The organism is Thiomicrospira microaerophila, assembly GCF_000934765.1.
Classification (GTDB): Bacteria; Pseudomonadota; Gammaproteobacteria; order Thiomicrospirales; family Thiomicrospiraceae; genus Thiomicrospira; species Thiomicrospira microaerophila.
Genome location: NZ_KN882196.1, coordinates 14,793 through 130,135, shown reverse-complemented (window position 1 = coordinate 130,135; position 115,343 = coordinate 14,793). Strand labels below are relative to the sequence as shown.

General features: G+C 46.9%; 109 protein-coding genes (1 of these 109 only partly in view). 59 read left to right on the top strand and 50 right to left on the bottom strand.

Going from position 1 to position 115,343, the window contains the following annotated elements; translation table 11 throughout:
• The 5 genes from NA59_RS13370 to moaC form a co-directional block, all read left to right on the top strand.
• On the top strand, positions 1-457 hold the 3' end of the coding sequence (locus NA59_RS13370; RefSeq protein ID WP_044413906.1) for a TonB-dependent receptor family protein. It extends 1,598 nt beyond the left edge of the window; 457 of the gene's 2,055 nt are visible here — the last part of the coding sequence; its start codon lies beyond the left edge, outside the window; its stop codon occupies positions 455-457.
• Between the two features lie 123 nt (positions 458-580).
• Positions 581-1,093 (top strand): ferritin, encoded by a 513-nt coding sequence (locus NA59_RS13365; protein ID WP_044413904.1) that lies wholly within the window; start codon positions 581-583, stop codon positions 1,091-1,093.
• 659 nt (positions 1,094-1,752) lie between these two features.
• A complete protein-coding gene (locus NA59_RS13360; protein WP_044413982.1) occupies positions 1,753-2,946 on the top strand; it encodes a molybdopterin molybdotransferase MoeA in 1,194 nt (397 codons plus the stop codon).
• A gap of 12 nt (positions 2,947-2,958) precedes the next feature.
• Positions 2,959-3,186: a hypothetical protein gene (locus NA59_RS13355; protein ID WP_044413900.1), complete on the top strand. Its 228-nt coding sequence runs from the start codon at positions 2,959-2,961 to the stop codon at positions 3,184-3,186.
• Between the two features lie 115 nt (positions 3,187-3,301).
• A complete protein-coding gene (gene moaC / locus NA59_RS13350; RefSeq protein ID WP_044413897.1) occupies positions 3,302-3,784 on the top strand; it encodes a cyclic pyranopterin monophosphate synthase MoaC in 483 nt (160 codons plus the stop codon).
• Positions 3,785-3,856: 72 nt separating this feature from the next.
• Here the strand turns inward: moaC and NA59_RS13345 are convergent, their stop codons facing one another.
• The 6 genes from NA59_RS13345 to NA59_RS13320 form a co-directional block, all read right to left on the bottom strand.
• Complete coding sequence (locus tag NA59_RS13345) at positions 3,857-4,297, bottom strand: flagellar export chaperone FliS (RefSeq protein WP_083945094.1); 441 nt, start codon at positions 4,295-4,297, stop codon at positions 3,857-3,859.
• 99 nt (positions 4,298-4,396) lie between these two features.
• Positions 4,397-5,578, bottom strand: a complete 1,182-nt coding sequence (gene purT / locus NA59_RS13340; RefSeq protein WP_044413891.1) for a formate-dependent phosphoribosylglycinamide formyltransferase — start codon at positions 5,576-5,578, stop codon at positions 4,397-4,399.
• Positions 5,575-6,282, bottom strand: coding sequence for a 5'-methylthioadenosine/S-adenosylhomocysteine nucleosidase (mtnN, locus tag NA59_RS13335; protein ID WP_044413888.1), 708 nt, complete (start codon positions 6,280-6,282; stop codon positions 5,575-5,577). The genes purT and mtnN overlap by 4 nt, the downstream gene beginning before the upstream one ends.
• On the bottom strand, positions 6,279-6,800 hold the full coding sequence (gene luxS / locus NA59_RS13330) for an S-ribosylhomocysteine lyase (protein WP_044413885.1): 522 nt from the start codon (positions 6,798-6,800) through the stop codon (positions 6,279-6,281). The genes mtnN and luxS overlap by 4 nt, the downstream gene beginning before the upstream one ends.
• 93 nt (positions 6,801-6,893) lie before the next feature.
• Positions 6,894-8,228 (bottom strand): ATP-binding protein, encoded by a 1,335-nt coding sequence (locus NA59_RS13325; protein WP_052501700.1) that lies wholly within the window; start codon positions 8,226-8,228, stop codon positions 6,894-6,896.
• 30 nt (positions 8,229-8,258) lie between these two features.
• Positions 8,259-8,795: a heme NO-binding domain-containing protein gene (locus tag NA59_RS13320; protein ID WP_044413883.1), complete on the bottom strand. Its 537-nt coding sequence runs from the start codon at positions 8,793-8,795 to the stop codon at positions 8,259-8,261.
• 267 nt (positions 8,796-9,062) lie between these two features.
• On the opposite strand from NA59_RS13320, the gene NA59_RS13315 reads away from it, so the two are divergent.
• The 5 genes from NA59_RS13315 (at position 9,063) to NA59_RS13295 (ending at position 16,657) form a co-directional block, all read left to right on the top strand.
• Positions 9,063-9,947: an alpha/beta hydrolase gene (locus tag NA59_RS13315; protein WP_044413880.1), complete on the top strand. Its 885-nt coding sequence runs from the start codon at positions 9,063-9,065 to the stop codon at positions 9,945-9,947.
• Positions 9,947-12,163, top strand: coding sequence for an EAL domain-containing protein (locus NA59_RS13310; RefSeq protein ID WP_044413877.1), 2,217 nt, complete (start codon positions 9,947-9,949; stop codon positions 12,161-12,163). Before NA59_RS13315 ends, NA59_RS13310 begins: the two co-directional genes overlap by 1 nt.
• Before the next feature lie 96 nt (positions 12,164-12,259).
• Positions 12,260-13,198, top strand: a complete 939-nt coding sequence (locus NA59_RS13305) for a hypothetical protein (protein ID WP_044413874.1) — start codon at positions 12,260-12,262, stop codon at positions 13,196-13,198.
• A 94-nt stretch (positions 13,199-13,292) separates the two neighbouring features.
• Positions 13,293-15,431 carry a 5-histidylcysteine sulfoxide synthase gene (gene ovoA / locus NA59_RS13300; RefSeq protein WP_044413871.1) on the top strand — a complete coding sequence of 713 codons (2,139 nt, stop codon included), beginning with the start codon at positions 13,293-13,295 and terminating at the stop codon, positions 15,429-15,431.
• A complete protein-coding gene (locus NA59_RS13295; protein WP_044413869.1) occupies positions 15,416-16,657 on the top strand; it encodes a MalY/PatB family protein in 1,242 nt (413 codons plus the stop codon). Before ovoA ends, NA59_RS13295 begins: the two co-directional genes overlap by 16 nt.
• Here NA59_RS13295 and NA59_RS13290 read toward each other — a convergent pair.
• Positions 16,619-18,178, bottom strand: a complete 1,560-nt coding sequence (locus tag NA59_RS13290; protein WP_044413866.1) for an ATP-binding protein — start codon at positions 18,176-18,178, stop codon at positions 16,619-16,621. The genes NA59_RS13295 and NA59_RS13290 overlap by 39 nt on opposite strands.
• A gap of 3 nt (positions 18,179-18,181) precedes the next feature.
• Complete coding sequence (locus NA59_RS13285) at positions 18,182-19,723, bottom strand: ATP-binding protein (RefSeq protein WP_044413864.1); 1,542 nt, start codon at positions 19,721-19,723, stop codon at positions 18,182-18,184.
• A gap of 167 nt (positions 19,724-19,890) precedes the next feature.
• On the opposite strand from NA59_RS13285, the gene selD reads away from it, so the two are divergent.
• Both selD and mnmH read left to right on the top strand, forming a co-directional pair.
• The gene (selD, locus tag NA59_RS13280; protein WP_044413862.1) at positions 19,891-20,925 is read left to right on the top strand and encodes a selenide, water dikinase SelD; all 1,035 of its coding nucleotides are present in this window, start codon (positions 19,891-19,893) and stop codon (positions 20,923-20,925) included.
• The gene (gene mnmH, locus NA59_RS13275) at positions 20,925-22,025 is read left to right on the top strand and encodes a tRNA 2-selenouridine(34) synthase MnmH (RefSeq protein WP_044413860.1); all 1,101 of its coding nucleotides are present in this window, start codon (positions 20,925-20,927) and stop codon (positions 22,023-22,025) included. The genes selD and mnmH overlap by 1 nt, the downstream gene beginning before the upstream one ends.
• Before the next feature lie 31 nt (positions 22,026-22,056).
• On the opposite strand, the gene NA59_RS14575 is transcribed toward mnmH, so the two are convergent.
• The 4 genes from NA59_RS14575 to NA59_RS13255 all read right to left on the bottom strand — a co-directional run bounded on the left by NA59_RS14575 (position 22,057) and on the right by NA59_RS13255 (position 28,203).
• Positions 22,057-24,516, bottom strand: a complete 2,460-nt coding sequence (locus tag NA59_RS14575; protein ID WP_052501699.1) for a methyl-accepting chemotaxis protein — start codon at positions 24,514-24,516, stop codon at positions 22,057-22,059.
• A gap of 181 nt (positions 24,517-24,697) precedes the next feature.
• A complete protein-coding gene (gene adk / locus NA59_RS13265; RefSeq protein WP_044413858.1) occupies positions 24,698-25,345 on the bottom strand; it encodes an adenylate kinase in 648 nt (215 codons plus the stop codon).
• Positions 25,346-25,437: 92 nt separating this feature from the next.
• A complete protein-coding gene (locus tag NA59_RS13260) occupies positions 25,438-27,858 on the bottom strand; it encodes a penicillin-binding protein 1A (RefSeq protein WP_044413857.1) in 2,421 nt (806 codons plus the stop codon).
• A 129-nt stretch (positions 27,859-27,987) separates the two neighbouring features.
• Positions 27,988-28,203, bottom strand: coding sequence for a hypothetical protein (locus NA59_RS13255; RefSeq protein WP_044413855.1), 216 nt, complete (start codon positions 28,201-28,203; stop codon positions 27,988-27,990).
• Positions 28,204-28,486: 283 nt separating this feature from the next.
• Here NA59_RS13255 and NA59_RS13250 point away from each other — a divergent pair, with 283 nt between their 5' ends.
• On the top strand, positions 28,487-29,335 hold the full coding sequence (locus NA59_RS13250) for an HDOD domain-containing protein (RefSeq protein ID WP_044413852.1): 849 nt from the start codon (positions 28,487-28,489) through the stop codon (positions 29,333-29,335).
• Positions 29,336-29,342: 7 nt separating this feature from the next.
• Here NA59_RS13250 and trmB read toward each other — a convergent pair whose 3' ends face one another.
• From trmB to hemB, 3 genes are read right to left on the bottom strand one after another with little or no spacing between them, the layout of a single operon-like run.
• Complete coding sequence (trmB, locus tag NA59_RS13245; protein ID WP_044413849.1) at positions 29,343-30,041, bottom strand: tRNA (guanosine(46)-N7)-methyltransferase TrmB; 699 nt, start codon at positions 30,039-30,041, stop codon at positions 29,343-29,345.
• Between the two features lie 27 nt (positions 30,042-30,068).
• The gene (gene aroE, locus NA59_RS13240; protein WP_044413846.1) at positions 30,069-30,920 is read right to left on the bottom strand and encodes a shikimate dehydrogenase; all 852 of its coding nucleotides are present in this window, start codon (positions 30,918-30,920) and stop codon (positions 30,069-30,071) included.
• Complete coding sequence (hemB, locus tag NA59_RS13235) at positions 30,917-31,927, bottom strand: porphobilinogen synthase (protein WP_083945100.1); 1,011 nt, start codon at positions 31,925-31,927, stop codon at positions 30,917-30,919. Before hemB ends, aroE begins: the two co-directional genes overlap by 4 nt.
• Positions 31,928-32,287: 360 nt before the next feature.
• Here hemB and soxC point away from each other — a divergent pair, with 360 nt between their 5' ends.
• From soxC to pgm, 8 genes are all read left to right on the top strand, one after another.
• The gene (gene soxC / locus NA59_RS13230) at positions 32,288-33,643 is read left to right on the top strand and encodes a sulfite dehydrogenase (RefSeq protein ID WP_044413840.1); all 1,356 of its coding nucleotides are present in this window, start codon (positions 32,288-32,290) and stop codon (positions 33,641-33,643) included.
• On the top strand, positions 33,630-34,736 hold the full coding sequence (locus NA59_RS13225; protein WP_044413838.1) for a cytochrome c family protein: 1,107 nt from the start codon (positions 33,630-33,632) through the stop codon (positions 34,734-34,736). Before soxC ends, NA59_RS13225 begins: the two co-directional genes overlap by 14 nt.
• A 155-nt stretch (positions 34,737-34,891) precedes the next feature.
• Positions 34,892-35,818, top strand: a complete 927-nt coding sequence (locus NA59_RS13220; RefSeq protein WP_044413835.1) for a homoserine kinase — start codon at positions 34,892-34,894, stop codon at positions 35,816-35,818.
• A gap of 38 nt (positions 35,819-35,856) precedes the next feature.
• Entirely contained in the window at positions 35,857-38,475 is a 2,619-nt protein-coding gene (locus NA59_RS14570) for a CBS domain-containing protein (protein ID WP_052501698.1), read from the top strand.
• Between the two features lie 17 nt (positions 38,476-38,492).
• A complete protein-coding gene (locus NA59_RS13210; protein ID WP_044413832.1) occupies positions 38,493-39,416 on the top strand; it encodes a diguanylate cyclase in 924 nt (307 codons plus the stop codon).
• A gap of 64 nt (positions 39,417-39,480) precedes the next feature.
• A complete protein-coding gene (locus tag NA59_RS13205) occupies positions 39,481-41,709 on the top strand; it encodes an NADP-dependent isocitrate dehydrogenase (protein ID WP_044413829.1) in 2,229 nt (742 codons plus the stop codon).
• 39 nt (positions 41,710-41,748) lie between these two features.
• Positions 41,749-41,979, top strand: a complete 231-nt coding sequence (locus NA59_RS13200) for a CCDC90 family protein (protein ID WP_044413827.1) — start codon at positions 41,749-41,751, stop codon at positions 41,977-41,979.
• 43 nt (positions 41,980-42,022) lie between these two features.
• Positions 42,023-43,666 (top strand): phosphoglucomutase (alpha-D-glucose-1,6-bisphosphate-dependent), encoded by a 1,644-nt coding sequence (pgm, locus tag NA59_RS13195; protein WP_044413824.1) that lies wholly within the window; start codon positions 42,023-42,025, stop codon positions 43,664-43,666.
• Here the strand turns inward: pgm and NA59_RS15250 are convergent, their stop codons facing one another.
• The 4 genes from NA59_RS15250 to NA59_RS13180 all read right to left on the bottom strand — a co-directional run bounded on the left by NA59_RS15250 (position 43,667) and on the right by NA59_RS13180 (position 45,247).
• Complete coding sequence (locus tag NA59_RS15250) at positions 43,667-43,840, bottom strand: hypothetical protein (protein ID WP_157792646.1); 174 nt, start codon at positions 43,838-43,840, stop codon at positions 43,667-43,669.
• A gap of 64 nt (positions 43,841-43,904) precedes the next feature.
• Entirely contained in the window at positions 43,905-44,228 is a 324-nt protein-coding gene (locus NA59_RS13190) for a type II toxin-antitoxin system VapC family toxin (protein WP_052501697.1), read from the bottom strand.
• Positions 44,225-44,479, bottom strand: coding sequence for a hypothetical protein (locus NA59_RS13185; protein ID WP_044413822.1), 255 nt, complete (start codon positions 44,477-44,479; stop codon positions 44,225-44,227). The genes NA59_RS13190 and NA59_RS13185 overlap by 4 nt, the downstream gene beginning before the upstream one ends.
• Before the next feature lie 558 nt (positions 44,480-45,037).
• Positions 45,038-45,247 (bottom strand): cold-shock protein, encoded by a 210-nt coding sequence (locus NA59_RS13180; RefSeq protein ID WP_044413819.1) that lies wholly within the window; start codon positions 45,245-45,247, stop codon positions 45,038-45,040.
• Between the two features lie 233 nt (positions 45,248-45,480).
• Between NA59_RS13180 and bioH the strand changes: the two genes are divergently transcribed.
• From bioH to NA59_RS13165, 3 genes are read left to right on the top strand one after another with little or no spacing between them, the layout of a single operon-like run.
• Positions 45,481-46,293: a pimeloyl-ACP methyl ester esterase BioH gene (gene bioH / locus NA59_RS13175; RefSeq protein ID WP_232504105.1), complete on the top strand. Its 813-nt coding sequence runs from the start codon at positions 45,481-45,483 to the stop codon at positions 46,291-46,293.
• Positions 46,280-47,227: a malonyl-ACP O-methyltransferase BioC gene (bioC, locus tag NA59_RS13170; protein ID WP_052501696.1), complete on the top strand. Its 948-nt coding sequence runs from the start codon at positions 46,280-46,282 to the stop codon at positions 47,225-47,227. The genes bioH and bioC overlap by 14 nt, the downstream gene beginning before the upstream one ends.
• Positions 47,228-47,237: 10 nt before the next feature.
• Entirely contained in the window at positions 47,238-47,603 is a 366-nt protein-coding gene (locus NA59_RS13165) for a SirB2 family protein (RefSeq protein ID WP_232504104.1), read from the top strand.
• A 49-nt stretch (positions 47,604-47,652) separates the two neighbouring features.
• On the opposite strand, the gene rpoH is transcribed toward NA59_RS13165, so the two are convergent.
• The 12 genes from rpoH to hisB form a co-directional block, all read right to left on the bottom strand.
• Positions 47,653-48,516, bottom strand: coding sequence for an RNA polymerase sigma factor RpoH (gene rpoH, locus NA59_RS13160; RefSeq protein WP_044413813.1), 864 nt, complete (start codon positions 48,514-48,516; stop codon positions 47,653-47,655).
• 94 nt (positions 48,517-48,610) lie between these two features.
• A complete protein-coding gene (locus NA59_RS13155) occupies positions 48,611-49,309 on the bottom strand; it encodes a zinc metallopeptidase (protein ID WP_044413810.1) in 699 nt (232 codons plus the stop codon).
• Between the two features lie 3 nt (positions 49,310-49,312).
• Positions 49,313-51,043, bottom strand: a complete 1,731-nt coding sequence (locus tag NA59_RS13150; protein ID WP_052501695.1) for a thioredoxin domain-containing protein — start codon at positions 51,041-51,043, stop codon at positions 49,313-49,315.
• Positions 51,024-52,166: a twin-arginine translocase subunit TatC gene (tatC, locus tag NA59_RS13145; protein ID WP_044413807.1), complete on the bottom strand. Its 1,143-nt coding sequence runs from the start codon at positions 52,164-52,166 to the stop codon at positions 51,024-51,026. Before tatC ends, NA59_RS13150 begins: the two co-directional genes overlap by 20 nt.
• 11 nt (positions 52,167-52,177) lie before the next feature.
• Entirely contained in the window at positions 52,178-52,627 is a 450-nt protein-coding gene (gene tatB, locus NA59_RS13140) for a Sec-independent protein translocase protein TatB (protein WP_044413804.1), read from the bottom strand.
• A 41-nt stretch (positions 52,628-52,668) separates the two neighbouring features.
• Positions 52,669-52,947, bottom strand: a complete 279-nt coding sequence (locus NA59_RS13135; protein ID WP_044413801.1) for a Sec-independent protein translocase subunit TatA — start codon at positions 52,945-52,947, stop codon at positions 52,669-52,671.
• A 67-nt stretch (positions 52,948-53,014) separates the two neighbouring features.
• Complete coding sequence (locus NA59_RS13130) at positions 53,015-53,335, bottom strand: histidine triad nucleotide-binding protein (protein WP_044413797.1); 321 nt, start codon at positions 53,333-53,335, stop codon at positions 53,015-53,017.
• Between the two features lie 55 nt (positions 53,336-53,390).
• Complete coding sequence (locus tag NA59_RS13125; RefSeq protein ID WP_044413794.1) at positions 53,391-53,708, bottom strand: phosphoribosyl-ATP diphosphatase; 318 nt, start codon at positions 53,706-53,708, stop codon at positions 53,391-53,393.
• Positions 53,705-54,478 carry an imidazole glycerol phosphate synthase subunit HisF gene (gene hisF / locus NA59_RS13120; protein WP_044413791.1) on the bottom strand — a complete coding sequence of 258 codons (774 nt, stop codon included), beginning with the start codon at positions 54,476-54,478 and terminating at the stop codon, positions 53,705-53,707. Before hisF ends, NA59_RS13125 begins: the two co-directional genes overlap by 4 nt.
• Positions 54,478-55,230 carry a 1-(5-phosphoribosyl)-5-[(5-phosphoribosylamino)methylideneamino]imidazole-4-carboxamide isomerase gene (gene hisA / locus NA59_RS13115; protein ID WP_044413789.1) on the bottom strand — a complete coding sequence of 251 codons (753 nt, stop codon included), beginning with the start codon at positions 55,228-55,230 and terminating at the stop codon, positions 54,478-54,480. The genes hisF and hisA overlap by 1 nt, the downstream gene beginning before the upstream one ends.
• Positions 55,231-55,273: 43 nt before the next feature.
• Entirely contained in the window at positions 55,274-55,912 is a 639-nt protein-coding gene (gene hisH / locus NA59_RS13110; RefSeq protein ID WP_044413788.1) for an imidazole glycerol phosphate synthase subunit HisH, read from the bottom strand.
• Between the two features lie 2 nt (positions 55,913-55,914).
• Positions 55,915-56,502 (bottom strand): imidazoleglycerol-phosphate dehydratase HisB, encoded by a 588-nt coding sequence (gene hisB, locus NA59_RS13105; RefSeq protein WP_044413787.1) that lies wholly within the window; start codon positions 56,500-56,502, stop codon positions 55,915-55,917.
• A 418-nt stretch (positions 56,503-56,920) separates the two neighbouring features.
• On the opposite strand from hisB, the gene ccoN reads away from it, so the two are divergent.
• From ccoN to ccoS, 9 genes are all read left to right on the top strand, one after another.
• Complete coding sequence (gene ccoN / locus NA59_RS13100; protein ID WP_044413785.1) at positions 56,921-58,354, top strand: cytochrome-c oxidase, cbb3-type subunit I; 1,434 nt, start codon at positions 56,921-56,923, stop codon at positions 58,352-58,354.
• 63 nt (positions 58,355-58,417) lie between these two features.
• Positions 58,418-59,257, top strand: a complete 840-nt coding sequence (gene ccoO, locus NA59_RS13095) for a cytochrome-c oxidase, cbb3-type subunit II (protein WP_044413782.1) — start codon at positions 58,418-58,420, stop codon at positions 59,255-59,257.
• On the top strand, positions 59,250-59,432 hold the full coding sequence (locus tag NA59_RS13090) for a hypothetical protein (RefSeq protein ID WP_044413779.1): 183 nt from the start codon (positions 59,250-59,252) through the stop codon (positions 59,430-59,432). Before ccoO ends, NA59_RS13090 begins: the two co-directional genes overlap by 8 nt.
• Positions 59,433-59,452: 20 nt before the next feature.
• Entirely contained in the window at positions 59,453-60,364 is a 912-nt protein-coding gene (gene ccoP, locus NA59_RS13085) for a cytochrome-c oxidase, cbb3-type subunit III (protein ID WP_044413777.1), read from the top strand.
• A gap of 70 nt (positions 60,365-60,434) precedes the next feature.
• Positions 60,435-60,557 carry a hypothetical protein gene (locus NA59_RS15755; protein ID WP_269763860.1) on the top strand — a complete coding sequence of 41 codons (123 nt, stop codon included), beginning with the start codon at positions 60,435-60,437 and terminating at the stop codon, positions 60,555-60,557.
• 167 nt (positions 60,558-60,724) lie between these two features.
• Positions 60,725-62,191, top strand: a complete 1,467-nt coding sequence (gene ccoG / locus NA59_RS13080) for a cytochrome c oxidase accessory protein CcoG (protein ID WP_044413774.1) — start codon at positions 60,725-60,727, stop codon at positions 62,189-62,191.
• 87 nt (positions 62,192-62,278) lie between these two features.
• A complete protein-coding gene (locus NA59_RS14965) occupies positions 62,279-62,800 on the top strand; it encodes a FixH family protein (RefSeq protein ID WP_044413771.1) in 522 nt (173 codons plus the stop codon).
• A 3-nt stretch (positions 62,801-62,803) separates the two neighbouring features.
• Positions 62,804-65,275, top strand: a complete 2,472-nt coding sequence (locus tag NA59_RS13070) for a heavy metal translocating P-type ATPase (protein WP_044413768.1) — start codon at positions 62,804-62,806, stop codon at positions 65,273-65,275.
• Positions 65,276-65,497, top strand: coding sequence for a cbb3-type cytochrome oxidase assembly protein CcoS (gene ccoS / locus NA59_RS13065; RefSeq protein ID WP_044413765.1), 222 nt, complete (start codon positions 65,276-65,278; stop codon positions 65,495-65,497).
• Between the two features lie 26 nt (positions 65,498-65,523).
• Here ccoS and NA59_RS13060 read toward each other — a convergent pair whose 3' ends face one another.
• Positions 65,524-66,111, bottom strand: coding sequence for a class I SAM-dependent methyltransferase (locus tag NA59_RS13060; RefSeq protein WP_044413762.1), 588 nt, complete (start codon positions 66,109-66,111; stop codon positions 65,524-65,526).
• Between the two features lie 39 nt (positions 66,112-66,150).
• A complete protein-coding gene (locus NA59_RS13055; RefSeq protein WP_044413759.1) occupies positions 66,151-66,699 on the bottom strand; it encodes a Uma2 family endonuclease in 549 nt (182 codons plus the stop codon).
• A gap of 82 nt (positions 66,700-66,781) precedes the next feature.
• Here NA59_RS13055 and NA59_RS13050 point away from each other — a divergent pair, with 82 nt between their 5' ends.
• A complete protein-coding gene (locus NA59_RS13050; protein WP_044413755.1) occupies positions 66,782-68,824 on the top strand; it encodes a UvrD-helicase domain-containing protein in 2,043 nt (680 codons plus the stop codon).
• Positions 68,825-68,871: 47 nt separating this feature from the next.
• On the opposite strand, the gene NA59_RS13045 is transcribed toward NA59_RS13050, so the two are convergent.
• The 4 genes from NA59_RS13045 to NA59_RS13030 form a co-directional block, all read right to left on the bottom strand.
• A complete protein-coding gene (locus NA59_RS13045) occupies positions 68,872-70,638 on the bottom strand; it encodes a lipoprotein N-acyltransferase Lnb domain-containing protein (RefSeq protein WP_044413753.1) in 1,767 nt (588 codons plus the stop codon).
• Between the two features lies 1 nt (position 70,639).
• Positions 70,640-70,999 carry a hypothetical protein gene (locus NA59_RS13040; RefSeq protein ID WP_044413750.1) on the bottom strand — a complete coding sequence of 120 codons (360 nt, stop codon included), beginning with the start codon at positions 70,997-70,999 and terminating at the stop codon, positions 70,640-70,642.
• A gap of 292 nt (positions 71,000-71,291) precedes the next feature.
• The gene (locus NA59_RS13035) at positions 71,292-72,053 is read right to left on the bottom strand and encodes a hypothetical protein (RefSeq protein WP_044413748.1); all 762 of its coding nucleotides are present in this window, start codon (positions 72,051-72,053) and stop codon (positions 71,292-71,294) included.
• Between the two features lie 137 nt (positions 72,054-72,190).
• Positions 72,191-72,904 carry a DUF3581 family protein gene (locus tag NA59_RS13030; protein WP_044413744.1) on the bottom strand — a complete coding sequence of 238 codons (714 nt, stop codon included), beginning with the start codon at positions 72,902-72,904 and terminating at the stop codon, positions 72,191-72,193.
• A 285-nt stretch (positions 72,905-73,189) separates the two neighbouring features.
• Here NA59_RS13030 and NA59_RS13025 point away from each other — a divergent pair, with 285 nt between their 5' ends.
• On the top strand, positions 73,190-74,284 hold the full coding sequence (locus tag NA59_RS13025) for a TRAP transporter substrate-binding protein (protein WP_052501694.1): 1,095 nt from the start codon (positions 73,190-73,192) through the stop codon (positions 74,282-74,284).
• A gap of 49 nt (positions 74,285-74,333) precedes the next feature.
• Here NA59_RS13025 and NA59_RS13020 read toward each other — a convergent pair whose 3' ends face one another.
• Positions 74,334-75,494: a glycerate kinase gene (locus NA59_RS13020; protein WP_044413741.1), complete on the bottom strand. Its 1,161-nt coding sequence runs from the start codon at positions 75,492-75,494 to the stop codon at positions 74,334-74,336.
• A 79-nt stretch (positions 75,495-75,573) separates the two neighbouring features.
• Here NA59_RS13020 and NA59_RS13015 point away from each other — a divergent pair, with 79 nt between their 5' ends.
• Genes NA59_RS13015 through NA59_RS12990 form a run of 6 tightly spaced genes read left to right on the top strand, consistent with a single transcriptional unit; the run spans position 75,574 to position 79,078 of the window.
• Positions 75,574-75,825, top strand: coding sequence for an accessory factor UbiK family protein (locus NA59_RS13015; protein ID WP_044413738.1), 252 nt, complete (start codon positions 75,574-75,576; stop codon positions 75,823-75,825).
• Between the two features lie 2 nt (positions 75,826-75,827).
• The gene (locus NA59_RS13010) at positions 75,828-77,336 is read left to right on the top strand and encodes a YifB family Mg chelatase-like AAA ATPase (protein ID WP_044413735.1); all 1,509 of its coding nucleotides are present in this window, start codon (positions 75,828-75,830) and stop codon (positions 77,334-77,336) included.
• Positions 77,336-78,028 carry a sulfite exporter TauE/SafE family protein gene (locus NA59_RS13005; protein WP_044413731.1) on the top strand — a complete coding sequence of 231 codons (693 nt, stop codon included), beginning with the start codon at positions 77,336-77,338 and terminating at the stop codon, positions 78,026-78,028. Before NA59_RS13010 ends, NA59_RS13005 begins: the two co-directional genes overlap by 1 nt.
• A gap of 34 nt (positions 78,029-78,062) precedes the next feature.
• Positions 78,063-78,563, top strand: a complete 501-nt coding sequence (locus tag NA59_RS13000) for an RNase A-like domain-containing protein (protein WP_044413728.1) — start codon at positions 78,063-78,065, stop codon at positions 78,561-78,563.
• Positions 78,564-78,574: 11 nt separating this feature from the next.
• Positions 78,575-78,856 carry a hypothetical protein gene (locus tag NA59_RS12995; protein ID WP_044413725.1) on the top strand — a complete coding sequence of 94 codons (282 nt, stop codon included), beginning with the start codon at positions 78,575-78,577 and terminating at the stop codon, positions 78,854-78,856.
• A 27-nt stretch (positions 78,857-78,883) separates the two neighbouring features.
• The gene (locus NA59_RS12990; RefSeq protein ID WP_044413723.1) at positions 78,884-79,078 is read left to right on the top strand and encodes a hypothetical protein; all 195 of its coding nucleotides are present in this window, start codon (positions 78,884-78,886) and stop codon (positions 79,076-79,078) included.
• Positions 79,079-79,139: 61 nt separating this feature from the next.
• Here the strand turns inward: NA59_RS12990 and NA59_RS12985 are convergent, their stop codons facing one another.
• Together NA59_RS12985 and xthA are read right to left on the bottom strand one after the other, a co-directional pair.
• A complete protein-coding gene (locus NA59_RS12985; protein WP_083945089.1) occupies positions 79,140-79,820 on the bottom strand; it encodes a ferredoxin reductase domain-containing protein in 681 nt (226 codons plus the stop codon).
• A 29-nt stretch (positions 79,821-79,849) separates the two neighbouring features.
• The gene (xthA, locus tag NA59_RS12980) at positions 79,850-80,674 is read right to left on the bottom strand and encodes an exodeoxyribonuclease III (protein WP_044413720.1); all 825 of its coding nucleotides are present in this window, start codon (positions 80,672-80,674) and stop codon (positions 79,850-79,852) included.
• Positions 80,675-80,781: 107 nt separating this feature from the next.
• On the opposite strand from xthA, the gene purU reads away from it, so the two are divergent.
• Complete coding sequence (gene purU / locus NA59_RS12975) at positions 80,782-81,639, top strand: formyltetrahydrofolate deformylase (RefSeq protein WP_044413717.1); 858 nt, start codon at positions 80,782-80,784, stop codon at positions 81,637-81,639.
• Between the two features lie 18 nt (positions 81,640-81,657).
• On the opposite strand, the gene NA59_RS12970 is transcribed toward purU, so the two are convergent.
• Positions 81,658-83,751, bottom strand: coding sequence for a GNAT family N-acetyltransferase (locus NA59_RS12970; RefSeq protein ID WP_044413715.1), 2,094 nt, complete (start codon positions 83,749-83,751; stop codon positions 81,658-81,660).
• 9 nt (positions 83,752-83,760) lie between these two features.
• Positions 83,761-84,486, bottom strand: a complete 726-nt coding sequence (locus NA59_RS12965) for a TIGR04219 family outer membrane beta-barrel protein (RefSeq protein WP_044413713.1) — start codon at positions 84,484-84,486, stop codon at positions 83,761-83,763.
• Between the two features lie 112 nt (positions 84,487-84,598).
• On the opposite strand from NA59_RS12965, the gene mnmC reads away from it, so the two are divergent.
• The 7 genes from mnmC to NA59_RS12930 all read left to right on the top strand — a co-directional run bounded on the left by mnmC (position 84,599) and on the right by NA59_RS12930 (position 90,670).
• The gene (mnmC, locus tag NA59_RS12960) at positions 84,599-85,870 is read left to right on the top strand and encodes an FAD-dependent 5-carboxymethylaminomethyl-2-thiouridine(34) oxidoreductase MnmC1 (RefSeq protein WP_052501693.1); all 1,272 of its coding nucleotides are present in this window, start codon (positions 84,599-84,601) and stop codon (positions 85,868-85,870) included.
• A gap of 66 nt (positions 85,871-85,936) precedes the next feature.
• Complete coding sequence (locus NA59_RS12955; RefSeq protein WP_044413711.1) at positions 85,937-86,437, top strand: hypothetical protein; 501 nt, start codon at positions 85,937-85,939, stop codon at positions 86,435-86,437.
• Positions 86,438-86,449: 12 nt separating this feature from the next.
• Complete coding sequence (locus NA59_RS12950) at positions 86,450-86,632, top strand: hypothetical protein (protein ID WP_044413708.1); 183 nt, start codon at positions 86,450-86,452, stop codon at positions 86,630-86,632.
• Positions 86,633-86,654: 22 nt separating this feature from the next.
• Entirely contained in the window at positions 86,655-87,227 is a 573-nt protein-coding gene (locus NA59_RS12945; RefSeq protein ID WP_052501692.1) for a YfaZ family outer membrane protein, read from the top strand.
• Positions 87,228-87,231: 4 nt separating this feature from the next.
• Positions 87,232-88,404 (top strand): iron-containing alcohol dehydrogenase, encoded by a 1,173-nt coding sequence (locus tag NA59_RS12940; RefSeq protein ID WP_044413704.1) that lies wholly within the window; start codon positions 87,232-87,234, stop codon positions 88,402-88,404.
• Positions 88,405-88,447: 43 nt separating this feature from the next.
• Entirely contained in the window at positions 88,448-89,299 is an 852-nt protein-coding gene (locus NA59_RS12935; protein WP_044413701.1) for an RpnC/YadD family protein, read from the top strand.
• Positions 89,300-89,326: 27 nt separating this feature from the next.
• On the top strand, positions 89,327-90,670 hold the full coding sequence (locus tag NA59_RS12930) for a CAP domain-containing protein (protein ID WP_157792645.1): 1,344 nt from the start codon (positions 89,327-89,329) through the stop codon (positions 90,668-90,670).
• 2 nt (positions 90,671-90,672) lie between these two features.
• Here the strand turns inward: NA59_RS12930 and NA59_RS12925 are convergent, their stop codons facing one another.
• Positions 90,673-91,674: a PilZ domain-containing protein gene (locus tag NA59_RS12925; RefSeq protein WP_044413695.1), complete on the bottom strand. Its 1,002-nt coding sequence runs from the start codon at positions 91,672-91,674 to the stop codon at positions 90,673-90,675.
• Entirely contained in the window at positions 91,667-92,113 is a 447-nt protein-coding gene (locus NA59_RS12920) for a hypothetical protein (protein ID WP_157792644.1), read from the bottom strand. The genes NA59_RS12925 and NA59_RS12920 overlap by 8 nt, the downstream gene beginning before the upstream one ends.
• Positions 92,114-92,447: 334 nt before the next feature.
• Between NA59_RS12920 and NA59_RS12915 the strand changes: the two genes are divergently transcribed.
• The 6 genes from NA59_RS12915 (at position 92,448) to NA59_RS12890 (ending at position 102,641) form a co-directional block, all read left to right on the top strand.
• Entirely contained in the window at positions 92,448-93,398 is a 951-nt protein-coding gene (locus NA59_RS12915; RefSeq protein ID WP_044413690.1) for a Tim44 domain-containing protein, read from the top strand.
• 70 nt (positions 93,399-93,468) lie between these two features.
• Complete coding sequence (truD, locus tag NA59_RS12910) at positions 93,469-94,485, top strand: tRNA pseudouridine(13) synthase TruD (protein WP_044413947.1); 1,017 nt, start codon at positions 93,469-93,471, stop codon at positions 94,483-94,485.
• Positions 94,486-94,554: 69 nt separating this feature from the next.
• Positions 94,555-96,765 (top strand): HAMP domain-containing methyl-accepting chemotaxis protein, encoded by a 2,211-nt coding sequence (locus NA59_RS12905; protein WP_052501691.1) that lies wholly within the window; start codon positions 94,555-94,557, stop codon positions 96,763-96,765.
• Positions 96,765-97,325: a chemotaxis protein CheW gene (locus NA59_RS12900; RefSeq protein ID WP_044413686.1), complete on the top strand. Its 561-nt coding sequence runs from the start codon at positions 96,765-96,767 to the stop codon at positions 97,323-97,325. Before NA59_RS12905 ends, NA59_RS12900 begins: the two co-directional genes overlap by 1 nt.
• A gap of 244 nt (positions 97,326-97,569) precedes the next feature.
• Positions 97,570-99,840, top strand: a complete 2,271-nt coding sequence (locus tag NA59_RS12895) for a HAMP domain-containing methyl-accepting chemotaxis protein (protein WP_052501690.1) — start codon at positions 97,570-97,572, stop codon at positions 99,838-99,840.
• A 512-nt stretch (positions 99,841-100,352) separates the two neighbouring features.
• Complete coding sequence (locus NA59_RS12890; protein WP_052501689.1) at positions 100,353-102,641, top strand: methyl-accepting chemotaxis protein; 2,289 nt, start codon at positions 100,353-100,355, stop codon at positions 102,639-102,641.
• Between the two features lie 54 nt (positions 102,642-102,695).
• On the opposite strand, the gene NA59_RS12885 is transcribed toward NA59_RS12890, so the two are convergent.
• The 6 genes from NA59_RS12885 to NA59_RS12860 all read right to left on the bottom strand — a co-directional run bounded on the left by NA59_RS12885 (position 102,696) and on the right by NA59_RS12860 (position 111,227).
• Entirely contained in the window at positions 102,696-103,271 is a 576-nt protein-coding gene (locus tag NA59_RS12885; RefSeq protein ID WP_044413683.1) for a hypothetical protein, read from the bottom strand.
• A 70-nt stretch (positions 103,272-103,341) separates the two neighbouring features.
• A complete protein-coding gene (locus tag NA59_RS12880; RefSeq protein ID WP_052501688.1) occupies positions 103,342-105,555 on the bottom strand; it encodes an EAL domain-containing protein in 2,214 nt (737 codons plus the stop codon).
• On the bottom strand, positions 105,542-108,457 hold the full coding sequence (locus tag NA59_RS12875; protein WP_044413680.1) for a CheR family methyltransferase: 2,916 nt from the start codon (positions 108,455-108,457) through the stop codon (positions 105,542-105,544). Before NA59_RS12875 ends, NA59_RS12880 begins: the two co-directional genes overlap by 14 nt.
• Positions 108,458-108,730: 273 nt before the next feature.
• Positions 108,731-110,122, bottom strand: a complete 1,392-nt coding sequence (argH, locus tag NA59_RS12870) for an argininosuccinate lyase (protein WP_044413677.1) — start codon at positions 110,120-110,122, stop codon at positions 108,731-108,733.
• A gap of 26 nt (positions 110,123-110,148) precedes the next feature.
• Complete coding sequence (locus tag NA59_RS12865) at positions 110,149-110,706, bottom strand: thioredoxin family protein (protein ID WP_044413673.1); 558 nt, start codon at positions 110,704-110,706, stop codon at positions 110,149-110,151.
• Positions 110,703-111,227 (bottom strand): thioredoxin family protein, encoded by a 525-nt coding sequence (locus NA59_RS12860; protein WP_044413670.1) that lies wholly within the window; start codon positions 111,225-111,227, stop codon positions 110,703-110,705. The genes NA59_RS12865 and NA59_RS12860 overlap by 4 nt, the downstream gene beginning before the upstream one ends.
• 152 nt (positions 111,228-111,379) lie before the next feature.
• Here NA59_RS12860 and hemC point away from each other — a divergent pair, with 152 nt between their 5' ends.
• Genes hemC through NA59_RS12840 form a run of 4 tightly spaced genes read left to right on the top strand, consistent with a single transcriptional unit; the run spans position 111,380 to position 115,225 of the window.
• On the top strand, positions 111,380-112,342 hold the full coding sequence (gene hemC / locus NA59_RS12855; protein ID WP_232504103.1) for a hydroxymethylbilane synthase: 963 nt from the start codon (positions 111,380-111,382) through the stop codon (positions 112,340-112,342).
• A gap of 15 nt (positions 112,343-112,357) precedes the next feature.
• Positions 112,358-113,098 (top strand): uroporphyrinogen-III synthase, encoded by a 741-nt coding sequence (locus NA59_RS14565; RefSeq protein ID WP_052501687.1) that lies wholly within the window; start codon positions 112,358-112,360, stop codon positions 113,096-113,098.
• Complete coding sequence (locus tag NA59_RS12845) at positions 113,091-114,053, top strand: hypothetical protein (protein WP_044413667.1); 963 nt, start codon at positions 113,091-113,093, stop codon at positions 114,051-114,053. Before NA59_RS14565 ends, NA59_RS12845 begins: the two co-directional genes overlap by 8 nt.
• Positions 114,050-115,225: a heme biosynthesis HemY N-terminal domain-containing protein gene (locus tag NA59_RS12840; protein ID WP_044413664.1), complete on the top strand. Its 1,176-nt coding sequence runs from the start codon at positions 114,050-114,052 to the stop codon at positions 115,223-115,225. The genes NA59_RS12845 and NA59_RS12840 overlap by 4 nt, the downstream gene beginning before the upstream one ends.
• The last annotated feature ends 118 nt before the right edge of the window (positions 115,226-115,343 follow it).

Sequence of the window (115,343 nt, the reverse complement as noted above, 5' to 3'; positions counted from 1 at the left end):
TATCGAAGCGGCACTGGGTTATGACTTTAATAACGGCTTTACACTGGATGCAAATTTAACTTGGATTCCAACAGCTGAATATAGTGAGGATCGTGCATCGGGTGGCGCTAAAAAAGGTAACCGTTTTGAAAATTCTCCCGAAATTACCGCGAACTTAGCCTTGGGTTATTCGTTGGGGGCTTTGCAAACGGCGTTATTGGTAAATCATACCGGTGAATTTTATGGCAATGCGGCAAATGTTGAAGCGCTTACTGTTAACTCAACGGGTAACTGGGGTGGCAAGGTTGATGCGTACACCACCGCAGATTTAACAGCAAGCTATAAAGTTAACAAGCAATTTAATGTCTTTGGCGCCGTCAAAAACTTAACCGATGAGCGTTATGTCGCGGGCTTGCGTCAAGGGATTTACGCGGGTCCAGAGCGTTCTTTTGAATTGGGCGCCAAATATAAGTTTTAATTGTTAACTTCAAACTATTGCCACAAGCCACTCGGTTTCGTGATTCTTGCAACGAGTGGCATTATTTTTATCTATAATGATCTTAATGCCCCAATCTTGGGGCGCGTCATTAAGGAGAGAACCATGTTAAAACCAGAAATGATTGCCAAATTGAATGAACAGATTACGGCAGAGATGTATGCGTCGAATTTGTATTTACAAATGTCGGCTTGGTGTGAAGCGCAGGGCTTGTCGGGTGCGGCAGCGTTTTTCCGTCAACATGTGCCGGAAGAGTTGATGCACCGCGATAAGTTTATTGATTATTTAATTGAGTGTGACGCGCCCGTCACCGTGGGTGCGGTGGCGGCGCCACCCACTGAATTTAAAAACCTAGTCGATGTAATTAACAAGGCGTTTGAGCATGAGCTTAAAGTGACTGCGTTGATTAATGCAATGGCCGAAATGGCGTTGGATTTTAAAGATTTCAATACCTTTAATATGTTGCAGTACTTTATCGCCGAACAGCGTGAAGAAGAAGTCTTGTTCCGTGGCATTTTGGATCAGGTGAAGTTGGTGGCGTTTAAAGGCGAAACCGGTGAAGCGATGTATCTGATTAACCAGTATCTTCAACGTTTGGCGACAACGTCTAAACATTAAGATGTAACGTTATAAAATATAAAGAACCGAGCTTGTCTCGGTTTTTTTTGTGCCTAGATATGACGTGTTTCCACCATCCGGGTCAGTGCGAATGAATGCCCCAGGTCATTGCGAACACTCTCACCCACGTCATTGCGAACGAAGTGAAGCAATCTCCCAAGCCAGCGCACAGTCGGTTTGAGATTCCGGCCTTCGCCGGAATGACGGGTTGTGGTGCGTGGTCGGCTGCAGATTGCCGCGTCGCTTTGCTCCTCGCAATGACGTGGTTTTTGTTAAGGTAAATAAAAATAATTCTTGATTCGTTTTATTTAGTGTGTATAATGGTAATCGTTATCAAGTGGTCATCTTTATTTTTTGGAGTTAGGTTATGAATGCACATTTAAACAAGTTAGACGGCGCCACGCAAAGCATTGTCATTGCCTGTTTAGTGATTTCGTTTGTCACCATGCTTTTAGGTGCCTACTTTGCCAGCTAGTTCAACCGGAACTTTAGCAGCAGGTTAACATCGCTTTATTGTTTTTTTCATGTCTCTTTTAGTCCTTAACTTGGCAGCCTTTTGGCTGCCTTTTTTTTGGGTCAATTTAGCAAATACGGCTGTTTTACTTGAATATGCCGAGGTTCAGCATTATTATCTAGTATTATTTATTTTTGAGAAATCGATGAAAACAGTCAACGAAGCGATAGAATTTTTGGTGAGCCAGGCTAAGGTGAGTGAGGTTGTCGAATCCCGCTCCTTGGCGCAGGCTTTGGGTTGTGTGTTGGCGCAGGATGTGCGCTCGCCGGTGAATGTGCCGCCGCATGATAATTCGATGATGGATGGTTATGCGATTAATAGGGCCGATATTCAACCAGGCCTGGTGGTTAATGTCAGCCAGCGTATTCCGGCTGGTAGCGCGCCGCAGGCTTTGCAAACGGGTACAGCCGCGCGGATATTTACCGGCGCACCCATACCGGCTGGCGCGAATGCGGTGGTGATGCAGGAGATGGCGCAGGCGTCTGAAGCAGGGGTGGTATTTGAAACGCTGCCGCAGGCGGGGGAGAATATTCGCCGCTGTGGAGAGGATATCGCCGCTGATTCGATAATTTTAAAAGCAGGGCAAAGGTTGCGCCCGCAAGATCTGGCGTTGATTGCGTCAGTGGGTCAAGCGGCGGTGGCGGTGTTTAAACCCTTAACGCTGGTGACCTTTACCACGGGGGATGAGTTGCTGCAGCCGGGGCAAGCGCCGCAAGCCGGTAAAATCTATAATTCCAACCACACATTATTAAACACCCTTGTCGCGCAGTTAGGTTTTAACTGGGTCGATTTGGGGCAGGTGGAAGATACCTTAGCGGCGACGCAAGAAACGCTTAAAAAGGCGGCGAGCTTGGGTGATGTGATTATTACCACCGGTGGCGTGTCGGTTGGCGAGGAAGATCATATTAAACCCGCGGTTGAAAGCCTGGGCTCGCTGAGCATGTGGCAGGTAAAAATGAAACCTGGCAAGCCGTTGGCGTTTGGCGAGGTGTTGGGTAAGGCGTTTTTGGGCTTGCCTGGCAATCCGGTGTCGGCGTTCACGACCTTTAATTTGTTCGCCCGTCCGTTTTTGTTGGCGATGCAGGGGGCAAAAGATTTAACACCTAAATCGGTATGGGTGAGCGCAGATTTTGATTGGCTAAAACCTGGGTTTCGCCGCGAATTTGTGCGCGCACGTCTCGAAAATCAACAGCAAACCAGTTATGCTCAGCTTTATCACCATCAAGGCTCTGGCGTGTTAACCTCCACCGTTTGGGCTGAGGGCTTAGTGGTGATTCCGGAAGATCGCGTTATTCATCGCGGCGATAAGGTAGAATACATCAGCTTCGATGTGTTTTAGGAGAGGAGCAGTATGTCTGAAGAAAAGCGTTTAGAAATCGAGATTGGATGGTATAAAGTAGTTTTTGCAATTTTAGTGGTAACGGATATTTCTTTATTGGCTTGGGTAGCTCAAAATGTATATATTGCGAATAATATATTGCTAGTTTTTTCTTTGATAGCAATTGCATTTGTAACCTTGGGTATCTATCTTATTAATAAGCGAGTGTTTAAATGTCTTGATAGAATCGAGGAGATATAGCGTGGACTATATAGTGATATTAGCTTTGGTTATTTTTATAGCTGGCTTAATGGCGGTTGTCTATGAGGCTTATACTCATAAGAAGACAAAGTCTTAAGTCTCTCAGGGAAAAACAATGACGCAGTTAACGCATTTAGATGAAAAAGGGCAGGCGCGGATGGTGGATGTGAGTGATAAGGCGCACACCGAACGCGAAGCGAGGGCGATGGCGGTGATTCACATGTTGCCCAATACCTTGCAGATGATTACGGAGGGCAAGCATAAGAAGGGCGATGTGTTAGCCACCGCGCGGATAGCCGGGATTATGGCCGCCAAGCGCACGCCAGATTTAATTCCAATGTGTCATCCGTTGATGCTCACCTCGGTGAAGGTCGAGTTGACACCGAATATTGAAAATTCAACGGTGGAAATTATCGCCATCTGTAAACTGGTGGGTCAAACGGGTGTGGAGATGGAGGCCCTAACAGCCGCCAGTACAGCCGCATTGACGCTGTACGATATGTGTAAAGCCGTGGATAAGGGGATGGTGATTAACCAGTTGCAATTGTTAGAGAAGAAGGGCGGCAAGTCGGGTCATTGGACGCGTACTGCTAATTAACCCCCTCTCACTCAAGTTCGACATTCTCGCGCCCACTCAATCACTTAGGAGTATGAGTGGGCGCGCTGGCACTTAGTGCGGCTGGTGGTCAATTTCACCGCTAGCTTTGAGCATGTCATACCAAGCATCACGCAATTGCGTCATGATTTCCAACGCATTTTCAAGTTGCTCGGTATTCTTTTCATAGACCGCATCTTGAATGCATTGGTCCGCATATTGATAAAGCGCTTCAAGATCATAGGCCAGTGGTGTTTGCCCACTGAGGTGTAGACGATCACGCAGTGCATCGATAATGGTGGTTATGCGGCCGAGGTGGAAGCCTTTTTCCACTAGTGAGTTGGTGTCGTGGCAAAGCTTGGCAAGGGTTGCCTTGTCGACCGCGCCTTGTAATAACATTAAAATAGTTTTACGTGGATTATCCGCTAATACCTTTTCGACATCAGGTTGGCGGGTATATTCCTTGAGAATTGCGCCCTCAATCGCTTGGGGCGCAGTATGAACTCCAATATTCATAATCATTTTCCTTGTGTGTTCGCTGTTATAGCTAAGCACCTCTATTCTGAGGTGTTGAAACACAAGGAATTAAGCAGAAACTATGCCATCAATGAGTAGCTAGAATAATACCTTTACTGCAAATGATGCATTTTTGGCTTTTTCTCTTGCTATTTCAAGGGTTTCGCCACGCGCTAAGGTTACGCCCATACGACGGCGACCGGCTATTTCGGGTTTGCCAAACAAGCGTAGTTGGGTATCTGGCTGGGCGAGGGCGCTATCTAACCCCTCAAAACAGGTTTGGGTTGAATGGCCTTCCGGCAAAATAACGCTGGAGGCGGAGGGGCCGTGTTGCTGAATATTGGGAATCGGCAAGCCTAGAATCGCACGTACATGCAGTGCAAATTCAGACAGGTCTTGTGAAATCAAGGTCACCAAACCGGTATCATGCGGGCGCGGTGAAACTTCGCTGAATATCACCTCGTCGCCTTTAACAAACAGCTCGACCCCAAACAGACCCCAGCCACCTAGCTCCGTGGTCACCCGCTCCGCCATGCGCTGTGCTTCGCTCAAGGCGTTAGCCGACATGGGGTGCGGCTGCCAAGATTCGCGGTAATCGCCATCAATTTGAATATGACCAATCGGTGGGCAGAAGCTTGTACCGTCTTTGTGACGAATGGTTAGCAGGGTGATTTCATAATCAAAATCGACAAAGCCTTCAACAATCACTTTGCCTTTGCCAGCGCGGCCGCCTTCTTGCGCATACAACCAGGCCTGGTTGATTTGCTCCGAGGTTTTGATGGTGCTTTGGCCCTTGCCGGATGAGCTCATAATCGGCTTGACGACACAGGGTAAACCTATGTCTTTTACCGCTTGATTAAACTCATCTTCTGTTGCAGCAAACCGATAGGCGGAGGTTTTTAAACCGAGGGTTTCAGCCGCTAAACGACGGATGCCTTCACGGTTCATCGTGAGTTGGGTGGCGCGTGCGCTGGGAATCACCTTGAAGCCTTCAGTTTCGAGTTCCGCCAAGGTGTCGGTGGCAATCGCTTCAATTTCAGGCACGATGTAATGAGGTTTTTCTTGCTCAATCAACGCACGTAACGCCGCGCCATCGAGCATATTGATCACATGGCTGCGGTCGGCCACCTGCATCGCTGGGGCATTGGGGTAGCGATCAACCGCAATCACTTCAACGCCTAATCGTTGCAGTTCAATCACGACTTCTTTGCCTAGCTCACCCGCACCGCAAAGCATGACGCGGGTGGCGGTGGCGGAAAAAGGGGTTCCAATACGGCTCATAGCGGCTCCTTGTCAAATTGTTTAATCATTTCGACCACCACGCGGGTGGAATGGTCGGCGGCCTGGGCTAAAAACGCATCAAATGCCAGTACATTTTCTTTGCCCGCGATATCCGACAGCGCCCGAATCACCACAAACGGTGTGCCAAATTGATGGCAAACTTGCGCTACGGCGGCGGCTTCCATTTCGCAGGCAATCATCTCGGGGAATTTTTCGCGGGTGGTCGCCACATCATCAGGCAGGTGCATAAAACGATCACCGGTGGCAATCAATCCGTGCATATGCGCTACTTCGCCGAGTGCTTCTATGGCTGCTTGGGCTTTTTTAATTAACGCGGCATCGGGGATAAAACAGGCTGGCAGACCGGGTACTTGACCAAACGCATAGCCAAACGGCGTGACATCAACGTCATGATGGCAAACTGAACGACTAATCACGATGTCGCCCACTTCAAGGTCAGTATGAAAGCCGCCGGCTGAGCCGGTGTTGATTACCGCGACAGGTGCAAAGCGGTCAATTAAAATGCTGGTACTCATCGCGGCATTGACCTTGCCGATGCCGGAGCGCAGAACAACGACGGGTTGCTGCGCGATTTGCCCTTGGTAAAACTCAAAGCCGGCGATGGTTTGGGTGGTGAGGTTTTGGATTTGTTCGCGCAGAAGAATCACCTCTTCTTCCATTGCGGCAATAATCGCCAGCGTCATACCGCGTTACCCAGTTCACGCAGTTTGTCGTCGGCTAATAACATATCTTCGTTATGCATCACGCCGACCCCCTTGTCGAGGATACCTTGTGCGATTTGCTTGGCTTCGTCTAGCGAATGTAGGTTGCAGGTACCGCATTGGTAAAGATTGAGTTCTGGAATGTCTTGTTCGTTTTTCACCTCCAGCACATCGCTCATCGCTTTTTTCCAAGCCTCGCCCACGCGTTTTTCATCCGGCGTACCAATCAGGCTCATATAAAATCCGGTGCGGCAGCCCATTGGCGAGACGTCAATAATTTCAACATCGCTGCTATTGAGATGCTGGCGAATAAAACCCGCAAATAAATGTTCGAGGGTGTGGATGCCACGCTCGCCCATGATTTCTTCATTCGGCTTGCAAAAACGTAAATCAAACACGGTAATCGTGTCGCCCTTAGGGGTGGTCATGGTTTTGGCAACACGCACGGCGGGGGCGGGCATAATGGTATGGTCAACGCGAAAGCTATCTAGTAGTGGCATGAGGGGAATCCTTTTGAGTTAAATGATAAACAATTGTTATTCTAACAAAACCAAGCGAAACACTGGGAAAAGAAATGTGAGTTTTAGCCGATCTTATAACCAGGCCTGGTTGTCAGAAAGGGCTTTTTGCAGCGCGTCTAGGTTGAGTGGTTTGGTTAGAAAGCCATTCATCCCCGCGTCAAAGCAAGCTTTCTGGTCTTCTTGGAATGCATTTGCGGTCAATGCAATAATCATCGGTTGATGCAGATGGGGCAGGGCGCGGATAAAGCGGGTAGCAGCAAGCCCATCCATCTTAGGCATTTGCATGTCCATTAATACCACATCGTAATCCTGTTGCTGCATGTATTCGGTGGCTTCAAGGCCATTATTTGCCACATCGGGTTTCACCCCGAGTTTTTCTAGGAATTTGACCACCAGCATTTGGTTAATCGGGTTGTCTTCAGCGACCAGCAGTTTAAGGTGGCTAAAGTCTTGATGCTGCGCCGCATTTTGTTGTTTGTCGCCGAGGCTTTGAGTGGGTTCGCCATAAAACTCGAAACAAAAGCGACTGCCCTTGTCCGGCTCACTCTCCACCCAAATGCGTCCTTGCATGGCTTTAACAATATGCATGCAAATGGCTAATCCCAACCCTGTGCCACCAAACTGGCGCGTGGTGGAGGAGTCGGCTTGTTGAAACGCTTGAAACAGCTTTTTTTGCGCCTGCTCGCTAATCCCAATGCCGGTGTCAATGACTTGAACCTTCAAATAATCCGCTTGTTCACAGGGTGTGATTCGAATGGTGACCGAACCTTTAAGAGTGAATTTAAGGGCGTTGGAGATTAGATTGAAAAACACCTGACGCAAACGGGTTGGGTCGCCTTTAATCCAGCTGGGAATGGAGGGGTCGAGATCCAGCTGAAGGGTGAGGTGTTTGTCATCGAATTGCGGTTTAAAAATAAACACCAGTTCATCGAGTAGTTTTTTAAGACTCAGTGGAATCGATTCTAGTTCGAGCTTGCCCGCTTCAATTTTTGAGTAGTCGAGGATGTCATTAATCAAGCTCAGCAGGTTTTGCCCGGAGCTTTTTAATACATTCAGATAGGTGCGCTGTTCTTCGTTAATCTCGGTGTGCAACAACAAGTCCGTCATGCCAATCACCCCATTCATCGGGGTGCGAATTTCATGGCTCATGGTGGCTAGAAACTCGCTCTTCGCCTTGGTGGCTGCTTCCGCTCTGTCCAGCGCGACACGTAAATCGTTTGTGGCGTCTAACACCGCCTGCTCAAGGTTGTTTGCTTGTTGTTGGAGCGCTAGATTGGTTTGATAGAGCGCTAGACTTTTCTCTTCAAGCAGACTCTCGGCTTCTTTTCGCGCACGCTTTTCACGCTCAAGCCGCCGTTGCCAACGGGTTTCAAGTTGGCTGATGTCGGCCGTGGTTGGGTTTGTCATTAGGTATATGGCATCGTGTACTAAGTTGCGTTAAGCCGCTACACGACTGACCGTGAAGCGTGTTACATTGGCGCTGATGTCATTGCGCTCAATCTGCAGGTTTTCACCAAAGTGCGCACCACAGCCTTTGATCAATCCTTCGGCCAGGTCTGAGAAATGACGGGGTGACTGGTAGTCCATGATAAGTGTTTCACCCTCAAAATGGCAATCAAATTTAGGTAGTTGCGCATCGGGGTAAAGCTTGATGACTTCGGCGTGGATAATGTCTTCAATACCGGACAGAAAAGTCAGCGCATCAGGTACGTCGGCAAAAAAGCTTGGATAGTTGGTGGCAAAAATGGTGAAGACATGCTCACCAAAAACTTTGACCAGTGTATCCACCGGAATCTCGGTGCGTTTCGATAGCGCAACGACCATGTCGACTAACTCTTGATGGTCATAGGTGCCCACAGAGGTATAAGCCGCCCCCGATGCGGGATTCGCATCATCAATGATGTCATCGACCATATCCGCTGAAAATTTGTTTTCTACCATGTCTAGAAATTCAGTAAATACCATGCCTTTCATTGTGCGCTCCTTCTGTTTGCGTTTTGTGGGTATTATCTTAAACGCATTTTAGGAGCCTGTCGGACTTAAGTCAATCGACGGTCAAAAAGTCAGGGCGGGTTTTTAATTCCTTGCAAAGGCTTGTGTGGCGGGTTTGATAAGTATGTAATAAGCATGGTCTATCTGGGTATATCTATAATTGATGGCGAACAGTCTTTATTTCGGCTATGCTCACTGCTTTGATTCGGGTGTTTGGAGTGACTTAATGTGATAGGCGAGCAAGGCTGAATGTATATAAAATGTAAAGCGTTTTTTTTGCTTTGGATGGGGGCGGCGGTGCTTTCGGTTGTGCAGGCGCAGACCGTCAGCTTGGAGTTGCGCCCTGGGTTTTATCTGCAAGCAGCGTATGATCAACCGCAGCATAACGATAAGCGTGTGGCCGTGTTGGTTCAGCATGGGTTTTTAACCACCAATCAGTTTCATACTATCCGCAGCATAGTGCAGGCGATCAATGACTTAGGTCTGAGCGCACTTAGTCCAAATATGAGTTATGGTATTAGTGAGCGTCGCGATTCGCTCAAGTGTGATAGTTTACATACCCATACGCTTGAAGATAATCGGATGGAAATCAATGCGTGGGTTGATTGGTTGGTGGCACAGGGTTATGAGCATATTGTGTTATTGGGACACTCTAGTGGCAGTCAAGATTTACTATTCAGTCAAGCTACAGAGCCCCATTCGGCGGTGGCGCTGTTGATTGTCACCAGTGTTTTTTACTTTAATGGTGAAGGTGTGGGAGCCAAAGCATCCGATTGGTCGCGAGCACGTCATATGATGTTAACGGGCTCACCTAGGCCTGCGTCTTTTAGTCTGCTCTTTTGTCAGGATAATTTTTACGCTACCCCACAAAGTCTACTTTCTTACTCTCAGTTAACACGCCAGCAAAACCTGGCGAATTTCGCCTATATTGCGGTGCCGGTACATGCGATTATGGGCACAAGTGATGAGATTTTACAAAACGTAGGTGTGGACTGGCTCGATGATTTAGTACGTGTGGGTGTTGAGATGCATCTTATCGACGGTGCTAACCATTTTTTCTCTAGCTTGCATGAGTTTGATCTTCAGGAGCGTTTATTAACTATTTTAACGGCGTTTAACGCGGAGCGGAACTGATGCGTCGATGGTTTAAGCCGATCAAAGCGAAGTGGCACATGGTGGTGTTTTTAAGCGCGTCTCTTGGCTTGTACTTATTTATGTTTTGGTATTTGTATGCCAGTGCGCAGCAAATTCGTGATCAGTCGTCTGCGCAAGTGTACCGGGCCGCTCAGCAAGAGCTTGTAGCCGAGGTGAAACGTTTTATTGCTTATTCAGAACAGGAGGCACAGCGCCTTGCGGATTGGGATGAGGTGCGCCAACAATTGAGCCAACCGCGCTATTATTTTTTTTGGCGTAATGAGCGGGTAAAAGTGTCGCATCAATGGCGACCTTATTTTAATGAGCTTGAAATTTATGATGCGCAAGGGCGCCAATTATTTCAAAAGGGGCCAAATGATCCGGTTTCCCCTTTTTTGCCAGAGCGGGTGTCACCCCATGCCTCACAGTTTCATTTTGCACAGGCGCAGCTTACACACCGTGTTTTTATTCAGGTTGATCAGCGACAATCGGGTCAAAAAATAGGTTATTTAGGGCTAAATATTGATTTAGTAACCTGGCTGAAAACCCAAGCGCAGTTTCAATTTATCGAACGCACAAGCCTCGTTGCTAAGCCTCATTTTGAGGGGCAGGCGCTCGATGTTTCGGCGCTGTTGGCGCAGCCAGAGCAGTACATCGCTTTTAGCGTACTCGTCAACCCGGTGGATAATTATTTATGGCCATTGATTCAGGACTTCATTCGCTATGTGCTGTTATATGCGGTATTGATTGCCATTCTATTTATGTTGTTTTTTCGCTACAGTTTGGTGCGCCCGCTGGCTAGCTTAACAGGATACTTAGCCGAATTAAAAAATAAGCCTGACCAAGTGGTCACTTATCAAGCCAGTTATTTTGTGAGTGAGTTTGAAGATTTACAAGCGTCATTATCGAGTTACAATCGTGCGTTGGTGCAGGCGCAAGAAAAAATCGATGCGCAGCGTGAGTTAGCTTATCAGCAGTCGCGCACTGACGCCTTGTCAGGTCTAGCAAATCGACGCGCCTTTGATGAGGCGTTGGATTATTTAGCCCGCAGGCTATCTGACTCCACCGTGCCGATCGGTTTTATGTTGTTAGATTGTGATTACTTTAAGGCGATCAATGATACCTATGGGCATGATGTTGGCGACCAGGTGATTCGCTTGACAGCAAAGGGTTTGGTCGAGACAGTGCCGACGACGGCCCAGACCTTTCGTATTGGGGGTGATGAGTTTGCGATTGTGTTGGCAGGGCTGGATGCGGATGGGCTATCAGATCTCGCTAAGCGCTGTTTGAATCATTTAAAACAGATGCCTTTTGCCGCGCTGGGTATACAGGAGCGGGTGCAATTCAGTGTCGGACTGAGTAGCGCATTGACACCAAAGGCGGTGGATAGCCTGCATAAACAGGCCGATATCGCATTGTATAATGCTAAGCATTCCTTGCATGATAAGATTCAGCTGTTTGTTTCCGAGGCGCTCAGCGCGGGTAAAACACTGGTATCTAATGAGCGCGTTGCCACCATTATGGCCGCGTTGCAAACCGGTGAAGGTATCGAAATGCATTTGCAACCGATTGTCGATGCACAACAGCAGACCCTATACTACGAGTCATTGGTGCGGATTAAAACAGCGGATGGCTTGATTTTTCCGGGTGAAATTTTTGATGTGGTCAATCATCGGCGTTTAGAGGTCGATTTGGATTTGCAAGTAATACAGTCGTTGACGCAGTTGATTGAAAGCGGCAAGGTGCCTGTGAAGACAGGTGTGTCACTTAATTTATCACCCCAAACCTTGTTGCAGTTGGATTTAGATAAACTATTGGCGAATCTGGCGCAGTATACTTGTAAGTATAAAATGGTAGTGGAGGTGACAGAAACCACTTTGATTACGAATATGGGTTTAGTGTCTGAAAAACTCGAAACCTTGCGAAAATTAGGTTTTCAGATTGCGCTGGATGATTTTGGCAGCGGTTATTCGTCGATTCGCTATTTAGCGAATATGCCTGTTGATATTATTAAGTTTGATATTACCTTAACCCATGCGCTCAATTTAGATGGCAAAACCCGTGGTATTATTGAGTCTACCGCCACCATGATTCGTCAAGCGGGTTATCAGTTGGTGATGGAGGGTATTGAGCTTCCAGAACAGTTTGAGTCTGCAAAACAAGCCGGCGCTACGGGTTTTCAGGGCTACCATTTTGGTCGACCCCAGGCCGTTTAAACTAGGCTCAGAGGTGAACTGGGCCATTTTTTCTTATTTCGTCATTTTCTGCCTTTATAATCCATGTCTATATTTAAATGAACGCATGGAACAACAATGAACAATAAACTTATAACCTTGATTGCCGCCAGCAAACACTGGGTATCCGACCAGTCGCATATTACCCAGTTTGAACGTTATGAAGGCGAGTTGAGCCATAAAAAATTCGCGAGGCGTTTAGTTGATTTATACCGTGCGGATGCCAATCTTTTTGCGCAGGTCAGTCAGAAATGGGTAGCAGGGTTTGAAATCGAATTTTATCTTGCACCTGAGCAAATAGGGCTGTTCGCGCAGTCCATTGATCAAATAATGCCGCGTGACCAGGTGTTATTAGTGAGCCTAGAACAGGTGCCTAAAACCGATGGGAAAAACTTTTATTTGATTGCGGAGCGAACCGGCTGCCCTCCTGCAGGTTTACAAAGCTATGAGCTAGTGAGTCCAAAACTCGACCCCTTGTCGTTGATTTATTATTTACATGCGTTTTGTAAAAAGTTGAAACAGTTTGACGCACAAGACGCTCAAGATATCGGCTTTCACCTGCATTTTTCAACCGAAGGCTGTGGGCGATTGTCACCCTTGGCGGTGGTGTATTGTTTAGACCAAGCCGGCTTGTTGAGTTTTAAATCGAGAAAATTTAGCCGCGATATTGTCAGTCAGCTTTTCGATTATCAGCCAGAGGATTGGGCATTTATTTTTAAGCGTGTGCTTAAGAAAAATTACAGTATTAACTTTTTGGATTTTGCCAATAACAATCACTTTGAGTTACGTGCATTAGGCGGTAAAGGCTATTTATTTGATAGCAAAAATAATCCGGCTGATTATGCACTGCGGTGTTTGTTAGCTTTAACGGCGGCCTTGACGTTATCTGATAAAAAATTGGCGAAATTAATTCAACAGCAATATTCACTGGATAAACGCCTTGTCAAACTTAACCAAGTTGATTATGCAACACTCGAATCAAAACCCAAGAGCACGATATGGCGTGCTTGTTTTTAGTCAACCGGTTTAAAAACTGGGTTTACTTGTTTCATTGTTGTACAACTGGTGTATAATGCGTGGCATTGATTAGGTGAAGTTTAAAGGACTTGTGATGCAAAAAGCGGAGTTGGTAACACAGAATATTGTTTTGAACCAAGGCGAGGTGGAAGCCAAGCGCGCTGAAATCAGGCACTATTTTAATACGACTTGTGATGCTTATGAGGCGTTGTTTGACTGCTTGGTGAACGATCAAGCCTATTATCAGAGGCCCTGTTCTTTGCGTCATCCGTTAATTTTCTATTTTGGTCATACCGCCACTTTTTTCACCAATAAGCTAGTGTTAGCCAAGTTATTGCCCCAGCGCATTAATCCTAAAATCGAATCCATGTGCGCGATTGGGGTCGATGAAATGTCGTGGGATGACTTGAACGAGGCGCATTATGCTTGGCCGGCGGTAGATGAAGTGCGTGTTTACCGCCAGCAAGTGCGTGCGGCGGTGAATCAATTAATTGATGCGGTGAGCTTTAGTCTGCCGATTGATTGGCAAAGCCCTTTGTGGCCTGTGATGATGGGGATTGAGCATGAGCGTATTCACCTTGAAACCTCATCGGTATTGATTCGCCAGCTGGATTTGGCTTTTGTACAATCATCCGATTTGTTTGCTATTTGCCCAGAACGGGGTGAGGCACCGGCAGAGAATAAGTTGCTTGCTGTACAACCAGGCCTGGTTGATATTCAGCATCAAGATCCCGCTAAATTTTATGGCTGGGATAATGAATACGGTTCTCATCGTGCGCAAGTGCAGGGCTTTAAGGCGTCAGAATTTTTAGTGTCCAACGGAGAGTTTTTAGCTTTTGTTGAAGCCGGCGGTTATGATAACGCGACCTATTGGGATGAGGAGGGCGACCGTTGGCGTCAGTTTAGCCCCGTCAAGCATCCGAGCTTTTGGGTGCTAAAAACGCAAAACAACCACCAGGCCTGGTGGTTACGTTGCATGACCGAAGAAATCCCTATGCCGTGGAATTGGCCCGTTGAGGTGAACTTTCTTGAAGCGGCGGCGTTTTGCCGCTGGAAAGCCAAGCAAACGGGTAAACCGATTCGCCTGCCTTCTGAAGACGAATACTTGCGGCTCCGTGATCAAACCGATGCGTTGAATCATCAAGCCTCGGCGAATATTAATTTGCAGCAGTATGCCTCGTCAGTGCCGGTCGATCAGTGTGAAATGAAGGGTTTTTATGATGTGGTCGGCAATGTTTGGCAGTGGACAATGACACCGATCTATCCGTTTGATGGTTTTAAGGTTCATCCGTTGTATGATGATTTCACTACGCCGACGTTTGATAATAAACATAATATTTTTAAGGGCGGTAGCTGGATTTCAACCGGTAATGAGATTAACGGCCATTCGCGTTATGCGTTCCGTCGTCACTTTTTTCAACATGCGGGTTTTCGTTATATAGAATCGGATGCGCCAGTGCAAACCGAATTTGCGACCTATGAAACCGATCCAGCCGTCGCCCAAGCCTGTGAGTTTCATTATGGCACTAATCCGTTCGGCCTGGCAAACTTTGCGCAAACCTATGCGCGTTTAGCCATCGACTGGGCGCAACAGGATAAGGATTTGGCGGCGCGTGATCATTTAAAAGTGCTTGAGGTTGGCTGCTCGGTTGGGCGCGGCTGTTTTGAACTCGGCAAGCACTTTGATGAGGTATTGGGGCTGGATTTTTCAGCGCGTTTTATCAATGCCGCGAATCGGATGCAACAAACAGGGTCCTTGTTGGCGACCTTGCCATTAGAAGGCGAGATTATGGATTTTAAGGAATACCGACTCGCGGATAGTGAGTTGGAGAAGGCGGCTGCGCGTTGTCGTTTTATGCAACAAGATCCAAGTAACCTAAAGCCAATTTTTAGCGGTTACGATATGCTGTTGGCGATGAATGTGATTGAGCGGCTGTATGAGCCGAAAAAGTTTATTCAGGATATTGCCCATCGTTTGAATACAGGCGGGCTATTGATGCTGGGTTCGACCTATGATTGGCGCGAACAATATACGGCCAAAGCCCACTGGTTAGGTGGCTATAAAGACGCGCAATCCGGCGAAAATGTGACCACGCTTGAAACATTGGATGCCTTGCTGAGTAGCGACTTTGAGCGCATAGCAGCGCCACAAGATATTGAGATGCTGGTGCCAGAAACCGCGCGTCGTTTTGGGCATTATATTAGTCAGGTTACGCTATGGAAAAAGAAGTAAAGGAAAGCTCAATCGGCCAAAATGCAATCGACCTGAATCAGCCGATTTCGCGCTTAAATACTTGGGCAGAAAAATATGACCTGCGCCAAGCCTTGTTTGGCGCGGAGGATGTGTTGCCTATGTGGGTGGCGGATATGGATTTGCCGACTCCGCCGTTTATTCTTGACGCATTGCGTGAACGCTTGGCGCATCCAATTTTGGGTTATACCTTGGCGCCAGCGAGTGTGTATAAGGCGGTGTGTGATTGGCAGGCACAGCACGGTTATCAGGTGAGCGCGTCGCAAATCCTGTTTACCCATAACGTCGCCAATGGTTTGTTTCTGGCGGTGCAGGCCTTAACCCAGCTCAACGATGCGGTGTTGATTATGCCGCCGATTTATCCGCCGTTTGCCAAGGCCGTGACATTAAATCAACGCCAACTGGTGAGTACGCCCTTGGTGTTAATCGACCAGCAGTATCAAATAGATTGGGTGGCGGTTGAACAGGCCATTCAACAGCATTCGGTCAAGTTGTTGTTGTTTTGCAACCCGCATAATCCATCAGGACGCGTTTGGCATAGAGACGAGTTGCGACGTTTGGCGGAGCTCTGTTTGCGTTATAAGGTGATCATCGTATCGGATGAAATTCACTCGGACTTGGTTTACTCGCCTTATCAACATACCCCGATGGCCAGTCTATCTGCCGACATTGCCCAGCAAACCTTAACCCTTAGCTCACCGGGCAAAACCTTTAACCTCGCGGGGCTGCAAATCGGCTATGCCATCGCGGCCAATCCGCAGCATAAATCCGCGCTGCAAGCCGCTTGCGCTCGGGTGAAGATTGAGGATTTAAACCTGATGGCCTTAGTTGCATTGCAAGCCGCCTATTGCGAACAGGGCAAGGCTTGGCGTGATGCGCTGTTGAATCATTTCACCGATAATATCAATCGGCTTGATACGTTTCTTGGTGAACATTTTCCGCTGGTAAAGCTTGTACGTCCGCAAGCCTCTTATTTAGTCTGGTTGGATTTCCGGACGATGTTTGCCGATCATCAGGCATTAAAAACCTGGCTGATTGATCAGGCTAAACTTGGACTGAACGATGGGCTATCCTATGGCGAAAGTGGACGCGGCTTTATGCGCATCAACTTGGCAGTGCCGCGATCGACGCTTGAACAGGCGCTATTGCAACTAGGTCAAGCGGCAGCATCAATCGACGCCCAGCCTCTCCCACTCAAATCCGGCTAGGTTTTTTTCATGGCTGTCAAAGTGGATACCCATCAGATAAATAGGTTTTTGATGGTCGAGATATTTGCTGGCATAGTCTTTGTCTTTTATTTGCTGTAGAGCATGGGTTTTGTCTGTCGCATCGACCTTAAACTCGAGGATGTAAATCGCGTTGTCCATTTTGATGGTTAAATCAATCCGGCCTTGATTGGTCACATCTTCACCGATAATATTCAGCCCCAAACTTTGTAAATAGACATAGATGACACTGGCGTAAAAGCCTTCATAGTTTTTCATGTCGTTTTTAATGAAATTGTTGTAGGGAATGCTGGCGAATAGACTCACCAATGACTGCTTGAAGCTTGCCATATCCGATTCCAGCAAACTTTTATAAATATGGGTTTTGGCGGGTGTCGGGTGTTTGTCTTGAATAATGGTATCAATAATGGTGTCGTTCAGGGATTGCTTGACTTCTTTGTTTGGAATCTTGAGTGTGTATTCTAGGGTGTCAAACAAGGTGGTTTGAACGCTGTCGATGGTGAGATAGCCGCTTTGATAGAGAATGACTTCTAAATCCAGGTTTTCAATGTCAAAACTATTGAGCAGTTTTTCATCTACCCGTAGGTTGGCGAGGTTGGGCAGGAAGTAGGATTGTTTTTTGATCAGTTCGATTAAAAAGGTCGGTGTACCGCTTTCAAACCAGTAGTTGCTAAAGATCTGTTCGTTGGCAATAAACTTGAGGATGTCAAACGGGTTATACATTTGACTGCCCAAGAAATTGTAACCGTTGTACCATTCTTTAAGCTTATCCATGTCCACACCTTTTAAGTAAGGTGCAAAGGTGGTTTCCACATCGTTTTGGCTGTAACCACAGATATCGCCATATTTTCTATGCAAAGAAATGTCGGTGATGTTGTTCAGCCCGCTGAAAATAGAGGTTTTAGTAAACTTGCTCACGCCGGTCAAAAACGCAAACCGTAAAAACTCATCACTGCCTTTAATCACGCTGTAAAAGTTAACCAGACCATCACGGATTTCTTGGGCAAGGGGGGTGTTGGTGATGTTGTCGAGAATCGGTTTGTCGTATTCATCGACCAGCACCACGACTTTTTGGTTGTACTTTTCATTGGCTTTACGAATGAGTTCGCTGAAACAACGGCGATCACGCGCCTCAAATTGACAGGTGATACCTAGCCGTTGTTGATTGTAGATAAATATCTCTTCAAACTTATCCTCAAGGTCTTTAAACGATTTGATTTTCCCTTCAGCAAATGAGATTTGAATCACCGGATAGCTAACATCCCAATTCCATTGGTTTTCTATCGCTAAACCGCTAAACAGGGATTTATTGGCTTCAAAAATATTGCGCAGAGTATCCAGAAATAATGACTTACCAAAGCGTCTGGGGCGGCTTAAAAAAACATATTTGTAATTCTGTAATAGCGCATGGGCAATCCCTGTCTTATCGACATAAACATAATCATCCTCGCGGATTTCACTGAAGGTTTGGATGCCTATTGGTAGTTTTTTAAGTTGTCTCATTGTTTATACTCTCTCCCATTCAAATCCGGATAAGTTTTTTTCATGGCTGTTAAAGTGAATGCCGATCAAGTAAATAGGTTTTTGCTGGTCGAGATACTTGCTGGCATAGTCTTTGTCTTTTATTTGCTGCAGGGCATTAGTTTTGTCTGTCGCATCAACTTTAAACTCGAGGATGTAAATGGCGTTGTCCATTTTGATGGTTAAATCGATTCGCCCTTGATTGGTCACATCTTCACCAATAATATTCAGCCCCAAACTTTGTAAATAGACATAGATAACACTGGCATAAAAACCTTCATAGTTTTGCATGTCGTTTTTGATGAAATTGTTGTAGGGAATACTGGCGAAGATGCTGGTCAAAGCAAGTTTGAAACTCTCAAGATTCTGTTCTCTTAAAGCGCGACTTAAAGGTTTTGCTTTTAAGCTGTTATCTTCATAGAGACTGGTGATAATGTACTTGTTTAATGAGGTTTTTACTTCTTTATTGGGGACAACCAACGTGTAAATAATATCATCGTCTTCGTCTTGGGTTACGTTTCCAATCGTTAAATAGCCGCTTTGATAAAGAATGACTTCTAAATCTAGGTTTTCAATGTCAAAACTATTGAGCAGTTTTTGATCTACCCGCAGGTTGGCAAGGTTGGGCAGGAAGTAGGATTGCTTTTTGATCAGCTCGATAAGAAAGGTTGGCGTGCCGCTTTCAAACCAGTAGTTGGAATAGGTATGATCCTTGGCAATAAAATTGAGGATGTCAAACGGGTTGTACATTCGATTGCCTAGGAAGTTGTAACCGTTGTACCACTCTTTGAGCCTATCCATGTCCACACCTTCGAGATAAGGTGCAAAGGTGGTTTCGACATCCTGTTGGCTGTAACCACAGATATCGCCATAGGGTTTATCGAGTGAGATGTCGGTGATGTTGTTCAGCCCGCTGAAAATAGAGGTTTTGGTGAACTTGCTCACGCCGGTTAAAAACGCAAACCGTAAAAACTCATCACTGCCTTTAATCACGCTGTAAAAGTTAACCAAGCCATCACGGATTTCTTGAGCAAGGGGCGTGTTGGTGATGTTATCCAGAATCGGTTTGTCGTATTCATCGACCAGCACGACGACCTTTTGGTTGTATTTTGCATGCGCTTTGCGAATCAGTTCGCTGAAACAACGGCGATCACGCGCCTCAAATTGACAGGTGATACCTAGCCGTTGTTGATTGTAGATAAATATCTCTTCAAACTTATCCTCAAGGTCTTTAAACGATTTGATCTTCCCCTCAGCAAATGAAATTTGAATCACCGGATAGCTTACATCCCAATTCCATTGGTTTTCTATCGCCAAACCCCTAAACAGGGATTTATTGGCTTCAAAAATATTGCGCAGAGTATCCAAAAATAATGACTTACCAAAACGTCTGGGGCGGCTTAAAAAAACATATTTGTAATTCTGTAATAGCGCATGGGCAATCCCTGTCTTATCGACATAAACGTAATCATCCTCGCGGATTTCACTGAAGGTTTGGATACCTATCGGTAGTTTTTTAAGTTTCATCGTTGTGGTGTCTTTATCATAAGAGTCAATAGTATAGCAAACTCTATAATCTCTATGCGCTCAGCTTGGGCTAAATTAATCGCCAGCGCCACGGGTCTCGGTGTGATGAGGGCTTGTGCTATACTTGCGCCTTGCTGTTTTACCAAACTGAGAGATAATAATTCCCTATGACGATAGCACTCACTCAATATAGCCACGGCGCAGGTTGCGGCTGTAAAATTTCGCCTGCTTTGCTTAATAGTATTCTTGAAGGCGCAAAATCTGACAAGCATTTCCCCGGTCTGCTGGTGGGGCACAGTGCGAAGGATGATGCCGCCGCGTTTGATTTGGGTGATGGGCGTTCGGTATTATCGACCACCGATTTTTTTATGCCGATTGTCGATGATCCGTTTACCTTTGGGCGTATTGCGGCCACTAATGCGATTTCAGATATTTATGCGATGGGTGGCAAGCCGTTGATGGCGATTGCGATTTTTGGCTGGCCAATTGATAAATTGAGCGCCGAGGTCGCGGCGCAGGTGATCTCAGGTGGACGGAGTGTCTGCGAAGCGGCTGGTATTCCTTTGGCGGGTGGGCATTCGATTGATGCGCCTGAGCCCATTTTTGGTTTAGCGGTGACGGGGTTGGTTGAAAATCGGTTGATGAAAACCAATGCCATGGCGCAACCTGATTGTGAGATTTTTCTAACTAAACCGCTGGGCGTTGGCATTTTAACTACGGCACAAAAGCAGCAGAAAATCGCCGCAGAAGAGTTGCAGGTGGCGATTGATGCGATGACCCAACTCAATAGCGCTGGGGCGGAGTTCGCTAAGCTGGAGGCGGTGACGGTGATGACGGATGTAACTGGCTTTGGTTTGCTGGGGCATCTGATTGAAGTCTGTGAAGCCAGTGGGGTGCAGGCGCAGATAGTGGCAGATAAAGTGCCGCTACTGCCCAAGGTGCAAGCATTTCTAGACCAGGGCTGTGTGCCTGGTGGCACGCTACGCAATTGGCAGAGTTTTGGCGATAAGGTTAGCCCGTTAGATGAAAACACCCGTAACTTGCTGTGCGATCCACAAACCTCGGGTGGCTTGTTGGTGATGGTGAAGCGTGATGGTTTGGAGGCTTTCCATCAATCTTGTGCTGCGCAGGGCTTGGTTTTAGAGTCCATTGGATTTACCCAGACACCCACCAAGTCGGGTTGTTGGGTTGAGGTGGTTTAGTGACGAGCGATTTACCTACTACCGATGATTTTCGAGCGATCGTTTTGGCGCAGACGCCGCTGATTGATGTGCGTGCGCCAGTTGAGTTTGCCAAAGGCGCGATGCCTAACGCGATTAATTTACCCTTAATGCAGGATGAAGAACGACGTTTAGTTGGGCTATGTTACAAACAACAAGGCCAGCAACAAGCGATTGAGTTGGGGCATCAACTAGTTAACCCATCAGTACGCGCGCCAAGGGTCGCGGCTTGGTGTGATTTCAAGCAACAACAGCCAAATGCATTGCTTTACTGTTTTCGCGGTGGCTTGCGTTCGCGTATTTCGCAGCAATGGATGGCGGGGGCGGGTGTTGACATTGTTCGGCTGAAGGGCGGCTATAAAGCCTTTCGTCAGTATTTGATGGATGAACTTGAGCGTTTAGCGACCAAGTTGCAAACTCAAACCATTACGCCTTGGGTGTTGGCCGGGCGCACGGGTTCGGGTAAAACCCAGGTCGTGACTAACTGTCAGTTCGCGGTTGATTTAGAAGGCTTGGCGCAACATCGCGGCTCAACCTTCGGTGCCCATGCCTGGCCACAGCCGAGTCAGATCGATTTTGAAAATCAATTGGCCTATCGACTGCTGGCATTGGAAGCCAGCGGGCAAACGAATTACTTGTTTGAAGATGAAGGGCGTAATATCGGTTCGGTACACTTAAGTCCTTCGTTGTTTGCGGCAATTAAATCAGGCCCACGGATTTTTTTGGATACGCCGTTTGAACAGCGCCAGCAAAATATCTTGGCCGAGTATGTGACGCAGGCTCAAACTGAATATGAAAACCCCGAGCAATGGCGTGAATTTATGCTGTCGCGGTTTGAGCGCATCGCTAAGCGGTTGGGTGGATTGAATTATGCGAAGGTTTTAAAGGCGTTTAACCAGGCCTGGTTGATACAGCAGGCGAGAGGTGATATTGGCGCGCATTTAGAATGGATCGGCTTCATGTTGCGTGATTATTATGACCCAATGTACGATTATCAGCTAAAACGCTATCCCCAGCCGTTTGTCATGCAAGGTCAGGCCTCCGACGTCGAAGGCTATTTGACTAGCCTGTCATTGATATAAAAAATCCCGCCAAGGCGGGATATGGGTTTGCTTAACCTTTATAGCCTAATCCTTTATTGGGTTTGGTTTTAAAGAACGACACACTTTCGCTGAGCAGTTTAGCTTGGTCTTTTAGGCTTTCAGCCGCCGCTGAGGTTTCTTCAACCAAGGCCGCGTTTTGTTGGGTAACATTGTCAATTAATCCAATCGCTTGATTGATTTCATTGACCCCTTGTGCCTGTTCAACCGATGCATTAGCGATACCCGCTATCATTTTAGTGACTTCGCCGATGGATTCGTTCATCTTGCTGATGATTTCTTCTGATTCGGATGCGAGCTGTGTGCCTTGATTAATACGCTCAACACTCTTTTCAATCAAGCCTTTAATGTCTTTGGCGGCTTCAGCTGACTTTTGTGCTAAGGAGCGTACTTCACCTGCGACGACGGCAAAGCCACGACCATGTTCGCCAGCGCGCGCGGCTTCTACGGCGGCATTTAAGGCGAGTAGGTTGGTTTGAAAGGCTATGCCATCAATCAGCGTAACGATTTCGCTGATTTGCGTGCTAGACTGTTGAATAGCTTCCATTGCTGTAATCGTTTCGCGCATGACTTTGGCAGCGGTTTGAGAGTGGGTTTCCAGTGCGTGCTCAAGCTTGTCAGCACTTTTTGCATTGTGCGCATTGTTGTCAATGGCGGAAGTGATTTGAGTCATGGTGGCCGAGGTTTGTTCAACTGAGGCCGCTTGTTGTTGAACACTTTCGCTTAAGCTATCTGAGCCGTTGGACACTTCTTCAGCGGCACCATAAACGGTATCGGATGCAATCAGGACTTCATTAATAATCGCGCTTAAACGGTCTGCATTTTCATTAATAGCCTGCTTGAGACGACTAAGGTCGCCCTCGCATTCAACTCGAACACGTTCGGTCAAGTCACCGTTGCTTTGTGCTTGCATTACGCTCGCAATGTCGCGAATCACCTCGTCGAGTTTATCGAGGCTTTGGTTCACTTTTTGTTTAAGTAGGTCTAAATCACCTTGTGCATCGGCTTCAATACGTTTTTGAAAGCGTCCTTGCGCCATCTCTGTGATGGTGTTGTTGATATCTTGCATGATGTGATTGAGTGAGGTCATCGCATGATTGGTGTTGGCTAGAATATCGGCAAATGCACCTTGAGCGTTGAGCGTTGACTTAAAGCTAAACTCACCAGCACTCAGTTTACTCATCGCCTGGGCTACTTGCTCAATCATTGTTTGCACATTATCAGCACTGGCGTTGACGCCATTTTTAATCGTTAATAGATCCCCAACATAGTTGCCTGTGATACGTTGGGTTAGGTCGCCATTCGCCAGTGCGGCAATCGCGCTCCCCGTTTGGTTCATGGCCTCACTGACCTGCTCTAGATGATGGTTAATAGCTTGGGCGGTTTGTCCAACTTCATCGTTTGACTTGACAGGAACGCGCAAGGAAAAGTTTCCTGTTTTTTCAATGGTTGCCATCGTGCGATTTAGGCCTTGAAGTGGCGCAATCACTAGACGATTGATTAATAATAATAAGATCCCTGCTAACAATAAAATACCAAATACGACACCGGCTAAGGTCAACCAGGCCTGGTTATGGGCTTGGGTAAGGATGTCGGTGTAAACCTTCTCATCTTGAATAAAAATTTGGCGACCAAAAACACGCCCCGCTTCATCATAGGCGGGTAAATCGACGACGAGAAAACCATTAGAAAGATAAACCTGAGTTTGATCACCATCCAGTTGTTGATAGAGTTGCTTGGTGAGGTTAATGACTTCCTCTTTAAACCAGGTGTTATTGGCAATCACATAGCGGTTGTTTATAGCTTGTAAACTGTCAATCGCACGAGTGTGTCCCTGTACGGTTTGCACATAATTGCGATCCACCAGCATGATCCACGCCCCGCCAATAATCCGTTCAAAATCACGTGAAATCGAACCAACGCCTTGTACCATTGTGACCATGCCGAGTAGGTCCTTATTAGCATTAAGAACCGGCGTTACAGAGGTGATCGCTACACCTCGCTCAGTAAAGCCGAGTGCGCCGTTCGCTTTTTTCTGTTGCATCACATGGCGAATGAGTTCATTGTTGGCTTGGTTTGCACCAGGCGCATTGAGGTTCCAAGAGCGAATTAGTGATTGACCTCTTGCATCGAGTATTTCAGAAAAGATGCCTCTGAAATTACTGACACTGCTGTAATGGGCTTGTTGTCCAGCTAAGACCTGACGCAGTGCCTGATCATCACGACGATTGAGGGCATCGAGCGTGTTTGGTTGCTGAGACATCATGGTGGCACCGATAATCCCTGATTGGATTTTCAATTCAATCTGACTATCCATAAAGGTCGACATGTTTTGGGTAAGGTCGCGTTCAATTTGGCCTGCAAGCGGCTTGATTTGCGAAAGATATAAAATAATCGCCACCGCACTGACGACCAGTGTTGTCACCGCGAAGGTGGCAAAAATAATTTTAGTTTTGAGTGATTGCGTTTGCATGTTAGGCACCTATGAAAAATTAAATGTTCGTTTTAATTGATTTTACACTAAAGTCTTGAGGCTGGGTAAGGATAAGTTGGGCGGACGGATGAATTGTGCGGTTTTTTTGTCTGTCAATTAGAAAAGTGTGAGCAGGTTAGCCCAGATGTTTACCTAAACATCCGGGCTAAAGCTGTTCTGGTTAGTTCAGTGCTTGGGTAATCGCTTTTTCTACTTCTGCAATCGGCAAGGTGCCATCAATTCTAATGTATTGTAGGGCTTCAATCTTGTTTGCTTTATCTTGGTAGTAGCTAATCAAGGGTGCGGTTTGCTCATGATAGATTTTTAAGCGGTCCAGTACTACCTCTGGTTTATCGTCAGGGCGCTGAATCAGTTCCTCACCGGTTTCGTCATCTTTATCCGCTTCTTTTGGTGGGTTGAATGTGACGTGATAGGTGCGTCCTGATGCCATATGACAACGACGTCCTGACATGCGTTCGACGATGACCTCATCGGCAACGTCAATTTCAATGACCGCATCAATCGCTACACCGGCCTCCGCGAGTGCATCGGCCTGTGCAAGGGTACGAGGGAAGCCGTCAAGCAAAAAGCCCTTGGCACAGTCGTCTTGCGCAATGCGCTCTTTAACGAGACCGATAATAATGTCATCTGTTACCAGCTTGCCCTCGTCCATGAAGGACTTAGCGAGCTTGCCGAGTTCGGTGCCAGCTTTAATCGCCGCGCGAAGCATATCGCCTGTAGATATTTGTGGGATGCCATATTGCTTGGTTAAAAATTGAGCTTGGGTGCCCTTGCCTGCGCCAGGTGCGCCGAGAAGAATCAGTTTCATATGCTGTTTCCTAAGTTAATTTTTCATTAAATTGCCGTGACATTATACCGACTTTAGCTGGCGGTGTTGCGCCAAACCAACATGCAACAGCACTATTGAAACAGTTCGCGAGTTAAATCTCGCAAGGTGTTGGGCGTGACGCTCGGTACCACCGGCGCGTTACGTTGATAAAACATTTCAAATAGCGCGTTCGGCGTATCGGCAGGGACAGCTAAGCCTGTATCTGGGTCAATGGGTACATTGATGAGGCCTTCTGGTTGTAAAAAAGGAATATTGGGCGAGGATTGCGTCGCTTGCGCCATATAGTTGATCCAGATGGGTAGCGCGGCACGTCCAGCCGTTTCTTGGCGACCTAAGCTGCTAGGGCCATCAAAGCCGACCCAAACACTGGCGACCACATCGGGGTTGTAGCCGACAAACCAGGCGTCAAAAAGTTGATTGGTCGTCCCCGTTTTGCCTGCAATGTCTTGACGGTTTAAGCTACGCGCACTGCGCGCCGTGCCATAGCCAATGACGTCCTGTAACATGGAGGTGATGAGATAGGCATTTTGTGGGCTGATGGCTCTGGGTGCAAGGCTGGGGTCATTTTCAAGGCATTGAATTTGGCAGGCTAGCTGGGGTTCAGCACGGTAGATTGTGTTGCCATTAAAGTCACGAACCTGCTTAACGAAGTAAGGCTCAATTAAGTAGCCACCATTCGCAAACACAGCGTAAGCCCGTGCGGCTTCAAGAGGGGTGACCTCGACAGAGCCTAGCGCAAGCGATAGGTTGCGGTGTTTATGAAGCTCCGCCGTTGAGAGTCCAAATTGAGCGGCATGGCTAATCGTCGGATGAATCCCAATATCTTGTAAAATACGAATCGGTACAAGGTTGCGTGAATGTGCGAGGGCGGGCCTTACTCGCGTTGGGCCATAGAAGCGACCGGTAAAGTTTTCCGGACGCCACACACCTTCCAGAGCCGCATCATGGAAGACGACCGGGGCGTCATTGACAACAGTGGCAAGTGTATAGTCGCGTTCTAGCGCCGCAGAGTATAGGATCGGTTTAAATGCCGAGCCGAGTTGTCGCTTGGCTTGGGTGGCGCGGTTAAAACGACTTTTGAAGAAGTCAAATCCTCCCACCATGGCATAAATGGCACCATCGCGAGGATTTAAACTAACCATACCGGCATCCACTTGTGGGTTTTGCGCGAGAGCCCAGCCGGTGCCTTGGCGTTGCAAATACACGACATCACCCAAGGATAATACCTCTTCAATTGTGGTTGGAGCAGGGCCTGTGCGGTTAACATTAATATAAGGCGCCGCCCAATTTAGCGTGTCGAAACGGATGCGCGCTTGTTCGTTTGAGCGTAGTAGTAACCAGGCCTGGTTGTTTTCTAGTCGTGTAACCGTTGCTAATTGGAGTCCGCCTGGTGCGCTAAACTCGCGCATGGCTTGAATTATTTGTTGATCATCCAGCATTTGTGTTGGCGAAAGTCGGCTTACTGGACCACGATATCCATGGCGTCTTTCGTAGTCTTGCAGGCCGTCACGTACTGAGAGGTTGGCGTTAAGTTGGTGCTGGCTTTGGAGTGTGGTGATAATGGTTAAGCCCAAGTTTAATGCATCTTCACCAAAGCGCTCTAGTGCAAATTGGCGAGCCATTTCAGCGACATAGCCGGCTTCGACCTCGATACGTACACCGGTTAATTCAACTTCAATCGGTTGCTGTTGTGCAATGCGCATTTCAACGCGGCTAATAAAACCAAGTTCATTCATTCGGCGTAAAACATAGTCGCGCCGCAGTTTGGCACGAGGTGGATTGGCGACAGGGTTAAAAGCCGAAGGCGCTTTAGGTAAGCCCGCAATCATCGCAAACTCATGCAGTTCGAGTTCGTGAAGTTCTTTGCCATAATACGTCTTCGCAGCGGCCGCAACACCATAAGAACGATGGCCTAAAAATATTTTATTCAGGTAGAGCGCCATAATCTCTTGTTTAGTGAGTTCATGTTCGATTTTAAACGACAAAATGATTTCGTTTAGTTTTCGCGTGTAGGTGCGCTCACTGGTTAGGAAGAAGTTACGTGCGACCTGCATCGTAATGGTTGAGCCCCCAGATTGTTTGGAGCCTGTTGAGACCAGTTCAAAAACGGCGCGTAATAAGCCTCTTATATCCACACCAGTGTGTTCATAAAAACGTTCGTCTTCCGCTGAAATAATCGCTTGGGTCATCCGTTCTGGGATTTGGTAGTACTCTAGTGGGATGCGTCGTTTTTCACCAATTTCAGTGATGAGTCGACCATCGGCGGTTTCAATCCGCAGTGGAACTTGGTAGCTAATGTTTTTTAGGTCTGAGGCATCGGGTAGGCTTGGGTAAACCTGAATAACATAGATGCTTAACGCGATAATCGGGATCAGGGCGAGTAAAAAGGCGCTTAAGAGAAGGCGTTTAAGCCAGCTGGTGCGTTTAACTGTCGGTGGGGAGGCTTTTTTGCGTCCGTGATGCACGTTTTTTAAAAATTCGTCAGAATCCATGGAGGTTTAGCTAATTTGTTGTGATGTAGGTATTGTACGTTAATTTTTAGCGATGCGTTTGTCTTGGTGTAAAAACAAAAAACCCGACAAGGTCGGGTCTTAAGTTTATAGTAGGTACGTTGCAACAAATTAAGTACGTTTTTTGTAACGACCTGATTTAATGTCATCCCACATCAGGTATAGATTTCCACCGACAATAATGGCTATTGCCGATGCTACACCGAATAGGCCAATCGCGACCTGCAAGCTTTGTGGCAGGATCTCAAGGTAAATACCCATTAAAATAGCAAGTGGGATTACTACAATTGCTACTAATACCAGTAAAAATTTAAGTTCATTTCTCATGGTGTCGCCTCAGAGTTAAGTTTTTATTATTTGAAACCAATATTCAAGTTGCAATATACCTTCAACTAACAAAAATTTCAAATTCAATTTTTTGATAGTTAAAGGCTTGCTTGATATAGGTCAAGTTTGGAATGATTTGCGGAATGCATTGCTTGATAATTAGTTAAGCTGTCTTTGTTTTTTCTAATCCATTAAAGATAGTAATTGGTTTTGTTGAATTTAAAGTGATAAATCGATTAATCTATGGGCATGTCTTCGTTAACCCAATAAAAAAGTATAGGCTATGGCAACCAGTGATCAAGTTATTCAGTACTTAAAAGCGCAAGACCAGCTGCCGCAGTTGCCGATTGCGTTAGTTGAATTGCAGCGTGCATTAAATGACCCACTTGTACGAAATTGTGATTTAGAGCAGATCATTATGAGGGACCCGATGCTGACGTTGGAGATTGTTAGAACCAGTAACACCCCTAAGTATAACCAAGGCAGTCGGATTGAAAGTTTAGCTGAGGCGATCAGTCGTCTTGGTATGGCGGAGGTAGAAAATATCGGCTACCAAGTGAGTATGTCCGGTTTTAACGTGAGTTCCATGGTGATTCATTCAGCGCGCTATTTGGAACATGCATTGCTTTCTGGTTATATTGCTAAGCAGTTAGCTGGGGTAGTGGCACAGCCTGTGAGTCCTAATCTGGCTTTTATGTGTGGTATTTTTCATGATATTGGTGTGTTGTTAATGGCCTCTTATGATGATAAAAAACTGTTTGATGTTAAGCGTGCCAATACCCAAAGCATGGTCAGTGTGATTAATAGCGAGCGTGCAATTTATGGTGTTTTACATCCTGCGCTAGGCGGCACGATGTTGCGAGAATGGGGGCTGCCACGTCAAGTGGTGATGGGGGTGGCGGGGCATCATGTTCCCACTAAGCTGAAAGGTGAAGACGGTGATTATGCCAAGATCACCTTTTTAGCTGAACTGGGTTCGCGCTATAAAGGTAAAGCTTATGGTTATTTTCCGGTGTATGAGGTGGATCTTGATCAAGCCTTATTGGCGCTCAGTTATTTTAAAATGACGCTGTCAGATTACACCGAGTTACTTGATCAAGCCGAAGAAACCTATCTTGGTTCAGTTGTTTAATGCAGCGTTAAGGTTTTTTAACAAAGATTAAATCCCAAACACCGTGGCCAAGTCGATGGCCGCGCTGTTCAAACTTGGTTAGCGGTCGGTAGTCAGGGCGGGGCATATATTGATTAACGCCGGCTCTGTTTTCATAGCCCTTAGTCGCACTCATTACTTCCATCATTTGTTCGGCATAATCCTGCCAATCGGTCGCCATATGAAATTCACCGCCGGTTTCTAAGTAGTGAGCGATTTTGTCGGCAAACTCAGCATTAAGAATCCGACGCTTTTTATGACGCGCCTTGTGCCAAGGGTCGGGGAAAAATAAATAAACGCCAGCAAGACGGGCGGGCGGAATAGACTTTTCTAACACCTCAATCGCATCATGGTTGAAAAGGCGAATATTGGTCAGGCCCTGTTCTTCTATAAGCTTACATAACGCGCCTACGCCTGGTCGATGGACTTCAATCCCAATATAATTTCGATCCGGGTTAGCTTTTGCCATGGCCGCTAAACTTGTGCCCATGCCGAAACCAATTTCGAGATAAGTCGGTGCGCGACGACCAAAAACGGCCTCTAAATCTAATATCTTATCTTCAGGTTCTAAACCATAATCTGGCCAGGCCTGGTTGAGCGCATGTTGTTGTGCTTTGGACATACGGCCTTGGCGCAATACAAAGCTTTTGATACGGCGATTGGGTGTTGCTTGTTCTTGGTTTTCCATCTTGTAGTTTTTACCTGTTAAACGGGATTAATTGGATTGAATAAGTTTGCGAACTGCTGCGATGACGGGTTGAATATCAGGTTTAACGCCACGCCACAAGGCAAAGCTTTCGGCCGCTTGCCCCACTAGCATGCCTAAGCCATCAAGGGTTTGGCAGTTGGGCTGGTGTTGTTTAGCCCAGTTCATAAACACAGTGGGCTGTGCGCCATACATCATGTCATACACAAGGCTGTGCGCGCCTAGTACCTTTTCAGAAATCGGTGGCAGTTTGCCTTCAAGGCTGGCAGAGGTGCCATTGATAATAATATCAAACGGTTCAAGCGGTATGGCATCCCAACCGCTAGCGCTCATCGGTACCGAGGTATCAAAGCGCTCCCCCAGCACCTGTGCGCGTTTGGCCGTTCGGTTGGCGATATGCACCCGACCTGGTTGTTTCGCTAGTAGCGGTTGCAAAATACCTTGCACCGCACCGCCTGCGCCAATAATCAATACCCGTTGGTCTTTGAAAGGGCGTTTTGCATTCTGTTCAATATCAAGAACCAGGCCGGCGCCATCGGTATTGTCGCCCAGAATTTGACCGTCAGCTTCAAACACAAAGGTGTTAACCGCCTGCGCGACCTGCGCGCGCGCGGTCAGTTGATTGGCTTGTTCAAACGCATCGACCTTATAAGGAACGGTAATATTAAGCCCCTTGAAGCCTTCTTGTTTGAGTTGCTCGATAGCTTGTGCAAAACTGAGTTCTTCACTATCAATCCGAATCGCTTCATAGCGGATGTTTTGCGCAGTTTGTTGCGCAAACAATCGATGAATTAACGGGGATTTAGAATGGGCGATCGGGTCGCCGACCACCGCATATTTATCCGGTTCGATTTGACTCATACCGCGCCATCTTCCTCTAGCCAAATCGCGACTTGCTTGGCGTAATAGGTCAGAATGCCATCCGCGCCGGCGCGTTTAAAGCAAAGCAGGGTTTCCATCGCCACTTTACGCTCATCTAACCAACCATTTTGTGCGGCGGCTTTAAGCATCGCGTATTCACCACTGACGTGATAAGCATAGGTCGGGACTTTAAACTCCGTTTTGATTCGTTGAACGATGTCTAAATAGGGCAGGCCTGGTTTAACCATCACCATGTCCGCGCCTTCATTAATATCCAGCGCCACTTCATGCAACGCCTCGTTGCTATTGGCCGGATCCATCTGGTAGTTGTCCTTGTTGCTTTTCCCCAGATTACCAGCCGAGCCAACCGCATCACGAAACGGGCCGTAATAAGATGACGCGTATTTTGCCGAGTAAGCCATAATGCGTGTATTGTGATGGCCGTGGTCTTCAAGCAATTCACGAATTTCAATAATGCGCCCGTCCATCATGTCTGAGGGGCCAATCACATCCGCACCTGCTTCAGCGTGGGATAGCGCCTGTTGCATGAGTACGTCAATCGTATCGTCATTGAGGACATAGCCGTGCTCATCAATAATGCCGTCTTGGCCGTGGGTGGTAAAGGGGTCTAGCGCCACATCGGTCATTACGCCTAACTCTGGGCAGGCCGCCTTGACCGCGCGGATTGCTCGCTGAGCGAGGCCCTCTGGGTTATAGGCTTCTTCGGCGTCTAGGCTTTTAAATTCAGCGGGCACCACCGGGAAGATGGCGATCATTGGAATGCCGAGTTCAACCAATTCTTCCGCTTCTTCTACCAGTAGGTCAATCGTTAAACGTTCAACGCTTGGCATTGAGCTGACTGGCTCGCGTAGATTAAGGCCTTCAATCACAAACATCGGGTAGATTAAATCATTGGTGGTGAGGGTGTTTTCACGCATTAATCGACGTGAAAATGCATTGGCACGCATGCGACGCATACGGGTAATCGGAAATTGGCGCTCAATCATCATTATTTCTCCAAAGTTTTTATAGTCTGCTAAATATACGCGCAGCGCATTAAAAAATAAACGTTTAGCGTACGAATCTGCTTTAAATTACGTTTTTGTACTTAAAAAACAGGTCAGTTGATAGATTTTTGAATGCACCCCATAAAAAATTTATATAAGCAAAAGCTAATTTCCTTAATGTTTTAACTTGAACTTATTGCGCCTAAAGGTTTATTATAATCGACCAGCATTGTGAGTATTGGCAATGGATTTTGTTTGGTAATATCTAAAGTCTAACCTGTACTGGCGATTGGATATAACTAATAACTCTTGAATCTGTGGTGTTGTTATACGTTAAGGATGCCAATCAAGGAGCATAAAATGACAGATAAAGTAGTAGAAAAGGTTGCGGTTCAAACGGAAGAATCTCGTAACCAAGGCCGTCGTGCTTTCCTTAAAGGAAGTGCAGCGGTAGCGGGGGGTGTACTTTTCACACAAGCGGCAAGTGCACGCGAAATTCAATTCAACCCAACTAAAGCGGTAGCGCCTTATGCGGGTCGTGAAGAAATCACCGATGTATTGCAAGATCAAGCCGCGCGTAAAGCGTTGGGTTGGGGTGTACGTCAATATCCATACGGCATGCCTTCTCCTTTCGAGAAAGAAGTTCAGCGTCGTACCTTAGAGTGGTTAACGCCTGACTCTATGGCATCCATCACCATGACACCGCTGCAAAGCTTGCACGGTATGATCACGCCGAACGGTCTTCATTTCGAGCGTTATCATGGTGGCGGTATCAACATTAACCCTGATGAGCACCGTTTGGTTATTCACGGTTTGGTTGAACGTCCATTGATCTTCACTATGGATGACCTAAAACGTTTCCCTTCAGAATCTAAAGTGTTGTTTGCAGAGTGTCCGGCTAACGGCGCGATGGAATGGAAAGGCGTTCAGTTGAACTCCGTTCAGTGGACACACGGCATGATGTCTTGTGTTGAATGGACAGGTGTGAAGTTGTCTACCCTTCTTAAAGAAGCCGGTATTAAACCAGAAGGTACCTGGTTGATTCCTGAAGGTGCAGATGCATCAGGTATGGCACGTTCTGTTCCCGTTGAATTGGGTATGGACGATTGTATGATCGCTTATGCGCAAAACGGTGAAGCATTGCGTCCAGAACAGGGTTACCCAATTCGTTTGGTTGTGCCTGGTTGTGAAGCCAACATGTGGGTTAAGCATTTACGTCGTATTCAAGTCACTAACGTGCCTTTACAGCACCGTGAAGAAACCTCTAAGTACACTGAATTGATGCCTGATGGTACTGTACAGAACATGTCTTGGTACATGGAAGCTAACTCAGTTATTACTTACCCATCGCCAGACTTCAAAATGCAAGGCCCAGGTCGTTATGTAGCGAAAGGGATTGCTTGGTCAGGTCGCGGTAAAGTTGATCATGTTGACATCACGTTTGACGGTGGTCGCAACTGGACTGAAGCAAAACTAACCTCAGCGGTATTGCCAAAAGCCTGGACACGTTTTGAGCTTGAGTTCGACTGGGATGGTAGCGAATTGCTGATGATGAGCCGTACAACCGATGAAACTGGTTATGTACAGCCTGGTATGCCGCAAATGCGTTCTATCGAAGGTACTAACAACGTTTATCACCGTACCGCGATGGTAACGTGGAAAATCCATGCTCACAACAGCGAATTCGGAGGCATGATTGAAAATGTTCAATACTAAAAAAACGATAATCGCATCTGCGGTAGCGGGTGTGATGATGGCGTCTGGTGTAGCCATGGCGATGTCAGGCAATGCAGATAATGCAAAGGCCAGCAATCTAGTAACACCTGATGCAAGTAAAAACCCTGAGTTAACGGGTGTTAAGGGTTTTCCTGAAAACTGGCGTCAAATCATTGAAGCCGCAGACGGTAAATACCTTGATGGTGCAGTCGTTAAAGCAATATTAGGCGAAAATGACCGTATGCGTTTGGTTGAGAAGATGGATCCAAGCAATCCTTATTCCTTCGAAGTGCATGACTCAATCGATGGTGGTCCTCACGGCAATATGCAGTGTAAAGTGCCTGAAGCCTTTGTTGATGTTTGGGAGCGTGCTGAAAAGAACTACTACAACGACACCAGTTTCGTGGCTTACGGCTACGGTACCCCTATCGCTGAATCCGCGTTAGATGTGTGGAAAATCCATGTTGATGCGGATGGTAATGGTTTACCTCCGTTAGATGTTGGTATGACGGTTATGCAGGGTGGTGATCTTTATATCCAGTTCTGTGCTATGTGTCATGGTGAGTTTGGTGAAGGTGCAAGAGGGTATTTGCCTTTAACTGAAGGTGATCCTTTGCCTTTGGTTACGTCTGATTTTAACGAATCAGCGCCAGTTAAGACTATCCAAAACTACTGGCCTTATGCAACCACCTTGTTCGACTATAACCGTCGTGCGATGCCTTTCTGGACGCCTAACATGCCAATGATTGGTGATGCAGGCTACATGGGTATGACAGGCTACATTTTGCAAATGAACGGCATTCCTTTAGATGATCAGGGAACTCAGATACAGGATGACGATTTCTTTAACGCAGAAATGTTAATGCAGGCGAACAAGTACCTAGCTAACGCAGGTAACTTCTTCTGTGATCACCGTCCAGTAATCGCGAACGAGCGTTGCATGAGCGATTGTCCTGACTATATGGTAGGTGACGGTTCAGGTGATATTCACAACTACCGTACAGCCGGTCGTTTGCCAGATGGTACGCCAGCTTACAACATTGACCAGCGTATTGGTGTTGACGCACCGGGTGTCGGTCATCACGGCTTCTAAGTTGTCTTAATCAACTCACAAGTCCTCTCTAGCACGAAAACCCGCTTTTAATCGCGGGTTTTTGATTTTTTAGCCACTTCATTTCTGTATTTAATCTCACTGCTTTCACACTGTGGTAAAATCATATTTATTTTTTGCAATTTTGGACCCTTTTCATGTCGGTTTACACGCTTATTGAACGTCAGCAGTTATCAGAGTTTTTATATGCCTATGATGTAGGTCAGTTGGTTGATTTTGAAGGTATTAGCGCAGGTATCGAAAATACCAATTATTTTGTTGATACTGAAAAAGGCCGATTTGTTCTGACTATTTTTGAACATCATACGCACCAAGAGTTGGGTTATTTTCTTGATATTATGGCGTTTATGGCCGAGCATCAGATTCCTACCGCCCACCCAAAAGCGGATCGTCAAGGCCATTATTTGCAAACGCTGTCGGATAAACCGGCCGCGCTAGTTGAGCGATTAACGGGTAAAACACTTGAACAGCCAGACGCGTTTCAATGTGCGGTGATGGCTAAATCTTTAGCGCAGTTTCATTTGGCGGGGATGGGGTTTGATCGTTACCGTGCGAATGATCGTGATTTAAGTTGGGCGCAATCGGTGATTGCACAAATCCAAAGTTTAATGTCACCAGAGGATCAGGTGCTGGCGGGCAATGAGTTTGCTTTTCAAGAGGCGATTGATTGGACAGGCTTGCCACAGAGTGTCATTCATGCCGATTTGTTTACGGATAATGCCATGTTTGAAGGCCAAAGATTAACGGGTATTATCGATTTATACTATGCCTGTCATGGTGCTTGTCTCTATGATTTAGCGGTCATGGTCAATGATTGGTGCCGTACAGATGCGCATGAGCTTGATCAGGCTAAGTTGCAGGCTGTGTTAAGCGCTTATCAAACGGTACGTCCATTAACCGAGGCTGAACAAAAAGCCTGGTCAGCCGCACTAAGAATGGCGGCGCTGCGTTTTTGGTTGTCAAGATTAAAAGATCAGCTTATTCCGCGTGAAGGTGAGATAACGATGATCAAAAATCCAGCTGTATTTAAGGACTTGTTGGTTTATCATCGAAAACACCGCTAACGCCTTAACCGGGTTTGAGTAAGGCCCGAGGAGTTTGTTTGTTTTTTCCAAAGCTAGTGGATCTTGCGACACGTAAGGTCATTACCATTTCACAGCAGGCGTCGATTGATGAGGCCGTGCATCGTATGCGCGAACATAATCTTCGCGATATGATTGTCACGGGTGACTTGGGTTTGCGAATTATTACCGCCAAAGAGCTGGTAAAATTTAGCGCACAAAATCTTCCATTTACTCAAACCCTTAACAAGGTTGATTTAAACCTTGTGCCGACTATTTCACAATATGCCAGTGTGCTTGAGGCAATCACCTTGCTCAGTGAGCATGTTGATGAGCACTTGTGTTTGCTTAATTCTGCTGGTGAGTTGAGCGGTATTGTGAGCTATAGTGACTTGGCTGCCAGCCTTGACCCAGAGCAGCTTGCGCAAAATAAATCACTGCGTCAGGTCGTGCGTTTAAATCGTATTGTGCGCGTACATGCGGATGATAATTTAAAGCAGGTTTTCCAACAGCTCGCTCCGCTCAATCAAAGTGCCGCGCTGGTGGTCGATGACGCCTCTATTCATCCGATTGGTATTATTACACAGAGTGACTTAATTCGGTTGTTTGATGAAAAAGTCGACTGGCATAGTCGTGTTGAAGATCATATGAGTGCCCCGCTGGTCACTTTAAACGAGAATATGAGTTTGCACGATGCCCTAACCTTTAGTCGTAAAAAGCACATTAAGCGTTTGGTTGTGGTCGATGATGAGCAGCGTATTTGTGGTATTTTGCATCAAAAAGATTTAGTTGCACTGGTTTATTACGACTGGTCAGAGTTGCAAAAAAAGGCGCTCAAGGCTGAGCAAGCTAAAAACCAGTTTTTAGCGAATATGAGTCACGAAGTCCGCACGCCGATGAATGCGATTATTGGGCTGACAGAGCTGATTAGCGACCCAGGGCTGTCTGATGAATCAAGAAAGAAACTCTATCATATTCAGCAAGCGGCAAAAGGCTTGATGTCGGTATTAAATGATATTTTAGATTTTACACGCCTTGAAACTACAGAGTTAGAGCTTGTTGAAGAGCATTTTTCACTGGCTGAAATAATCGAAAGTTTAGATGGATTATTTACTTACGCGGCGCAAGCCAAGCAGCTCCACCTAAGCATGGGTGTTGACCCACAGCTTGCACCTTGTTATTTTGGTGATAAATTTCGTATTAACCAAGTGCTCACCAATCTTGTGGGTAATGCAATTAAATTTACCGAGCGCGGGTTTGTGGCCTTAAGGATTAAGCTGGATCGGCTTGATGGTGAGCAGGCCTGGTTGCGCTTTGAGGTGGGTGATAGCGGTATTGGTATCTCTGAGGAGAATCAACGTAAGTTATTTAAGCCGTTTAGTCAAGCCGACGGTTCCATTAACCGAAAGTATGGTGGATCGGGGTTGGGTTTAGTGATTAGTCAGCGTTTAGTCGTGGCCTTAGGTGGGGATCAGATTCGGTTGCAAACAAAAGAGAATGAGGGCTCAACATTTAGTTTTTGTTTGCCCTTGGGGCTTTCGACGAGGCATCCAGGTGAGAAAGTAGCCGCCGTTGCTGCACCAAAGGCGACTGACTCGGATGCGTTGGCCGGGCGGGTGTTGTTGGTTGAGGATAATGAAATTAATCAACAGATCCTCGCGACGCAATTACGCGGTTTTGGGTTAAATGTAACCTTGGCGTCCGATGGGGAAGAGGCGATGGCACTCTGTCAGCCTGATGTGTTTGATATTGTTTTAATGGATATTCAAATGCCAGGTGTGGATGGTTATCAGGCAGCGGCACAGATTAGGCAGCGTTTACCTGCTTTGCCGATTATTGCCTTGACGGCGTCAGCGGCAACCGAGAGCAAAGTAAAAGCTAAACAGGCGGGTATGTGTGACTATCTCTCAAAACCTGTTGATAAAGAACTGCTTAAGTTTGCCTTAGGGCGTTGGCTCAAGTATGTTGTCTCGTCCAAGCCGGATGGACTAAGTCCTGCTATCGCCGATGCACCGACGCCCCATGATCGGGTGTCTATTGACGTCGCTATGATTAATAATAAAAAAGGCCTTGAAAATGTGCAAGGAAATCATCAGCTTTATCAGGCATTGCTCGATAGTTTTGCGCGTCAATTTGACACTGTTTATGCAGACTTAGTGCCCTTGTTGAATAGCGTTTGCATGTCGTCGGATGTCAATCACCCTGATTGGGTGCAGTTGAAGCGCCATACACATAGCTTAAAAAGTGCAGCAGCGAACCTAGGGCTTGATCCGCTTGCAAATTGGGTAAGCTATGTAGATAGCTTATTGGCAGCAGAAGTGTCGCCTGACTTGATACAGGTCGAGCAGTTTAGTCATGTGCTTGCCAGTACGTTAAGCACGATAGCCGACTTTATCCGCCTTGCGCCGAATCCGATAGTCAGTGGCACGATGATGAGTGATTCTGTGCGTGAGGCGCTTGCTGTTTTACGTCTCGCGGTTGAAGCAAATGAGTATATTGATCAAGCTAAAATAAACGCCTTGAGCGATGGCTTGTCTGTCGATCTGTATCAGCAGTATATGCCAGGTATAAAAAAAGCCGTGATTGATTTTGATTATTCAGCGGCGGGTGAACAATTAAGGGCGCTTGAGCAGGCCATTGTATTCGCAGATAAAAAATAGACCTAAAGGAACCCCCTATGTCATATGATAAGCAAACAATTTTGATTGTTGACGATGTTGCAACCGATATCCAAATGTTGGCTAATGCGTTGCAGGAAGACTACCGTATTTTAGTGGCACTCAAAGGCGAAGCGGTGATGGAAATTGCGACGGCCTATCCTAAGCCAGATTTGATTTTACTTGATATTATGATGCCTGAAGTAGATGGTTACACAATTTGCAAACAGCTTAAGTCAAACCCTGAAACCATGAGTATTCCGGTGGTCTTTGTCACGGCCTTACACAAAAATGATGATCAAGAGCGTGGCTTAAACTTGGGTGCAGTGGATTATATTACCAAGCCCTTTCACTTACCGATTGTGAAGGCGAGGATTCGTAATCATATGCTGTTGAAACTTAAAACGGATCAGCTGGAAGAGTTGTCGCACCTTGATGGGCTTACAGGGGTGGCCAACCGTCGTCACTTTGATGAGATGTTCAGCAAGGAGCAGGGGCGTTTACACCGTTTGGGTGGTTGCTTGTCTTTAATTATGCTGGATATTGATTACTTTAAGTTGTTTAACGATAATTATGGTCATGGTACGGGTGATGCGTGTTTGATTGATGTTGCGAAAGCCTTATCGGGCATTATTAAACGTCCTACTGACGTCGTTGCGCGTTATGGTGGTGAGGAGTTTGTCGTCATTCTGCCTGATACGGACTTGGACGGTGCGATGCAAGTCGCGCAGGGCTTGCATGATGAAGTCAATCGGCTGGCCATTGAACATAGCTTTTCACCGGTTGCGCCGCATATTACGATCAGCTTAGGTGTGGCAAGCTTGACGGCTGAGCCAGGAATAGAGACACTGCCAGACTTGCTTAAGCAAGCCGATGACGCCCTTTATCAAGCCAAAGAAACAGGGCGCAACCGCATTTGTACGCTAGAAACCTGTCGGACTTAACCGGTCTAAGCGAAAAAAGTCTGCTTTGAATAAGCTGTATTTTAATTTGATTGAAGGAATCACCATGACTGAAACAACATCAACGCTCATTTACACCTATACCGATGAAGCCCCCGCGTTGGCCACCTACTCCCTTTTACCGATTATCCGCGCTTTTACAGCGGCGGCAGGCATCGCGGTTGAAACCCGCGACATTTCATTAGCCGGACGAGTTCTCTCACATTTTTCAGACTACCTCACGGATGACCAACGCCAAGCCGATGCGCTAGCCGAACTCGGTGACCTAGCAAAAACGCCACAAGCCAATATTATTAAGCTACCGAATATCAGCGCATCGATTCCCCAGCTTATCGCGGCGATTAAAGAGCTGCAAAGCCAGGGTTATGCCTTGCCCGATTACCCAGCTGAACCGAAAACGGATGAAGAAAAAGATATCAAAGCGCGTTACGCCAAGGTATTGGGTTCTGCGGTCAACCCGGTATTACGTGAAGGTAATTCGGATCGCCGTGTGGCGCTACCGGTTAAAGAATACGCCAAAAAACACCCGCACAGTATGGGCGCTTGGTCAGCCGATTCTAAATCCCATGTGGCGCATATGCAGGCGGATGATTTTTATGGTTCCGAACAATCAGTCGTGATTCCAGCCAACACCTCGATTAAAATTGAACTGCATGCTGAAAACGATGAAGTCAGCCAATTAAAAGCGCCGTTTGCATTGCAAGCAGGTGAAGTGATTGACGCATCACGCATGAGCGCTAAAGCCCTGCGTGCTTTCTACCAGTCGCAAATTGATGAAGCTAAACAGCAGGGCGTACTCCTGTCGCTCCATCTAAAAGCCACCATGATGAAGGTTTCAGACCCGATTATGTTTGGTCACGCGGTTGCCGTTTATTTTAAAGACGTGATGGAAAAACATGCTGAAACCTTTGCCAAGCTAGGCGTGAATCTGAATAACGGTTTGGGCGATGTCTACAGCAAAATCCAAAGCCTACCCGAAACCGAACGTGCGCAAATTGAAGCCGATATTCAAGCCACCTATCAAACCCAACCCGGCCTGGCGATGGTGGACTCCGATAAAGGCATCACCAACCTGCATGTGCCAAGTGATATTATTATCGATGCCTCGATGCCCGCGGCGATTCGCTCCTCGGGTCAAATGTGGAATGCCCAAGGCGCGTTACAGGACATGAAAGCAATGATTCCTGATCGTTGTTACGCGGGAATTTATCAACAAACCATTGCCTTTTGTAAGCAACACGGTGCGTTTGACCCTTCAACTATGGGCACCGTGCCGAACGTGGGATTAATGGCGCAAAAAGCCGAAGAATACGGTTCGCACGATAAAACCTTTGAAGTTCCACAACCAGGCCTGGTTAAAGTGATTGACGAACAAGGTCAAGTTTTAATGCAACATAGCGTTGAGCAGGGCGATATTTGGCGCATGTGTCAAACCAAAGATATTGCGATTCAAGACTGGGTTCGTCTCGCGGTCGAGCGTGCGCGCTTGAGCCAAACGCCCGCTATTTTCTGGTTAGACAGTGAGCGTGCGCATGATGCCAATCTGATTAAAAAAGTGGACATTGCACTAAATCAATACGATACCGACGGCCTAGATATTCAGATTCTATCTCCCGCCAAGGCGATAGAACTCACCTTACAACGCGCCAAAGACGGCTTGGATACCATTTCAGTAACCGGTAACGTATTGCGCGACTACCTTACTGACCTGTTCCCGATTTTAGAGCTCGGCACCAGTGCCAAAATGTTATCTATCGTGCCGTTACTCGCCGGTGGCGGCTTATTTGAAACCGGTGCCGGCGGCTCTGCGCCCAAACACGTTCAACAGCTAGTACAAGAAAACTTCTTGCGCTGGGATTCACTCGGTGAATTCTTGGCCCTAGCCGTGTCGATTGAACACCTTGCCAATCAAACCAGTGATAACAAGGCCAAGGTGTTAGTTGATACCCTTAACCAAGCTACCAGCCGCTTCCTAGACGAAGACAAATCGCCCGGTCGTAAACTCGGACAGCTCGATAATCGTGGTAGTCATTTCTATCTCGCGCTTTACTGGGCGCAAGCCTTGGCGGCGCAAACCGACGACGACAGCTTACAAGCCAAGTTCCAACCTATTGCCCAAGCCATGAGCGAACAAGAAGGCCAGATTGTTGATGAACTCAAAGCCGTGCAAGGTCAAGCGGTTGATCTAGGCGGCTACTACCACCCAGATAGCAACAAGGCCAAGGCCATTATGCGCCCGAGCCCGACGCTTAATCAGATTATTGAAAGGGTTTGATTTATCTAAACGTAATTTAATTTGCTTGGATTCAGTATTATGTCAACAATTACATTTGATACGTTAAAGTTTGTTAAAACACTCAAGTCATCAGGTATGAGTGAGGATCAAGCAGAAGCCATTGCTAATGCAGTAAGGGATGCGCAGGAAACCCAGTTGGTTGCTAAACTGGATCTAGTAGCGCACAAAATAGAAATGATTAAATGGATCATTGCACTCCTTGTTGCACAAGCGGGCTTGGTTGTTGCCTTACTCAAGTTTTTTGACTGAACTCATTGTTACATAATCAAGTCCTAACCAAAAGAGGTGAAGTATGGCGTTATCAGAATTTGCGGGTAAACCCGCACCAGCGAGTTTGTTAGAAAACATTCCAAAGTTAATGGTTGATTATTACGCGTTAAAACCGGATGTCACTAACCCGGCTGAAGCGGTCGGTTTTGGTACCTCCGGGCATCGCGGTTGTTCATCTAAAACCAGTTTTAACGATGATCATATCGCGGCTGTCTGCCAGGCGTTGGTGGAATACCGTCAGCAAAACAGCATTAGCGGGCCGCTTTATATCGGCATGGATAGCCATGCGCTATCTGAGGCAGCACAAACCACCGCGATTGAGGTGTTAGCGGCGAATCAGGTGAGCATGATTATCCAAGGCCGTGGGCGCTATACCCCAACGCCGGTGATTTCTCATGCGATTATTCGTTACAACCGAGGGCGCGACAGCGGTTTGGCTGACGGCATTGTGATTACCCCCTCACACAACCCGCCACAAGACGGTGGGTTTAAATACAACCCAACAAACGGCGGGCCTGCGGATACCGATGTCACCAATCAAGTGCAACAGCGCGCTAATCAAATTCTATTGGATGGCGCTAAAGCGATTAAACGCATGACGTTTAATCAAGCGATGGCATCGGGTTATGTAAAGTCAGAAGATTTAATTATGCCTTATGTATCGACACTGCATGAAGTGGTGGATATGCAAGCGATTGCGGATTCAGGTTTGAAAATCGGTGTCGATCCAATGGGCGGCGCAGGGGTTGATTTTTGGCAACCGATTGCCGAACACTATGGCCTAAACCTTGAGGTGGTGAATCCAAATGTCGATGCCACCTTCCGTTTTATGACCGTTGATAAGGATGGCAAAATCCGTATGGACTGTTCATCGCCCTATGCGATGGCGAGTTTGATTGGCTTAAAAGATCGCTTTGATATAGCGTTTGGCAATGATCCCGATGCGGACCGCCACGGTATTGTGACGCCCTCGGTGGGTTTAATGAACCCAAATCATTATTTGGCCGTGGCGATTGATTATCTTTATAGCCATCGCCCTAATTGGTCAGCCTCAGCAGGCATCGGTAAAACGCTGGTATCAAGTTCGATGATTGATCGCGTGGCGGCTAAACTCGGTCGTAAGCTGGTTGAAGTGCCGGTTGGTTTTAAATGGTTTGTACCCGGCCTGGTGGAGGGTAGTCTTGGTTTCGGTGGTGAAGAGTCAGCGGGTGCGTCATTTTTAGACCGTCAAGGTTTGGCATGGAGCACGGATAAGGATGGGATTATCATGAACCTGTTGGCGGCTGAAATCACAGCGGTCACCGGTAAAGACCCAGGCCAGCATTACCAAGCCCTCACCGAGCAGTTTGCCGCGCCAATTTACACCCGCGTTGATGCGCCAGCCAATCGTGAACAAAAAGCCAAGCTCAGTAAACTCAGCGCAGAGCAGGTCAGTGCTACCGAGCTAGCCGGCGAAGCCATAACGGCTAAACTTACGCATGCTTCAGGCAATGGTGCGGCGATTGGAGGGCTAAAAGTCACCACTGAAAACGGTTGGTTTGCGGCGCGCCCATCCGGCACAGAGGATGTTTATAAAATCTATGCTGAGTCATTTAAAGACCAGGCGCACCTAGATCAAATCCTCGCCGAAGCCCAGTCAATGGTCGATGGCGTGTTAGCGGATTAATTACTGTCGATCAAGACGACGCTGCGCATCGCGCGCAGCGCGCTCGGTTGATTCAATCTGTTGTGCTCTTTGCTGCTCCGCTTTAGCGGCTTGGGCATCGAGTTTGGCTTGATGGCTACAGGCACTAAGTCCGAAAAAACTCAGCACCATCAACAGGGCAACTAATTTGTTCATGGTTTTACCTCTTTTACCTTGAAACAATCACATTATACGCTTCGAAAAAAAATTAGCTTAAGATTTAACCCGGATGCTTGGCTTCGCTTTCTTCGATTAATGCTTGGCGCAATGCGGCCATTTTGTGTTGATCCTCACGAATTAGGTCGCGGATATAATCCGTCGCATTGGTATAAAGCAGAAAAGCGCCTTGAGCATAGCTGTTCATAAATCCAATCACAGCCTGTTGTCCTGAACGTTTCAAAAGCAGATGGCAAGTTTCTGTCAGCACCGGGTAGGTAGTGATTAATCGCTCGTTGAGTTGCTTTAGTGTATGTTGTGCTAATTTATGATGCTGATCATTTGGACTAAATAAGGCCACCCAAAACCCGGTATCGGCCATAATCATAGTTTGTGATTCCAGTCCAATTCAGCTTTGTAGTTGGCGGATAATTCAGCATCGGCTGATATGGCGTTGAGCAACCCGTTTTGTGCGAAAATCTGTAACACTCGCTCACCTTCGGTAACGGCGGGTGTTGTTGCTGATTCAAATAAGCGCTCTAAAGCCAATTTCACAACATCGGTTTTGGTGCGATGTGTTTGATTGGCGTACTGAATTAATTGGTGTTCAAGATCGTGAGGTAGGCGTAAACTAATCATGATCAGCTCCTTGTTTTAATTGTATTACATTAGTGTAGTACAAGGATTTTAAATTAACAACCTATCAGGGCAAACGCATCTAAAGTAAATAATAAGTCAACAACTTACAATCAGGTCTCGCTCCCACGTTGAACGTGGGAGCGCCTTGGAATTGGGTTTGAGCGCTGTTTCATAGGTTAAATCGGTCTGCGTTCCCACGCACAGCGTCACTGCCATTAAGTTAAGGAATGAGTGACAACACGGAGCTAACCAACTTGCGTCATTGCGAGGCCGAAGGCCGTGGCAATCTCTAGCAGACTGCGCACGCCCTTGAGAGATTGCCGCGTCGCTGCGCTCCTCGCAATGACCGTTTTTTTCTTAACTTAATGGCAGTGACGCACAGCGTGGGAACGAGGTTAATCATTACTATTGCTATGATTTTTTATGATTTAGGTGCGTTTTCTTTGGTGGGTATAGAGGGGCGGGGTGTTATTTTGGGTATAAAAAAACCGTGAAGCTGATAAATCATTTTCACGGTTTCGGTTGCATCAACACACGTCTGGTGCAACGAACTTCAGATTATAGGGCGTTAACGTTTTCCGCTTGTAAACCCTTTTCACCTTCAGTAATGTTGAAAGTCACTGCTTGACCTTCAGCTAAAGTTTTACGGCCAGAACCATTGATGGCACGGAAGTGTACGAATACATCTGGACCATTTTCTTGTGCTAAAAAACCGAAACCTTTTTCATCGTTAAACCATTTAACGGTGCCTGTAACTAAATCTGACATAACTACCTCAAATAAAACATAAAATCCGTCATCGAACTTAATGACGCAGGTCCATTGTAACACCAAGTCAAATAAAAAATAGGGTTATCTGCATAAATATCTATGAAATTTTTATTAAGGCGGGTGTTTTTTGGTTTTATTGCCGCTTAAATTCATTAAAAAACCTAGCCTTATCGCGATCTAGTCGCTACAATCCATGCATCAAAAAAAGACAGCAGGGCGTGGACAAACTTGTGAAGCAACAAAATCAGAAAATATTAAAACTTTACACCCACACTTTTGGACAAGGTCCGTCTTTAACCCTGATTCATGGCTGGGGTGCGCAAAGTGCGGTGTGGCGTGATTGGGCGCAAAGCCGCTTGGCGGCGGATTTTCAGCTTACCTTAATAGATTTGCCCGGTTTTGGTGAGAGTTCGGCGATAGAAAACAAAGTGGATGTCAACCAGGCCTGGTTGTCTGCGTTAGCTGATGTGTTGCCTGAAAATACACATTTGCTGGGTTGGTCGCTGGGTGGGCTGATGGCGCAGCAGTTGGCTTGTCTTTATCCTGAAAAGGTGAAAACCTTGACGTGTTTAGCATCCACACCACGTTTTGTGCAGGCGGATGATTGGGCGTATGGTATTTCGATGCCTTTGATGGCGGATTTTATTAAAGCGCTGGGATTAGATAGTGCGGCATTATTAAATCGGTTTTGGAAGCTGCAGTTGCAAGGTGGTGATGGGGCAAGACAGTTAATGAAACATTTTGTTAGCCAGATGCAAAATCGTCAATTACCGAGTTTTCAAGGTTTGCAACAAGGTTTGCATTTGTTGCGCGATCTCGATTTACGCGACCGGCTGGGTGATATTCATCAACCCACCTTGTGGCTGTTGGGTGAAAAAGATCCGTTGGTGCCTTTGGCGATCACCCAAGATTTAATTGCCTGTCAGTCTCATGCTAAGGTGTGTGTGATTGAGGGCGCGGCTCATGTGCCGTTTTTTTCACATCCAGAGCAGACAGCGGCGGCTTTGATTGGGTTTTTGAAGGAGCAGCATGTCAGCGTTTAATTCAGCCACGATGAATCTAGCCCATGTGCAGCAACATTTTTCAAAGGCGGCGGCGCGTTATGATGAAGCGGCTGTGTTGCAAAAGTTAACCGCCGAAGAGTTAGACCAGCGTTTAGACTTAATTAAGTTAGATGTAAAGCGGGTGTTGGATTTAGGTGCGGGCACGGGATTTCTGAGTGAAAAGCTTTGGGCTCGCTATCCGCAAGCCCAGATTAGTTCGCTGGATTTGTCGTGTGCGATGTTGAATCATGCCAAAGCGCGTTTTAAAAAGGCGTATCCCAACCAGGCCTGGTGGTCTCGCTGGACAAAATCGGCACCCAGTGTGAATTTTGTTCAGGCCAATGCTTATTGTTTGCCGTTTGCGGATGGCAGTCAGGATTTGGTGGTGACTAATTTTATGTTGCAATGGTGTGATGATTTGGATGCGGTGTTGGCTGAAGTGCGCCGTGTGTTGCGCCCTGAAGGTTTGTTAATGCTGAGTTCGTTGGGGCCAGATACCCTTAAGGAGTTGCGCCGAGCTTGGGTGAGTGTCGAGGGCGAAGCGGGGCACTTGCGGATGAATCCGTTTGTGGATATGCATGACTTGGGGGATGCGCTGGTACGGGCTGGTTTTGGTCAGCCGGTGATGGATGTGGAGCGTTATACTCTGACTTATCCAACCCCGCTAGCGGTGATGAGGGATTTAAAGGCGATAGGGGCGACCAATGCACAGCAACAACGCACCAAGACCCTAACGGGCAAAACTCGGTTTAATGCGATGTTGCAGGCGTATGAGCGACAGCGCCAAGGCGATCAAATTCCGGCGACTTATGAAGTGGTGCATGGGCATGCTTGGGCGGCGCCTGAGGTGTTTAAGGGGCCTGCTCGCGATAAAAGTGGTGTGGTAAATATAACGTTAGATGAGTTTCAAAATCAATTAAAGTCAAGGAGTTAGGTTTATGGTGATGAGTTTGTTAATGCTGCATAAAGCGGCGGTTTTAGTCAGTATTATTGGGTTTTTCGCGCGTGGGATTGGGCATATATTTCAACACAACTGGATAACGAAAAAGCCAGTAAAAATTGTGCCGCATATAGTGGATACCCTGTTGATTGTGTCAGCGGTGGCGGTTGTCGCCATGACGGGGTTTAGTTTTTCAGATCCTTGGATTGTCGCCAAAATACTGGGTTTGATTGCCTATATCGGTTTAGGTTTGATGGCGTTCCGCTTTGCTAAAACACGTGGTGCGAAAGCCTTGTATTGGCTTTTAGCCTTAGTAGTGTTGTTTTATTTGGTGGCGGTGGCGGTGCATAAGCAGGCCTGGCCGTTTTAATCGCTTAGGTGCGCCCTGAGATTCAGTGGGCGCCATCTTGGTGGGGTTTTTAAGCGAATAGCCCCTCTTCACTGAGGGCGGTCTTGAGTTTTTTCATCGCCTGTTGTTCAATTTGACGAATACGCTCCATCGATACACCGTGTTTTTCGGACAGTTCTTTTAAGCCGAGTTTATCTTCCCCGAGCCAGCGTGATTGGATGATATCTAAGCTGCGCGCATCCAATTGCTTCAATGCTTTATGCATTTGCTGTGTTTGGCGTTGTTCTTCGGTTTCACGTACCCAGTGGGTTTCGGGGTCTAGTTCATGGCTAATTAAAATCGGCGCACTGTGCCCGCGCTCATCTTCCTCATCCGCGCTCATGTCTATCTGTATGTCTTTACCATAAAGTCGGCTATCCATCTCCAACACGTCTGCGCGGGTGACTCCCAGCTCTTCCGCTACACGATCAGCATCCTTGTCGCTAAACCAAGCGAGCGCGCTTTTTGCGCCGCGTAGTTTGAAGAATAGCTTGCGCTGTGCCTTGGTGGTGGCGGTTTTTACAATACGCCAGTTTTTAATCACGAATTCATTAATTTCAGCACGAATCCAATGTACCGCAAAGGTCATCAGACGTACATTTTCGTTGGGGTTAAAACGTTTTACGGCTTTCATTAAGCCGATATTGCCTTCTTGAATTAAATCGCTAAGCGGTAAGCCATAGCCGTTAAAACTGCGCGCAACCGGCACCACATAGCGTAAGGACGCAAGAATTAATTGGCGAGCCGCTTCAAGGTCTTGTTGGTAATAAAGACGTTCCGCTAACTCACGCTCTTCCTCGGCATTTAACTGAGGAAGCGTACGAACAGTGCGAAGATAGCTTTCTAGGTTTTGCCCCGGTGTAAGCTGTTGAATCGTAAGCGCTGTAGATGACATAGTTCACAACCTCTTTGTTAAGTTTATTTCATTTAACTTAACAAGATTTTATCAAAAAAGCAAGGCCTTATTTTGTTAATCAACGACTTGTTAATCAACGACGCCAGCCGCTGAACCAGCGCCATAGGTTGAATAGGCTGGCGAGGCTGGCGCTGACGTAAGTGAAGGCGCAGGCGGTGAGGATGTGGCGGGCGCGGGCCATGTCTTGTTTGTCGAGATAGTCGCCTTGTTCAAGCAGTGGTAGGGCACGTTTATAGCTAGCATCAAATTCGACTGGCAGGGTGGATAGGTGAATCAGCACGGGAATCCCCATTGCGATAAATCCTGCGCCAAAGGTGATCAGGCCGATCATCGGCGTGTGAAGAAGCGGAATCAGTATCGGGGTCGCCAGTAACGCCATGCCGCTGAATTTTTGCATCCATTGCGCGCGCTCAACCATTTCGGTGCGTGTTAACAGTGGTTCATAGTGTTGCTGGTGTTGAATCGCATGGCCGATTTCGTGGGCGGTGGTGACGATCGCCGTCAGTGAGTTGCTATGATAGTTGGCGCTGGATAAGCGCACAACCTTGTCAATCGGGTCATAATGATCGCCGGTTACCGAACCCTGTGGGATTTCTTCAAGCCTGACATCATCAAGGCCATGTTTGTTTAGCAGGTGTTGTGCAAACTCCGCACCTGTGCCCGCCAAGCTAGGGTGGGGCTGGCTGTGTTTTTTTAGCACCCATTGCGTCCACCATTGCGGCACAAAACTGATCAGTGCTAGAAGCACCACACCAATAATCACCACACCCATGTTTTATTTGCAGCCTTGGTAGGTTAAATAGCTGGCATATTGCCAGGGCTGTAAGCCTGTTTGTATCACAATAGTGACATCTTGGTCACAGCTTAAAATTGCACTGGCCGAGGGGGTGGCTAAGTCCGGTAGGCTGCCGGGGGTTTGTTGACCGGGTAATAGGCTTTCTTGGCTGGCCAGCCAGCCGTTTTCTACATAAAAATAACGCGTTGCCTTGTCGCTGAGCGGGTTAATCCATGGCTGATAGTCAAGCCCCGCAACATTTTGCCAGAGTTGTAAGCCGGCTAGGCTGTAGCCAAAATCCTCAAGGCTGGCTTGACCAAATAATTGCCCTTGTTCATTGAGTGCGCGTGCTGGATTGGGTTGTTGTAATAACCGAATCAAACGCTCGGCTAAGCCTGAAGCGCGCAGGGCATAATCAGGACGTTGGCTGACTTGATAGCCTCTGGCATAGGCCGAGAGTAATAAGCCATTCCAGCTTATGAGTTTTTTGTCATCGGTGAGGCTGGGGCGTTGCGCCAATGTCGCTTGGATTCTTGTCCAGTGGGGGGCGTTTATCGGCTTTGGCAGCCAGCCTAAATCAAAGGGCGCGGGGTTGTCGAGTAACCAGGCCTGGTTGAGGATGGCAAAGTCCGATGAACTAAATTGCGCCTGAAGTTGTGTGCGAGACCAAATATAACGTCCGCCATCAATGCCTTGTTGATCAATCGCTGATTGGCTGGCTTTGGCTAATCCAGTGACGGGGCTAAGCAGTTCGCGCTCGATGTATTGAAGGGTTTGGTGTGCGGTGTGGATAAAGTCATCACGCCCAAAACGCTGTCCAGCGATAAAAAACAGTTCGGCGAGTTGTGCGTTGTCGTAAAGCATTTTTTCAAAGTGGGGTTCTTGCCAGTTGGGATCGACGGTATAGCGAAAAAAGCCATGGTGGATGTGATCATAAAGGTGCTCGGTTTGCATTTGTGTGAGCGTCAAGATAAGCCAGTCTTGGGTGTCTTGATCTGTTTTTGCATTGAGCAGGAGGTATTTGAGTAGCGGGCTATGCGGAAATTTTTGAATGGCTTGTAGCCCGCCATCAAAGTTATCGATTAAATCCGGCAGGGATTGCTGGATGGCCTGTTCGAGTTCGGTGCGATTTAGCTGTCTAATGGGGCTTGAGGTTTGTGCTAGAGTCTGCGCCGCTGGTTGAGCTAGCGCACGCAGTTTATCGGCGTCTGTTTGCCACCAGTGGTTGATTAGGCTGAGTGTTTGCAATAGGGTGTCGGTGGGCTGATAGACAAAACCGCTAAAACTGTGACCTTCTGGGGTGAGTATGACATGCAGAGGCCAGCCGGCTTGCCCGGTTGCTTGGCGTAGTTGGTTGAGGAGATAGTCATCAAGGTCGGGCGTTAGTTCACGATCCACTTTCACCGAGATAAAATGGCGGTTAAGTAGATCGGCCACCAGAGGGTTTTTGTAGTTTTCTTGATGCATCACGTGACACCAATGGCAGGCAAAATAGCCAGAAGAAATAAACAGCGGTTTGTTTTGTTGTTGGGCTTTTGCAAGGGTTTCAGCAGACCAAAGGTGCCAATGTATGGGGTCATCGGCATGCAGTGCAATGTAAGCCGAAGGGTGGTTTTGCAGTGGGTTAGCCGCGACTAGCTTTAGCGGTATCAAACTTATAAAACTGATGAAAACCAGCCAAAAGACAACCAGGCCTGGTGGTCTTTTGGTGCTAGTTTTTGGGTTTGTCATCCGGTTTTTGCTCAACCTCAGGGTTGCTTGGGTTTTGAGCAGTGCTAGTGCTGTCGCTGGTCGCATTATTGGCATTTTTTTGCTGCTCCCGTTGTTCGGCATCTTTTTTCAATTTTTCCATCTCTGCGTCAATCTTATCAAATTCCGCATCAAAATCGAAATCATCATCCACCGGTGTTTGTTGAGACTTGGCCGCTTCTGCTTTTTTTTCTGCCGCCTGCTGTGCTGCTTTTATTTGATGCGGGTTGATATCTTTATTCTGTTCGGCATAGCGATTATCAAAGCCCTCATCATCGGATTTTTTGCTGTAGCTGGCTGAACTCGGCTCTGGTTCAGCCATAGACTTGGGTTCGTTGTCATCGCTATCGCCGTTAGGATCAATCCCTTTGCGCTTGAGAATAAAGGTGCCGACAACGATACCTAGCTCATAAAGCAACCAAACAGGCACCGCTAACAGGGTTTGGGAAATAATGTCAGGCGGTGTTAATAGCATGCCAAGTACAAACGCACCCACAATCACATAGGGGCGTGCATGGGACATGGCTCTAGGTTTAACCATACCGGTTAAAATCAATAATACCGTAATAACCGGCACTTCAAATGCCATGCCAAAGGCAAAGAACATTTTGATGACGAAATCGAGATAGAGCGAGATGTCGGTCGCAATCGTCACGCCTTCAGGTGCGGTTTGCGATAGGAAGCCAAACACCAATGGGAAAACAACATAATAGGAAAATGCGCCGCCGGCATAAAACAAAAACGAACTAAAAAATAAAACAGGCGCGATCAGTTGGCGTTCGTGGGTGTAAAGCGCGGGCGCAATAAAACGCCAAAGTTGATAAAAAAGAATAGGCATAGCAATATAAATCGCCAGCACCAAGCTTAATTTAAATGGGGTTAAGAAAGGCGAGGCCACACCGACCGCGATCATGCTGTTGCCTTCTGGCATAAAGCGAGTTAGCGGGTCAGCAATGTAGGTATAAATATCGTTAGCAAACGGAAACAGGATTAAAAACAACACTAAAACCGCAATCACCGATTTGGCTACGGCATTTCTAAGTTCCAGCAAATGCTGAACCAAGGACATTTCTTGATCGCTAGGAGGTAGGGCTGTTTTACTCATTTTAATAAGTCTTAGGTTTTAGGTTTGTCATGATCGACAGGTGCTGCGTTTGATAAGGTGTCGGTGGCCGTTGTTTCTTTTGGCGTCGTGACATCATCTGTGCTATCAAGTTGACGCTGTGCCTGCTCGATGTCTTTTTTTGTTGGCTCTGTGTGGTTTTGCCCAAAAGGACGCTGCAATTCATCAAAATTAATTTGATCGCGCACATCATCAAACCCTTTGTAAAGGTCTTGCTGAATCGATTCAAATTGTTTTTGCTGTTCTTTTAGATCAACAGCATCTTGCAGTTCACGTACCGTTTCCCGAAGATTGGTGTCATCTTTTACTGAACTGATAAAGTTGCGAAATTTGCCAACCATTTGGCCGGCCTTTCTCGCAACCTCAGGCATACGTTCAGGGCCGACAACGAGCAGTGTGATAATCAACACCACCACAATTTCAAGAAAACCAAAATCAAACATGTGTCATCCTAATTGATGAGGATAAAAAAGCATTAAAGCAATTAAACTTTTGGCTTTTGGCTATCAGCGTCGGTTTCTGTCTTCTTTTCAGTCGCTTGTGCATCAAACACATTGTCTGACTTTTGATCTGCGGCGATGTTTTTCTGTCCTTCAGCGGTTGCTTGGTCAGCAGCTTTCTTTTCATCATCTTCGCTAACGGCTTTTTTGAAGCCTTTAATCGCGCCGCCTAAGTCAGAGCCCACGTTTTTCAGACGTTTTGCACCAAATATCACTAAAACGATTGCGAGGATGATTAATAACTGCCAAATGCTAATGCCCATTTTTATCTCCAGTTTCTATGTTTAGGGTTGTTTTTTTGCAAGCGTTGAATAATAGCAAATAATGCCGTTAGTTACCAAGTAAATGAATGTGAATATGGAAAACTTCTTGTCCACCGGTAGCGCCGGTGTGGATTTGGGTCTTAAAGCCATCCAAATTTTGCGCTTGTGCGATTTGTGGCAAAAGCAGCATCATGTGTCCCATCAGGTCTTTATCTTCAGGTTTTAGATCAAATAAAGTAGGAATCGGTTTTTTGGGGATAATCAATAAATGCACGCGAGCACGCGGGTTGATGTCTTTAATCACGATGCATTTGTCGTCTTCATACACATAATCTGCGGGTATCTCTTTGTTGATAATGCGGCTAAAAATGGTTGGTTCTGGTTGCATAGGAGGATCTCTCTTACTTGTGTGTTGTATGTTATTTGTTTAAATAATAAATAATTTATTCAGTTCGCTGCGCTTTCTCTTCAAGCCCAGATAGCCCAAATCGGCGCTCAAGCTCGGATATAACTTGCGAACTGGATAGGTTTTGGTGCGCGAGTAGCACAAGGGTATGAAACCATAAATCGGCTACCTCGTAAACTAAATGTTCAGCATCACCGTCTTTGGCCGCCATAATGGTTTCGACGGATTCCTCACCAACCTTCTTTAAAATCTTATCCAAACCCTTGGCATAGAGGCTGGCAACATAGGAGCTATCGGCCGATTCGGTTTTACGTTGTTGTAAAATTTTATCCAGTTGTGCTAGCACTTCGCTCATAAGCGTACCTCTACCCCTTGTTGTTGCATCGCTAATTTGGCTTCTTCGATGGTGTGTTGGCCAAAATGGAAAATACTGGCGGCCAACACCGCTTGGGCATGACCCTGTTTGACGCCATCAACCAAGTGTTGCAGTTCACCCACGCCGCCAGAAGCGATGACTGGAATTTTAATGGCATCCGCGACCGCACGAGTGAGCTCAAGGTCAAAACCAATTTTGGTGCCATCCCTGTCCATGCTCGTCAGTAGGATTTCGCCTGCGCCATAGCTTTCCATTTTAATTGCCCAGTTAATGGCATCAATACCGGTTGACTTGCGCCCGCCATGCGTAAAAATTTCCCAGCGATTGGGTTCATTGTCGGCGCTGACTTTTTTCGCATCAATCGCCACCACGATGCACTGTGAGCCAAATAAGTCAGCCGCTTGACGGACAAATTCAGGGTTGTGAATCGCAGCAGTATTGATCGACACCTTATCCGCACCGGCGTTGAGCATTTGGCGCACATCTTCAACCTTGCGAATGCCGCCACCCACGGTCAGTGGGATAAAAACTTGGCTGGCGACCTGTTCAACGACATGCACGATGGTATCGCGGTTGTCTGAACTGGCGGTGATATCCAGAAATGTGATTTCATCCGCGCCCTGCTGATCATAACGTTTCGCTACTTCAACTGGGTCACCCGCATCGCGGATTTCAACAAACTGCACGCCTTTCACCACACGGCCATTGTCAACATCCAAACAGGGAATAATACGTTTTGCTAACCCCATTAGGCTTGCTCCAACGCTTGGCTCAGGGTGTCAGCGAGTGCTTGTCCTTCAGCCAGATTCAGTGTGCCTTCGTAGATGGCACGGCCAGTAATGGCGCCGACTACACCATCGCGTTCAATTTTCGCTAGGGCTTTAATGTCCTCAAGATTGGTAATGCCACCCGACGCGACAACCGGAATGCGCAGGGCGCGAGCCAGCGCTTGGGTGGCTTCGATATTAACGCCCTGCATCATGCCATCACGACCGATATCCGTGTAAATAATCGCTTCGACACCATCATCTTCAAAGCGTTTGCCCAACTCAGTAACCAAGTGGTCAGTGACTTCAGCCCAGCCATTAATGGCGACATAACCGTCTTTGGCATCGAGTCCAACCATAATATGTCCTGGAAAGGCTTTGCAAGCTTGTGCCACGAATTCCGGATTGTGAACCGCTTTGGTGCCGATAATACAATAGCTAACCCCGGCGCTTAAATAGGCTTCGATCGTCGCTAGATCACGAATACCCCCGCCAATCTGAATCGGCAGGTCTGGGTAGGCCTTGCGTACCTGATAAACGGCATCGCCATTCACCGGCTTGCCTTCAAATGCACCGTTTAAGTCCACCATGTGCAGGCGGCGCGCGCCTTGGTTCACCCAGCGTTCCGCCATCGCGACGATATCGGATGAAAAAACCGTGGCATCGTCCATCAGTCCTTGACGTAAACGCACACATTGGCCGTCTTTTAAATCTATTGCGGGTATCAGTAACATATTGTCTTCCTAATTCTTGCTGGCTCTTTTTTAACCGTAGGGTCTAAGCGCCATTCCAGTGTATAAAGTTTTTTAATAATTGCAGACCCGCATCAGCGCTCTTTTCGGGGTGCGCTTGAATTGCAAACAGTTTATTATGTGCTATCGCGCTGGTAAAGGTTTCGCCATATTCTGTGGTGCCAATGGCATAATGATCAAGCTTTGGCTTAACAAAATAGCTATGCACAAAATAAAATCGGCTTGAATTGACAATGCCATGCCATAACGGATGATCTTGGGTTTGATGTATTTGATTCCAACCCATATGCGGTATTTTTAACTCAGGAAAGCGGGTTTCATCAAATTTCTTAACCAGGCCTGGTATGACATCAAGGCATTCAATCCCTTGGTTTTCATCGCTGTAGGTCATTAATACTTGTAGCCCCATGCAGATGCCTAAAAAGGGTTTGGTTTCAGCGGCTTCTATCACGGGCTGCATCATCCCCGTATCTTTTAAGGCTTGCATACAGGCTTTCGCCGCGCCTTGGCCAGGGAAAATAACGGCATCCGCATTGGCAATATCCTGCGGGTTTTGGCTAACAAGAATATCGGCTGATTGATTTGCAACATGTTCAGCCGCCTTGGCGACCGAGCGCAAATTGCCCATACCATAATCAACCACCACAATTTGTTTGCGGCTCATGACTATAAACTCCCTTTGGTGGAAGGTAGCATGCCTGCCATCCTTTCGTCTGGCGATAGCGCCATGCGTAGGGCGCGTCCAAAGGCTTTGAAAATCGTTTCAACTTGGTGATGCGCATTATGACCGCGAAGATTATCAATGTGCAAGGTGGCTTGCGCGTGGTTTACAAACCCTTGAAAGAACTCCGCGACCAACTCTGTTTCAAACGTGCCTATTTGGGCGCGGGTAAAGTCGGCATGAAATGACAGGCCGGGTCGCCCTGAAAGATCAATCACGACCCTAGACAGCGCTTCATCAAGTGGCACATACGCATGGCCATAGCGCGCAATGCCTTTTTTATCACCCACCGCTTGCTTCAAGGCTTGACCCAGTGCGATACCCACATCTTCAACCGTATGATGGTCGTCAATGTGTAAGTCACCTACAGCGGTAATGTCGAGGTCAATCAAACCGTGGCGCGCAATCTGATCAAGCATATGTTCAAAAAAAGGTACGCCAGTATTGAAGTGGGCTTTACCTGTTCCATCAAGATTAATCTCAATTTTAATTTGCGTTTCTAAGGTGTTGCGTTCAATAGTTGCTAGGCGCATGTTGTTTATCTACCAAAACTTGAAAAAACGTAATCATACTGAAAAAAAGATGGTTTTGCATATTTATAACCTTTTAAAGCGTCAAATTTGAATAGCTTTAGCATCCGTTGTTTCTTAATAAACCATGGTCAATAAAAGAGTTATAGTAATTCTATATCTGGGTCATAAAATTTTTTTAGTTTAAATATAGCGATGTTTATTAGATAATTTGAAAGATTTTTTAAAAAATGGCTTTTGACCTTGGTTTTTTAACGTCAAACGTAACAATCTTGATGCAGATTAAGTTTTTTGCGTTTTGAATAGCAATAAGACAACAAAGGCCTATAATTGGGCACTGAGGAGTCTTTGAGCTAATTGATGATGGTAAAAATCAACGGCTCAGGGGTGAAACTTTAAGACTATAAGGGGAATCCAACTGATGGATACTACAATGACAAAACCACAATATGACGACGGAGTGGTCAAGTATTTGACCGTTCTTGCGGTTGTGTTTCTGGTGCTGGGTACTGCGATGGGTACCATGGCAGCATCCCAGTTAGCATGGCCTGCATTGAACTTTGATATTGCAGAAATCACTTTCGCGCGTCTTCGTGTAATGCATACCAACACAGTAATTTTTGCTTTTGGTGGTATGACTTTGATGGCAACAGCCTTCTACACGGTTCAACGTACAAATGGCTTAAAGCTATATAGCAATGGATTGGCATGGACAACTGCTATTCTGTTTACTATTGGTTTATTGCTGGGTGTTATCTCCCTTTCAATGGGTATGACACAAGGTAAGGAATACCATGAGTTAATTTGGCCACTTGATATTGCCGTTGCTTTGGTTTGGGTGATGTTTACCTTTAACTTTGTAATGACAATTGCCAATCGTAATAAGCAAACCCATTCACACGTTTACGTGTCGAACTGGTTCTTCCTAGGTATGATGATCATGATCACCTACCTATATGTTGTAAATGGTTTAGCTATCCCGGTTTCTATGTTTGAATCCTACTCAATTTTCAGTGGTGTTCAGGATGCAATGATTCAGTGGTGGTGGGGTCATAACGCGGTTGGTTTCTTCCTAACAGCGGGCTTCTTAGCGATTATGTACTACTTCGTTCCGAAGCAAGCACAGCGTCCTGTCTACTCTTACCGCTTATCGGTTATTCACTTCTGGGCCTTAATGTTTGGTTATGTGTGGTTGGGTGCGCATCACTTGCAATATACCGCGCTACCTGACTGGACGGGCTCGTTAGGTGCCGCCATTTCTTTAGCGATGATCATTCCTTCTTGGGGTGGTGCTCTGAACGGTATGTTAACCCTTTCAGGTGCTTGGGACCGTCTGCGTACGGACTATATTCTTCGTTTCTTAGTTATGGCATTGGCTTTCTATGCGATGGCAACCTTCGAAGGTCCGGTTATGTCTGCGAAGACAGTAAACGCACTTTCTCACTATACTGACTGGACAATTGGTCACGTTCACTCCGGTGCGTTAGGTTGGGTGGCGATGGTCTCCATCGGTGCGATCTATCACATGGTGATGAAGTTGTGGAATACCGAAATGTACTCGATGAAATTAATCAACTTCCATTTCTGGTTAGCGACTATTGGTACGGTGCTTTATATCGTTGCGATGTGGGTATCCGGTATCATGCAAGGTCTAATGTGGCGTGCGTATGACGAGTACGGTATGTTAGCCTATACCTTCGCAGAGTCTGTGTCGGCAATGCATCCTTATTATGTAATGCGTACTATCGGTGGTGTGTTGTTTACCTCTGGTGCTGTTGTGATGTTATATAACATCGTAATGACATTAAGAATGGCAAAAGCAAGACAGACCAGTGCGGTCACTGCACAGGCTTAAAATAGAAGAGGGGTGAGGGAACAATCTCACCCCATCGATTAATGAGTTGAGGAGCAGAAACTCATGGCAGATGAAAAACCAAAAAATTTCCAGGATCGCTCAGAACGTAATGTTTTTGCGCTGATGTTGGCTACCGCTTTTGCAGTGTCAATTGCGGGTATTGTTGAAATCGTACCTTTGTTTTATCTCAAGTCAGCTGTTGACTACACTGAGAAAACGGATAAGTACGGTAACGTTAAAAATGAAAAATTCCCAGAGTTGGTGTGGGAACGTTCGTTTGACCTTGATGCGGATGGCAGAGTAGTGCTGGCGCAAGGTAGTGAAAACAAGCGTTTAATCTACAAAAATGCTGACGGTTCATGGGGGTCTGATTGGAAAGCAGGCGACGGCGTTCGCCCTTACACTCCTTTAGAGTTGGCTGGTCGTGATATTTATATCCGTGAAGGCTGTTACATTTGTCACTCACAAATGATTCGTCCGTTCCGTGATGAGCGTGAACGTTATGGTCACTTCTCATTGGCAACCGAGTCCATGTATGATCATCCATTCCAATGGGGTTCAAAACGTACTGGCCCAGATTTGGCACGTGTAGGTGGTAAGTTCTCTGATGAATGGCATGTTTTACATTTACTTCGTCCTCAAGACTTAGTTCCAGAGTCTGTGATGCCAGCGTATCCATGGTTAGCTGAAAATAGCATCGAAACCAGTTTCTTTGGTATTAAGCGTAACATGGAAACCCGTTTGACCGCTATGCGTCGTATTGGTGTCCCTTATACCGATGATGAAATTGCGTTGGCGCAAGATCATATCCGTGGGAAAACCGAGATGGATGCGATTGTAGCTTATATGCAAGTTCTGGGTACTATGGTAAGACTAGACGATAGTAAGGTTTACCGTGAGTGATAAACAACACTACTTCAGCACCGATTGGGCCGCGATGACCGGCCATGATTGGGCTGGACTGATTGTAACGGTACTTATATTTTTTGGTATGGCGATTGCCTTCTGGTGGGCGCTAAAACCAAGTAGACGTAAAGAACTTGAAGAACAGAAATATAAAGTACTTGATGACGATTGATTATTCTGAGGAGAATAAGTATGGCACAACACAATCCATGGCCTGATGAGGGCAATACTGGACATATCTGGGATGAGGATATCCGCGAACTGGATAATCCACCACCCCTTTGGTGGATGCTGGCGTTTTACGCTGGTTTTGTAATGATTATTTTTTATGCACTTTATTATCCGGCGATTCCACTGGCTAACAGTCATACAAAAGGTTTGGCAGGCTGGACAGCCATTGAGGAATACAAAGAAGGGAAAGGTCAGCTGGAAGCTTGGCGTCAACGCACCTTTGCTGCGGAAGAAGAGCAGCTAAGAACGCTTGATGTGACTGAAATCTTGGCAGATGACAACCTACGCGCTTATGCGGTTAACACCTCAAAAGTATTGTTCGGTGACTATTGTATGGCCTGTCATGGTTGGGGTGGTGCAGGCAATCCTAACTTCCCAATTCTGGCCAACGATGATTGGCAGTGGGGGGGGACCGTTAAGCAAATCGAAGCGGCGATGATTAATGGACGTGTTGGTAATATGCCTGCGCGTGGCATGATGGGTAACCTGACTGATGAGGAAGTCGTTCAGGTAGCTGAATACTCACTCGCATTGTCAACGGGTGACGGTGATAAGCCTGAGTATGCCGCTGGAAAAGCCGCTTATGCCAAAGGTATGTGTATGGCGTGTCATGGTCCTGCAGGTAAGCCTGTCGCACCGATTGGCGCATCTAATCTAGCGGATGGAATTTTCCGTTTTGCGGGTGTACCTGGTAATTTGCAAGCTTCAACACTAGATTCGTATATCTATACTATTAAGTATGGTGTAGGTCAGAAGCATGTTGAAGGTACACGTATCGCAGAAATGCCATCGTTTAAAGAACGTCTACCCGATGCAGACGTCAACATTAAGCGTCTAGCTGTATATGTTCACCAATTAGGTGGTGGCCAGTAGTTTTTGAAGCTTAACTTCATTTTTAGTGAGGTTAAGCCATCCTGTTCTAATCAAAACAAAGGAGAATGACATGGGTGGTGAATTAAATAACGATTGGGTGCTTTGGGCCTCATTGTTATCTGTTTTGTTTGCAATTGTTTCTGCCGTTGCGTTTGGCTGGAAGCTTTTCAAAAACATGGATAGCGGTAAATAGTTTATTTAATTAATAAACGGAGTTTTACCATAAATAAAAATAGGTCTTTGAGTAGGCCTATTTTTATTTATGGCTATCTATAAATTCTTTTGTTAACACGCCTTTATTTTTCCTCTTACAATAGTCTAAGCAAATAACAATATTAAAAGTAAACCTAAGGACAAGACATGGCCGATCCAAATAAAGAGATTTATCGCCCCAAAATACATACCGGCTCCGTGCTGGATGATGTGGATGTGAAAGCATCTAGAACACTAGATGATATTGGTGTTGAGATTTTGCCGTTGCATACCGGCGGAACGGTGCATGCCAAGCGAACTGGAGGGAAGTTTCGTACCTTTAAGTGGCTTGCAGCTTCTTTTTGGATAATTTTATTTATTGGTCCTTATATGCGCTGGGATGGATCGCAGGCGATTCTCTGGGACCTAGCTAACCGCCAGTTCCATATCTTTAGCTTGACGATTTTGCCGCAAGATATTTGGATGTTGGCAATGATTTTGTTGTTTTTCGCCTTGTTGCTTGCAGCCTCTACCGCGATAGCTGGGCGTGTTTGGTGTGGTTACTTTTGTTTCCATACCGTTTGGGTGGACGTATTTACGTGGATTGAGGAAAAGATAGAAGGGCGTCCAGCTAAACGTATTAAGCTTGATGCTGAACCCATGTCATTTAGTAAGTTTAAAATAAAACTGCCAAAACATCTTGCTTGGATAGCCATTGCCTTTATGACAGGCTTTAGTTTTGTCGCTTATTTTACGGATGCCTTTCAGCTTTGGGAGCGGATGCTGAGTTTTCAGCTTGGCAGCGTTGAATTAGCCGTCATCGGCGTATTAGCTGTATTAACTTACCTTACCGCGGGGTTCATGCGTGAACAGGTTTGTATGGGGTTTTGTCCCTACTCACGTATTCAGGGTGCGATGACCGACACTGAAACGGTGATGCCGACCTATGACCGTGACCGTGGTGAGCCGCGTGGCCGTGCGAAGCGTCCAAAACCCGGTGAAGAAGCGCCCGTATTGGGAGACTGTATTGATTGCCGGATGTGTGTCGATGTGTGTCCTACCGGTGTAGACATACGTTTAGGTCAGCAATTTGGTTGTATTACCTGTGGTCTATGTATTGATGCTTGTGATGAAATCATGGAGAAGGTCAAAAAACCCAAGGGGTTAATTCGTTATGCGGCCATTAATGAATTTGCCGGTAAGGCACTGCCTCCGATATGGCGTCGTCCACGTGTTATTGTTTATTCGTCCATTATGGCTATTGCCGCGGCGGCGATGATTTGGGGGTTGTCGAATATGGCGCCAATGGATGTAACGGTATTAAAAGACCGCTCACCCTTGTTTGTGCAAATGAGTGATGGCACCATTCAAAATAAATATGAAGTCAAAGTGGTGAATAAAACGAATGAGGTTATTCGCGCACAAGTAGAGGTGTTTGGTCATGATAACCTCGTGTATATTGCTGATAGGGTAGCGGATGTTGCGCCAGGTACGGTTGGCACTATTTCGTTGCTGGTCAGAATTCCGCGAAGTGAAGTCGGTACCGATTCTTTGCCAATAGATATTGTTGTGACAGATCAAGCTAACCCTCAGGTTGTGGATCGTTATCGTAGTGTGTTCCATGCACCAAAATAGCCTAGAGCTTTAAAGTTAAATTGCGTTATAATCAAGACCCTCTTACTGAGGGTTTTTGTTTTAGGTCATTAGATAGGTGAACCGTATATGAGTGCAGAAAAAGTAGATAATCGCGATTGGAGCGTGGCTTGGAAGAATCCACTGGTCATTTTTTGGTTTGGTATCTTATTAACAGTGGTGTTGGTAAATGCGTTTATGATTAGTATGGCGATCACCACCGCACCCGGTCTGGTCGTTGATGATTATTATGAGCGTGGAAAAAACCATGCGGCGATTATGGCTCGACGTATCGAGATGGAGAAAATGGGTTGGCAGTTAGATGTCGATTTACCGGTTTTATCTGAAGGTAAAGCGGATACAATTACATTGCAAATTAAAGATAAAGATAATCGTGCCTTTAGTGTAGATTCAGCGATTCTTTATTACTATCGCCCATCCGATCGAAATTTGGATGGCCAGGTTGAGTTGCAGCATTTAGGTGCGCCGGGCAAATACAGTGCAGAATTTATGTTACCTGTTAAAGGTAAGTGGGACTTTATCCTTGAAGTGGTGCAGGGCGACTTAAAATACAGTGTGGGCCGCTCAATTATGGTTCAAGATCCGCTTTAACAGATGGCGCAATGTTATCATTGCGGTCAAGAGATTAAACCCTCCGAACGAATTGATCGCATCATTAAAGGCACAGCGCGTGGCTTTTGTTGTCATGGCTGTGCCTCTGTTTGTGAAGTTATTCATGAATCGGGTCTGGAAAGTTTTTATAAGCTCTCACCCGATACCCAACGCCCCGTAGCCCCTTCGGCTGAGCTTGCGAAAGGGTCTGAATTTTTTGACTATGATGAAGTTCAGTCGCAATATGTAAAAGACCTTTCTAGCCAGCGTCAGATTACGCTGATGTCCGACTCGATTCACTGCGCCGCCTGTATTTGGCTAATTGAGCATTCACTTGCTAAACTTGATGGCATTCAACACGCTAACGTCAATTTCACCAATCGCCAAATCAAGCTGCGTTGGGACAACAATAAAATCAAACTTTCGCACATCCTCAAGCAACTTCATCAAATTGGCTATGAAGCGCGTCCCTATGATGCGGAAGAAAGTGAGCAAGCCTACAAAAAGGCTAACCGCGATTTGCTCTATCGAATGGGATTCGCTGGCTTTGCACTGATGAATGCCATGTGGTTTTCAATTGCGCTTTATACTGGCGCAGCAGATGACAGCGAGTATAAATCCTATTTTTATTTGATGCTGTTTCTAATAGCCAGCGTTACGCTCGTCTATTCTGCGCAGCCTTTCTTTAAAGGCGCCTGGCAAAACCTTAAAGCCAAAACGCTGGGTATGGATAGTTCGATTGCACTCGGTTTACTGGTGACTTATATCTATTCAGTCTGGGTGATGTTAAATCCTGAAGATGGCGGACAAGCTTTTTTTGCGACAGTCATTGACTTAACCTTTCTGCTGTTGGTGGGTCGTTACCTTGAAGCGATCTCCAAAAACAAAGCACTGGATGCAACGAAGCGCTTGATGGATTTACAGCCAAAAATGGCACGACAATGGCTAAATGGACAAGAGCAGATCGTGCCTGTACGTTTGTTGAAAGTCGGAGAACGTGTGCTGGTTAAGCCAGGAGACAAGCTACCGGTGGATGGACGTATTATTGAGGGTAGCGGTAATGTCAATGAGTCGATGCTGAGTGGCGAATCGCGTGAAGTATTTAAGCAACCCGGCCTGGTGGTGTCAGCAGGCACAATGAACCTGGATGGATCGCTCATTATTGAAGTTGAAAACACGCTCGAAAACACCCGTCTGGGCCGGATTATTCATCTGGTTGAGGACGCGCAGGGCTCTAAAGCCAGTATTCAGTGTACGGCAGAAAAAATCATGCCTTGGTTTGTCAGTGTGACCATTACTCTGGCGGTAATTGCGTTTGTATTTTGGTTTTTCCAGTCTGGCATTGAAGTGGCGATTATGGCGGGTACGGCGGTGTTGATTATTACCTGTCCGTGCGCGCTAGGTTTGGCGACGCCGATGGCGATGGCGGTGGCGGCGGGCGTTTCAGCACGAAATGGTATTCTGGTTAAAAATGGGGTGGTTTTGGAAATGCTCAATGAGATTGATCATTTCGTGTTTGATAAAACCGGCACCCTGACCAAAGGCAATATGAAATGGGTCGCAGATCAGTGGAATGAGGGTATTGATCACCAGGCCTGGTTGAGTAAGCTAGCGCATATTGAGCAAAAATCTGAACATAGTCTAGCGCGCGCGGTGGTCAGTGCGGCGGATGAACATCAACCGGATTGGCGCAACCAGGCCTGGTCGGTGAATGATTTTAAAGCCGAGCCGGGCCGAGGTGTCAGCGCGCAGGTTGATGGCCAAGGTATTCGCATCGGAACGGCCAGCTGGTTACAACAAGCGGATATCCATTTGCCTGCCCATTTACAAGCCTTTGAACAGCAACAAGCCGAGCTGGGCCGAACCAGTGTTTGGGTGGCGGCGGACCAAGAGGTCATCGGCGTATTGGCGATTGAGGATGAGCTGCGCGAGGATGCCAAGGAATTAATTGATCGGCTCAAGGCGCGTGGCAAAAAAATAACCCTGTTAAGTGGAGACCGTTATACCGTCGCTCGCGCCGTCGCCGCGCAATTAGGTGATATTGATGTGATTGCTGAAGTCTTACCAGAAGACAAAAGTGATGTGATTATTAAACTGCAACAGCAGGGCGCAAAAGTCGCGATGGTGGGTGATGGGGTCAATGATGCACCGGCACTGAGCCGTGCGCATGTGGGTTTTGCCTTGGGTGCAGGCACGGATGTCTCGATGGATTCAGCCGATATTGTGCTATTAAACAACCAGCTGGTAGCAATAGATACCGCGCTGGATTTATCGACTCGCACACTCAAAACGGTAAAAGAAAACATTGGCATATCGATTGCCTATAATGTCACCATGGTGCCGTTGGCGATGGCGGCGATGCTAACCCCGCTGATGGCCTCGATTACCATGCCATTGAGTGGGCTGGTGGTGATTTTAAACGCAATGCGTATTCGCCGATTTTATGCTGATCGACAGACTAAAAGGAATAGATAGATGGAAATAATTTATATCACCATACCTCTGGTACTTATTGTGGGTAGCTTAGTTGTAGCGATGTTTATTTGGATGGCTAAAAAAGGCCAGTTCGACGACCTGGACGGAGCAGGCCATCGCATCCTATTTGACGACGAAGGCCCACAAGAAACAAAAACAACAAAAGAAAAAGCCTTGGAATCTCAACAGTCAACCGATAAACCAAAAACGGATATGACGTAAATTCGATTAAATAAGTCTGATACTTTTTAGCTGACCTGTTTCACACAGCGTGAAATCGTGTAATCTTTACCTTGTTTTACCTTTTCGTAGTTGCCGAATACCTCGTTAAAGTTACGTTTCATATAGTCGCGCAAACCGTTAATCGTGACGACAACCAATTGGCCACCTGGTGCGAGCTGCGCGTGAATGTCATGGAGTAAAATGCTCAACATTTCCTTGCCGACCTTGGCCGGGATGTTCGATACCACGGTGGTAAATAGGATGTCTTTAGGCACCGCACTTAAACCGTTTGATAAATAGGCTTGGGCGTGGTTCAGCTTATTGCGTTGAGCATTTTTATTGGCATAGTCCACCGCCACGAAATCTTTATCTACCATATGTACCCGACCTTGTGGCGCGCTCGCGGCGATGGCCAGTCCAATCGGCCCGTAGCCACAGCCAATATCCAGTGCAACCTCATCCGGTTTAACATCAAGGTGACGCAAGAGTAAATCGGTACCCGAGTCAATTTCACGCGGACTAAAAATCCCCCAGGTGGTGTTAAAAGTTAGAGTGTGCCCCATTAAGGCTGTTTGAATCGTTAAATCTTGTTTTAGGTCTGCGATGCTGGCCATGGTTTTCCTTATCGGTGTAGTATTTGTGTTTTGTAATGGTTAGTGCATGGCTTTGCGGACACGGTTGAACACCAAGTCAAAGTCAAACTCAAATTCGCAGTCACCGATTTTGAGCGGGCAGCGACCATTGATAAAGTCATCAATCTTAATGTAGCGCCCCTGATGTAATAGATAGGCCTTAGCCATCAATTTTTTCGGGTCGACGATCATATAGTAAGGCACACCTTCGGTTTGGTAGAGTTCTAATTTGGTGGTTTCATCCATCCGTGCGGTTGAGGGTGATAATACCTCAATCACCAACTCGGGGCGTTTGGTTAGATAGTCCTGAGGAGGATAGCAAATCACCACCGTATCTGGACGCACAACGGTATCATTGTGTACTCGCCAATCGACCTCTTGGGCGACCCGGCATCGATGGCAGTGTTCCAGCTGTTCGTCAAGATGTCTAAAAATGGTGCCATTAACATACTGATGGTCAAATATCGGCGCCGGTGACATCGCAATCGGAATGCCATCCAAAAGTTCCCAATCGCCTTTCCATTGGGCATAATCATCAGCGGTATAATGCGGTAAATAAGCGCGCTGCATCTGGATTCTCCTATAAGTGTCTCATCACTCGTTAAATTGATTTATTATATTGTACCTTTTAAACAAGATATTCAACAAAAACATGCATAGCCTAAACCCCCGACAACGTGAAGCCGTTTTACATATCGATACCCCACTGCTGGTTCTAGCGGGGGCGGGCAGCGGTAAAACCCGCGTTATTACCGAAAAAATCGCCCATCTGGTGCGCAAGCACGATTACAAGCCCCATCAAATCTATGCGGTAACCTTTACCAACAAGGCCGCGCGTGAGATGAAAGAGCGTGTCACCAAGTTGATGATCGACACCCCGGCTAAAGGCTTGAATGTATCCACCTTTCATAACCTCGGCTTAACGATCATGCGCCATGAATACAAGGCGCTCAATTACAAGCCAAACTTCTCGATTATGGATTCGCAAGATACCGGGCAAATCCTAAAAGAATTGATGAAGAAAAACGATCTTGACCCTGAAGAATTGGATGGCGTGCAATGGGAGATTTCCGCTTGGAAAAACCAGCATCTTGATCCACAGGTCGCGCTGGAGATGGCTGAGGACCCATTAGCCCAAGCGCGGGCGCGGCTCTATGCGGCCTATCAAAAACAACTGCATGCCTACAATGCGGTTGATTTTGATGACCTGATCGGCTTGCCTGTACGGGTGTTTAACGAGCAACCGCAGATTTTAGAAAAATGGCAAAACAAAGTGCGCTATTTGCTTGTAGATGAATATCAAGATACCAACGCCGCGCAATATCAATTAGTGCGCCAATTAGTCGGCTTAAATGGCAAGCTCACGGTGGTTGGCGATGACGACCAATCGATTTACGCTTGGCGCGGCGCACAGCCTGAAAACCTCGCACTGCTCCAGCAAGATTTTCCCGGATTGCATCTCGTCAAGCTAGAGCAAAACTACCGTTCAAGCCAACATATTCTTAACAGCGCCAACCAGCTGATTGCCAACAACCCCCACGTATTTGAAAAACGTCTGTGGAGTGAAATGGGCTTGGGCGACCCAATACGCGTCATCGCCTGCGCTAACGAAAACCAAGAAGCGGAGCGTGTGGTGTCAGAGATTATTGTGCATAAGTTTAAGACCAAAACCAAAAACCGCGATTATGCGATTCTCTATCGCGGCAATCACCAGGCCAGGCTGATTGAACGGGCGTTGCGTGAACAAAATCTGCCCTATATATTATCGGGTGGCCAGTCGTTTTTTGATCGCGCTGAAATCAAAGACGTGATGTCCTATCTCAAATTGATTGTCAATCCTGATGACGATGCCGCCTTCCTGCGGATTATCAATACGCCGCGCCGCGAAATCGGCGCGGGTACGCTAGAAAAACTGGCAACCTATGCCACGCATCGGGGCATCAGCCTATTTGACGCAACCCAAGAGTTTGGTCTCACTCAAGTGCTATCTGAAAAATCCCTCAAGCGTGTCCAATTGTTTGGACAGGTGTTGCTCGATTGGGCAAAAGAAGCCGAGGTGGTTGAAGGAAAGGAAATGGTGCAATTTGTACGTCAGATCCTCGACAAAATCGAATATGACAATTGGTTGATGGAAACCGCCTCATCGGTGAAAACCGCTGAAAGACGGATTGAAAACGTCCGCGATTTATTGCTATGGATTGAACGCATCGTTACCAAAGCGCAAGAAGAAGATGGCGATCAGCTCAAACTTGCCAAAGTCGTCTCACACATGACGCTGATGGATATTATGGAACGCAACGAAGAAGAAAAAGACCATGATATGATCAGCTTAATGACCCTGCATGCCTCAAAAGGGCTAGAGTTTCCACATGTGTTTTTGATTGGGGTGGAAGAAGAAATGCTGCCCCACAAACAAAACCTAGAATCACCAGGCCTGGAGGAAGAACGGCGATTGGCCTATGTAGGTATCACCCGCGCCCAACGCAGCTTAACCATGACCTATGCACAAAAACGAAGAAAATACGGCGAAGATACGCCTTGCGATCCGAGTCGTTTTCTATTCGAACTCCCCGAAGACGCGATGCAATGGGAAGGCAAACCCGGCGTCGCCCTCAGCCAAGAACAAGCCAAACAACACGGCAACAGCCAAGTAGAAAACCTCCGCGCGCTATTAGCCGCGAAGACGGGAGGCTGAGCTTGTTTGGGATTGCATTCGATTAGGCAGTTTGCTGCCAGTCGGATCTAAAAATAATTCACAAGCTTCAATTCAATGGTTGTTTCAAATTTGTCATTAACTCCTTTTCTTCCTGCCGAGCCAACAAATCTTGCCTTGGCGCTATTACCATAGCTGATTAATAGTTTTTTTTCTGTACTGCTGTAACCATTGGTCCAGTTTCTATGCCCTTCAAGATGAACTTTAAATATATTGCTCAAATTATATATGCTTCCTACTTCAAGTCTAAAAAAGGGTAGCTGACTTTTAAAATCCGCTCTAGCTCCCAAGTAATTCAGATTGTAAATCAAAAGGTTTTTTTGTAAATCAATGCTTTTTCCTATGCCAAATTCCAAGTTCAAACCGAGTGTGCGTTCTAAGTTTGTAGGGTTGTTTCGGTCAAAATGTGCGCCCCAACCCCAGCTAAGGTTATGAGCATGCGGGTCAACTGAGTTTATGTTTTTAACGGTGTAGAGTGTTAATTGCTCTAGTTTTACATCATTTTCATATAAGGCTAGTTCAATCTCTCCAAGCTCAAGCGCGTTCTCTGTAAAAAATGCTGCTGAACTATCCATTATCTTATGAGAGGCTGGAAGAATAGATAGGTTTAAAGAGTTTGTATTATTTATTTTTTTGACGCCTAAGCTATATTGACTGTCATTTGGTGCTTTTTCTGGTGAAGTCTGATATGAATGAAAATGGTCGTCTAGCCTTGGTATTTCAGCTTTGACCTGTTCCAGTGTTTGTTTGCTTATTTCGTTTTTTGAAAAATAGTAGTCATTTAAATAGTTTATGTAGAGGTGGTTGTAGATGGACTTTTCAGCTAGAGATTTTAAATAAGCGCGTTCTTCTAGAAAATGCTCAGGTCTTAAAGTTTTAACCTCATTGCTTACTTCCCATTTAAGCCATTTCATTCCTTGAATGGGATTAATGTAAATGGTTTTAGATTTAATGACGTCAAGTTCAATAATATCTTTCACTAAATCCCTAGGAGTAATCCATTTATGCTCATTTCTTTTTGAGTTTAATTCAGGTTCTATTAAGGTAATGATGTCATATAAAACGGTGGCACAATTATACTTGGTAAAGTAGTAGCTAGGTCGGATATCCTTAAGTTCAAACAAATGATCTTTAATCAGTTGTTTTGTTTCTTCACTTGCATCTAGTTGGTACTCCCATACAGACCGTCCTTCGCGCTCTGTGTAATTAAAAAGCGCTTCATGATATGGCATTAAACTGAACCTTCCTTCTTGTCCCGTTATTAAGCTCTCAGTGACTAAAAGAAGTGGGTTAAATGAGTTTATGATAGCAAAATACGAAAAGGCATGGTTGAGTGGGTCGGAGTTAGCATTTTCACCTTCAAGTCTTATAAAAACATGCCCCATCATGCTTGTAGGTGAGGATATGTTTTCAGCGGCAAATACTAAATAGATGTTGTCTACGGGCACTCTTGCATTGTAGGTGGCATAGTCGCTACAAGTCTGTAAGGGGTAGTCATGCCATGCGTTTTTTATTAGAGGATGATGGTTTTTTATAAACTTAAATCTGGCGGGGAATTGACACACAAACGATTTTGATTCAGGAGTTATCTCTGACAAAAGGGTTAGAGTTCTCTGCCTTTCTTCGCTTAAAGAGCTGGGGATACCTTTAACATAAAAGTTAGGATCATCAATGTTAAATGTGTTGTTTTTGTAGTGAAGCAGGAATGACCACAAGTTATCATCATTTGCTTGGGCAATAATTGAGAAAAAATAAAAAAAAGTGGTCAAAAAAAACAAGACCACTTTTTTTGGCATATTATCTACACTGTACAACGATAGTATCGTCGTAAGTCCACATTTTATCGGTCGCATAGTCTGTGGTAGATCCAAAAGCGCCACCACTTAAAATGTTAACGAAAAACTTTGTATCAACTTTAGAGTTTACATTGGTGTCATTACAACGATTGTCTACAGAGCTGATAGTTACACCCTCTTTTTTACGAGGTAGTTCAACAACGCCAGGTGCCTCAAATCGCTTGCCATCAACATTTAACACAGCCTTTTGACCATCCGATGTTTGGATGTTAGCTTTATGATTGTCATCGTTTAAAATGGTAGCACAGCCTGATAACGCCATAATTGAAGCTACTGCACTTGCAATTAGTACTCTTTTCATTGTATATGATCCTATAAATTAGTTTAATTTCTCAAATTGAGGTGAGTATTATTATTGGCACGATGGTGTAAGTCAATCTGTTTTTACGCTTAATTTTTGCGTAGAAATTTTCCAGACTTTAGTATGTTTAAAACCACTTGGATAATACCTCGCATTGGGTGATGGTTTTCTTTTGCTCATAGGTTAAGTGGTTAATTTATTATCTTAGTCGGCACTTTTGATCACATCACACACAGGCGATTAATGAGGTCTGACTCGTGTTCACTGACAAGACCTGTTATTTTGAAGTGATTCATTCTTCTGAAAACCAGGTGTTTTGATCAGAGACTTGACCGCGCCAAGGCATGATCCACATTTGATAGAGCGAGGTAAATAGCATAATTGCGGCGGCGACACTATAACCTATCCCACCAATCATCACGAACCAAGCAAAGCTAGGTGAAACTTTTGTTAGCCACCAAGCAGCGATATCAATGATTAAGAAGGCAAACGGTATGAAAATAATCAAGCCTTTAACCCAGGGCTTAGACCCCACCGACAGTGAGAAGATTAAACCGACAAAAAAGAAGATAAATGCGATGCCGAACAAGTGAATATGAGAAAGTCTTGTTAGCGTTGATAAGGCCTTACCCGTGTCCACTTCAGCAATACGCTGCATTTCACTTAGTTTGTTGAAGTCGGCTAACCCCGGCATCGTCGAGTGACAAGCCACACAATATTGCTGGGTAATGGGCTGAATAGTTGGCGCCCACTGCTCCTGTGGAGCACCATCCCGTGCCCATTTAATTAAGACCCGTTTTTGTTCATTAGGTGCCATATCCTTCATGGAACCGTGTAATTTCGCTTCAAGTGTTGACCCCGTTCGGTTGCCATGATAGCTATAGACAATGTCATCAATAGACAAACCCGGTTTGCCATCCGCCATGCCGTGAGAAAACAGAATTTGTGCCCCCGCCATCATTAAACCCAGCCCTACAACAAGAATGAAGCCTGTAAAGAGGGATTTAATGGGCATTGATAAGCAGGTAAGGTTTAGCGGAGGTGTGTTATTCATACCTGTATCCTTTGGTAAAGTTATATTCATTTTTCGCTTCGACCGGTTTAGTCCGACAGGCTCCTAGGTCAACAATAGCGAAAGGCGCAGAGCAAACGCGCCTCTTGAAAAAATAGTAATTTCCCGTTTTACCGGGTTCAAGCGGTCTGGCGATAGGCTAGTTTGGCATTTTCGTATTGTTTGATGAGGTCGTCGATGGCTTCTTGTTCGTAGTCGCGTAAACCGCTTAAAAGCATGGTTTTATAACCATGGCCTATTTTTCTGTCGCCGTCATAGGTGTCAAAAGCAATTTTGACTTGACCACGTTTACCATTCATTTCTAATGTCGTTTCAGTGAGCTTTAATATTGGATGATGGGCATTTAAGTCTGAAAACTCAACTAGCATGCTGTCATAAATGACCATTGGCTTCTCAGGGTTGATCATCACATTGTTTTGCTCCATTAGCGGCACCAAAAGATGTGGGAAGCTGTGTCCAGAAAACGCAACATACGCCTTTGAAAAGGCTTCGATGAGCGCCTGATCTTGACTGATTTCACCCTTTTTTTCGATTTCAAGATACACTTTTTCATTTTGATCTTGAATCGTCATGCGATCACCCATTTCCGATGGAAAGACTAAAGGCAGGTCCTTGCCGACCATGCCGGTATAGTTGAAGCGCATGGACTGGGCTAAACCTAGTTTGTGTAAGCTCAGCGCAAAGAGTAAGTCGCCAGGTACGCAAAAGCGTTTGGATTCCGGATTGTGGAGCGGGTTAAAGTCATCGGCAACCTCTTTGGCAAAGCGGCTGGCTTGCGCTGGGCTGACGATAATAGTCTTGTTTTGTTCTGTGTAAAAGTCATTAAGATACATGGTTAAATAATTCAATCTAATGGAAAGCCCAATATCATACTTTAAGCGCGATAAATCTGCCAGACTCTTAACCAGTCTGTTTTAACCCGGATGTTTTATAAATTCGCGTGATGATCGCGCAGGATATTGGTTTACCAGTGCTTTTTTTCGAAGGAGCGCTGTAGTTATTCATACAGCCGACTGAGAAAAAAGTACTGGGAAATCAATAGACAAGCGAGGGCGCGTGAAGTTTATGAAATATCCGGGTTATAATGAGGTCAAATTAAGCGTAAGAGAGGTAAAGAAATGCAAAGACGTAAGTTGTTGGCCGGTTTAGCTGCACTCGGCGCGGCAGGGTTGGCGGGATGCCAATCCCATTGTGATGAGGGCGTAACCCTTGACCGCGAAACCGTATTCAACTGGAAAATGGTCACCGCATGGCCGAAAAACTTCCCTGGACTCGGCACGGGCGCCAATGACTTAGCGCAACTGATTGAGCAAATGTCTGGCGGGCGGATTAAGATCAGTGTATTCGGTGCGGGTGAGTTGGTTGGGCCGTTTGAAGTATTTGATGCGGTATCACAGGGACAGGCAGAATTAGGCCATGCAACCGCTTACTATTGGAAAGGTAAGTTGCCGAGTGCTGACTTTTTTACGGTCGTGCCGATGGGGTTAACTGCTGAGGAGATGAACAGTTGGCTTTATTATGGCGGAGGCATGGCGCTTTGGGAGGAGGCTTACAAACCCTTTGGCTTAATTCCAAACGCCGCGGGCAATACCGGCACCCAGATGGGCGGCTGGTTTAATCGAGAAATCAACAGCCTAGCGGATTTACGTGGCTTAAAAATCCGCATGCCAGGCCTGGGGGCAGAAGTCTATGAAAAAGTCGGTGCTGTGCCCATTAATTTGCCGGGCAGTGAATTGTTTCAAGCGATGCAAACCGGTTTGATTGATGCGGTTGAGTTTGTCGGGCCCTACAATGATTTGGCATTTGGTTTTCATCGTGTGGCCAAGTATTACTATACCCCCGGTTGGCAAGAACCTGGCTCGGCATTAGAGTGCATGATTAATGAAAAGGCGTTTAACCAGCTCACGCCTGATTTGCAATCGATTGTGCGTAACGCCATGAAAGTGGCAAACTTAACTATGCTCTCAGAATACACGGCTCGCAACCAACAAGCCCTGAATACACTAATCAACCAGCATAATGTACAGTTACGAACCTTCCCACAAGATGTATTGCTCCAGCTCAAACAAGCTAGCGCCGAGGTGGTGGAAGCGGCGGCGGCGCGTGATCCGCTGGCAAAAAAAGTCTGGGCATCGCAAAAAGCTTTCCGTGATCAGGTCGCCCCTTGGACAGCCCAATCCTTACAAGCCTTTTTAGATTTGCGCCGCTTGTGACAGGCGGCTCGCGGGCATTATTGACTGTGGCTTGTGTGTAAATTAGGTGTCATTTCGGGTGTCGAAACAAGCGCAGGGCACTATAGAGGGTGTTTTCTAGCCATTGGGGGGTGTGTTGCATCGCAGTTTGTTCGTCGACGATGCCTTGAACTAGGCTAAAGAGCGCGATGAATTCGGGCAGTTCGGCGGGGTTGATCGCGAGTTGACCACAAATGCCGAGTGTTGGTACGCCATGTTGTTGTGCCATCTGTGCCACGCGCATCGGCAGTTTGCCCATTCGGGTTTGCGCATCGAGCCGCCCTTCGCCGGTGATGACGAGATCGATGCGTTGATCATTTATCAGCTCAAGTGATGGCTCAAGCGTTGGCTCAAACAACGCCTCAAGTGCGCTCGCCTTCGCCAATATATCAAAACCGCTTTGCGTTTGGGCGTTCAATACGCCGATAAATCCACCCGCCATGCCGCCCGCCGCCCCCGCACCAGGTAAGTCGGCTATTCGGCAAGCTAAATCCTTTTCGATGACGCGCGCAAATTGTGCCAAGCCGTTTTCCAGTTGACTAAAGTTATTGGCATTCACGCCTTTTTGCGGGCCAAATACCGTCGTCGCTCCTTGTTCACCGAGCAGTGGATTAGTAACGTCACAGGCGAGTTGCCAGCTAATCTGATGTAAATGGGGCGGAATGTGGGCGATGCGTTCCAGTTCAACCAGGCCTGCGCCTATAGGTGGAATTGGATTGCCTTGGTTATCGAGCAACTCAACGCCCAAGGCTTGAAGGGCGCCGACGCCGCCATCGTTGGTGGCACTGCCGCCTAAGCCTAAAATAATGTGTTGCGCACCCAGATTGATGGCCGCCTGAATCACCAGACCTGTACCAAAGCTGCTGGTATTGAGTGGATCACGTTCATCTCGCGTGAGTAAAGGCAAGCCGGATGCCTGCGCCATTTCAATTATTGCGGTTTTGGTGGACGGTTGCCAAGCGAAGTCGGCTTGTATCGGGCGTCCTAAGGGGTCGAGTGTTTCCACGCTAACCCGCTCTGCCAAACCTGCATAGACAAATGCATCCACAAAGCCTTCGCCGCCATCCGACAACGGACGTTGAATCACCCGGACTTCAGGCCAATGAGTTGAAATCAGGCGGGCGGCAATCTGACAAAAATCAACCGCGCTAATCGAGCCTTTAAAACTATCAGGGGCAATTAAAATCTGCATGGCAACTCCAATTTAAAGGGTTAACTTCTGTATCCAGGTTATAATAAAACCTCATTAAATAAATGCAAGGTTTAGTCGAATGTTTAACCCACAGCAATTAGAAGGTTTGGCGCGGAAGGTATTAGAGGTGATTCCACCGCAAATCGGTGAGGCACCGGAAGCGTTAAAGAGCCAAGTTAAGGCGACGCTAGCACGCGCACTTCAGGATATGGGCAGTGTAACACGTGAGGAATTTGATACCCAGACCGCAGTGCTCGCTAAGACACGCGCCAAGCTCGAAGCGCTCGAAAAGCGTGTCGCCGACTGGGAAGCGGATAACAAGGACGCCTAGTTTTGAGTTTTGCTTGTGTTCAGTGTCGGGCGCTGGTGGGCATGGATGCGCCGTTGGTGCAGGTTGAGGTGCATGCATCCAATGGCTTGCCAAGCCTCTCGATTGTAGGCCTGCCTGAAACCGCCGTAAAGGAAAGCAAAGACCGCGTGCGCAGTGCGTTGTTAAATAGCGGCTTTGAGTTACCCCCTAAGCGCATTACGATTAACCTTGCGCCGGCGGATTTACCGAAGGTGGGCAGTCGGTTTGATTTGGCGATTGCGCTGGCGGTATTGGTCGCGACCCAACAATTGCCTGCTCAAGCGCTGGCCGGGCATGAGTTTTATGGTGAGCTGGGACTGAATGGCGAATTGCGCCGTGTTAATGGGTTGTTGCCTGCGCTGATTAAGGCCAAAGCACAACAACAAATAGCGGTGATTCCGCAACCAGGCCTGGTTGAAGCTTCGCTGTTATCCGATGCGACGATTTTCGGTGCTCAGCATCTGCTGGAGGTTTGTCAGTATCTGGTGCAACAAACACCGCTTGCGCGTCCGCCTGTACGTCAGGAGGTGAATTTAAGCTATCCATTTGATATCGCGGATGTGCGAGGACAAGCCCAAGCCAAGCGAGTGCTGGAAATTGCGGCGAGCGGTCACCATTCTGTCTTGATGGTCGGCCCACCAGGTTCGGGCAAAAGCATGTTAGCGCAGCGGCTGGTCACCTTGTTACCGGCGATGAATGAGCAGGAGGCGATTGAGAGTGCCGCCTTGCGCTCCATTGTCGGCGAACCGCTGGTCGCCGAACAGTTTTTCCAGCGTCCCTATCGCGCCCCGCATCACACCTCGTCCGCTTCAGCGGTGATTGGCGGCGGTCAAAACCCAAAACCTGGCGCCTTGTCATTAAGCCATCATGGTTTGATATTTTTTGATGAAATGCCCGAATTTAAACGTGATGTGATTGAGGCTTTGCGTGAGCCGCTGGAAACCAAGCAGGTGCATATTGCGCGGGTGAAGCAGTTTGTGAGTTATCCTTGTCACAGTCTGTTTGTGGGTGCCTTCAATCCATCGCCGAGTGGATTTTTTGCCGATGACCCCCGTTGTACCGATAGCCCGGATCAAATTGCGCGTTATCAGCGAAAAATTTCAGGTCCTATTCTTGATCGGATTGATCTGCACCTGCAAGTTCCCGCGGTTGAGGTGGATCAGCTGAGCGCACCGGTGGATCCAGAGGCTGAAACCTCCGCACAGGTGCGTGAGCGAGTGAGCCTTACCCGCGAGCGCCAGATCGCGCGCCAAGGGTGTCTAAATGCCGATTTAAGCGTTACACAGTTGGAAACCTATGTGCCACTGAACCAAGCAAGCCAAGATTTTCTTAAGCAGGCGATTGCGCGTTTGAATCTGTCTGCGCGCTCGTACCATAAAATTTTGCGGCTGGCGCGAACGCTGGCGGATATGGCAAATCAATCTTCTATCACCAACGCCCATTTAGCCGAGGCGCTGGGCTATCGTAGCCTTGAGCGCCAAGGGTTGAAGTAATGTTTGAATCGCTATTTATCACGGCCTTTGTGGTAGGGCTGCTGGGTGGCGTACATTGTTTGGGGATGTGCGGTGGCGTGGTGGGAACGCTGACCTTTAGTTTATCACCACGGCATCAGCTTAGCCAATGGCGGATGTTGCCCTATCAGTTGGCTTATAATTTAGGGCGCATCAGCAGCTACGTATTGGTGGGCGCGTTGATAGGTCTACTCGCCGCGTCACTGAGTAGTTTGGTGCCCTTTTTGCCGTTTCAACAAGGGCTACAGGTGTTTGCTGGGTTGTTTATGATCGCGCTTGGTTTTTATCTGGCTGGCTGGTGGACCGGTGTGGTGGCGGTAGAGCGGCTGGGTGGTGGTTTGTGGAAACGTCTGCAACCCTATACCCAAAAACTCACCCCGGTTAAAACACTGCCCCAGGCCTGGCTGTATGGCATGGTGTGGGGCTGGTTGCCTTGCGGGTTGGTGTATAGTGTGTTGATTATGGCATTTAGCGCGGCTTCTATGACCCAAGGCGCACTGGTGATGTTGGCTTTTGGTTTGGGTACGCTGCCTAATTTGTTGCTGATGGGGGTGTTTGCGTTTTACTTTACCCGTTGGGCGCGCAATCCCTGGGTTAAAGGCTTTGCCGGTGTGACGGTGATGCTGATGGGTGTGTGGCAAATTTATCAGGCTGTGACGATTAATATTCAATAAATATTTAATGAAAACTCAATAAAAGGATGTAAGGGTGAAAAAACGGTTGAGCGTGTGGTTAGTTTGGTTAGGATTGTTAACCTTGGTGGCAGGCTGTGCGCCTAAGCCAGATAGCAGCGGTTTGGGCGATGTGCGTCAGCCGATTCAGGTCAATTTACAACAACATGAAGACGCGGGCGGCCATACGATTGCACGTCACGTCGCCAAGGACGACAATTATCTCTCTGAACGCTTAGACCGTAATTTGCGTTTAGGCACGGTATCGACTTTTAGTAGCTACGAAGTGGCTGAAGCCTCGATTAATGCGGTGCTCAATATGCAACGTAAAGAAGTCGCTGACTGGTGGCGAGGCGATCTAGCGCGCCAAGCTTTTTTTGCCCGTGTGCCCACCCATGGTCGTTATTTAACTCGTGAGATGTGGCAGGAGCGCTTAGAGGCGCAAGATGTGCCAGATAGAGCAGTGGTGCGGGTTGTGTTGGTGCGCAAGGGCGATGGTTTTTATGTGCTGACCGCGTTTCCACAGCCTGATGAATAGGGGTTGGGTCGATGGATTGGCAACAACAGATTGATTTTTTGCATGCTTGGCCTGAATTGCACAGCCTGTTAGCGGCCTATTTGGCGATTGAAGAAGACGGTGAACAAGCGGCTATCGCGCAGTTTGTTGCGGAAAATCCGCATGCCGTGGCACGGGTCAAAACCCAGTTAACACAACTTATTCAATCAGAAAATCAAGCCTTTTACCAACAAGCCGCCAAGCTTGCGGGAGCACCGCACGCCAACCAGGCCTGGTTGCAAAATCTCTTTAATCAATTAAACTCAATCAATTAGAATCAATAAACTGGAACAGGTACGTTTATGACTCTCTACCAACTCTTGCTCATTGTGCCCGCGGCATTAATAGTTGTTGCGCTGGCGATGGTGGTGATCTCCTTTTTTCAATACACACCTGCTGAAATTGGTCGCACCGTCATGGCTTGGTTTAAAGCCCATGCTTGGATGCTAGCTATCTATGGTGTCGTGCTGGTATTGATAGGCGTGTTTTTGCTGTAGAAGTCCCGCGCTGTTGTATTTAGTCGAATCCCATATAACCCCGGATATTAAAATGTTCGGGTTAGTGGGTAAAGCTATGCTTGTTAAGGCCAGCCGCAATAAACTCTTCTTCTGCTTTTTTGACCATTGCCCAGGCGCCGCAGACGTAAACATGGGTTTGCGATAAATCGGCGCATTGTCTTAGGGCAACCTGATGCACTAATCCCTGCAATCCTTGATAAGCTTCATCTTCTGAAACCACCGGAATATAGTCGAGTAGCGGAGTTGATTCGGCCAGCTCACGCAGTGTGGCGTCAAGATACAGCTCTTCGACATGACGTGCACCCATGTAGAGTTTTGTGGGTTGGCTGATGCCTGCTGCAAGCCGGGCTTCTAACAAAGCCTTCATCGGCGCAAGTCCGGTGCCGCCGGCTATAAACAGGTTAAGCGGTTTTTCAGGCTGTAGCTGCATTTGTGGCTTGGCAGGGCTGGAATAGAGTGTGGCACCTTTTTCAAGTGCAAATAACGTCTTCATCCAATCGCTGCCTTGTTCATTGCGAATGTGTAATTCTAGCAGGCCATCTTCGCGCGGCGCATTGGCAATCGAGAAGGGTTTTAGATCCTCTGTATTAAAACCCAGCATGATATAGTCACCGGCCTGGTAGGCAAAGGGCTGCTCAGGTTGTAACCAAAAGCGTTTGATTTGACTCGCTAGGGGTTCGAAATCAACTAAACGATGACTTAAGCGTTCTTCAGTATTCATGTTATAGGTTTCTTTATGGTTATAGTGATTTAAATGTCAAAGTCAGACCAAACAGGGGCATGGTCTGAAGGCTTTTCCATGCCGCGTATGTCATAGCCAATATCCGAACCGATGACTTTTTCCGCGAGCGGCGCACTCGCAAGCAGGGTGTCAATGCGTAGCCCACGTTTTGGGGTGTCTTCGAAACCTTTTGAGCGATAATCAAACCAGCTAAAGCGGCTGTTGTCTTCAGGATAAAGGCAGCGATAGGTGTCTTTAAAGCCCCAATCGATTAGGCGTTGCCAGACTTCGCGCTCTTCCGGTAAAAAGCTGGTTTTGCCAGTTTTAAGCCAACGTAAACGGTTGGCTTCCCCGATGCCGATATCGATGTCTTGCGGCGAGATATTAAAATCACCCATCACAACCAGATTTTGCTCGGGCGAGCAATCCTGCGCTAAATAAGTCATTAAATCTTGATAAAACGCCATTTTGGCGGGGAATTTCACCGGATGATCGCGTTGTTCACCTTGCGGAAAGTAGCCGTTTAACACCCTTAGCATCTCGCCACTGGGGGTTTTGAAGTCCGCCATAATTATTCGACGCTGTGCGCTGTCATCATCGGTTTTCCAACCTTTTTGCAGGCTGAGTAGTTCGAGTTCGGGCTTGTAGAGCATGGCGACGCCATAGTGGGTTTTTTGGCCAAAAAACTCAACCTTGTAACCCAGCTTTTCGATCATCTCGATGGGAAACTCATGGTCTTGCACTTTGGTTTCTTGCAAGCCAATGATGTCGGGCTGATGGTTTTGAACCAGTGCTTCAAGTTGATGGGGGCGCATGCGCACGCTGTTTACATTGAATGAGACAATTCTAATCATGGTTTTGGTTTAATTTTGTGATTTAAACCCAAAAGTATAGCACAGGCTGGCCATGATGCTTTTTGGATTTGGTATGATAGTGTTTTTTGTCAAATTGGAAACCTAAAATGAGTCGAGTTTATCGTTTGGTGATGTCCTGCCCCGATCAGGTAGGTATTGTGGCAAGGGTGGCGAGTTTTATCGCCGAGCAGGGCGGCACGATTGTTGAAGCGAATCATCATACCGATGCGGGCAATGGCTGGTTTTTTATGCGCCATGAGATTTTAGCCAACTCTTTGCCGCTGGGTATGGAGGATTTTAAAACCAAATTTGCACCGATTGCCAATCAATTTAACATGACTTGGTTTATGACCGATTCTGATCAACCTAAACGCATTGCATTGTTTGCATCGAAAGAATCCCATTGTTTGGCGGATTTGATGTATCGATGGCATGAAAAAGATTTGCCGGGTGAGATTGTCTGTGTAATTGCGAATCATCAGGATTTACGCTCAATGGTTGAGTGGTATAACATTCCTTTTCACCATGTGCCTGTTACGCCCGATACCAAGCCCCAAGCCTTTGCCGAAGCCGAGCGTTTAGTGCAACACTATCAAGCAGACCTGGTGGTGCTAGCGCGTTATATGCAGATTTTGCCACCGCAAATGTGTGCCGATTATGCCGGGCGGGTAATCAATATTCATCATAGTTTTTTGCCGTCATTTGTCGGCGCAAAACCCTATCATCAGGCGTATGAGCGCGGAGTCAAGCTGATTGGTGCCACTTGTCATTATGTGACGGAGGAATTAGATGCGGGGCCGATTATCGATCAGGACGTGATTCGTGTCAGCCATGCGCATTCAATTGAAGAAATGCGTCGTCAAGGTCGCGACGTGGAGAAAACGGCCTTAGCACGGGGTCTGCGTTATCACCTCGAGGATAGGGTGATTATTCATGGCAATAAAACCGTGGTGTTTAGCAGTTAAATTTAGTCGGTGGATAAGCTACGCGCATCCACCGATGGCTTGCGCCAATGCCTGTTTTAAGAGCGACTCCACGCCTTTTCTTCCCGCTAATTTGTGTGCACGCGCAACCTGTTGCCAGTCTTGTTTGCGCAATACTTTATCTAGCCATACCGCCTGTTGTTCGGCTGGCCATCGTTGCATCTGTTGGGCATGCGCTCGCGTCCAATCCCAGAGCTGATGGCTAATGGCTTCATAAGGCTGGGTTCCATCGAGATAATGCTGGAAATTGAATGCTGGTAAGTTAGTTTCAGGGGATTCCGCTAGCAAATCAACAACCAGGCCTGGTGGTAATTCAGTTATAAACTCCATCAAACTGTGTGGCAGTTGTTGTTGATAAATCTTATACACAGAATCAAGCGCTAGGACGATTTTCAGCGGTTTGAGCATAATCAGATTGTGCGTGCCACTGGCTTTGTCGCGTTTGGCACCTAGATGTGCCGAATGAAAGCCCAGCTTGCGCCAAAAAGGGTATAGGTCTTGGCTGACCCCAAAACTAGCGCAGGCATAATCCGCTTGCGAGCTGGCAAGCCAATTCTGAATAAGCTGTGTGCCGAACCCTTGGCGCTGACAGTCTGGGTGAACCGCTAAGCGCATCACGCGCTCCGCCTTGAGGCTCATGAGTGTCTCCTCACCACTCACCTGGCGCAGCAGCTGGGGCACGAGGTGTCCCTTTACCCGCCGTTGACGTGGAATGCCATGGAGTGCACCTTCGCGGGTGATGAGCAGTACGCCCACGCAGGCTTGGCCTTGATAGGCAACGTACAAATACAAATCCGGTGCGCTCAGATACTGCTGAAGGTCCGCGGGTGAGGTTTGGTAATGCGCTTGCACTAATAAGCCAAAAATCGGTTTAAGTTGGTCAGGGGTAAGGTTGAGCAGGTCGAGTTGCTTAATAGTGCGTTTTTCTGTGGAATGGATTTCTAGCGGGTCAATATCCGCATCCAACAAGAGCGCTTGGTTAATCATTGCCTCAAGGGGATCCTGATCATTCCAGCGAATCGGTTGTTGCAGTGAAACGCGATGCCATGTTTTAAATTGCTGGTCTAAAAAGGGTTTAAACTTTAGGCTAAAGCCGCGCCCTGAACCTTCATACCCATGCAGGGTGGTGGAAAGCACAACACGAGGATAGCGCGTGACGAGTTGTTGTAACAAGGCTACCGGTAAGTGGGCGGCCTCGTCAATCATCAATACATCAAAGGGCGTGTTGTCGCTATTGAATGCCAAATCATCGGGCGCGCGAAATTCAAATTTTTTAGCCTCAAACTCAACCAGGCCTGGTTGTGTTTTGGCGGTTATATTTGCTGTTTTTAAACGGTTTTCGGCGTGTCGAAAAGCGCTCAAAACCTGATCTAAACGTGAGGCCGTGATGACAATCTGTTGCTTGCCTTGTAATAACAACTGTACCGCGGCTTCCCCCAGCAAGCTGGTTTTGCCCCGTCCACGGTCGGCTTCGATTAATAGCGGGCGTTTGGCGTGGCCAAAACCGACATGCATTATCGCATCCAAGCCGGTTTGTTGGTCGGCGCTTAGTTCAGTGCTTAGTTCAGCGTTTAATTCATTGAGCTCGGTTGTTTGGCATGTTAATGGGCGAGGGGTTTTGGGAGCCGCTTGATGCTGTTCAAACCAAATGGCATGGGTTTTCAGGGTGGTGTAGAGTAGCTGATTAAATCTCCGTTTAGTGGCACTGAGCGAGTGAGGATAGCTTAAAAAACGTGCATCAGCGGGATTGGGCTGTGTTAGCCATTGTTGAACGGGCGGGATTAAAATCCATAAAATACCACCTGCTTGAATCATGCCGCTGATAATGCCTAGGGCATCGGCCTCTATGCCGTCTTCGGCACAAAATACGGCGCAAGGGATTTCTTGACCTAGCTGGTGGCGCAGTTGATTGGGGGCGAGGGGGTTAAGCTTGTCAATCAGGCTGGTTTCGCCTAGCCAAACGCCAGATTGCGGTTCAGCTAGACGAAGTTGTAAAAGCCGCCAATCCATCTCGCCGCTCAACACCACACAATGACGGTGGCGCGCGGCAAGCAGGTGAGCTTTGAGTTGTTGGATCGCCTGTAGAAACGGCATCAAACGAAATTAGAAAACCAGCGTGACGCCCGCAAACACACCGCCGTAGCTTAAGTCGACATTAAGATTAGATAGGTCGCTTGAATCCAGGTTAATTGTGCGATAACCCGCTTCGGCACCGAGTTTTAAGCCAAATCCGATAATGTCATAACGCGCTTTAAAGCTCGTATCGTTAAAACGCGAGCCAAGGGTTTTGGTGTTGGCGCTGAGCGTTAGGGGTAGCATAGGCAAGCTAAAATCCGCGCCCAGATAGCCAACGGGTAGGGTAGCGTTGAGGTTTGATGGTGTGGGTGAAGCCGTATCTGATTTGACAGATAACTCCCCTTTAAAATCCTTGGCACCAAAACCATAGTTAAAACGGATAAAGGGTAAAGGCAAGCCCCAGTAAAGAAGGAAATCCGTTTGGTCTAAATCTAAGTTGGTTTGCGTTTTACCCGATAGTGTTGTGCCTGAAAAACTGGATACGGTTCCTGTACCAGTGGTCGATGTTGACGTAAATTCGGCACGAAAGTTTGGCACCAATGGTAGCGGATGATTAAAGTACGCCCACAAATAGTTGTTGTTTTTTGCGCTTAATCCGGCATCCTTTTCAAGGTTAAATGTTGACCCTGATGTGGTAACAGTGCCAGTGGGTCCAGAATGCCAAATACCGCCACCAACACCGGCACCTAAAAGCTCAGCATGTGCTGAACCTGCAGTGAGTAAAGCAATGAGTCCGTATGCTGTTTTTTTCATTTTTATTTGACCAATGTGTTTAATTTATAATAGCTATTATTTTAACCTAAACCCTATGCAAACCGAGTTAAAATAAGTCCGTTACACTTATTCTTTTTAAAGCGTGGTTATTTTGCAACAAACACAATGGTACAAATCGAAAACACCTTGGTACGAACCGCCGGCGTCATTTTTTCAGCAAACCGGGCGCGAACCCAAAACCGCGATAGTTATTGGTGCGGGCTTGGCCGGGGCGAGCGCTGCTTATCAGCTTGCCCAGCTCGGCTTGCAGGTGCAGGTGTTGGAGCAAGCCCATAGCATGGCTCAAGGGGCGTCGGGCAATCTGGCGGGCGCATTGCATCCTCTGGTGACAGCCGATTGGAATCTGCGCAGTCAATGGTATGCACAAGGCTTGCAGGCGAGCTTGGCTTTTGTTCAGCCTCGGCTTGCAACGGGTCAGATAAGCGGTGAGCTATCCGGTCTAATGCATTTGGCGGTGGATGAAAAAAATCGGCAGCGGATGCAGCAAGCCGTCCAGCGTGTTGCGCATTTGAGTGGACTGGCACACTGGTGTGATGCCGCGCAAGCGAGTCAAAAACTAGGCGGGAAGACGGCGCAATCAGGCTTGTTTTTTCCCAATGCGGGCTGGCTGAATCCGCCCTCCATTGTAAAATATTGTTTAGCCCACTCGGGGGTAAGTGTTAAGTATGCCTGTCCGGTTTTGGCCGCCGAGTACGATAAGCGCAACCAGGCCTGGTTGATAAGTACCCCAAATCGTGGCTGGCAGGCGGATGTGCTGGTCGTGGCAACCGGCGCCATTTCCGGGTTAAATGAGGTGTTTAGTTTGCCGATTCGTCCTGTAAAAGGCCAAGTTACATCGCTTAAGCCTGAGCACCAGGCCTGGGTTTTAAAGTGTGCGGTCGCCCATCAGGGGTACTCCGCCCCCGCCCCAAAGGGCTATGCGGTCACCGGTGCTACCTTTGAGGCACCGGACTTGTCGCCTGAATCATCCGAACAAGCCGATCAACAAAACAGAGCCATGGTGCAAGCCAGTTTGCCAGATTGGTTGTGTTCAACGACTAAAGGGGCGCTGGGGCGCGTGAGTTTTCGCCCTACCACGCCAGATCATTTGCCAATTATCGGTGCGCAGCCCGATTTTGATTGGATGATGAGGCAGTATTTTTCTGCGTCGTCCAGTCACACGCCGTATCGTTTTCCACCCGTGGTTTATCAGCCGGGTTTATATGTTAGCAATGGTCACGGTGCGCGTGGCTTGATGTCGGTGTTTTTAGCCGCCGAGCTCATTAGCGCTCAGCTAGTGGGCAAGCCGCCGCCCTTGAGCGCTAAACTCTATGCGGCGAGCCATCCCGCCCGTTTTGCTGTTCGCCATTGGCAGCGCGGCTAGTACTCAAGTTTTTAACACATAAGCCGATAATTTAACCTGATGATTAACCAATGAGGAGAGTAGGGTATGAAGTGGCTTTTTTCAATTGCAGCGCTGATTTTGCTAGTCGGATGTGCGCAAAAAACAGTGGTGCCTTTAAGTCCTCAAACCGGTTTTGATGAGGCACCGGGTTTGGAGCGGCATGATTTTGACCAAATAACGCCGCCCTTGGTCGAGGATATGTGGGTGTATCCTTGGCACAGGGATTTTGTAACACAACATCATCGTTTGCCAGCCATTTATGTGCAGCCTATTGATAATCAAACGCAAGAAGCGATCGATTTGGTGGCAGCGCAGCGTAGTCTGCAGCAAGCTTTGTTGGCAAGCAAACAAGTTATGCTGGTGGAAAAGGACTCAGCGGCTGATTTTGTGATGACCCTGCGTATTACACGTCAGTTAACCCAAACCGACAGCGAGCGCAGAAGCCTGTATGCGCTGCGCTGGCAGTTGAGTGCGGTAGGTCAAGCGATACCTGTTTGGCAAGCCGAAAATAAAATTGAAAAAATGCAGCGTATCCAGCGCTTTTAAAAAGGGATGAAAATGATCGGACGCATTATGTTTATCGGCTTGTTGATCGCGTTTGTTGCATCTGCGATTATGTTTGATTGGTTTAGTGCACGTGATTGGGCTTCTAAAGCCCTATCCACTACCGAGCAGACGGTTGAAGACTTGGGTGAAAAGGGTGATTCCATAAAACAGTTTATTGAATCACATAAAAAATAGCAAAATAATAAAAGGGGAAGCAATGAAAAAGCTAGTACAAGTTTGTACCTTTGGGTTAGCCGGGTTGTTCTCGGGGTATGCGATTGCCGAGCGTCCTGGGTTTGGGTTGCAGTTGGCTGATGAAACGGCAAAGTTAAGCCTTTTTACCGAAACGGAGTGGGTGCGAGATATTTATCGGCTAGATGCAGGTTTTCAGTTTGATGATGATAAAAATTACGCGCTAGATGCGAGTGTGCTTTATAAAGGTAAAGGTCTGTTAGACCCTAATACCGATATTGGAATTAAAGCCAAACTAGCCTATCTGACAATGGATTCAGGCATTGATGCACTTGGTGTGTTACTGGGTATACAGGCTAGTTACTGGATGCCCACGACGATTCCGACCGCGATAACCGCCGGTTATCTATATAGTCCTAAAGTCCTTACAACGGGTGATGGTGACTCACTTGTAGAGTTAGATTTGCGCTATAGTGCTCGATTGATGCGTAGCATGACTGGATATGTTGGTTATCGCCAGTTAAAAATCAAAATGGAGAATGTTTCTGATATTCATTTTGACAAGGGTGTACACATTGGCATTGAGTTGAGTTTTTAAACACATGATACCTCCATTTAACTTTGCTCAAATGCCGGCGATTGAATTTGGTTGGCAAGTCACGCAAACTAAACTTTCTGATGCGATCCTGGCGGCGAGCCAGCAATCCATTTTGCTGGTGTCTAGCGGCTATGTGAACCAACACTATGTTGACTCACGATTAGCAAAGGTATTAGCGCAGCGCAACGTCCTGCGCTGTGTGGTGCAAGGTGAACCTTCACCCGACCTGATCGATCAGATTGTTAAGGAAGCACCACAAGATATTGAGCTGGTGATTGGTTTTGGCGGCGGCAGTGTATTGGATGCCGCTAAAGCGATAGCGGGCCTATTACCTGAGCGTCATTCCGTAGTGGATTACCTCGAAGGTGTGGGCTGCGGGCGCAAACTGCAAACTCAGCCCGTGCCCTTTTGGGCGATACCTACTACAGCGGGAACAGGTTCAGAAACCACTAAAAACGCGGTGATATCGCGTCATGGTGAATTCAAAAAATCTTTTCGTGATGACCGACTGCTCGCCAACCAGGCCTGGTTGGATCCCTCGCTGTTAGTTTCTTGCCCAAAATCGGTGCTTTATCCAACCGCGATGGATGCCTTTACCCAATTGCTTGAATCTTATGTCACCCTGAAAGCCAATCCGATGACCGATGCGCTCGCATGGCAAGGCATTCAGCTATTTAATGGTGCGTTTGCGCTGCTGGAGTCAGACGATCAAGCGCGTCAGCAACAAGGTTATAGCCGACTGATGTTGGCGGCAAGTTTTTCAGGCATGACACTGGCGAATGCCGGCTTAGGGGCGGTGCATGGGCTGGCCGGCCCGGTTGGTGCCTACTTTGAAGCGCCACACGGATTAGTCTGCGCCCGCTTGCTTGCGCCGATAACACGAATGAACATTCAAGCCTTGCCGGATTCAGATGCGGCTCATGCCCAAAAAACGCTGGCAAAATACAAGCAGGTTGCGGCCTTGCTGACGGGCAAGTCTGAAGCGAATGCATTAATCAGTCATATTGACCATCTTGTGCAACAGTATGTGCCGCAAGGTCTGGCGGATTTTGGTTTGACAAAAACCAATTTAGGGCCAGTAATAGACCAATGTCGCGCGGGTAGCATGTTAGGCAACCCCGTGGTCCTGTCAGACCAAGACCTATTAGGTGCCTTATTTGAATCGCTGGGTAGATAAACACCGCACACTATTCGGTGTTTAGTTATGCTAATATGGCATTATGAAAAAAGATATTATTAGCAAAGAAATCATCCAAGCGATTACAGAGGACATTGCACTTTATTTGTTAAAGTTGCCCATTACCGACTGTGAGTTTGTACAACAAGAGTTGCATCGCATTGAGTTGCGCGATGCCGATACGGTTGTGCGTTGCAAAATTAAAGACCAAGAATCGCTACTTCATATAGAAATCCAAAACGATAACCAGCCGCAGATGCAGTATCGCATGCTACGTTATCGAATGGATATTCAAATGACATACCCTAAGCTTCCTATTCATCAATATCTGATCTACATTGGCAAAGCTAAATTGCGGATGAAAAACCAAATAAATCAGCATACTGAAGACACAAAGCTTGAATACCATTACAAAATTATCGATATGCATGACATAGACTGCGAAACCCTGTTAAATCTCGATACACCGGATGCATTGGTGCTTAGTATCCTTTGTGATTTTAAAGGGCGTGATGAGCGTGAAGTGCTCAGTTATATTGTTCAGCGACTTAATCATCTTACGGGAGAAGATGAAGCAGGGCTTGGGCGCTACATGCTGATGCTCGAAAAACTATCCGAAAACCGACATTTAGAACAGACACTCAAAGAGGTAGAGAATATGTTAAGAGATTTCCCTATAGAAAAATTCCCAAGCTACATGATCGGCGTAGAACGGGGTATTGAAAAAGGCCGTCAAGAAGGGCGTCAAGAAGGGCGTCAGGAAGGGCGTCAGGAAGGACAGTACAAAACGGCTGTTAAGGCGATGAAAAACTGGAACCTGACTGTTGAGCAGGCGGCGGAACAGCTGGATGTGCCGCTCGAAGGCCTAAAAGCCTATATTATGCAAAATAGCTAAGCGTGCGTAATGCATTGGGAGAGCCGGGTGAATAGGTTTAAGATATTTATTATTGTATTGGGCGCGCTGTTTTTAGTTGCGTGTAATTCTGATTCCTCTAACGATCCGGTATTGGATAACTCGATAGATTCTTATAACCCGATTACCACCACGCCATTGGATTATCTCAATAGTTTGCGGGGTTATGCCGGTTTAACCCATTACACTGAAAACAGCGTGTTAGCGACGGCGGCGATGGGGCATACTGATTATCAGCTCAATGAAAATGTCATGGGTCACGATCAAACCCGCACCACCTCGCGTTGGTTTACTGGCGCAAAACCTAGTGATAGAGCTAAAGCCGCTGATTATGACAGTTGGGCGGTATCGGAAAATATTAGTTATAATAAAGACACTGCTAACGAACTGATCGACGACTTAATGACCGCGATTTATCATCGCATGAGTTTGTTAGATTTTGACCGTGATGAAATCGGCTTTGGCTTTAAAGTGCAGCCGGTGCCCGATAAAGAAAATGATTCGGTATGGGGTGTGCTCACTACTAAATCAGGTTTGATGGCATTAGAAATCCTATGCACAGCCGGTGAAACCATCACATCTGGCTCATATTACACCTGCCCGAATACTAATCGAGTATCGGTGGAGAGTTATAATCTAGCCTTAGCGAATGTCCGAGCGAAAAGCAATGAATTTGTAGTTTGGCCAGCACCGGGGATGATTGTACCGCCCGTTTTCTACGAAGAAGACCCTGACCCATTGCCAGAGTGTTCGGTATCGGGTAACCCCGTATCGGTGCAAATTAACCCAGCCTATCTGGAGGACTACACCTTATTAACCGACAGCTTTGTGCTCAAAGACAGTCAGGGGCAAGCGCAACCCTTGGTTAGAATACTGTCGAATGAGACAACACAACCTGATCCTAATGCAAATAATTGGAAGACCGACACCAAAAAGTGGTTCGCCGCCTTCCCTGAGCAGCGCCTTGAATGGGGCGAGACCTACACCGCCAAACTCGATTATCAATACGGTGGCGTGACAAACACCTGGCAGTGGTCATTTAGCACCCCGAACCTAGCGCAAACGCCCTATCGTTTGGAAACCAGCAGCGTCAGCCAAACCCGCAAAAACGGCGAAACCTTTTATATCTATGTACCGCCAGAAAACTGTGCTGTTACCAAAACAAACTATGGACATAATGTGAGTTTCTTTAAAGGGCAGCAGACCCCACAAGTCGACATGGTAGCGATTGATTCGCAAACTTACCGCGTCACCATGCCTGACGTTGACTTTAACGAGGTTACGTTAACCTTTACCCAGCAGCAGGGCGGTCAAACCTTTACCCGCCAAATGACCATTATTTTAGAGGATTAAGATTAGCTAGAAGTAAAGTCCATATCAGAGCCAATAAGTTCGACCGCATTGTAAGCGTGGATGACTTCTTTGGCTTGTATTGAGTTACTAATCAGGTCCATGGTTTTTCTTGGACAAAGCATAAACTGGCACGCGAGTAGATACTGGCCACGCGCCTTGTTTTCTTCTACCCTTAAGACTTTAGCGCGCTGATGAATAATTTCATAAAACTCATGCCGCGGATCGGTTGAGATGTTGAAGCGTAAAAATACTTCAAGTATATCGTTCTTCTTAACTAGGTAATCGGTGTAAATCCCAATGCCACCACAGCTAATGTTGACATAGTTTTCCTCCCAGTACTCTGGAAAAACGATGATGAAGCTAGAGTTGGCAATGTGGTTGTAAATTTTTTCCAGCAGGGCAATATAGTGGTACAGACTGACCAGCGCGCGCAGAAACTTGACCTCTTTGGTTTTTAGCTTGTCAATGTAGCCACGGATGTCGTGGTCAATTTGTAGCTTTTCTAAAAATCCGCCTTGATAGATTTCATGAGGTGTTGATTTTTTAAGCAGCGTCAATACGGCATTGAGTAGTTGTGTAATTTTTTCTTCAAAGTTGCCTACAATTGCAGACGTCCTTGCATTTGCGCGTAAAACCTCATAGTTAATTGGGGTGTTTAATATGTCTTGAATGAAACGTATCGACTCGCTCATCCGAATCTTGCCCAGTGAAATCTTATTTAATAAATCACGTAATGCCTCAATATTTGTCAAAATTGTCATGAACATTTCAAACGCATCAGGGTGTTTTTCAAGCAATGATTCCTCAAGATTTTTTGTATAAACTCTTGAGACCTTATCCAGTCGCTCATTCATGATGCGGGTAAAATGTTGAATCCCTGAGCTGTAGATGTCACCCGGTAAATCGTCTTTTGTTTCGTGGTTGCCGATGCGAATAAAGTGATGACGGAACTCGCCTTCATAGCGGTAAAAGCGGCGAGAGTTAAATCGGCGTGGTCTAATCAAAGTGCACTTCCTTCTTCTCGAAAATAGCCTTTATTTTTAGAATCCATTGATAAGTGTGCTCATGTTTTATTTTTAAAAAGGGGTAAAGACTTGAGAGGGTAGGGTATTGTTTGTTATTTAAAGCCAGTAAAAATTGCAAGTGATAAAGTAGAGTGGACATCAAGAATTTATATTGTTGTTCATTAATAAATAGCGTGGGCTCAAATGAGGATATTTTCGCAACCAAGCATGCGCTAATGGTTCGTTTAATTAAGTTAACATCACGCGTATCCTTATGTAGATCATCAAAAACCGGCGAATCCTCGCTATTGAAATTAATGAGCATTTGTTCTAAAGAATCAGAGCGAATGATTAAATAAGCCCTGTTTTTGTAGTCAAAAGGCAGTGCTTCAATAAAGCTATGGTCATTGTCATAATGGGTACCAGGCATATCTTGCAATCAACTCCTAAAATAAAAATCCGCACGAGTACGCAAACCTTAAAAGTTAACTATAGCCCAGATGCATTAAATTTGAAAGTGTGGCTAGGCCTAGGAGCCTGTCGGACTAAACCGGTCGAAGCGAAAAAAGTCTGGTTTAGCTTCGCTTTCTTCGATTGAGTCAGTTTTTATTCAATTCCGAGGAGAATAGCGAGCTATTTGACGAGGAAGTGAGCAAAAAATGGCCAAATCCAGCTTTTTTGCAGCCGATTGGCTTTAGTCCGACAGTCCCCTAGTTGTTATAAAACAATTTTATCGCTACAATCACAGTGTTCATTAACATGGAGATCCCACAATGAAATCAGTAAAAACTCTTTTACTTTCGTTCAGCGCTTTTATGCTGACGTTTGCGTTATTAATGCCACAGCCTGCTGAAGCCAAGCGTTTTGGGGGTGGTGGCAGCTTTGGTAAACAGCATTCTATGCCCTCCCAACAGCGCCAGCAACCCGCTCAGCGTCAACAGCCAGCACAGCAACAACAAGCCGCACCTGGGCAGCAAGCGGCACCGGCGGCATCCGGTGCATCACGCTGGTTAGGTCCATTGGCCGGTTTAGCGGCGGGCGGCCTATTAGCGGCGATGTTGTTTGGTGATGGTTTTGATGGCTTGCAGTTCATGGACATTCTCCTGTTTGGTTTGTTGGCATTGGGTGCGTTTATGTTATTCAGGCATTTCCGTAGCCGCCAAGCCGGACAAGGGTCGATGCAACCCGCAGGTGCTGTTCGCCAGCCGATGGATTCAAACGAATCTAACGCTTATCGCCAAGCACCCGAACAAGATTTCTCACCACAACCACAACCCAGCTACAACCCAAACAGCGGTGGCTCAATTATTGGTTCAGGGCTAGGCATTAATGCTTTGCATAATGTCGAATCGCCCAGCTGGTTTAATGCCGACACCTTTGTGGAAGGCGCGAAACAACATTTTGTGGCGGTGCAAAAAGCATGGGGTCAGGCGGATGCGAGTGAGATTGAAAGCTACTGCACGCCTGAACTATTCGCGGAGATACAAACACTGATGCACGATATGGTGCCAGGGGAAAACCACACCGAAATCGACACACTTTACAGTGAGTTAGCTGACCAGTCTTTTGAAGGCGACTATTTTATTGTCAGCATCCGTTTCAGTGGTTTTATTAAAGAAGAGCGTGATGCCGAGTCACACGCGTTTAACGAAATTTGGCATATCCGTCGTCTAGCGGCTGGCGAAGGCAATTGGTTAATTGCCGGTATTCAACAGCAAGCTTAAGATTTTAAAATCGCTCGTTTTTTATAACCAGGCCTGGTTGCAAACCGGGCCTTTTTTTTGGAAAAAAATCATGCATTGCACTCGCCTTCCTTATGCCTATGGCAAACCGAATATCAGCGCCAAACTCAAAAGCCAAAACCAAGATTTTATAGTAGAAGAGCAGATTGCGTTTGAGCTTAGTGGTGAAGGTGAGCACCTGTGGCTGTGGCTTGAAAAAGACGGCGAAAACACTGACTGGGTCGCGCAGCAACTGGCCAAATGGGCAGGGATAAAGCTGCGTGATATTGGCTATGCGGGTTTAAAAGATCGCCACGCTGTGACACGTCAATGGTTTAGCTTGTATTTACCCGGCAAGGCTGATCCTGATCTTCAAAGTTTCAAGTTTGATTCAATGCGCATTCTCAAAACCACCCGCCATCAGCGCAAGCTGCAAACCGGTGGGCTCAGTGGCAATCGTTTTATCCTTACCTTACGCGAGATAAGCGGTGATAAGGACGAACTTGAAACTCGCCTCAAACAAATTCAACAACAAGGGGTGCCCAATTATTTTGGCGTGCAACGTTTTGGCCGCAACGAAAACAACCTAGTGATGGCGCAGCGTTTGTTTGATGGCGAGTTGACACGACTTAAACCCGCTCAGCGCAGCCTCTATATCTCCGCCGCTCGTTCATATTTGTTTAACCTAATTGTCGCAAAAAGAGTCGAACAAGGTTGTTGGAATAGTGCATTGGCAGGTGATGTGTTTCAGCTCGAAGGCTCAGATAAATGGTTTGTCGATGACGGTTCCGCCGACCTGGCGCAGCGCGTGATCGAATTAGATATTCACCCCACCGCCGCGATGGTGGGCGCAGGCGACCTACCGAGTCAGCATCACACACAACAGCTAGAACAATCTGTGCTTCATCCTAACCAGGCCTGGTTGAGTGCCTTAGCGGAAATGGGTTTAAAACAAGACCGCCGTGCAACACGGGTTTTACCTCAGGCAATGTGTTGGGAATGGGTGGCAAAGGATGCCATTCAAATTCGCTTTGGCTTGCGTCCTGGATCCTACGCCACAGCCGTGATAAGAGAGAGTGCAAATAGTTAGGAAGTGTGGCATTATTATACCGTGCGAATGAAGCACTAAATAAAAAAAATGAAAATGAGGATAAGGTAAATGACAGTAAAAAATAGAATTACGTTTCTAGTGGTGGGTTTGCTGGTTTTTTCATTGGTTGCGATTATTGTTGGGCTCGCCAATATGAAAGCGAATAATGATAACCTTCATGCCCTCTACGATGACCGAGTGGCTCCTTTGCAGGTGCTAAAAGATATTGCAGATTCCTATGCGGTCAACATTGTGGATACCAATCATAAATTGCGCAATGGTAACATAGGTTGGCAAGAAGCCGAAACCAATATCGCACAGGCTAAACGTGAAATTCGTCAGCTCTGGCAGGGGTATATGGCTACGACACTGACAGCCGAAGAAGCCCAGCTTGCGCAAAAAGCCCAAACCCTGATGCAGCCGGCTGACCGTGCGGTGGACGCACTAGAACGTTTAGTCAAAGCACGTGACATGCAAGGCATTACGGCGTTCAGTATTAATCAGCTTTACCCCGTGATTGATCCCATATCGGATGCGATTGCTGACCTGGTTGATTTGCAACTACGGGTCGCGGCGGAGCTTAATGACTCAAGCGAAGTGACTTATCAACGCACCTTGAAGCTGGCAATTATTCTGTCGATTTTGATTTTTGCCGTTGCGATTTATTTTTCTATACAGACGATTAGCGCTGTGACGCGTCCATTAAATGAATTGGTGCGTGTATCCAACCATGTTCAATCGCAAGGTGATCTCAGCGCGCGGATAAAAGTTGAACGCATGGATGAAGTCGGGCAAGCCGCCTCTAGTTTCAACGCCTTAATGGATACCATGTCCAGTGCGATTAATGGGGTTAATCGGGTTGTGGGTGCTATTGCCCAAAGTGACTATACGCAGCGAGTTCAAAAAGATTATAACGGTGACTTTAATAAACTAAAAGAAGGCGTGAATGCCTCTGCCGAGCAGGTTGAGTTTATGATGGGTGAGCTGGGCAAAGTGATGCAAGGTTTGCATCAAGGGCGTTTTGATCTCAAGATGGACGAGCGTGTACCGCAAGCGTTCCGTGACCAGGTTGGAAGTGCGCTCGATAGCATTAACCAAGTAATTGAAGATATTGATAGTGTGATGACTTACATGAACGAGGGCAAATTCCAGCATCGTGTAAACGCAAGTGCGCAAGGCAAGCTGGCCGAGATGAAAGAAAACATAAATCAATCGATGACCTCGTTAGAAACCGCAATCGGTGACATCACCAAAGTGATTGTGGCACAGTCAAACGGCGACTTAACCCAGCACATTGCGGGCGAATATCATGGCGAGTTACGGATCCTCACCGAAGCGGTTAACCAAACGGCTGAACGTCTTATTGAAGTGGTGTCTAAAGCGGTTGAAGCCTCTTCAATAGTTAGCTCGGCATCCGGTGAAGTCTCAACCGGTGCGCTAGATTTGAGCCAGCGGGTGCAAGAACAAGCGGCGGCACTGGAGCAAACCTCGGCCACCATGGATCAAATGAACACCGCCGTACAAAACAACACCCAAAATGCGCAAAACGCAACCCAAGTCGCCCGTGAAGTGGAAAGCAAAGCCACCAAAGGCACCGAGGTCATGCAGCAAACGATAGAAGCGATGAACGCGATTCAAGAATCGAGTCATAAGATTGCTGATATTGTCAGTTTAATTGACGGCATTGCCTTCCAAACCAACCTGCTTGCACTTAACGCAGCGGTAGAAGCCGCGCGCGCAGGCGATCATGGACGTGGGTTCGCGGTGGTGGCGGGTGAAGTCCGCGCGCTCGCACAGAAGTCAGCCGAAGCGGCGAAGCAAATATCCACGCTGATTAGCGAAAGTGTGGGTCGAATAGACCAGGGAACTAAACTGGCTGATGAGTCAGGCAAAATGTTAGGCGCGATTACCGGCTCCATCAAAGAGGTGGCGCAAATGATTGCCCAAATCGCGCAGGCTTCAAATGAGCAGGCAGAAGGTGTAAGCCAAGTTCATAAGGCGATCACCAGTATTGACCAGGTTACCCAACAAAATGCCGCGCTAGTCGAGCAAACCTCGGCGGCGGCAGAAAGCATGAGTGAGCAAGCGAAGATTTTAAGTGACGATATGGCGTTCTTTAAAACCGGGACGACAGGAGCAGGTCGCGCATCACGTCAAGCACCTGTCGGATTATCCAAACCGGCGGCGAAACCCGTTACAACAAAAACTCAAAAAACCGCTGGTTTACCCTCACCAAAATCGGCTAGAATGAATGCTTCTGATGAGTGGAGTGAATTCTAATGGACGCTAAAGCACAAGATAGTAAAGAAAATACCTCAAATATTCGTTTGCATGCGGATCAAGATCAGTACCTGACGTTTATTTTGGGTGCTGAAACCTATGGTATTGATATTTTGAGAGTGCAAGAAATTCGCGGTTGGGAGCAACCAACCAACCTGCCGAATATGCCTAGCTATGTCAAGGGTGTGATCAACATGCGAGGCGCAGTGGTACCGATTGTTGATATGCGCGAGCGTTTTAATATTGGTGAGATTAAATACGATGAAAGCACGGTGGTGATTATTACACACGTTAACCACCATGCAGAAGGTGCAGACCACTCAGTGCAGAAAACAATCGGACTGGTGGTTGATGGCGTGTCAGACGTGCATGATGTTAATCTTGAAGAACTACAGGGTGCGCCTGCTTTTGGTGAAGGTAACCGGGTAAGTGAAGAATATGTTCGTGGACTTGCAACCTTAGAAAAAATTATGGTCATTATTTTGAATATTGATTTATTGGCTAATCAAGGCATTTTCCACGAAGTACAAGCCTTTAAGCCGAATGGCGCTAAGCACTAATTGGTTTTGTAAACTAAAAAAGCCTGTTTAAACAGGCTTTTTTTTTGCGTTAAGATGGGTGCGAATAAGTGATTTTTTTAATTGCTTTAGTGTCTAGAATTCTGTTGGGCTAATCCAGTCGGCGGCAAAACGGTCTCAAACCAGACTTTTTTACTTCAAACGGTTTTCCTGGCTAGAGGATAGCGCCAGTAAGTGTACGCATTACAGAGGATGCGTTATCAATAACACGACAAAGGAACGAACGATGGAATGGTTTAACAATTTAAAGATAAAAAACAAACTGATTATGCTGGTCGCCTTATTGATTGCTGCGCTAACAATAAGTGGTATTGTTGGTTATCGCGGCTTAAATGAGTGGGGGCAAAATATGCAAAACGTAGCGGATGTGCGTGTACCCGGCCTGGTTGCTTTGGGTGCGCTGAATACAGAACGTATGGCCATCCGTGCTCAGACAGTATCCGTTTTGCAGTATGAAGGTAATTATGCCGCACAGTCAGCAATGAATAGCCTAATGCAAGAGCGCCAACGATCTTGGCAAGTTGTTGACCAATATTGGACAGTGTTTGCGGCGCTTCCTCGACAAACTGAGCGAGGGCGTGAAACCTTTGCACGGTTACAAAATGAATACCAGGCTTGGCGTGGCATTTATGTTGATCTTGACAGATTGATTAGCCAAATGGCACAAAATAGCAGCCCGGCTCAGCATGACCGCTTAATGCGTGAATACCGTGAAACGGTAGCGAGAATGGTGCCTATTTCCGATAGGATGGGTGCGACGTTTGATGCTTTAACAGAAAACAATATCCGCGTTACCCAATTGTCAGCCGAAGAGGCAACAGCCACAGCACTCGCGTCTGAAATGTTACTAGCCATAGTGTTGCTGTTCTCGATTATTTTATCCATTTTAGTATCCATGCTAACGATTCGTGCCGTATCTCGCCCGCTGAAACAGATGACCGATACGCTGGAATTTATTGGTCGTAACGGTGATTTTAGTAAGCGAATTAATTACCAATCGCGTGACGAAGTCGGCGTGGCCGCCACGGCACTCAACACGCTGATGGCTAGTCTACAGCAAGTATTTAAAGAAACCAATGACGTGGTAGGTGCGCTGGCTAAGGGTGATTTTTCAAAGCGTATCAATGGTCAGTTTCAAGGTGACCTTGGTGAGCTAAAATCCGGCGTCAATGACAGTGCGCAAAGTATTGCCACCACCATGGCCGCGCTTTCTCAAGTCATGCAGTCACTCTATGATGGTGATTTCTCTGTTAAGCTTGATGCACAGGGAGAAGGCGAATACAAGCGAATGATGATGCAGGCATCGGATTCGATGAAGGCGATGGAGCAAGCCATTAGCGGTATTAACAATGTTATGTCAAAACTACAGCAGGGCGAGTTTAACGAGAGGCTGCATATCCACCTACGCGGCGAGCTTGATACCTTAAAAACCCGAGTGAATAGCTCAATGGAATCCTTAGGTGCGGCGATTGAAGACATTACGGATATCACCGTTGCGCTGTCGAATGGCGATTTAACGCAAAATATCACCGCCGACTATCCAGGGCAACTAGGTGTACTGAAACAAGCTGTCAATCGTTCAGTCGAAAGCCTAAATGAAACGGTCTCGATTGCTATCGGTGCGGCAGAAGCAGTGAGTCATTCCGCATTAGAAGTCGCTCAAGGCTCAATGGATTTAAGTGATCGTGTGCAGCAACAAGCCGCCGCGATTGAGCAGAGCTCCGCCACGATGGAGGAGTTTAGTGCCGCGGTGCAAAACAATGCCTCAAACGCCAAAGAAGAGTCGAAAGTAGAGCACCGGGTTGAGTTAAAAGCGCAACAAGCGGCTAAAGTCATGGAGCAGACCATTGTTGCGATGAGCGCCATTCAAGAGTCTAGTCACAAAATCTCAGAAATCGTCAGTTTAATTGACGGCATCGCGTTCCAAACCAATCTATTAGCGTTGAACGCGGCGGTTGAAGCCGCCCGAGCCGGCGACCATGGTCGTGGGTTTGCCGTGGTAGCCGGTGAAGTGCGTGCCTTAGCGCAAAAATCAGCCGAAGCGGCGAAAGAGATAAGTGGCTTAATTAACGAAAGCGTAGCCCGTATTGACCAGGGTACAAAGCTAGCAACAGAGTCAGGCACCGCGATCAATGAAATTGCTGAGTCCATTGAAGAGGTATCCAAAATGTCCTCACAAATTTCACAAGCGTCGGCCGAACAAGCAGAGGGCGTAAAACAATTGCAAGATGCGCTGGCACAAATTGATCAAGGCACTCAGCAAAATGCAGCATTAGTTGAGGAAACTTCAGCGGCGGCTGAAAGCATGCGAGAACAATCTGAACTGCTTAAAGATCGGATGGGCTTTTTCAAAACTAATGGTGCGCCAAGGTTGGCAAATCAGGCAAAGCCAAAACAACTTGCTGCATCGCGCCCAAAAGCGCTGCCTAAGACTGGTTCGTCAGGCTCGTCACAAAGATCAACGCAAAAAAACGCAGAAGAATGGTCTGAATTTTAATTTTGTCTAATTGCACGGTATCTCACATCTTTATGTGAGATACCGTGTATATCTATTTAATGTATGCAAGCTTAACCCTTCCCTTGGTTACTATAGCGCTACTATCTATTTTTTCAAACCTTGTGCACCACTGCCATTAAGTTAACATGGATATTTAGCTTCGCTTTCCCCGATTTATAAAGTTCACGCGCCCACGCTTGCTTATTGATTCCCCAGCACTTTTTTTCAGTTTCTCGTTCCCACTGTCCTCAGTGGGAATGCATACCAACTGATCAGACTCCTACGGCATCAAGGCAAGCGGTAATCCGCGCTACTGGTCTGCATTCCCACGCACAGCGTGGGAACGAGAAATAACACTTTACTCTAAGCAATCATTGTAAATACTTTTAACCAGGCCTGGTTAAAAACCGTTTACGTATTAAATTAATTAAGGCGGCGAATAAGTTATTTCTATTGGTTATAAAATGAAGTACATCATATAATGATCTGATAATAAATAAAAAGGGTTAAGCATGGCGTGGTTCAATGATTTAAAGATTCGTTCAAAGTTAATATTGTTTGTGGTATTGATGTTGATTGCATTGGCTTTTAGTGGGTTTAATGCCATTCGAGGATTTGTACTTTGGTCTACAGGCATGCAAAACTTCTCCGAGGTGCGCCTACCCAGTGTGGTCGCGCTCGGTATTCTTAATACCGAGCGCATGGATATTCGCGCTCAAACCATCAGTGTTTTTCGCTTTGGCGATATGGCTCAAAAATCAGAGCTCCAAAAAATACAAGCGGCGCGTGCTAACTCATGGCAAACCGTCGATGAATACTGGGCGCACTTTGCGGCGATTCCCAAGCAGTCTGAACAAGGTGCGCGCACCTTTGCACGATTACAAGGCGAATATCAGGCCTGGCGTAATATTTATGGTGAGCTCGATGGTTTAATTGGCAGAATGGTTCAAGCCAACACACAAGCCGAGCTTGACCGTTTAATGGCGGATTATGATGCGACCGTGAAGCGGATGGTGCCCATCTCGAATGTAATGGGTGAAACCTTTCATAGTATCACCAGGCAAAGCGAAAGAACCGGTTTAGCGCAAGCGGCTGAAGCGGTCGAGATTGCAAACGATAAAAAGCTTAGCATGGGGGTCATCCTTGCGATTTCAATGATATTAGCGGTCTTGATTGGCTTGCTGATGGTGCGTGCGATTACCCGTCCACTGAATGACATGGTATCGACCTTAACCAAGGTCGATCGCACAGGTGACTTTTCGATCAAGCTACAGCATGCGGCGAAAGATGAAGTCGGTCAAGCGGCGCATGCATTAAATAACCTGCTGGCTAATTTGCAAAAAGCCTTGAACAATACCAATCAAGTCGTGGGGGCGCTATCCCAAGGCGATTTCAGCCAGCGCATTGATGGACAGTTTGCAGGTGATTTAGCTAAATTGCAGCAAGGTGTTAATGGCAGTGCTGACTCGATAGACCAAACTATGCAACAGTTAGGCCAAGTAATGAACGCGCTGAAAGCCGGCGATTTTGGTGTGCAAGTCAATGCCCAACTACCCGGTGATTTTGGCTTGATGATGCAAAATGTCGCCGACTCTACGCAGTCACTCAACCAGTCGATTGCCGCGGTGATTCGCGTGATGGAAAATATGCGTCAAGGCCAGTTCGATGATCGTGTGAAGGCGCAAGCAGAGGGCGATCTGGCTAGGCTTAAAACCATGATTAATGAATCGATGGAAGCGTTAAGCGATGCCATTACGGATATCACCGCTATTTCGGTCGGGCAATCTGAGGGTGATCTCACCAAAACCATTACCGCCGATTACCCGGGTCAGCTAGGGGTGCTCAAAAATGCGATAAATAGTTCGGTGACCCGCTTAAACGAAATCGTGTCCATTGCGGTATCGGCGGCTGATTCCGTTAATCATGCCGCGATGGAAGTGGCGCAGGGTTCGATGGATTTAAGTGATCGTGTACAAAAACAAGCCGCCGCGATTGAGCAAAGTTCGGCCACGATGGAAGAGTTTAGTGCGGCTGTGCAAAATAATGCGCAAAATGCGACCCAAGCAACAGCGGTCGAAAAGCAGGTGGAGGCGAAAGCCAAGCAAGCCTCGAGCGTGATGAATCAAACGATTGACGCCATGAGCGCGATCCAGCAATCGAGTCACAAAATTGCGGATATCGTAACGCTGATTGATGGTATTGCTTTCCAAACAAACCTACTGGCATTAAATGCCGCTGTTGAAGCGGCGCGTGCGGGTGAGCATGGTCGAGGTTTTGCGGTGGTGGCCGGTGAAGTACGTGCCTTGGCACAAAAGTCAGCGGAAGCGGCAAAAGAAATTACCGGCCTGATTAACGAAAGCGTTGAACGTATTGATCAAGGCACGAAGCTAGCGACCGCGTCGGGAGAGGTGATTACCGAAATTACCAGTTCAATTGAGCGTGCATCACAGATGTCGGTTGAAATTTCGCATGCGTCACAAGAACAGTCTGAGGGGGTAAAACAATTGCAAACCGCCATCAGTTCGATTGATCAAGGCATACAGCAAAATGCGGCATTGGTTGAGCAAACTTCGGCGGCGGCAGAAAGTATGCGTGAGCAGGCTAGCTTATTGAGTCAGCAGATGAGCTTTTTCAAAACGAATGCAAAAGGCTCGTCCGCCGCGAGAGGCTTACCCACGCCAAACCCGACGACAACACAACAAGCAACAACAAAACCTATTGCGCGCACATCGACAGCTAAATCAAGCACGTCATCTCATCATGGCGCGAAGTCGAGTGGTGACGAGTGGGCTGAATTTTAATGAGAGACCCGGGTTAATGCCTTCATCCTGCTTTTGCGTGTGTTTTTTAATAAACTAACGTTTCTGCCAAATTTTGTTTTGGCAGACAGGGCAGACGCTGTGAATCACCTTGGTTTTAGCCATCAGTTGTCTGCCCATGTGCTCGGGCAGTGTCCAGTCCTGTGTCCCCACCTTTTTTAGACTGTTACACATGCTGCAGCGTACATAGCTATAGGGCTTGATTTCTGTCGTTTGCTCGCTCGGTGTCACATCTTCCAAGTTGACAGGATAGTCAAACGGCTCTTCGCGCAGTAAAAAGTGACGCATTTCAACGGCACCCTCGGCCAATGGCGTGAGTTGCAACGCCATAAACCGTTTGTGTGTTGGGCTATCACACCGATATTCGCGCGACATAACCTGTTGTTTTAATCGACATACTTTAAGACAGGCTTCAATATACATGCGGGTGGCATCACTGCGGATAAATTGCGATAGCGGCTGACCAATCACTTTTTCAGTTTGAAGGGATTCGCTAGCACCGCCTTTATCAGCGACCTGCTCCCAAGCGGAGGATACGGATTGAATCACATCATCTTGATCGATGACCAAGGCCACTTCATAGTCTTCGTTGTTGAGGTTTAAGTTCGTCATAGTTTTGTCTTTTGCTAAAGGCGATGGGCTTTAGTCCGACAGGCTCCTCGCCCTGGTTTCGCCAAGTGTGTTAAGTTAAAAATGCCGGCTTAGGTCGCCCTAATAGATAACCTTGCAAATGATCCGCACCGTGTTGAATTAACCAATCGGCTTGCGCTTGAGTTTCCACACCTTCCGCAACCGTGTTTAACTCGAGTGCTTTTGCCATACCGATCATCGCTTTCACTAAGGATTCGGTTTGACTGGAGTCGCCAAGCTCTTTCACAAATCCTTGGTCAATTTTTAACACATTGACCGGAATGTTTTTTAGCATCGACAAGGACGCGTAGCCTGTGCCAAAGTCATCCAGCATAATCTTCGCATTTTGTTGGCGTAGTTGCGCTAACACATCCAGCATTAAAGGCAGGTTGTGCATTGTGGCGGTTTCGGTGATTTCAAAATAAAACCGCGAGAGATTTAATCCAGAGGCGTTAGCAATCTGCGCCAGCTGTCGCACAAGGTTTTCGATATAAAACTGCAGGGGTGAGAGGTTGACTGCCACTTTAATATTGTCATCAAGCGCGCTTTCCGCGATATCCATACAGACCTTTTTAAATAACGCCATCCCCAAGGATCCAATCAAGCCATGTTGTTCGGCGAGTTCAATAAATAAGCCTGGATAAATCAGTTTGCCTTGGTGGTCAATGAGTCGAATCAGCGCTTCATAATGAACGGGTTGAGCGATATTTTGCGAGAGGTAAATCGGCTGATAATGCATTTGAATATGTTTTTGTGGATCTGCAATCGCTTCACGCACAAGCTTTAGCATCGCATTCGACTCGATCAGCTTGTCTTCTTGCTCGGGCTTAAACACATGAAAGTGGTTGCGTCCATTATTTTTGGCGACATACATCGCGGCGTCGGCACGACGCATGAGGTCTTCAACCTCTTTGCCATCATTGGGTGCAAAAGCGATACCGATCGATGCGCTGAGGTGATGCTTGCCTTTAGGGGTAATAAACGGTTCGGCGAGCAAGTCCAAGAGCTCCTTCGCCACCTTTTCCGCATCTTGACGGGTTTGAATGCGGGTCAGCACCAGCACAAATTCATCCCCCCCAATCCGTGCCGTCATATCATTTTCACGAATACGCGACACAATGCGTTGGGTCGCTTCACGCAATACAAGATCGCCTTCGGCATGACCATAGTGGTCATTGACATCCTTAAATTTATCAAGGTCTAAAAACATCACTGCGACTTGACAAGGTTCCCCTGTTTTAATGCGCGATAGTCGCAGATCGAGTGTTTGGCTTAATAGCGTTCGATTCGGCAAGCCGGTTAAACTATCATAAAACGCCATTCGATCGAGTTGATTCTGGTGATATTTGCGGTCAGTAATATCCGAGAAGGTAGCGGCATAAAACAGTTTGCCTGTCAGTTCATCTTTAATTCGGCTAATTTGTAACCACTCTGGAAAAATCTCACCACTTTTACGTTTGTTCCAAATCTCGCCCGCCCACCAACCATGATGGTTAATCTCTGTCCACATATCTTGATAAAAGCCATCTGAATGACGACCAGAGTTAAGTAAGCTCGGGCGCTGACCGATTGCATCCGTTTCAGAATAACCGGTAATCTCGGTAAAGGCATGGTTTACCTTGATGATGATTCCCTGCTGGTCTGTGATCAACAAACCTTCACGAATCTGGTCAATAATGGTGTTGGCTAACCCCATTGATTCAATAGTGGTCTGGTTAAGAGAAACTTCATTCAAAGCCAACAGTATTCGTGGGGTATCGTTTAATGTGATACGGCGAGCGGTGGCTGTAAAGTTTAGCTCGTTGGTCAGGCAAAACATTTTTTCATATTTAAGACTAGTGCTTGGTGTTTGGGTTTGCTGGAGCTGCTGCATAAGTTTGATAAAAAGAATGCGACTTTCTTTGGTTAAATATTTGCGGAAGTTTTTACCAACTAGCTCCTTGGCACTAAGGTTAAACATCGCGCATGCCGCTTTATTCAGTTCAATAAAATCGCCATGGTCAGACAAGAAGCACAAGGCGATAGGTGCTTGCTGGAAGAGTTCAAAAATAAGCTGTTGTTGCGCTATATCCTTGTTTTCTTGAAAGTGCAGCAGTTCTAACTCGGCTTCAAGCTCGCTAAAGCGTTGCTCAAGCGCGGCAAAAACCTGCTCTAGTGATTGACGCTCCTCATTCAGCCGCGAATTTTCTTCACGGTACGCCAAAATATCACGCGCTAGGTAACTGCTGTCTTCCTCAATAAAGAGGTTTTGATCAGTCGTGTTCATTAAGTTGCTCCGGCAAGCATAGATAACCTAAAAAGTGGCGTTCGGCATTAATCCAAGTGTCTTCAACCCTTAGCTTTAATAGCAGGCGCTCACCATTTTGATGCAGGGCGCTGACATCTCGCCAGCGACCTATATTGCCCTTGGTTTTTCCGTCAACAAAATCTTGTAAATAGCCATCATGATGGCTACTGTATGGATCTGGCATCAACACTTTTACATTTTTGTGTAATAGGTCTGCAGCGTTATAACCTAAAAGCGCGGTGATTTTCGGGCTAACAAAACTCATAATCCCTTGGACATCAATGCTGATTAAGGTGAAAGGCAAATGATCGGCAAGATGTTTTAACGTGACGTGGCCGTCGATGCTCGGGTCTATTTTTGAGCGGTGTACCGCATTTTCAAAGAACATCATCACGCCGACCACTTTAACCGCATCCGATTTATAGGGCACCATCCGCAAGTGATAAATTACCGCTCCCTTTCGAATCCGAATCGTTACCTCTTGTTCGGTTTGAATTACGTTTAACAGTTCTTGGCGCAAAGCCGGGATATCAATCTGCAAGCCGAGCGTCGTGATGGTTTGTCCTATTATGTTTGTGCCAATCCCTAACACCTCGCTTGCAAGCTTGGTGAGGCGTTGAACGCGCAAGCGGTTGTCGATCAGTACAATCACTTCATTCATCTTTGACATCATGTTTTCAAGATCATTGTTGACCTGTTCTAACTCATAGGTTTTAACTTCAAGCTCTTGGTTAACGGTAGAAAGCTCTTCGTTGGTCGATTGCATTTCTTCATTCGCCGTTTGTAGCTCTTCGTTGGCTGATTGCAATTCCTCGTTAGCTGATTGCATCTCTTCGTTAGTGGATTGGAGTTCCTCGTTAGTGGTCTCTAGCTCTTCAATAGAGGTTTGCAGGCGTTCTTTAAATATGGCAACTTCACGGCGCAGATTGTCGTTACTCACCACCGCATCTTCCGTTAATAGTCCAGTGCCACTGACAAAGGCTTCTGATAAATCGACCAGCGAAAAATTAATCAGATAAATCTCTTGAAGACCTGTTTCTTTGGTCTCAATCTGTTTGATATTTATAAACAGCGCATTTTCAACATCTTTATGTTTGTAAAACAGCGCTTGGGTGGAGGCTTTACCATCGCGCTTGGCTTTTTGTAATAGCGCACGTACATCGACTTTTATATCATCGCGCACCAGTGTGAGGATGTTGGTATCAATCCGCCCTTGTGGGAAAACTAAATACCGACTGACATCACCACGAATATGCAAAACCTGACCAGATGCATCAACCACAACCACCGTTGGCAACATCTCATTCAGCAGTATTGAGTCCAATAGACCGACAAGCCCAGTTTTATCCGGCTGCATTAAGGGAACACCCTTATCGCGTCGCTGTTTACTGCGTGCGACGGTCAATGCACTGGATACATGATCCAATTTTTGCGAAAGTGCGATATTTTTTCTAATAAAAAGATGTCCGCGCTTGAGATAGGTGTCAAATAAATCGGGTGTGCTGGAGGTGGCGGACTCAGATTTGCCTAGAAATAAATACCCACTCGGTCTGAGGGCAAAGTGAAAGGTTTGAAACACTTGTCGTTGTAAGTCGTTAGCGAAATAAATTAAAACATTGCGGCAACTAATCAGGTCTAAACGTGAAAACGGCGGGTCCATGACTAGATTTTGGCGTGCGAACACAACATTATCTCGAATGGATTTGTGAATGGTATAAAGTCCATCTTTTTCAATGAAGTAGCGTTTAAGCAGCTCAGGTTGGAGGTTTTTAATCTGCGATAAGCTAAACTGACCTTTGCGCGCGGTAGCGAGAGCGCTTTCATCAATATCGGTAGCAAATATTTGAAACTGAACGGCTTTTTTAAAATGATCTCTTGCTTGATTAAACAGAATCGATATCGAATAGGCTTCCTCACCACCGGCACATCCCGCCACCCAAACGCGAATTTGTTCACCTTCTTGGTGTTTTTCTACCATTTCGTTAATCACAATCGCTAGGTCATCGAAGGCTTCAGTATCGCGGAAAAAATCTGTAACAGAAATAAGCAGGTCTTTAAACAGGCTTTCAATTTCCTGGGTTGAAGATGACATGAGTGTTAGGTAGTCATCCAATACACTAAGTTTGTGTACCGCCATGCGTCTAGCGATACGGCGTTGGATGGTTTTGAGTTTATAGCCACTAAAGTCATAGCCGGTTTGATCAAGCAGTTTTTGAAATATGGATTCCAGTGTGGTTTTTGCTTGGGGAATCGCGATTTTTTGCAACATCGTGCCCGCCGATTCGATATAGCCTTTGAGGTCTTCGGCCATTTTGTCTGGTGGCAGGATTAAATCAACAGCACCGGTATCAATCGCGGCATTCGGCATGCCCGAATATTTAGCGGTGGTTTCAGATTGCGCAATCACCAAGCCGCCAGCCGCTTTAATCGCGCTCACACCCTGTGCGCCATCGGAGCCTGTGCCAGACAGAATCACCGCAATGGCTTTTTCATTGAGTGCTTCGGCGGCACTGTGTAATAGCATATTAATCGAGGGCTTAGGGCCAATTTCAGCCGCTGGCGAGAGCTGTATCATACCTTGTTTAATCAGCGCGTTATGCCCTGGGGAGATAATGTAAATGGTTTGTGGCTTGGGGGTGATGTCTTTATCAACCAGCTCAACCGGGATGTCGGTAATTCGCGCTAGCAAATCGCGCAGAATGGTGGGGTGTTTGGGGTCAAGGTGTTGCGCGATTAAATAGATCGCAGGCAATTGAGGGTCTAAGCCGGATAATAGCTCTTTAAGTGCATCTAAACCGCCAGCAGACGCCCCGATCAGTACCCAAAAGGGTTTGATCGCGGGTTTGATCGGCTTTTGGATGGCTTTGTGTTCGCTGGACATGGTTAGACCTTGCTTTGCTATAAAAAATAATTATGATTTTACATGAAAACCATGAAAAAAAAAGTTTTTGCTGAGGAGGGAGCGCAGTCGAAAGTGGCGGTTAGGTTATCACGCTTTATCTCGTTCCCGCGCTGTGCGTCATTGCGAGGCCAAAAAATCACGCGTCATTGCGAGGCCGAAGGCCGTGGCAATCTCTTACAGACTGTGCACGCCCTTGAGAGATTGCCGCGTCGCTGCGCGCCTCGCAATGACCGGCTTTAGTCCGACAGGCTCCTAGCTTAAATTCTGCTTGGCTTTGGCCACTTGTTGTTTAACTTGGGCGGGGGCGGTACCACCTAAGTGATTACGTGCCGACACGGAACCTTCAAGTGTTAATACTTCAAATACATCTTGGTTAATCTTATCGCTAAAGCCTTGTAAGGTCTCGAGTGACATTTCTGACAAGTCTAATCCGGTTTTCACGCCATGCGCGACCGCTAAGCCAACGACCTCATGGGCATCACGAAATGCCAAGCCTTGGCGAACCAAGTAATCGGCTAAATCCGTGGCGGTGGAAAAACCGCGCTTAGCGGCTTGATAGGTCATCTCGCGTTTGACCTGCATCGCTGGAATCATGTCGGCAAAGGCGCGTAAACAACCGCGAACTGTATCTACGGTATCAAATAACGGTTCTTTGTCTTCTTGGTTGTCTTTGTTATAGGCGAGGGGTTGTGACTTCATCAGTGTAAGAAGGCTAATCAAATGACCATAGACGCGTCCTGATTTACCACGCACCAATTCGGGCACATCGGGGTTTTTCTTTTGCGGCATAATCGATGAGCCGGTGCAAAAACGATCTGGTAAATCTATAAACTGAAATTGTGCCGATGACCAAAGAACCAGTTCTTCGGAAAAACGCGACATGTGCATCAATAGGGTAGCGGCCCAAGCGGTGAATTCGATCGCAAAATCACGATCGGATACGCCGTCTAAGGAGTTCTGACTGATGCGCTCAAAGCCAAGTAATTGGGCGGTGTATTCACGGTCTATTGGGTAGGTGGTGCCCGCAAGGGCGGCTGAACCTAACGGCAAGGTATTAACGCGCTTGCGGCAATCTTCTAAACGCTCGACATCACGCACCAGCATTTCGTACCAGGCCATCATATGGTGCCCAAAGGTGACCGGTTGCGCCGTTTGTAAGTGGGTAAAGCCAGGCATAATCGTATCGGCTTCGCGTTCGGCAACCAAAACAATGCCTTGTTGCAAGCGTTTGAGTTCGGTCAAAATAAAGTCAATTTCATCACGCAAATACAAGCGAATATCGGTGGCTACTTGATCATTACGTGAGCGCCCCGTGTGGAGTTTTTTGCCTGTGACGCCAATCATTTGGGTTAGGCGCGATTCGATATTCATGTGAATATCTTCTTGCTTAATCGACCAGTGCATTTCGCCGTTTTCAATTTCTTGCTGGATATGCTGCAAGCCCTTGATAATCGCGTCTTCTTCTTTAGCGTCTAAAATGCCGACTTTATAGAGCATGCGTGCATGGGCAATCGAGCCTTGAATATCTTGAGCATACATTCGGTGATCAAATTGAATGGAGGCGGTAAATTCTTCAACAAAAGCGTCGGTGGACTCGGTAAAGCGCCCGCTGGAGAGTTTTTCTTGGTTAATGTTTTGAGTCATAGCAAACCTTAATAAGTTGGCGTTAATTAATTTGGGGTAAATTGCGCTAAAGGGCGGCGCATTTGATCTGGGCTCACCGGTAGGCGCATTGGATTCTCCATACGCGTGTAAGCTTGGTTTAACCGTTGGTGAATCAAGCCCGCGTATAGTTGAACATCCATCGTGCCAACAAGCGGTTCGGCTACCGGCTTGCCGCTGGCATCTACAAAAATAACGGTGGGCGTGACATGCGCACGGTACATTCTAGCGAAATTGCGTTTTGAAAGGGATTCATTATCAGAAAATTTTATTTGTGAGTTTAAATCCGTATCGACCTTGCGCAGCATCATCGCATAGCCTTCATATAAGCCGCCCCGAATCATTGGGTTAAGCACTTCACGTTCGAGTTGGTGGCAGAACCGGCAATGCTCAGCGGTAAACATAATCATAATCGGTATGTTTTGGGCTTTGGCTTGTTGGGCGACCTGGTGAAAGTCATCCATTTCTTGGAGTTTATTGGCATGGGCAAAGGGTTCACTGCAGCCTGTTAGCACCAGCAGTGCAAGCCCTAGCCATAATCCGCGTTTTTGGGCATTAATGATCATTGTAATGGGCGGCGCATTTGATCTGGGTTAACCGGCAGGCGCATTGGGTTGCCTAGTTTCTCGTAAGCGTTGTTTAAGCGTTGATGCACCATCCCAAGATAAAGTTGAACCTCCATTGAGCCAATCATCGGCTCGGCAATGGGAAGGCCGCGCCAGTCAACAAAAATAACAGTAGGAGTAACATCGGCGCGATACATCCGCATCATATTGCCCTTGGTAATGCGCTCGTCTGCATTGAAGCGAATTTCTTGATGAAGTTCGCTGACCTTACGCATATAGAGCGCATAACCCTCATACATACCGCCACGAATCATTGGGTTAAAAACGGTTCGTTCAAGTTGCGAGCAAAACTCGCAGTGAGGGCCAGTAAACATCAGCATAATCGGGATGTTCGCCGCACGAGCTTGTTGTGAGAGCCAGTGGAAATCGGTTAACTCTTCCAGGTTGGCTTGGGCTTTATGTTGAATGCCACCCAACATTACCATTAAGCTTAATGTAATAAAAGCAATGCGTTTTTTCATTTCGTCACTCCTGAAGTTTATCTTTCGAGGCTTCATACACCTTCTCTAAAATAATTAAAATATCTACCAATGAGTATTTTAACCAAAACTCCATGCCACATTTGAGTAAAATGTAAGGTTAAGAAATAATAGCAACAGATTAGGAATCCATTATGACAACAACCATGACAACAACCATGACAACAAGAAAAACAAAACTGACTATTGCAACCCGTAAAAGCCCGCTTGCGCTATGGCAAGCTGAATTTGTCAAAGCGGAATTAGAAAAAGCCCACCCAGGCCTGGTTGTTGAATTGGCACCGATGAGCACCAAAGGCGATAAGATTTTAGATGTGCCTTTAGCAAAAATTGGCGGTAAGGGTTTATTTACCAAAGAACTGGAAGATCGGATGCTGGCAGGTGAGGCGGATTTGGCGGTGCATTCAATGAAAGATGTGCCAATGGTGCTGCCAGAAGGGTTTGAGTTGAGCGCTATTATGGCGCGTCATGATCCAACCGATGCCTTTGTGTCAAACAACTATGCCAGTCTTGATGAATTACCGCAAGGTGCGATTTTGGGTACATCGAGCTTGCGCCGCCAAGCACAATTTCAAGCCTTGCGTCCTGATTTAGAAGTGCGGTTCTTGCGTGGTAATGTTGGCACACGTTTAGGTAAGCTGGATGCGGGTGAATATGATGCGATTATTCTCGCGACTTCAGGTTTGGAGCGTTTGGAATTACACGATCGTATTCGCGCTCGTATGGCACCTGAACTGTGTTTGCCAGCTGTCGCTCAAGGCGCACTCGGCATTGAAACCCTAGCCGGTGACACCGAAACCCAAGCATTGATTTCAGTGTTAAATCATGCGGATACCGAAATTGTCGTGAAGACCGAACGTGCGATGAATCATGCGTTGGATGGCGGTTGCCAAGTGCCGATAGGTGGCTTTGCGTTGCTTGAGGATGGCGAAGTTTGGTTGCGAGGTTTGGTGGCTGAAACCGATGGTTCACGTATTATTCGCAAAGAAGGTCGTGCGCCGATCACTGAGGCCGAAGCGATGGGGCGCCGCATTGGGCAAGAATTGTTGGATAGCGGTGCGCGTGAGATTTTAGAAAAACTCTATGCTGACCAATAAAGTTTAGCGGTCACGATGAACCAGGCCTGCTTGCTTAACACGCGTCCAGCGCATCAAGCGAAGGATTTAAGCCTATTGTTTTGTGCGGCCGGTTATGCGGTGGTCGAGTGCCCGGGTTTAGCGATTAAAACGCAGTATCTCGCGCAAGCGCTTGATTGGTCAGCGCAAGATGTTTGGGTGTTTGTCAGCCGCAATGCGGTAGAACACGTTGCGAAACAAATCACAGGCACGCAACCCGCCAATGTTAAGTTGGTCGCGGTGGGTGCGGCGACGGCACACGCGATTGAACAACAGGGCTGGCAAGGTCTTCAGCCGCTACCTCACACCTTTGATTCAGAAGGGATGTTGAGCTTAGCCGTTTTTAAACAGCTGAGCGGCTTGCGTGTTGGGATTGTGCGTGGTGATGGCGGGCGTGAGCTGCTGGCACAGTCCTTGCAAGAGAAAGGCTCAAGGATTACATTTTACGAAGTGTATAAACGTATTGCCGCGCCATTTTGTAACCAGGCCTGGTTAACTTTTCGTGGTTTTTTAAAGCCGATTATTTTGTTTACCAGTAATAGCAGTTTAGAGGCGTTTATTAGTCAATGTCCTTCATCTGATTCGAGTTGGTTGCGAGCGCAAGCCTTAATTGTGTTTAGTGAGCGAATCGCACAGCATGCTAGGCAGTTGGGGTTTATTGGTTCTATTAGTGTAACCTCGCAATCCAGCGACCAAGCGATATTGGATTGCTTTGAAGGAGTATTGAAAAATGAGTGAACCTATTACACCCAAAGCGGACCAGCACGTGGTTGAAGGCGAGTTTATTGAGGCGGATAAGGTCGATAAGGCGGCGCAGCTTGACGCGGCAGACACCTTGGCCGATTCGAATGTGAAAAGCGCATCAAAAAAGGCAACAGCCAGTAGCCCAGCGAAAGCCAATCATAATCGACTGTTACTTACCCTGGTGATCATGCTGGTTTCTGGGGGCGCATTGGCGACGGCCCTCGTCACTTGGTTGCAGCTTCAACCTGTGTTGCAAACCTTATCCAATCAACAGGCGGCTACCGTGATGGTGCCTAATGAACAAGCGGATAAGCTCGCCCGCGTGATTGAAAAAATCGCTTATCAACAAAACCACATTCAACAAATGGGGCAGGCGTTGCAAGCGCAACAGGCACAAACCCAGCAATTTGAACAACAGTTTGCCGCCATGGACGCCCAGTTCAGCGAAATGCAGCATCGTTTGATTGCACTGGGTGAAGAACTTGAACAGTTAGCCGCGCTCGAAACGCAGGCGGATGCACAGGTGCTAATTAGGTCTGAAGCCCCCGATCAGGCTGAACAAACACCGGCGGCGCCAACCGTGATTCAAATCCAAGATCCGAATTTGCGCCGCGATTTAAACCAATTACGTTCACAGTTAGAAACCGCACTTGAGCAACTTAACCAAGACCTAGGGCAACTTAATCAACAAAGCCAACAGGCGCTAACCCAGCTGAATGATTATGTGTTGTCGCAGAAATGGCAGCAAGATAAAGCACGTCTTCAGTCCCAGGTCGAAACCCTAACCCAGCAGCTAAGCGAATTAACCGCGCAACAGCAAGATTGGATTGAGCAAATTAAACCGCAAATTGAACAAACACTGGAAGAGGTGGCGCCGCAGTTAGACGGTTTTTTATCAATTTTTAACCAACTGTTCAGTATTAAAAAACACGGTGAGGCTGAGCAATGAAAACACTCATAAAATGGAGCTTGGCGCTGCTGGCCGCCGTACTGCTGACCAGTTTAGCGCTACTCAATCAAGGTGAGGTAAGTCTACGTTGGGATGTCTGGCAAATTGATACCAGTGCCAGTTTTGTACTGGCGTTGGCGATTGTGGCGGTGCTGGTGCTTTATTTGGTGTTGCGCCTTTGGATTTGGCTCTGGAGTCTGCCGGGTAAATGGGCTCATCACCGCCTGGTTAAACGTTATCAACAAGCCGAAACCTCATTAACGCGGGGCTTGATTGCGCAAGAAGCAGCGGATTGGTCACAAGCCGAAAAGCAGTTAATTAAAACCGCCAAGCTGAGTCAGAACGGTGTGATGCACTACCTTACCGCCGCCAAGATGGCCGCGATGCAACAGGCCGATCAGCGACGCGATCAATACCTTAAACAAGCCAAGCTAGCCTACCCAGATCAAAGCCTTACCATTGGACTGGTAGAAGCCCGATTAATCAGCGAAAGCGACTCGAAACTAGCGGTGGTGATTTTAGCTGAGTTGCATAAGCAGCACCCTAAACATCGTGTGGTGTTGCAAGAGTACATTAAATTACTGCGCCAGCTGAAGCAATTAACCCGCCTGCATGAACTGATGCCGGTTATTCGCAAGGTGAGCGGTTTGTCTCGCCCTGATTTGACACAGCTTGAAACCGATGTATTGGCGATGCAGCTGGCACAAGCACCCGATTATGAAACGCTTGAGCAACAATGGCAAGCACTCACGCATAAGCAAAAACTCAACCCTCAGATTATGGTGGAATACATTAAAGCTTCAATGAAAGCCGAGCAGTTGAATGGGTTAAGCGAATGGATTGAAAAAGCGCTGAAAGCCCAATGGGATGAAAGCTTGGTGTACTATTTTGGCCGTATTCAATTTGGCCCAGCCTATGATCGCTTTAAAAAGGCCCAGGCCTGGTTGAAAAATCACCCAGATTCCGCTGTACTCTATTTAACCCTAGGGCGTTTAGCCTGCCAAAGCCAGCTTTGGGGACAAGCGCACGATTACTTCAAGCAGAGCTTAAAGCTCCAGCCAGAGTTAGAAACCTTTCATGCATTTGCCCAATGCTACGAAGCCGAAGGCGAAGACCGTCAAGCCGCCTTGGTTTACAAGCAAGCGATGCTAGAATTAGACAAGCCCGAATAGTCACTGCTGCTAGGTTAGAAAAACTCGTCATTGCGAGGAGCGCAGCGACGCGGCAATCTCTGGCCGGTAGTGCGCTGGTTTGAGAGATTGCTTCACTGCGTTCGCAATGACGTGGGTG

Bases quoted from the DNA above. Each gene is read 5' to 3' on its own strand.
- NA59_RS13365 (WP_044413904.1), top strand. From the start codon at position 581: ATGTTAAAACCAGAAATGATTGCCAAATTGAATGAACAGATTACGGCA.
- NA59_RS13360 (WP_044413982.1), top strand. From the start codon at position 1,753: ATGAAAACAGTCAACGAAGCGATAGAATTTTTGGTGAGCCAGGCTAAG.
- NA59_RS13355 (WP_044413900.1), top strand. From the start codon at position 2,959: ATGTCTGAAGAAAAGCGTTTAGAAATCGAGATTGGATGGTATAAAGTA.
- moaC (WP_044413897.1), top strand. From the start codon at position 3,302: ATGACGCAGTTAACGCATTTAGATGAAAAAGGGCAGGCGCGGATGGTG.
- NA59_RS13345 (WP_083945094.1), bottom strand. From the start codon at position 4,297: ATGAATATTGGAGTTCATACTGCGCCCCAAGCGATTGAGGGCGCAATT.
- purT (WP_044413891.1), bottom strand. From the start codon at position 5,578: ATGAGCCGTATTGGAACCCCTTTTTCCGCCACCGCCACCCGCGTCATG.
- mtnN (WP_044413888.1), bottom strand. From the start codon at position 6,282: ATGACGCTGGCGATTATTGCCGCAATGGAAGAAGAGGTGATTCTTCTG.
- luxS (WP_044413885.1), bottom strand. From the start codon at position 6,800: ATGCCACTACTAGATAGCTTTCGCGTTGACCATACCATTATGCCCGCC.
- NA59_RS13325 (WP_052501700.1), bottom strand. From the start codon at position 8,228: ATGACAAACCCAACCACGGCCGACATCAGCCAACTTGAAACCCGTTGG.
- NA59_RS13320 (WP_044413883.1), bottom strand. From the start codon at position 8,795: ATGAAAGGCATGGTATTTACTGAATTTCTAGACATGGTAGAAAACAAA.
- NA59_RS13315 (WP_044413880.1), top strand. From the start codon at position 9,063: ATGTATATAAAATGTAAAGCGTTTTTTTTGCTTTGGATGGGGGCGGCG.
- NA59_RS13310 (WP_044413877.1), top strand. From the start codon at position 9,947: ATGCGTCGATGGTTTAAGCCGATCAAAGCGAAGTGGCACATGGTGGTG.
- NA59_RS13305 (WP_044413874.1), top strand. From the start codon at position 12,260: ATGAACAATAAACTTATAACCTTGATTGCCGCCAGCAAACACTGGGTA.
- ovoA (WP_044413871.1), top strand. From the start codon at position 13,293: ATGCAAAAAGCGGAGTTGGTAACACAGAATATTGTTTTGAACCAAGGC.
- NA59_RS13295 (WP_044413869.1), top strand. From the start codon at position 15,416: ATGGAAAAAGAAGTAAAGGAAAGCTCAATCGGCCAAAATGCAATCGAC.
- NA59_RS13290 (WP_044413866.1), bottom strand. From the start codon at position 18,178: ATGAGACAACTTAAAAAACTACCAATAGGCATCCAAACCTTCAGTGAA.
- NA59_RS13285 (WP_044413864.1), bottom strand. From the start codon at position 19,723: ATGAAACTTAAAAAACTACCGATAGGTATCCAAACCTTCAGTGAAATC.
- selD (WP_044413862.1), top strand. From the start codon at position 19,891: ATGACGATAGCACTCACTCAATATAGCCACGGCGCAGGTTGCGGCTGT.
- NA59_RS14575 (WP_052501699.1), bottom strand. From the start codon at position 24,516: ATGCAAACGCAATCACTCAAAACTAAAATTATTTTTGCCACCTTCGCG.
- adk (WP_044413858.1), bottom strand. From the start codon at position 25,345: ATGAAACTGATTCTTCTCGGCGCACCTGGCGCAGGCAAGGGCACCCAA.
- NA59_RS13260 (WP_044413857.1), bottom strand. From the start codon at position 27,858: ATGGATTCTGACGAATTTTTAAAAAACGTGCATCACGGACGCAAAAAA.
- NA59_RS13255 (WP_044413855.1), bottom strand. From the start codon at position 28,203: ATGAGAAATGAACTTAAATTTTTACTGGTATTAGTAGCAATTGTAGTA.
- NA59_RS13250 (WP_044413852.1), top strand. From the start codon at position 28,487: ATGGCAACCAGTGATCAAGTTATTCAGTACTTAAAAGCGCAAGACCAG.
- trmB (WP_044413849.1), bottom strand. From the start codon at position 30,041: ATGGAAAACCAAGAACAAGCAACACCCAATCGCCGTATCAAAAGCTTT.
- aroE (WP_044413846.1), bottom strand. From the start codon at position 30,920: ATGAGTCAAATCGAACCGGATAAATATGCGGTGGTCGGCGACCCGATC.
- hemB (WP_083945100.1), bottom strand. From the start codon at position 31,927: ATGATTGAGCGCCAATTTCCGATTACCCGTATGCGTCGCATGCGTGCC.
- soxC (WP_044413840.1), top strand. From the start codon at position 32,288: ATGACAGATAAAGTAGTAGAAAAGGTTGCGGTTCAAACGGAAGAATCT.
- NA59_RS13225 (WP_044413838.1), top strand. From the start codon at position 33,630: ATGTTCAATACTAAAAAAACGATAATCGCATCTGCGGTAGCGGGTGTG.
- NA59_RS13220 (WP_044413835.1), top strand. From the start codon at position 34,892: ATGTCGGTTTACACGCTTATTGAACGTCAGCAGTTATCAGAGTTTTTA.
- NA59_RS13210 (WP_044413832.1), top strand. From the start codon at position 38,493: ATGTCATATGATAAGCAAACAATTTTGATTGTTGACGATGTTGCAACC.
- NA59_RS13205 (WP_044413829.1), top strand. From the start codon at position 39,481: ATGACTGAAACAACATCAACGCTCATTTACACCTATACCGATGAAGCC.
- NA59_RS13200 (WP_044413827.1), top strand. From the start codon at position 41,749: ATGTCAACAATTACATTTGATACGTTAAAGTTTGTTAAAACACTCAAG.
- pgm (WP_044413824.1), top strand. From the start codon at position 42,023: ATGGCGTTATCAGAATTTGCGGGTAAACCCGCACCAGCGAGTTTGTTA.
- NA59_RS15250 (WP_157792646.1), bottom strand. From the start codon at position 43,840: ATGAACAAATTAGTTGCCCTGTTGATGGTGCTGAGTTTTTTCGGACTT.
- NA59_RS13190 (WP_052501697.1), bottom strand. From the start codon at position 44,228: ATGATTATGGCCGATACCGGGTTTTGGGTGGCCTTATTTAGTCCAAAT.
- NA59_RS13185 (WP_044413822.1), bottom strand. From the start codon at position 44,479: ATGATTAGTTTACGCCTACCTCACGATCTTGAACACCAATTAATTCAG.
- NA59_RS13180 (WP_044413819.1), bottom strand. From the start codon at position 45,247: ATGTCAGATTTAGTTACAGGCACCGTTAAATGGTTTAACGATGAAAAA.
- bioC (WP_052501696.1), top strand. From the start codon at position 46,280: ATGTCAGCGTTTAATTCAGCCACGATGAATCTAGCCCATGTGCAGCAA.
- NA59_RS13165 (WP_232504104.1), top strand. From the start codon at position 47,238: ATGAGTTTGTTAATGCTGCATAAAGCGGCGGTTTTAGTCAGTATTATT.
- rpoH (WP_044413813.1), bottom strand. From the start codon at position 48,516: ATGTCATCTACAGCGCTTACGATTCAACAGCTTACACCGGGGCAAAAC.
- NA59_RS13155 (WP_044413810.1), bottom strand. From the start codon at position 49,309: ATGGGTGTGGTGATTATTGGTGTGGTGCTTCTAGCACTGATCAGTTTT.
- NA59_RS13150 (WP_052501695.1), bottom strand. From the start codon at position 51,043: ATGACAAACCCAAAAACTAGCACCAAAAGACCACCAGGCCTGGTTGTC.
- tatC (WP_044413807.1), bottom strand. From the start codon at position 52,166: ATGAGTAAAACAGCCCTACCTCCTAGCGATCAAGAAATGTCCTTGGTT.
- tatB (WP_044413804.1), bottom strand. From the start codon at position 52,627: ATGTTTGATTTTGGTTTTCTTGAAATTGTGGTGGTGTTGATTATCACA.
- NA59_RS13135 (WP_044413801.1), bottom strand. From the start codon at position 52,947: ATGGGCATTAGCATTTGGCAGTTATTAATCATCCTCGCAATCGTTTTA.
- NA59_RS13130 (WP_044413797.1), bottom strand. From the start codon at position 53,335: ATGCAACCAGAACCAACCATTTTTAGCCGCATTATCAACAAAGAGATA.
- NA59_RS13125 (WP_044413794.1), bottom strand. From the start codon at position 53,708: ATGAGCGAAGTGCTAGCACAACTGGATAAAATTTTACAACAACGTAAA.
- hisF (WP_044413791.1), bottom strand. From the start codon at position 54,478: ATGGGGTTAGCAAAACGTATTATTCCCTGTTTGGATGTTGACAATGGC.
- hisA (WP_044413789.1), bottom strand. From the start codon at position 55,230: ATGTTACTGATACCCGCAATAGATTTAAAAGACGGCCAATGTGTGCGT.
- hisH (WP_044413788.1), bottom strand. From the start codon at position 55,912: ATGAGCCGCAAACAAATTGTGGTGGTTGATTATGGTATGGGCAATTTG.
- hisB (WP_044413787.1), bottom strand. From the start codon at position 56,502: ATGCGCCTAGCAACTATTGAACGCAACACCTTAGAAACGCAAATTAAA.
- ccoN (WP_044413785.1), top strand. From the start codon at position 56,921: ATGGATACTACAATGACAAAACCACAATATGACGACGGAGTGGTCAAG.
- ccoO (WP_044413782.1), top strand. From the start codon at position 58,418: ATGGCAGATGAAAAACCAAAAAATTTCCAGGATCGCTCAGAACGTAAT.
- ccoP (WP_044413777.1), top strand. From the start codon at position 59,453: ATGGCACAACACAATCCATGGCCTGATGAGGGCAATACTGGACATATC.
- NA59_RS15755 (WP_269763860.1), top strand. From the start codon at position 60,435: ATGGGTGGTGAATTAAATAACGATTGGGTGCTTTGGGCCTCATTGTTA.
- ccoG (WP_044413774.1), top strand. From the start codon at position 60,725: ATGGCCGATCCAAATAAAGAGATTTATCGCCCCAAAATACATACCGGC.
- NA59_RS14965 (WP_044413771.1), top strand. From the start codon at position 62,279: ATGAGTGCAGAAAAAGTAGATAATCGCGATTGGAGCGTGGCTTGGAAG.
- NA59_RS13070 (WP_044413768.1), top strand. From the start codon at position 62,804: ATGGCGCAATGTTATCATTGCGGTCAAGAGATTAAACCCTCCGAACGA.
- ccoS (WP_044413765.1), top strand. From the start codon at position 65,276: ATGGAAATAATTTATATCACCATACCTCTGGTACTTATTGTGGGTAGC.
- NA59_RS13060 (WP_044413762.1), bottom strand. From the start codon at position 66,111: ATGGCCAGCATCGCAGACCTAAAACAAGATTTAACGATTCAAACAGCC.
- NA59_RS13055 (WP_044413759.1), bottom strand. From the start codon at position 66,699: ATGCAGCGCGCTTATTTACCGCATTATACCGCTGATGATTATGCCCAA.
- NA59_RS13050 (WP_044413755.1), top strand. From the start codon at position 66,782: ATGCATAGCCTAAACCCCCGACAACGTGAAGCCGTTTTACATATCGAT.
- NA59_RS13045 (WP_044413753.1), bottom strand. From the start codon at position 70,638: ATGCCAAAAAAAGTGGTCTTGTTTTTTTTGACCACTTTTTTTTATTTT.
- NA59_RS13040 (WP_044413750.1), bottom strand. From the start codon at position 70,999: ATGAAAAGAGTACTAATTGCAAGTGCAGTAGCTTCAATTATGGCGTTA.
- NA59_RS13035 (WP_044413748.1), bottom strand. From the start codon at position 72,053: ATGAATAACACACCTCCGCTAAACCTTACCTGCTTATCAATGCCCATT.
- NA59_RS13030 (WP_044413744.1), bottom strand. From the start codon at position 72,904: ATGTATCTTAATGACTTTTACACAGAACAAAACAAGACTATTATCGTC.
- NA59_RS13025 (WP_052501694.1), top strand. From the start codon at position 73,190: ATGCAAAGACGTAAGTTGTTGGCCGGTTTAGCTGCACTCGGCGCGGCA.
- NA59_RS13020 (WP_044413741.1), bottom strand. From the start codon at position 75,494: ATGCAGATTTTAATTGCCCCTGATAGTTTTAAAGGCTCGATTAGCGCG.
- NA59_RS13015 (WP_044413738.1), top strand. From the start codon at position 75,574: ATGTTTAACCCACAGCAATTAGAAGGTTTGGCGCGGAAGGTATTAGAG.
- NA59_RS13005 (WP_044413731.1), top strand. From the start codon at position 77,336: ATGTTTGAATCGCTATTTATCACGGCCTTTGTGGTAGGGCTGCTGGGT.
- NA59_RS12995 (WP_044413725.1), top strand. From the start codon at position 78,575: ATGGATTGGCAACAACAGATTGATTTTTTGCATGCTTGGCCTGAATTG.
- NA59_RS12990 (WP_044413723.1), top strand. From the start codon at position 78,884: ATGACTCTCTACCAACTCTTGCTCATTGTGCCCGCGGCATTAATAGTT.
- NA59_RS12985 (WP_083945089.1), bottom strand. From the start codon at position 79,820: ATGAATACTGAAGAACGCTTAAGTCATCGTTTAGTTGATTTCGAACCC.
- xthA (WP_044413720.1), bottom strand. From the start codon at position 80,674: ATGATTAGAATTGTCTCATTCAATGTAAACAGCGTGCGCATGCGCCCC.
- purU (WP_044413717.1), top strand. From the start codon at position 80,782: ATGAGTCGAGTTTATCGTTTGGTGATGTCCTGCCCCGATCAGGTAGGT.
- NA59_RS12970 (WP_044413715.1), bottom strand. From the start codon at position 83,751: ATGCCGTTTCTACAGGCGATCCAACAACTCAAAGCTCACCTGCTTGCC.
- NA59_RS12965 (WP_044413713.1), bottom strand. From the start codon at position 84,486: ATGAAAAAAACAGCATACGGACTCATTGCTTTACTCACTGCAGGTTCA.
- NA59_RS12955 (WP_044413711.1), top strand. From the start codon at position 85,937: ATGAAGTGGCTTTTTTCAATTGCAGCGCTGATTTTGCTAGTCGGATGT.
- NA59_RS12950 (WP_044413708.1), top strand. From the start codon at position 86,450: ATGATCGGACGCATTATGTTTATCGGCTTGTTGATCGCGTTTGTTGCA.
- NA59_RS12945 (WP_052501692.1), top strand. From the start codon at position 86,655: ATGAAAAAGCTAGTACAAGTTTGTACCTTTGGGTTAGCCGGGTTGTTC.
- NA59_RS12940 (WP_044413704.1), top strand. From the start codon at position 87,232: ATGATACCTCCATTTAACTTTGCTCAAATGCCGGCGATTGAATTTGGT.
- NA59_RS12935 (WP_044413701.1), top strand. From the start codon at position 88,448: ATGAAAAAAGATATTATTAGCAAAGAAATCATCCAAGCGATTACAGAG.
- NA59_RS12915 (WP_044413690.1), top strand. From the start codon at position 92,448: ATGAAATCAGTAAAAACTCTTTTACTTTCGTTCAGCGCTTTTATGCTG.
- truD (WP_044413947.1), top strand. From the start codon at position 93,469: ATGCATTGCACTCGCCTTCCTTATGCCTATGGCAAACCGAATATCAGC.
- NA59_RS12905 (WP_052501691.1), top strand. From the start codon at position 94,555: ATGACAGTAAAAAATAGAATTACGTTTCTAGTGGTGGGTTTGCTGGTT.
- NA59_RS12900 (WP_044413686.1), top strand. From the start codon at position 96,765: ATGGACGCTAAAGCACAAGATAGTAAAGAAAATACCTCAAATATTCGT.
- NA59_RS12895 (WP_052501690.1), top strand. From the start codon at position 97,570: ATGGAATGGTTTAACAATTTAAAGATAAAAAACAAACTGATTATGCTG.
- NA59_RS12890 (WP_052501689.1), top strand. From the start codon at position 100,353: ATGGCGTGGTTCAATGATTTAAAGATTCGTTCAAAGTTAATATTGTTT.
- NA59_RS12885 (WP_044413683.1), bottom strand. From the start codon at position 103,271: ATGACGAACTTAAACCTCAACAACGAAGACTATGAAGTGGCCTTGGTC.
- NA59_RS12880 (WP_052501688.1), bottom strand. From the start codon at position 105,555: ATGAACACGACTGATCAAAACCTCTTTATTGAGGAAGACAGCAGTTAC.
- NA59_RS12875 (WP_044413680.1), bottom strand. From the start codon at position 108,457: ATGTCCAGCGAACACAAAGCCATCCAAAAGCCGATCAAACCCGCGATC.
- argH (WP_044413677.1), bottom strand. From the start codon at position 110,122: ATGACTCAAAACATTAACCAAGAAAAACTCTCCAGCGGGCGCTTTACC.
- NA59_RS12865 (WP_044413673.1), bottom strand. From the start codon at position 110,706: ATGATCATTAATGCCCAAAAACGCGGATTATGGCTAGGGCTTGCACTG.
- NA59_RS12860 (WP_044413670.1), bottom strand. From the start codon at position 111,227: ATGAAAAAACGCATTGCTTTTATTACATTAAGCTTAATGGTAATGTTG.
- hemC (WP_232504103.1), top strand. From the start codon at position 111,380: ATGACAACAACCATGACAACAACCATGACAACAAGAAAAACAAAACTG.
- NA59_RS14565 (WP_052501687.1), top strand. From the start codon at position 112,358: ATGAACCAGGCCTGCTTGCTTAACACGCGTCCAGCGCATCAAGCGAAG.
- NA59_RS12845 (WP_044413667.1), top strand. From the start codon at position 113,091: ATGAGTGAACCTATTACACCCAAAGCGGACCAGCACGTGGTTGAAGGC.
- NA59_RS12840 (WP_044413664.1), top strand. From the start codon at position 114,050: ATGAAAACACTCATAAAATGGAGCTTGGCGCTGCTGGCCGCCGTACTG.